General features: G+C 59.5%; 95 protein-coding genes, 1 tRNA gene and 3 pseudogenes (2 of these 99 cut by a window edge). 48 read left to right on the top strand and 51 right to left on the bottom strand.

Annotated elements, in window-relative coordinates; translation table 11 throughout:
- Positions 1 to 930 carry the 3' portion of a DUF1559 domain-containing protein gene (locus Enr8_RS19155; protein WP_146434557.1) on the top strand. 9 nt of this gene lie to the left of the window's left edge, so 930 of the gene's 939 nt are visible here — the last part of the coding sequence; its start codon lies off the left edge, out of view; it ends in the stop codon at positions 928 to 930.
- Between the two features lie 13 nt (positions 931 to 943).
- On the top strand, positions 944 to 1,342 hold the full coding sequence (locus tag Enr8_RS19150) for a hypothetical protein (protein ID WP_186767745.1): 399 nt from the start codon (positions 944 to 946) through the stop codon (positions 1,340 to 1,342).
- Between the two features lie 74 nt (positions 1,343 to 1,416).
- Here Enr8_RS19150 and Enr8_RS19145 read toward each other — a convergent pair whose 3' ends face one another.
- The gene (locus Enr8_RS19145; protein ID WP_146434555.1) at positions 1,417 to 2,856 is read right to left on the bottom strand and encodes an outer membrane protein assembly factor BamB family protein; all 1,440 of its coding nucleotides are present in this window, start codon (positions 2,854 to 2,856) and stop codon (positions 1,417 to 1,419) included.
- A gap of 161 nt (positions 2,857 to 3,017) precedes the next feature.
- On the opposite strand from Enr8_RS19145, the gene Enr8_RS19140 reads away from it, so the two are divergent.
- Positions 3,018 to 7,421 (top strand): DEAD/DEAH box helicase, encoded by a 4,404-nt coding sequence (locus Enr8_RS19140; RefSeq protein WP_146434553.1) that lies wholly within the window; start codon positions 3,018 to 3,020, stop codon positions 7,419 to 7,421.
- A gap of 301 nt (positions 7,422 to 7,722) precedes the next feature.
- Positions 7,723 to 8,586, top strand: coding sequence for a universal stress protein (locus Enr8_RS19135; RefSeq protein ID WP_146434551.1), 864 nt, complete (start codon positions 7,723 to 7,725; stop codon positions 8,584 to 8,586).
- Between the two features lie 84 nt (positions 8,587 to 8,670).
- Here Enr8_RS19135 and Enr8_RS19130 read toward each other — a convergent pair whose 3' ends face one another.
- The 4 genes from Enr8_RS19130 to Enr8_RS19115 all read right to left on the bottom strand — a co-directional run bounded on the left by Enr8_RS19130 (position 8,671) and on the right by Enr8_RS19115 (position 12,542).
- A complete protein-coding gene (locus Enr8_RS19130) occupies positions 8,671 to 9,201 on the bottom strand; it encodes a hypothetical protein (protein WP_146434549.1) in 531 nt (176 codons plus the stop codon).
- Positions 9,198 to 9,854, bottom strand: a complete 657-nt coding sequence (locus Enr8_RS19125; protein WP_146434547.1) for a hypothetical protein — start codon at positions 9,852 to 9,854, stop codon at positions 9,198 to 9,200. The genes Enr8_RS19130 and Enr8_RS19125 overlap by 4 nt, the downstream gene beginning before the upstream one ends.
- A gap of 136 nt (positions 9,855 to 9,990) precedes the next feature.
- On the bottom strand, positions 9,991 to 10,593 hold the full coding sequence (locus tag Enr8_RS19120) for a hypothetical protein (protein ID WP_186767744.1): 603 nt from the start codon (positions 10,591 to 10,593) through the stop codon (positions 9,991 to 9,993).
- 164 nt (positions 10,594 to 10,757) lie between these two features.
- Positions 10,758 to 12,542, bottom strand: coding sequence for an FHA domain-containing protein (locus tag Enr8_RS19115; RefSeq protein WP_146434543.1), 1,785 nt, complete (start codon positions 12,540 to 12,542; stop codon positions 10,758 to 10,760).
- Between the two features lie 555 nt (positions 12,543 to 13,097).
- Between Enr8_RS19115 and Enr8_RS19110 the strand changes: the two genes are divergently transcribed.
- Together Enr8_RS19110 and Enr8_RS19105 are read left to right on the top strand one after the other, a co-directional pair.
- The gene (locus tag Enr8_RS19110; RefSeq protein ID WP_146434541.1) at positions 13,098 to 13,499 is read left to right on the top strand and encodes a TraR/DksA family transcriptional regulator; all 402 of its coding nucleotides are present in this window, start codon (positions 13,098 to 13,100) and stop codon (positions 13,497 to 13,499) included.
- A 192-nt stretch (positions 13,500 to 13,691) separates the two neighbouring features.
- Positions 13,692 to 14,813 (top strand): S1C family serine protease, encoded by a 1,122-nt coding sequence (locus Enr8_RS19105; protein ID WP_146434539.1) that lies wholly within the window; start codon positions 13,692 to 13,694, stop codon positions 14,811 to 14,813.
- Positions 14,814 to 15,103: 290 nt separating this feature from the next.
- Here the strand turns inward: Enr8_RS19105 and Enr8_RS19100 are convergent, their stop codons facing one another.
- Positions 15,104 to 16,048: a nucleoside hydrolase gene (locus Enr8_RS19100; protein ID WP_146434537.1), complete on the bottom strand. Its 945-nt coding sequence runs from the start codon at positions 16,046 to 16,048 to the stop codon at positions 15,104 to 15,106.
- Positions 16,049 to 16,249: 201 nt separating this feature from the next.
- On the opposite strand from Enr8_RS19100, the gene trpD reads away from it, so the two are divergent.
- Positions 16,250 to 17,269 (top strand): anthranilate phosphoribosyltransferase, encoded by a 1,020-nt coding sequence (gene trpD, locus Enr8_RS19095; protein WP_146434535.1) that lies wholly within the window; start codon positions 16,250 to 16,252, stop codon positions 17,267 to 17,269.
- 324 nt (positions 17,270 to 17,593) lie between these two features.
- Here the strand turns inward: trpD and Enr8_RS19090 are convergent, their stop codons facing one another.
- Positions 17,594 to 18,301, bottom strand: coding sequence for a hypothetical protein (locus tag Enr8_RS19090; RefSeq protein ID WP_146434533.1), 708 nt, complete (start codon positions 18,299 to 18,301; stop codon positions 17,594 to 17,596).
- Between the two features lie 368 nt (positions 18,302 to 18,669).
- Between Enr8_RS19090 and Enr8_RS19085 the strand changes: the two genes are divergently transcribed.
- Positions 18,670 to 19,125: a transposase gene (locus tag Enr8_RS19085; protein ID WP_146434531.1), complete on the top strand. Its 456-nt coding sequence runs from the start codon at positions 18,670 to 18,672 to the stop codon at positions 19,123 to 19,125.
- Positions 19,126 to 19,212: 87 nt separating this feature from the next.
- Here Enr8_RS19085 and Enr8_RS19080 read toward each other — a convergent pair whose 3' ends face one another.
- Positions 19,213 to 20,208, bottom strand: a complete 996-nt coding sequence (locus Enr8_RS19080; RefSeq protein WP_315851770.1) for a DHH family phosphoesterase — start codon at positions 20,206 to 20,208, stop codon at positions 19,213 to 19,215.
- The gene (locus Enr8_RS19075; protein ID WP_146434529.1) at positions 20,205 to 21,167 is read right to left on the bottom strand and encodes a bifunctional riboflavin kinase/FAD synthetase; all 963 of its coding nucleotides are present in this window, start codon (positions 21,165 to 21,167) and stop codon (positions 20,205 to 20,207) included. The genes Enr8_RS19080 and Enr8_RS19075 overlap by 4 nt, the downstream gene beginning before the upstream one ends.
- Before the next feature lie 287 nt (positions 21,168 to 21,454).
- Between Enr8_RS19075 and Enr8_RS19070 the strand changes: the two genes are divergently transcribed.
- The 7 genes from Enr8_RS19070 (at position 21,455) to Enr8_RS19040 (ending at position 29,497) form a co-directional block, all read left to right on the top strand.
- The gene (locus tag Enr8_RS19070) at positions 21,455 to 22,795 is read left to right on the top strand and encodes an MJ0042-type zinc finger domain-containing protein (RefSeq protein WP_146434527.1); all 1,341 of its coding nucleotides are present in this window, start codon (positions 21,455 to 21,457) and stop codon (positions 22,793 to 22,795) included.
- Between the two features lie 44 nt (positions 22,796 to 22,839).
- Complete coding sequence (larB, locus tag Enr8_RS19065) at positions 22,840 to 23,613, top strand: nickel pincer cofactor biosynthesis protein LarB (protein WP_146434525.1); 774 nt, start codon at positions 22,840 to 22,842, stop codon at positions 23,611 to 23,613.
- A gap of 20 nt (positions 23,614 to 23,633) precedes the next feature.
- Positions 23,634 to 24,518 carry an NAD(P)H-hydrate dehydratase gene (locus Enr8_RS19060; protein WP_146434523.1) on the top strand — a complete coding sequence of 295 codons (885 nt, stop codon included), beginning with the start codon at positions 23,634 to 23,636 and terminating at the stop codon, positions 24,516 to 24,518.
- A gap of 267 nt (positions 24,519 to 24,785) precedes the next feature.
- The gene (locus tag Enr8_RS19055; RefSeq protein WP_146434521.1) at positions 24,786 to 25,019 is read left to right on the top strand and encodes a hypothetical protein; all 234 of its coding nucleotides are present in this window, start codon (positions 24,786 to 24,788) and stop codon (positions 25,017 to 25,019) included.
- Positions 25,020 to 25,168: 149 nt separating this feature from the next.
- Positions 25,169 to 25,951 (top strand): MBL fold metallo-hydrolase, encoded by a 783-nt coding sequence (locus tag Enr8_RS19050; protein WP_146434519.1) that lies wholly within the window; start codon positions 25,169 to 25,171, stop codon positions 25,949 to 25,951.
- Positions 25,952 to 26,450: 499 nt separating this feature from the next.
- A complete protein-coding gene (locus Enr8_RS19045; RefSeq protein WP_146434509.1) occupies positions 26,451 to 26,774 on the top strand; it encodes a calmodulin-binding protein in 324 nt (107 codons plus the stop codon).
- Positions 26,775 to 27,937: 1,163 nt separating this feature from the next.
- Positions 27,938 to 29,497 carry an AAA family ATPase gene (locus Enr8_RS19040; RefSeq protein ID WP_146434507.1) on the top strand — a complete coding sequence of 520 codons (1,560 nt, stop codon included), beginning with the start codon at positions 27,938 to 27,940 and terminating at the stop codon, positions 29,495 to 29,497.
- A 371-nt stretch (positions 29,498 to 29,868) separates the two neighbouring features.
- On the opposite strand, the gene Enr8_RS19035 is transcribed toward Enr8_RS19040, so the two are convergent.
- Positions 29,869 to 31,065, bottom strand: a complete 1,197-nt coding sequence (locus tag Enr8_RS19035) for a M20 family metallopeptidase (RefSeq protein ID WP_146434505.1) — start codon at positions 31,063 to 31,065, stop codon at positions 29,869 to 29,871.
- A 135-nt stretch (positions 31,066 to 31,200) separates the two neighbouring features.
- On the opposite strand from Enr8_RS19035, the gene Enr8_RS19030 reads away from it, so the two are divergent.
- From Enr8_RS19030 to Enr8_RS19020, 3 genes are read left to right on the top strand one after another with little or no spacing between them, the layout of a single operon-like run.
- Positions 31,201 to 32,559, top strand: coding sequence for an AAA-type ATPase lid domain-containing protein (locus tag Enr8_RS19030; protein WP_186767743.1), 1,359 nt, complete (start codon positions 31,201 to 31,203; stop codon positions 32,557 to 32,559).
- 58 nt (positions 32,560 to 32,617) lie between these two features.
- Entirely contained in the window at positions 32,618 to 33,070 is a 453-nt protein-coding gene (locus Enr8_RS19025; RefSeq protein ID WP_186767742.1) for a hypothetical protein, read from the top strand.
- Between the two features lie 22 nt (positions 33,071 to 33,092).
- A complete protein-coding gene (locus Enr8_RS19020; RefSeq protein WP_146434499.1) occupies positions 33,093 to 34,175 on the top strand; it encodes an Mrp/NBP35 family ATP-binding protein in 1,083 nt (360 codons plus the stop codon).
- 126 nt (positions 34,176 to 34,301) lie between these two features.
- Here Enr8_RS19020 and Enr8_RS19015 read toward each other — a convergent pair whose 3' ends face one another.
- The 4 genes from Enr8_RS19015 to Enr8_RS19000 all read right to left on the bottom strand — a co-directional run bounded on the left by Enr8_RS19015 (position 34,302) and on the right by Enr8_RS19000 (position 37,340).
- Positions 34,302 to 34,550, bottom strand: a complete 249-nt coding sequence (locus Enr8_RS19015) for a hypothetical protein (RefSeq protein ID WP_146434497.1) — start codon at positions 34,548 to 34,550, stop codon at positions 34,302 to 34,304.
- A gap of 387 nt (positions 34,551 to 34,937) precedes the next feature.
- A complete protein-coding gene (locus Enr8_RS19010; protein WP_146434495.1) occupies positions 34,938 to 35,741 on the bottom strand; it encodes a hypothetical protein in 804 nt (267 codons plus the stop codon).
- Entirely contained in the window at positions 35,722 to 36,516 is a 795-nt protein-coding gene (locus tag Enr8_RS19005; protein WP_146434492.1) for a site-2 protease family protein, read from the bottom strand. Before Enr8_RS19005 ends, Enr8_RS19010 begins: the two co-directional genes overlap by 20 nt.
- Positions 36,517 to 36,650: 134 nt before the next feature.
- Positions 36,651 to 37,340: a 3-keto-disaccharide hydrolase gene (locus Enr8_RS19000; protein WP_146434490.1), complete on the bottom strand. Its 690-nt coding sequence runs from the start codon at positions 37,338 to 37,340 to the stop codon at positions 36,651 to 36,653.
- 246 nt (positions 37,341 to 37,586) lie between these two features.
- Between Enr8_RS19000 and Enr8_RS18995 the strand changes: the two genes are divergently transcribed.
- The gene (locus Enr8_RS18995; RefSeq protein ID WP_146434488.1) at positions 37,587 to 39,089 is read left to right on the top strand and encodes a sialate O-acetylesterase; all 1,503 of its coding nucleotides are present in this window, start codon (positions 37,587 to 37,589) and stop codon (positions 39,087 to 39,089) included.
- A gap of 472 nt (positions 39,090 to 39,561) precedes the next feature.
- Positions 39,562 to 40,011, top strand: coding sequence for a D-aminoacyl-tRNA deacylase (gene dtd, locus Enr8_RS18990; RefSeq protein WP_146434486.1), 450 nt, complete (start codon positions 39,562 to 39,564; stop codon positions 40,009 to 40,011).
- Positions 40,012 to 40,164: 153 nt separating this feature from the next.
- Here dtd and Enr8_RS18985 read toward each other — a convergent pair whose 3' ends face one another.
- Both Enr8_RS18985 and Enr8_RS18980 read right to left on the bottom strand, forming a co-directional pair.
- Positions 40,165 to 40,638, bottom strand: coding sequence for a hypothetical protein (locus Enr8_RS18985; RefSeq protein WP_146434484.1), 474 nt, complete (start codon positions 40,636 to 40,638; stop codon positions 40,165 to 40,167).
- Position 40,639: 1 nt separating this feature from the next.
- Positions 40,640 to 41,413 carry a metal-dependent hydrolase gene (locus Enr8_RS18980; RefSeq protein WP_146434481.1) on the bottom strand — a complete coding sequence of 258 codons (774 nt, stop codon included), beginning with the start codon at positions 41,411 to 41,413 and terminating at the stop codon, positions 40,640 to 40,642.
- Positions 41,414 to 41,641: 228 nt separating this feature from the next.
- Here Enr8_RS18980 and Enr8_RS18975 point away from each other — a divergent pair, with 228 nt between their 5' ends.
- The 3 genes from Enr8_RS18975 to Enr8_RS18965 all read left to right on the top strand — a co-directional run bounded on the left by Enr8_RS18975 (position 41,642) and on the right by Enr8_RS18965 (position 44,581).
- Positions 41,642 to 42,631, top strand: a complete 990-nt coding sequence (locus Enr8_RS18975; protein WP_146434479.1) for a CvpA family protein — start codon at positions 41,642 to 41,644, stop codon at positions 42,629 to 42,631.
- A 123-nt stretch (positions 42,632 to 42,754) separates the two neighbouring features.
- Complete coding sequence (locus Enr8_RS18970; protein WP_146434477.1) at positions 42,755 to 43,459, top strand: phospholipase D family protein; 705 nt, start codon at positions 42,755 to 42,757, stop codon at positions 43,457 to 43,459.
- A 729-nt stretch (positions 43,460 to 44,188) separates the two neighbouring features.
- A complete protein-coding gene (locus Enr8_RS18965; protein WP_146434476.1) occupies positions 44,189 to 44,581 on the top strand; it encodes a hypothetical protein in 393 nt (130 codons plus the stop codon).
- A gap of 244 nt (positions 44,582 to 44,825) precedes the next feature.
- Here the strand turns inward: Enr8_RS18965 and Enr8_RS18960 are convergent, their stop codons facing one another.
- From Enr8_RS18960 to Enr8_RS18920, 9 genes and pseudogenes are all read right to left on the bottom strand, one after another.
- A complete protein-coding gene (locus tag Enr8_RS18960) occupies positions 44,826 to 45,812 on the bottom strand; it encodes an acetyl-CoA carboxylase carboxyltransferase subunit alpha (RefSeq protein WP_146434474.1) in 987 nt (328 codons plus the stop codon).
- A gap of 58 nt (positions 45,813 to 45,870) precedes the next feature.
- Positions 45,871 to 46,740 (bottom strand): serine/threonine protein kinase, encoded by an 870-nt coding sequence (locus tag Enr8_RS18955; protein ID WP_146434472.1) that lies wholly within the window; start codon positions 46,738 to 46,740, stop codon positions 45,871 to 45,873.
- Positions 46,741 to 46,968: 228 nt separating this feature from the next.
- Positions 46,969 to 48,129, bottom strand: coding sequence for a glycosyltransferase family 4 protein (locus Enr8_RS18950; protein WP_146434470.1), 1,161 nt, complete (start codon positions 48,127 to 48,129; stop codon positions 46,969 to 46,971).
- Positions 48,130 to 48,146: 17 nt separating this feature from the next.
- Positions 48,147 to 48,920 carry a tRNA pseudouridine(38-40) synthase TruA gene (truA, locus tag Enr8_RS18945; RefSeq protein WP_146434469.1) on the bottom strand — a complete coding sequence of 258 codons (774 nt, stop codon included), beginning with the start codon at positions 48,918 to 48,920 and terminating at the stop codon, positions 48,147 to 48,149.
- 181 nt (positions 48,921 to 49,101) lie between these two features.
- Positions 49,102 to 50,115 carry an aspartate-semialdehyde dehydrogenase gene (locus Enr8_RS18940; protein ID WP_146434467.1) on the bottom strand — a complete coding sequence of 338 codons (1,014 nt, stop codon included), beginning with the start codon at positions 50,113 to 50,115 and terminating at the stop codon, positions 49,102 to 49,104.
- A gap of 164 nt (positions 50,116 to 50,279) precedes the next feature.
- Positions 50,280 to 52,307, bottom strand: coding sequence for an SGNH/GDSL hydrolase family protein (locus Enr8_RS26275; protein WP_246120153.1), 2,028 nt, complete (start codon positions 52,305 to 52,307; stop codon positions 50,280 to 50,282).
- Positions 52,308 to 52,617: 310 nt separating this feature from the next.
- Positions 52,618 to 53,385: pseudogene (locus Enr8_RS18930) on the bottom strand (DUF1559 family PulG-like putative transporter).
- Between the two features lie 140 nt (positions 53,386 to 53,525).
- Positions 53,526 to 53,918: a carboxypeptidase-like regulatory domain-containing protein gene (locus tag Enr8_RS18925; RefSeq protein ID WP_146434465.1), complete on the bottom strand. Its 393-nt coding sequence runs from the start codon at positions 53,916 to 53,918 to the stop codon at positions 53,526 to 53,528.
- Between the two features lie 91 nt (positions 53,919 to 54,009).
- Positions 54,010 to 54,894 (bottom strand): DUF1559 family PulG-like putative transporter, encoded by an 885-nt coding sequence (locus Enr8_RS18920; RefSeq protein WP_146434463.1) that lies wholly within the window; start codon positions 54,892 to 54,894, stop codon positions 54,010 to 54,012.
- A 565-nt stretch (positions 54,895 to 55,459) separates the two neighbouring features.
- Between Enr8_RS18920 and recQ the strand changes: the two genes are divergently transcribed.
- Positions 55,460 to 57,652 carry a DNA helicase RecQ gene (gene recQ, locus Enr8_RS18915; RefSeq protein WP_146434461.1) on the top strand — a complete coding sequence of 731 codons (2,193 nt, stop codon included), beginning with the start codon at positions 55,460 to 55,462 and terminating at the stop codon, positions 57,650 to 57,652.
- Positions 57,653 to 57,839: 187 nt separating this feature from the next.
- Here recQ and Enr8_RS18910 read toward each other — a convergent pair whose 3' ends face one another.
- The gene (locus tag Enr8_RS18910) at positions 57,840 to 58,748 is read right to left on the bottom strand and encodes a lactate/malate dehydrogenase family protein (protein ID WP_146434459.1); all 909 of its coding nucleotides are present in this window, start codon (positions 58,746 to 58,748) and stop codon (positions 57,840 to 57,842) included.
- 19 nt (positions 58,749 to 58,767) lie between these two features.
- A complete protein-coding gene (locus tag Enr8_RS18905; RefSeq protein WP_222434908.1) occupies positions 58,768 to 59,319 on the bottom strand; it encodes a DUF6790 family protein in 552 nt (183 codons plus the stop codon).
- Between the two features lie 361 nt (positions 59,320 to 59,680).
- On the opposite strand from Enr8_RS18905, the gene Enr8_RS18900 reads away from it, so the two are divergent.
- A complete protein-coding gene (locus Enr8_RS18900; RefSeq protein WP_222434907.1) occupies positions 59,681 to 60,232 on the top strand; it encodes a PIN domain-containing protein in 552 nt (183 codons plus the stop codon).
- A 123-nt stretch (positions 60,233 to 60,355) separates the two neighbouring features.
- On the opposite strand, the gene Enr8_RS18895 is transcribed toward Enr8_RS18900, so the two are convergent.
- Together Enr8_RS18895 and Enr8_RS18890 are read right to left on the bottom strand one after the other, a co-directional pair.
- A complete protein-coding gene (locus Enr8_RS18895) occupies positions 60,356 to 60,877 on the bottom strand; it encodes a Fur family transcriptional regulator (RefSeq protein ID WP_246120152.1) in 522 nt (173 codons plus the stop codon).
- Between the two features lie 250 nt (positions 60,878 to 61,127).
- On the bottom strand, positions 61,128 to 61,409 hold the full coding sequence (locus Enr8_RS18890) for a flagellar biosynthesis anti-sigma factor FlgM (RefSeq protein WP_146434457.1): 282 nt from the start codon (positions 61,407 to 61,409) through the stop codon (positions 61,128 to 61,130).
- 1,014 nt (positions 61,410 to 62,423) lie between these two features.
- On the opposite strand from Enr8_RS18890, the gene Enr8_RS18885 reads away from it, so the two are divergent.
- Complete coding sequence (locus Enr8_RS18885) at positions 62,424 to 62,651, top strand: hypothetical protein (RefSeq protein WP_146434455.1); 228 nt, start codon at positions 62,424 to 62,426, stop codon at positions 62,649 to 62,651.
- A gap of 25 nt (positions 62,652 to 62,676) precedes the next feature.
- Here the strand turns inward: Enr8_RS18885 and Enr8_RS18880 are convergent, their stop codons facing one another.
- Entirely contained in the window at positions 62,677 to 64,875 is a 2,199-nt protein-coding gene (locus Enr8_RS18880) for an alpha/beta hydrolase family protein (protein ID WP_146434453.1), read from the bottom strand.
- A gap of 96 nt (positions 64,876 to 64,971) precedes the next feature.
- Here Enr8_RS18880 and Enr8_RS18875 point away from each other — a divergent pair, with 96 nt between their 5' ends.
- Positions 64,972 to 65,430, top strand: coding sequence for a hypothetical protein (locus Enr8_RS18875; protein WP_146434451.1), 459 nt, complete (start codon positions 64,972 to 64,974; stop codon positions 65,428 to 65,430).
- 283 nt (positions 65,431 to 65,713) lie between these two features.
- Here the strand turns inward: Enr8_RS18875 and Enr8_RS18870 are convergent, their stop codons facing one another.
- Both Enr8_RS18870 and Enr8_RS18865 read right to left on the bottom strand, forming a co-directional pair.
- A complete protein-coding gene (locus Enr8_RS18870; protein WP_146434449.1) occupies positions 65,714 to 67,267 on the bottom strand; it encodes a serine/threonine-protein kinase in 1,554 nt (517 codons plus the stop codon).
- A 101-nt stretch (positions 67,268 to 67,368) separates the two neighbouring features.
- Entirely contained in the window at positions 67,369 to 68,328 is a 960-nt protein-coding gene (locus Enr8_RS18865; protein ID WP_146434447.1) for a hypothetical protein, read from the bottom strand.
- Between the two features lie 277 nt (positions 68,329 to 68,605).
- Between Enr8_RS18865 and Enr8_RS18860 the strand changes: the two genes are divergently transcribed.
- Positions 68,606 to 69,148, top strand: a complete 543-nt coding sequence (locus tag Enr8_RS18860; RefSeq protein WP_146434445.1) for a hypothetical protein — start codon at positions 68,606 to 68,608, stop codon at positions 69,146 to 69,148.
- Positions 69,149 to 69,611: 463 nt separating this feature from the next.
- The gene (locus tag Enr8_RS18855; RefSeq protein ID WP_146434443.1) at positions 69,612 to 70,016 is read left to right on the top strand and encodes a hypothetical protein; all 405 of its coding nucleotides are present in this window, start codon (positions 69,612 to 69,614) and stop codon (positions 70,014 to 70,016) included.
- 354 nt (positions 70,017 to 70,370) lie between these two features.
- On the opposite strand, the gene Enr8_RS18850 is transcribed toward Enr8_RS18855, so the two are convergent.
- Positions 70,371 to 70,730, bottom strand: coding sequence for a DUF2750 domain-containing protein (locus Enr8_RS18850; RefSeq protein WP_146434441.1), 360 nt, complete (start codon positions 70,728 to 70,730; stop codon positions 70,371 to 70,373).
- 428 nt (positions 70,731 to 71,158) lie between these two features.
- Here Enr8_RS18850 and Enr8_RS18845 point away from each other — a divergent pair, with 428 nt between their 5' ends.
- The gene (locus Enr8_RS18845; RefSeq protein ID WP_146434439.1) at positions 71,159 to 71,935 is read left to right on the top strand and encodes an NRDE family protein; all 777 of its coding nucleotides are present in this window, start codon (positions 71,159 to 71,161) and stop codon (positions 71,933 to 71,935) included.
- Positions 71,936 to 72,216: 281 nt separating this feature from the next.
- Here the strand turns inward: Enr8_RS18845 and Enr8_RS26445 are convergent, their stop codons facing one another.
- Complete coding sequence (locus Enr8_RS26445; protein WP_146434437.1) at positions 72,217 to 73,314, bottom strand: DUF1559 family PulG-like putative transporter; 1,098 nt, start codon at positions 73,312 to 73,314, stop codon at positions 72,217 to 72,219.
- A 17-nt stretch (positions 73,315 to 73,331) separates the two neighbouring features.
- On the opposite strand from Enr8_RS26445, the gene Enr8_RS18835 reads away from it, so the two are divergent.
- Entirely contained in the window at positions 73,332 to 74,609 is a 1,278-nt protein-coding gene (locus Enr8_RS18835) for a polysaccharide pyruvyl transferase family protein (RefSeq protein WP_146434435.1), read from the top strand.
- Positions 74,610 to 74,944: 335 nt separating this feature from the next.
- On the opposite strand, the gene Enr8_RS18830 is transcribed toward Enr8_RS18835, so the two are convergent.
- A complete protein-coding gene (locus Enr8_RS18830) occupies positions 74,945 to 75,178 on the bottom strand; it encodes a hypothetical protein (protein WP_146434433.1) in 234 nt (77 codons plus the stop codon).
- 17 nt (positions 75,179 to 75,195) lie between these two features.
- Positions 75,196 to 76,209, bottom strand: a complete 1,014-nt coding sequence (locus Enr8_RS18825) for a sugar phosphate isomerase/epimerase family protein (RefSeq protein WP_146434431.1) — start codon at positions 76,207 to 76,209, stop codon at positions 75,196 to 75,198.
- A gap of 232 nt (positions 76,210 to 76,441) precedes the next feature.
- On the opposite strand from Enr8_RS18825, the gene Enr8_RS18820 reads away from it, so the two are divergent.
- From Enr8_RS18820 to Enr8_RS18780, 9 genes and pseudogenes are all read left to right on the top strand, one after another.
- Complete coding sequence (locus tag Enr8_RS18820; protein ID WP_146434430.1) at positions 76,442 to 77,503, top strand: lactonase family protein; 1,062 nt, start codon at positions 76,442 to 76,444, stop codon at positions 77,501 to 77,503.
- Between the two features lie 197 nt (positions 77,504 to 77,700).
- Positions 77,701 to 80,301, top strand: coding sequence for a PSD1 and planctomycete cytochrome C domain-containing protein (locus Enr8_RS18815; RefSeq protein WP_146434428.1), 2,601 nt, complete (start codon positions 77,701 to 77,703; stop codon positions 80,299 to 80,301).
- 45 nt (positions 80,302 to 80,346) lie between these two features.
- On the top strand, positions 80,347 to 81,777 hold the full coding sequence (locus Enr8_RS18810; protein WP_146434425.1) for a DUF1501 domain-containing protein: 1,431 nt from the start codon (positions 80,347 to 80,349) through the stop codon (positions 81,775 to 81,777).
- A 325-nt stretch (positions 81,778 to 82,102) separates the two neighbouring features.
- Positions 82,103 to 82,175 (top strand) — tRNA-Glu (locus Enr8_RS18805).
- 1,179 nt (positions 82,176 to 83,354) lie between these two features.
- Positions 83,355 to 83,492, top strand: a pseudogene (locus tag Enr8_RS18800) (IS3-like element ISBlma5 family transposase); the annotation flags it as partial.
- A gap of 37 nt (positions 83,493 to 83,529) precedes the next feature.
- Complete coding sequence (locus Enr8_RS18795; protein WP_246120151.1) at positions 83,530 to 83,898, top strand: hypothetical protein; 369 nt, start codon at positions 83,530 to 83,532, stop codon at positions 83,896 to 83,898.
- Positions 83,899 to 84,133: 235 nt separating this feature from the next.
- Positions 84,134 to 85,294 (top strand): hypothetical protein, encoded by a 1,161-nt coding sequence (locus Enr8_RS18790; RefSeq protein ID WP_146434422.1) that lies wholly within the window; start codon positions 84,134 to 84,136, stop codon positions 85,292 to 85,294.
- A gap of 17 nt (positions 85,295 to 85,311) precedes the next feature.
- A complete protein-coding gene (locus Enr8_RS18785) occupies positions 85,312 to 85,881 on the top strand; it encodes a paraquat-inducible protein A (protein WP_146434419.1) in 570 nt (189 codons plus the stop codon).
- Positions 85,882 to 85,991: 110 nt separating this feature from the next.
- Positions 85,992 to 86,807 carry a c-type cytochrome gene (locus Enr8_RS18780; RefSeq protein WP_246120150.1) on the top strand — a complete coding sequence of 272 codons (816 nt, stop codon included), beginning with the start codon at positions 85,992 to 85,994 and terminating at the stop codon, positions 86,805 to 86,807.
- Positions 86,808 to 86,811: 4 nt separating this feature from the next.
- On the opposite strand, the gene Enr8_RS18775 is transcribed toward Enr8_RS18780, so the two are convergent.
- The 3 genes and pseudogenes from Enr8_RS18775 to Enr8_RS18765 all read right to left on the bottom strand — a co-directional run bounded on the left by Enr8_RS18775 (position 86,812) and on the right by Enr8_RS18765 (position 89,841).
- On the bottom strand, positions 86,812 to 87,612 hold the full coding sequence (locus Enr8_RS18775) for a class I SAM-dependent methyltransferase (protein WP_146434417.1): 801 nt from the start codon (positions 87,610 to 87,612) through the stop codon (positions 86,812 to 86,814).
- A gap of 79 nt (positions 87,613 to 87,691) precedes the next feature.
- Positions 87,692 to 88,901 (bottom strand): annotated as a pseudogene (locus tag Enr8_RS18770) (IS3 family transposase).
- Between the two features lie 142 nt (positions 88,902 to 89,043).
- Positions 89,044 to 89,841 (bottom strand): ATP-grasp domain-containing protein, encoded by a 798-nt coding sequence (locus Enr8_RS18765; protein WP_146434415.1) that lies wholly within the window; start codon positions 89,839 to 89,841, stop codon positions 89,044 to 89,046.
- Between the two features lie 215 nt (positions 89,842 to 90,056).
- Between Enr8_RS18765 and Enr8_RS18760 the strand changes: the two genes are divergently transcribed.
- Entirely contained in the window at positions 90,057 to 91,025 is a 969-nt protein-coding gene (locus Enr8_RS18760; RefSeq protein WP_146434413.1) for a hypothetical protein, read from the top strand.
- A 333-nt stretch (positions 91,026 to 91,358) separates the two neighbouring features.
- Here the strand turns inward: Enr8_RS18760 and Enr8_RS18755 are convergent, their stop codons facing one another.
- Positions 91,359 to 91,790, bottom strand: coding sequence for a carboxypeptidase-like regulatory domain-containing protein (locus Enr8_RS18755; RefSeq protein ID WP_146434411.1), 432 nt, complete (start codon positions 91,788 to 91,790; stop codon positions 91,359 to 91,361).
- 280 nt (positions 91,791 to 92,070) lie between these two features.
- On the opposite strand from Enr8_RS18755, the gene Enr8_RS18750 reads away from it, so the two are divergent.
- Together Enr8_RS18750 and Enr8_RS18745 are read left to right on the top strand one after the other, a co-directional pair.
- The gene (locus Enr8_RS18750) at positions 92,071 to 93,018 is read left to right on the top strand and encodes a DUF1559 domain-containing protein (RefSeq protein WP_146434409.1); all 948 of its coding nucleotides are present in this window, start codon (positions 92,071 to 92,073) and stop codon (positions 93,016 to 93,018) included.
- A 55-nt stretch (positions 93,019 to 93,073) separates the two neighbouring features.
- A complete protein-coding gene (locus tag Enr8_RS18745; protein ID WP_146434407.1) occupies positions 93,074 to 94,558 on the top strand; it encodes a D-alanyl-D-alanine carboxypeptidase family protein in 1,485 nt (494 codons plus the stop codon).
- Between the two features lie 181 nt (positions 94,559 to 94,739).
- On the opposite strand, the gene Enr8_RS18740 is transcribed toward Enr8_RS18745, so the two are convergent.
- Positions 94,740 to 94,967 (bottom strand): DUF1653 domain-containing protein, encoded by a 228-nt coding sequence (locus Enr8_RS18740; protein ID WP_146434404.1) that lies wholly within the window; start codon positions 94,965 to 94,967, stop codon positions 94,740 to 94,742.
- A gap of 302 nt (positions 94,968 to 95,269) precedes the next feature.
- Between Enr8_RS18740 and Enr8_RS18735 the strand changes: the two genes are divergently transcribed.
- Together Enr8_RS18735 and Enr8_RS18730 are read left to right on the top strand one after the other, a co-directional pair.
- Positions 95,270 to 96,739: a circularly permuted type 2 ATP-grasp protein gene (locus Enr8_RS18735; protein ID WP_146434402.1), complete on the top strand. Its 1,470-nt coding sequence runs from the start codon at positions 95,270 to 95,272 to the stop codon at positions 96,737 to 96,739.
- On the top strand, positions 96,739 to 97,695 hold the full coding sequence (locus Enr8_RS18730; RefSeq protein ID WP_146434400.1) for an alpha-E domain-containing protein: 957 nt from the start codon (positions 96,739 to 96,741) through the stop codon (positions 97,693 to 97,695). Before Enr8_RS18735 ends, Enr8_RS18730 begins: the two co-directional genes overlap by 1 nt.
- 204 nt (positions 97,696 to 97,899) lie before the next feature.
- On the opposite strand, the gene Enr8_RS18725 is transcribed toward Enr8_RS18730, so the two are convergent.
- From Enr8_RS18725 to Enr8_RS18715, 3 genes are all read right to left on the bottom strand, one after another.
- Positions 97,900 to 98,781, bottom strand: coding sequence for a transglutaminase family protein (locus tag Enr8_RS18725; protein ID WP_146434398.1), 882 nt, complete (start codon positions 98,779 to 98,781; stop codon positions 97,900 to 97,902).
- Between the two features lie 20 nt (positions 98,782 to 98,801).
- The gene (locus Enr8_RS18720; RefSeq protein ID WP_246120148.1) at positions 98,802 to 101,309 is read right to left on the bottom strand and encodes a circularly permuted type 2 ATP-grasp protein; all 2,508 of its coding nucleotides are present in this window, start codon (positions 101,307 to 101,309) and stop codon (positions 98,802 to 98,804) included.
- Positions 101,310 to 101,407: 98 nt separating this feature from the next.
- Complete coding sequence (locus tag Enr8_RS18715; RefSeq protein ID WP_146434394.1) at positions 101,408 to 104,842, bottom strand: transglutaminase family protein; 3,435 nt, start codon at positions 104,840 to 104,842, stop codon at positions 101,408 to 101,410.
- Between the two features lie 478 nt (positions 104,843 to 105,320).
- On the opposite strand from Enr8_RS18715, the gene Enr8_RS18710 reads away from it, so the two are divergent.
- Positions 105,321 to 105,647, top strand: a complete 327-nt coding sequence (locus Enr8_RS18710; protein ID WP_146434392.1) for a hypothetical protein — start codon at positions 105,321 to 105,323, stop codon at positions 105,645 to 105,647.
- 21 nt (positions 105,648 to 105,668) lie between these two features.
- Here the strand turns inward: Enr8_RS18710 and Enr8_RS18705 are convergent, their stop codons facing one another.
- Complete coding sequence (locus Enr8_RS18705; RefSeq protein ID WP_186767739.1) at positions 105,669 to 106,124, bottom strand: ferritin-like domain-containing protein; 456 nt, start codon at positions 106,122 to 106,124, stop codon at positions 105,669 to 105,671.
- A 346-nt stretch (positions 106,125 to 106,470) separates the two neighbouring features.
- Here Enr8_RS18705 and Enr8_RS18700 point away from each other — a divergent pair, with 346 nt between their 5' ends.
- Positions 106,471 to 108,138, top strand: a complete 1,668-nt coding sequence (locus tag Enr8_RS18700) for an ABC transporter permease (protein ID WP_146434388.1) — start codon at positions 106,471 to 106,473, stop codon at positions 108,136 to 108,138.
- Between the two features lie 26 nt (positions 108,139 to 108,164).
- Here the strand turns inward: Enr8_RS18700 and Enr8_RS18695 are convergent, their stop codons facing one another.
- The 5 genes from Enr8_RS18695 to Enr8_RS18675 form a co-directional block, all read right to left on the bottom strand.
- Positions 108,165 to 108,674 (bottom strand): hypothetical protein, encoded by a 510-nt coding sequence (locus tag Enr8_RS18695; RefSeq protein WP_146434386.1) that lies wholly within the window; start codon positions 108,672 to 108,674, stop codon positions 108,165 to 108,167.
- Between the two features lie 220 nt (positions 108,675 to 108,894).
- Complete coding sequence (locus Enr8_RS18690) at positions 108,895 to 109,839, bottom strand: HTTM domain-containing protein (protein WP_146434384.1); 945 nt, start codon at positions 109,837 to 109,839, stop codon at positions 108,895 to 108,897.
- Positions 109,836 to 110,612, bottom strand: coding sequence for a hypothetical protein (locus tag Enr8_RS18685; protein ID WP_146434382.1), 777 nt, complete (start codon positions 110,610 to 110,612; stop codon positions 109,836 to 109,838). The genes Enr8_RS18690 and Enr8_RS18685 overlap by 4 nt, the downstream gene beginning before the upstream one ends.
- Positions 110,613 to 110,781: 169 nt before the next feature.
- Positions 110,782 to 111,852 carry a TIGR03000 domain-containing protein gene (locus tag Enr8_RS18680; RefSeq protein ID WP_186767738.1) on the bottom strand — a complete coding sequence of 357 codons (1,071 nt, stop codon included), beginning with the start codon at positions 111,850 to 111,852 and terminating at the stop codon, positions 110,782 to 110,784.
- Between the two features lie 209 nt (positions 111,853 to 112,061).
- Positions 112,062 to 113,276, bottom strand: a complete 1,215-nt coding sequence (locus Enr8_RS18675) for a protein-L-isoaspartate(D-aspartate) O-methyltransferase (RefSeq protein WP_146434378.1) — start codon at positions 113,274 to 113,276, stop codon at positions 112,062 to 112,064.
- Between the two features lie 156 nt (positions 113,277 to 113,432).
- Here Enr8_RS18675 and Enr8_RS18670 point away from each other — a divergent pair, with 156 nt between their 5' ends.
- Entirely contained in the window at positions 113,433 to 114,230 is a 798-nt protein-coding gene (locus tag Enr8_RS18670) for an HpcH/HpaI aldolase family protein (protein ID WP_146434376.1), read from the top strand.
- Between the two features lie 150 nt (positions 114,231 to 114,380).
- On the opposite strand, the gene Enr8_RS18665 is transcribed toward Enr8_RS18670, so the two are convergent.
- A protein-coding gene (locus Enr8_RS18665) for a c-type cytochrome domain-containing protein (RefSeq protein ID WP_146434374.1) crosses the window boundary here: on the bottom strand, positions 114,381 to 115,343 show its final stretch. Its footprint extends 1,575 nt past the window's final position; 963 of the gene's 2,538 nt are visible here — the last part of the coding sequence; the start codon falls outside the window, past its right edge — the gene reads right to left on this strand; its stop codon occupies positions 114,381 to 114,383.

Here is a 115,343-nt window from a genome sequence, read left to right as displayed (position 1 = left end):
GTGAAGAAAAGGAAAGGGTTCACGCTGGTCGAGCTGTTGGTGGTGATCGCCATCATCGGCGTCTTGATCGCGCTCTTGTTGCCGGCGGTTCAGCAGGCTCGGGAAGCGGCGCGGCGGATGAGTTGCAGCAATAACCTGAAGAACATTGGTCTGGGGCTGCACAACTATCACGACACGTTCGGCTCGTTTCCCTCGGGCTTTATCGCCGATCGCGACGCTCCGGCGACCAGCGGCAACTGCTATTCGAGCGGCGGCAACAATCGCGAATACGCGCCGTGGACCGTGTTGATGCTGCCGTTTATCGAACAGTCGGCGCTTCACGACTCGTTTAACTTCAACGAGCGGTTCACGATGAACCCGATTGACGGCGCCGGAAGCGCGACCAATCAAGCGGCCTGGCTACAGGTGTTGCCGATTTACCAGTGTCCGTCTGATCCGCGGACGTCGATTCAAGAGAACCTGCTCTGCTACATGGGAGTGCAGGGGGGCGGTCCTGATTTTCAGTGCCGGGCCGCCAGCGACGCCAATCGCGGATTGGATACCGACGGCATGCTCTACATCAACTCGAAGGTTGGTTTCAACAGTGCGGTCGACGGTTCGACCAATGTGATCATCGTCGGCGAAAGCAAGTACCAGACGCACGATCGCACCGACGGAAAGAACTTCGGCTGGGCCAGCAGCGCCAACTCGACCAACAATTGGGTCCTGGGAGGAACGATCGCCAGCGCCATCGTTTCGATCAATTCGCTGACCGATGCGACGCACAGTACGCAGTCGCGCGGTTTCGGCAGTTATCACCCCGGCGGTTGCCAGATGCTGATGACCGACGCTTCGGTGCAGTTCTTCGTCGAGACGATGGACGTCGACATGTATCGTCAGTTGGCGATTCGCAACGATGGTCTGCCGGTCTCTGGTTTTGGACGCAACTAGGATAAGACGCATCATGAAGCGAAGTTTTCGACAGACCGCGGCGTTTGCCCTGATCCTATCGGCAGCCTGGACGCTGGGATGCAGTCGGCAAGATGGGCCGCCGCGCTATCACTTGTCGGGCGCCGCCACCTTCGGTGGACAGCCGATCCCGGTTGGCGAGATCGAGTTCTCGCCTGATTCCAAACAAGGCAACACCGGCCCCGGCACGGTCGCCAAGATCGAGAACGGCCAGTACCAAACGCCGCACGATCGTGGGGTCATCGGCGGTCCGCATAACGTGCGAATCACCGGCTACGACGGCGTCGCCAACTCCGAAAACGATAGCGGCATCACGATCTTTGTGCCCCACATGGAAACGATCGATCTGCCGCAGGAAGATTCGCAGCACGACTTTGCCGTGCCGCGGAAGTAACGGATCGATTCGATACCCGCCAATAAAAAAGGCCGCGAGCATGCTCGCGGCCTTTTTGCGTTTTTCACGGCGTCTTACTTCGCTTCGATACAGTAGAGCGTCTTCTCGCCGCGCAGGTACATCGTGTCGCCGATGATCGCTGGCGACGCGTCGAACTCGTCATCCAGCTTATTCTCGGCGACGATCTCAAACGTCTTGCCGCACTTGACCACCATCGCGGCGCCATTGCGGGCAAAGAAGTACAGATTGCCTCCGGCGGCGACCGGCGAAGCGTACAGGGTATCAAGCCCGTCGAGCCTTTCGTTCTCGAAGTAGGTTTCGCCGGTGTTGGGATCGACGCAGCTGAGCACCGCATTGCGTCCCTTGGTGATAAACAGCAGACCGTCGCAAAGAATAGGCGAAGCGATGTACGGCGTCCCATTCTCGCGGCTCCACGCGACCTTGTCGGTGTCGGTGATGTCGCCGGTCGAGTTGAGCGGAATCGCGTACAACGCGTAGCCGCGGTAGCCGGTCATGCAGTAGACCAGGTTGTCATGGCGAATCGGCGAGGGAATCGCGTTGGTCGCCTGACCGCCGCACTCCCAGATGACGTCGCCCGTCTTCAGGTCATAGCTGCGCGAGCGATTGGCGCCGTTGACGATCACCTGCTTGCGGCCGTCCAGTTCGGTCACCAGCGGCGTGTTCCAACTGGTCGGCTCGTCTCGCTCTTTTTTCCAGAGCGTGTCGCCGGTGGCGGCGTCGAGGGCTGTGATGAACGAGTCCCCTTCATGATCCCAATTGACCACCAGCGCGTCATCGGCCAACACCGGCGAGGCGCCTTCGCCAAACGCGGCCCGCGTCTGCATCTTGCCGAGGTCCTTCTTCCAGATCAGGTCGCCATCCAGCGAGTAGGCGAAGATGCCGTACGACCCGAACGAAACGTAGAGCCGTTTGCCGTCGGTGACCGGCGACGCGGAAGCGAGCGTGTTGGTCGCGTGACCCGCTTCGTGCGGCACCGCTTCGGCGGCGACCTGCTGCCACAGCGTCTTGCCAGTGTTGCGGTCCAAGCAGATCACCACAAACTGGTGCAGCTTGCTCGGCGCTTCACGGCGACCAAAACCGCCTCGTCCGCCACCCCGGCCAAAGCCGCCGGGCCCGCCAGGGCCAGCGCCCGGCGGACGTCCCCCTTCGCCGCGCGGTCTGCGGGGGCGATCTCCTTCGCTACGCTCCGGGCGCGGTTGCTCTTCTTCGGCTTCGGTTGCTTCGCTCGCCTCTTCGGCGGCTGGTTGGTCGGTTTCGATCGCGGTCAGCAGGAAGAGCTTGTCCCCCCAGATGATCGGCGTCGAACTGCCGCGGCCCGGCACATCGACCTTCCAGGCAATGTTTTTCTCGGCCGACCACTCGGTCGACGGCGTGCCGGTCGAGACGCCGTCGGCGCTGGGGCCGCGCCATTGCGGCCAACTGTCGGCCGCCATCACGACGTTGCCGACCAGAAGCAGGCAGGCGGTTAACAAACGAAGCAGGTTGCGGTGCATAGGAAACCTCTGGGCTGAAAGGCAAAGCGATTGCGACCTTGATCTTACCCCGCAAGGTGGCCTAAGGGCCGTTGGAAGGCTCACAAAACGACGAATTGACGAAGACTGATCGGTTGTTTTGAGACTATGCACGCCTGTACAGTCCGCTATGATAAATCATCATGATCCTCGACCAGTTTCATCCGATCGTTCGCGAGTGGTTTCAGACCAAGTTTGGCGAGCCGACCGATGCGCAGGCCCAAGGTTGGCCTTCGATCGCCGGTCGGCAAAATACGCTGATCGCTGCGCCGACCGGCTCTGGTAAGACGCTGGCGGCGTTTATGGTCTGTCTCGACCGCCTGTTCCGCCGCTGGATGGCCGGCACGCTGCGTGACGCTACCTACGTCGTCTACGTTTCGCCGCTGAAAGCGCTGTCGAACGACATCCAGCGAAACCTGGAAACGCCGCTCGAAGAAATCTGCAATCTGGCCGAGCGCCGCGGAATTTTGCCGCCGCAAATCCGGACCGCCGTCCGCACCGGCGACACGCCGGCCAGCCAACGTCAGGCGATGCTCCGCCGGCCCCCGCACATTTTGGTGACGACGCCGGAGTCGCTCTACCTGATTCTGACCGCCGCCAAAGCGCGGCACACGCTCAAGCATGTCGACACGGTGATCGTCGACGAAATCCATGCTTTGGCCCGCGACAAACGAGGATCGCACCTGACGCTCACCCTCGAGCGACTCGGCCTGGTTAGTCACGAGCGCCCCGTGCGGATTGGCTTGTCGGCGACGCAAAAACCGATCGAAGAAATCGCCGCCTTCCTGGTTGGAGCCTCCGATGACGAAGGCAACACGCCCCAGTGTGCCATCGTCGACGCTGGGCATCGCCGCGATCTTGATCTGGAGATCGCCGTGCCGCCGACGCCGCTCGAAGCGGTTTGCTCCAACGAACAATGGAGCGAGGTCTACGATCAGCTGATCGAACTGATTAACTCGCACCGCAGCACGCTCGTCTTCGTCAACACCCGCCGCATGGCCGAGCGGGTCGCGCATCGTCTGACCGAGGCGCTTGGCGAAGAAGTGATCACATCGCACCATGGCAGTTTGGCGAAAGAGATTCGCCACTCGGCCGAGCAGCGACTGAAGGCGGGCCAACTCAAGGCGATCGTCGCCACCGCATCGCTCGAGATGGGTATCGACGTTGGCTACATCGATTTGGTCGTGCAGATCGGTTCGTCGCGATCGATCGCCAACTTCCTGCAGCGAGTCGGTCGTTCGGGCCACTCCTTGCGCGCTACGCCCAAGGGTCGGCTGATGCCGCTGACCCGCGACGAACTGATCGAATGCTGCGCGCTAATGCGGTCGATTCGCAAAGGAGTGCTCGACAGGATCGAGATCCCCGAGCAGCCGCTCGACATTCTCGCTCAGCAGATCGTCGCCGAAGTCGCTGCCGAAGAGTGCGACGAAGGGGAGCTGTACGACGTCTTCCGCAAGGCGTACCCCTATCGCAACCTATCGCGAGAAGATTACGACGGCGTTCTCGAAATCCTCAATCGCGGTCTCACCCGGTCGATCAAAAACGGCGCCTATCTCCATCGCGACCCGATCAACGGCAAGCTGAAAGCCCGCCGTGGCGCCCGGATTGCCGCCAGCACCAGCGGCGGGGCGATTCCTGATACGGCCCAGTACCGCGTCGTGACCGAAGGAGACAAAACGTTCGTCGGTTCGGTCGACGAAGACTTCGCGATCGAAAGCCTGGCCGGCGACGTCTTTTTGCTCGGCAATACGTCGTGGCGGATCGCTTACGTCCGTAATGGCGAGGTGGTGGTGAATGACGCCGAGGGGCAACCGCCCAGCATCCCGTTTTGGTTTGGCGAGTCGCCTGGCCGCACGATCGAACTGTCGAGCGAGATTTCGCAGCTGCGCGAAGAGATGGCGGCCTGCATTGTGGCGGCCGATCGCGACAAGAGCAAAGAGAAGATCAAGCTGCCGGCATTAGCGGAAGGAGTGCTCGAAAACTCGTTCGATCAACTCGACGCCGAGACGGTCGCGTGGGTCGAGACCGAGTGTTCCGCGTCACGCTACGCCGCCATGCAGGCAGTCCGCTATGTCGCCGCCCAGCAATCGTCGATCGGCATGGTGCCGACCCAGCGGCAGATCGTCTTCGAGCGGTTCTTCGACGAGTCAGGCGCCATGCAACTGGTCGTCCATTCGCCGCTCGGCACGCGCATCAACCGCGCCTGGGGTTTGGCGTTTCGTAAACGGTTTTGTCGATCGTTCGACTTCGAACTGCAGGCGAGCGCCGACGACGACGGCATCGTCTTGTCGCTGGGTCCGCAACATAGTTTTCCGCTAGAAGACATGTTTCGCATGCTGACGATCGACTCGGGCCCGCGACTGCTCGAGCAGGCGCTGTTGGCGGCGCCGATGTTTGGCGTGCGCTGGCGGTGGAACGTGACGCGGGCGCTGGCGCTGCTTCGGTTTATCGGCGGCAAGAAGGTCCCCCCGCACATGTTGCGGTTCCGGGCAGACGACCTGTTGGCGGCGGCGTTTCCCGACCAGGTCGGCTGTTTGGAAAACCATGGCGCCGACATCGAGTATCCCGATCATCCGATCGTGCAGCAGACGCTACATGACTGCATGACCGAGGCGATGGATATCGTCCGCTGGAAGCAGATGTTGATCGACGTGCAGGAAGGGCGGGTTGAGTTCGTCCCGCGCGATACCCGCGAACCGTCCCCTTTCGCCCATGAGCGGATCAACGCCAACCCGTACTCCTTCCTCGATCCGGCGCCGCTGGAAGAACGCCGCACGCGGGCCGTCGCCACGCGGCGTACTTTGTCGACCAGCGAAATGAAAGAGCTAGGCAAGTTGTCGTACGAGGCGATTGCGACCGTGCGGCAAGAAGCCTGGCCGACGGTGCGCGATTCGGACGAACTGCATGACGTGCTGGCGTCGATGATCGTTCTGCCCGAGACGCAGGCCATCGATTGGCGGTCTCACTTTGCGCGTCTGAAAGAGGAGGGGAGAGCGATTCGTTACTTGCGCACCGCCGGTGATCCGCTATGGGTGGCGCTGGAGAATTTGCCGATCGTGCAAGCGGTCTGGCCAGAAGGGAAGTCCGAGCCGGCGCTGGAGCTGCCTGCCTCGTTTGCTCGCGAGATCGAAGAGCATGTCGCCCGGGTCGAAGTGATTCGGGGCATGACGCCTTACTTGGGGCCGTTTAGCGCCGAGGAACTGGGCCAGCAACTCGACCTACCGCCGGCGAGCGTCTTCGCCGCGTGCGAAGCGTTGGAAGGAGAAGGGACCGTCCTCCGCGGCCAGTTCTATGACAACCCGCAGCAAACGGCTGAGACGGTGCAGTGGTGCGACCGCCGGCTATTGGCGCGAATTCATCGCCTGACGATTTCTGGCCTGCGCGAGCAGATCAAGCCGGCGTCGCCGGAAACGTATCTCCGCTTTTTGGTGCGGCATCATGATCTGCTTCGTACGGCGAAAAACAGCGGCGTGCGGGCGCTGCGGAATTCGCTGGAACAACTGCAAGGATTTCAAGCGGCGGCCGGTAGTTGGGAGCGGAGTCTACTGGCTGGCCGGATGGACGACTACGACGGCACGTGGTTTGACGAACTGCTCGCCTCAGGCGAAGCGACCTGGGGACGATTGCGTCCACCGGCGCCCAGCGGCGAAGAGCGGAAGAGCATGGCGTCGCTCCGCAAGAGCTTGCCGATGACGATCGCGCTGCGAGCTAATCTTGGCTGGCTGTTGCCGACCGATCATCAAGACGCCGAGTCGCTGGCCCGCGGCAACGCGACCGAAGTGCTCGACGCTCTCAAGCAGCGCGGCGCCTTGTTTGATCAAGACTTGCGAATCTTGACGAAGCTGTTGCCGACCCACCTGGAAGAAGCGCTCCGCGAGTTGGCGGCGCTTGGCCTGATTTCGTGCGACTCGTTTGTTGGCGTGCGGGAGATGGTCGACGAAGTGTTGAAGAAGCGAAAAGCGAAACGTCGCGGTAGCGTCGTGACCCGCACCGGCCGCTGGTCGCTCTTCCCCGGCATCGTCGAAACGCCCTTGAGCGACGAGCACGCCCAGAACTGGTGCTGGCTGCTATTGGCCCGGTATGGCGTCGTGTTTCGCGACGTGTTGACCCGCGAATCGACCGCGCCGTCGTGGTGGCGTTTGGTTGCGGCTTTCCGCCGGATGGAGCGCAGAGGGGAAATCCGGGGTGGGAGGTTTATCGCGGATGTAGCAGGCGAGCAATACGCGACCGAAGCGACGATCTACGCGCTCCGCAAACTGCGAAATGACGACTCGGTTGACGACTGGATTGCGATCAGCGCCGCCGATCCGGTGAACCTGTTTGGCGTGGTTACGCCTGGCGGTCGAATTCCGGCAATTGCGGGGAACTCGCTGGTGATTCGCAACGGGCAAATTGTCGCCTCGAAACGGTCGGGAAAGATTGATTTTCATTTAGAAACGCCGCCCGACCAGATGCACGAAATGACGCGGGCTCTCCATGCCGGCAGACGCGTCGAACCCCGAGAAATTCCCTTGGGAATGCCGCGAAAGCGCTCCACGGCCGGCTAGCGCAAGCGGGTCGAATCTGACGGCGTGCGACCGTTTGCCGCACAAGAGACAGGTTCTCTAAATTGCCGCTGCGCGATAAAATTGAGAAGCGAGTCGAGGCCGTTTGCGCTGGATAGTCGCAATGGTTCGATTACGCCGCCTTCGTCCGTTTTGATCGCAATCGGCGATCCCCACACGGCGGATCGCTGTGGTATAGTTTTGCGGTATCCCATAGCCGCCCAACAGGTCGAATCAAGAGGAACTTCGCCGGCAGAAAGCTGAGCGAGCAATTGTTTGACCGGGGCTAGAAAGGAATGATTCGATGATCCGCAGCGTGCTACTGGCGCTTGACGCCAGCGAAGCGAGTCAAACCGCCAAGCGAATGGCCATTCGATTCTGTCGCGACCACAATCAGCGCGAGGACATGCCGAGCGTGGCGATTCATCTGACCGGCGTGGCGGTTGTCGACACTCCCAACATCTGCGCACCGATGGCGGTGCCGCTAGGCGCCGGGGCCTACAAGAAAGATCGCGACGAAACTTTGCTCGCCAAGGCGAACGAAGAAGCGGAAGCGATCCTCAGCCAGTTCGAGGCTGACTGCGTCGAAGCGGGCGTACCGCATACCGCGGTCCGTAGTGAAGGTCTACCGTACGAACAGATCGAAGCGGTATCGCGTACCCACGACGTGATCATGATCGGTCACGACACCAACTTCCACTACGAGACGCACAAGACGATTAGCGAGACGGTTCGCCGCTTGTTGCTCGACAACGCCCGGCCGGTGATCGTCTTCCCGAAAGAGGCGCCGACCAACGACTCGGTGGTGATCAGCTACGACGGCAGCATCCCCGCGTCGCACGCGCTGCACATGTGGACGCTGCTGCGGCTGCGTCGCCCCGAGACCAAGGTGCACGTCGTCAGCGTCGATCGCGATCTGGCGGTCGCCCAAAGGCACTGCGACGAAGCGGCCGAACTGCTCCGTTATCATCAGGTCCAAGCGACGTTGCATCCGACCAAGTTGACCAGCAGCGTCGTCAACCAATTGTCGGAAGTGATCGACGAAATCGCGCCCCGCACGGTGATCATGGGCGCCTACGGCAGCGGCGGTTTCCGCGAAGCGCTGTTTGGGTCGTCGACCAACAAGATGCTGGAGAACGCCAAGACGCTATTGTTCTTGTACAAGTAAGCGTCTCCGCAGGATCGCAGACCGCGTCGTCGCCAATCGACGACGCGGATCAGATCCGGCAGACGACTGCAAGTGCGATCGCAGCTACGGGATGAAACGGGCCACCAACTGAACCGGACTGCAATAGTCGTGGATCTTGGTGAGCGTGGCGATCAGCTTGTCGACCTCGGCATCAGTTGACTTGCACTGGTAACCGTTCGCTTCCAGTCGGGCTAAGATCGACTCGTAGACAGGATGCAGATATCCGTGCATCCAAGTGTGAACGCCAATCGCAACCTTGTCGTCATCAAACTGCAGAACGGCCCACTGCCAGACGCCATTCTTCTTATTGCGCCCATCGATATGTTGGCAAATCTGAGCAAAATCGGGCGATAGCGATTGAAAGTGCAGTACTGTCCCAAAGCCAAACCCACGCAACCAGCCTGGTCTAAATTCGGTTTTCACGCCGGTGCGAATATGCGTCGCCAAATCATGAACCGACTCGAACGGTTGATCGACATGCCATTCGACGACACCGCGATGGATGTTCAGATTCTTTTTTTCCCACAGTCGCCAGGCGACTTCGGAAATCGGCGATTTCGGCGTCAGCTTTTTGGGATCGATGTCTGCATTCACGTGGATGAGGTCTCGCTTGGTTTCGCTTGCAGTTCTAGTTCCGGCTTTCGCTCTAGCAGCGCGTGAAAGAACGCTTTCAGGTCTTCTTCTTTGAAGTAGGCCAGCGCGCCGATCCAATGAACTTGCTTGCCGTCATGCTTCGTTAGCGTCAGGCTGTAATCGCGCAGTTGTTGTCGGCCCGCCTTCGCCCCCTCAATCTTGGCCGACGCGGTAATCGGGTTCGAGGCGATAACGGCCGCTTTCTCAAGGGTCGAAAAGTTGCGTTCCATGAATCCTTGGAACTGGCCAGTCGAAATGCTCTTTAAGTCGGCCAGTTGGACGCTGGAGCCGCCAAAGCGGACCTCCTCTGCGTTGATCGACAGTCGCTTGCTGCGATGCCGCTGGTAAAGCTTCCACTCGAAAAAGATCGGCGGACCGAGCGACATCACGGCGGCCAAGACCCACCATACGGGATCTCGGAGCAACGGGGCAGGGCGGCCCAGCACCTTGGTACACAGGAAGACCGACAAGATGAGCCCGCCGAAAAGCAGGAGGAGCATCGAAACGCCGGAGAATATCGAGCCGGCGGTGGCGAGTCGCGGGCACTTGTCGCGGGGCATCGGTTCCCAGACGTTGGAGTTGGAATTGGGGGACAGTTCGCTGGCAGTCGTCATCGTGCGTTCTCGTGAATCGGCGAAGAAGAACACGAGTATACGGGATCGCCAATCTCGCATCAAAACGCCAAAGCCCCTTCCAGAAAACTTAACGAAAGGCGTTGGAAAGGATCGCGAAGTGTTCAGTAATTCCTGGTTACCGATTCGCTCCAGAAGAGCGCATCTCGATCTGCTCGAGCCGCGTTTGCAATTGCTGCTGATATTCGCCCGTCGCGGTATCGATCGCCGAGCGATAGAAGAGTTTGGCGATGTTCAGCTTGCCTTGCTTCACGCAGGTTTCGGCCATATCGGCGTACTTGATCGCCTTGCGGTTGGCGGCGGCGTCTTCGGCCGATAGTTGCCGGCGGATCGCCGCCAGGCTGCCGGTCGCCGGCTCTCGGGCGGCGCCGATCATTCGCAGGGGAGAGTTCGAGGAAGTGGGATCAACCGTCGACGGCTTACCCAGCAAGATCTCATCCATTTCGGCGGGCGTCGGATGAATGTAAGCGTGGACCCAGCTGTTGGAGGCCGACGTGCCGGTCGACATGCTGCGGCCGCTGGGAAAGGTCAACGAACCAACTTGGCCGCTCGTCTCGCTGCGACGCATCACGCCGCCGCCATACGTGGCGCCCCGATCAGGAACCAGTACCGACGTGCCGACTGAGAAGTTGCGGAGCTCTGGCAACTGGACCACCTGCGCGGACGAGACGCTGGCCAGGACTAGGCTCATCCCTATCGATAGGCAAAAAAGTAGGCGCATCGTTGGTTCCCATCCGCAATCCATCGACCGGTGGCGACGCCCACGACGCCGCTTCCTGATCAATTTTAGAGACGATTGCGAATCGGAGGCAAGCGAGCGGCGCCGCAAGAACGAAAAAAGGCCGCCAGCGGAGCTTACGGCCTTCAATGCGATAACCGATCGGACTATTCCGATTTGTTGAGCTGATCGCGGAGCTGTTCGGGGTCGACTTCGCCGGCGTCAAACGGCATGGCGGAGTGAGGATCGAGGATCTTCACTTCCTCAGAATTGACCACTTTGCGGGCGCTGCGGACCTGGCCGTAGACGATCGCCGCCTGAAAGGCCCAGAAGATCGAGATGATGATCCCGATCGCGGCGCCCAGGAACTGCAGCGAAACGAGGCTATCGGTTTCGATCAACAAGCAGATCGCGGTCACAAAGGCGACGACCGAAACGATCACCTTGGTAACGTACATGTTGCTCCACCGCTTCAGCGTATGGACGTCGATCGCCGAGCGGGCCGATTGATTCGCCAGGTCTCGTAAGGCTCGCAGGTCGGAAGTTTGCTCCGGCGCTTTCCGAGACGGGATGAACTCGCCGAAGTTGAGCGGCGTCTGTTGCTCGACCGGTTTGGGCGGTTCGGGCTTCTTGGGCGGTTCCGGTTTGGCGTTGCCTTGTGCCTTCTCGGCTTCGCGACCACGGACGCGATTCATCAGGCTCGACATGTATTCTTCGATCGAGACGTCATCGTCATCGGCGTTCGCCCCAGGCGTCGGCTCTTCTGCGTAGCTCTCCGAGACGGGGGGAGGCGTCGGTTCGTACTCCTCTTCCTCTTCGTCCTCTTCGGCATGCGGATCAAAGCCGAACTTGGCCAGCACGTCGGCCACGCTGGTTTGCGAGGTCGGTTGCGGCGGCGCGACTTCCTCTTCGTCTTCTTCCGGCGCTTCCTCTTCTTCGTAGCGATCTTCCGGCGGACTCGACTCGAACTGGGCGGGAGCATCGGTCAGCTTCTGCGACATTCCTTCCAACTCTTCGATCCGCCGCATCAACTCTTGTTCGCGCTGCGACCAGCCGCGCGACAACACCTGCAGACGCTCGTTGGCGTCGGCGACGTCGCGCTGCGCTTTCTCTTGCGCTTCGATCAGATCGGCGGGCGTTGCGCCGCCGCTGTTGGCCTGTAGCGCTTGGTTCTCTTGCTGCAACGCGTCGAGCTGTTGTTCGAGCTGGGCGACTCGCACTTCGCTGGCTTGTTGAATCTGCGCCAGCTCTTGCCGTAGATGCTCGGCTTCGACCGGTTCTGCATGGTCGGCGGCGTTCTCGATCGCCGACTGCAGCTCTTCGTTTTGCTGTAGCAGCGTCTGCAGTTGTTGCCGCAGGTCGGCGATCTGGGCGTCGCTCTGCTCGCGCGATTGCTGCAGGTCGTGTTGCAGTTGTTCGATTTCGGCGTTGCTATGGCCAGCATCACTGTGGTCCGTTGCCGGTTCCGGCGTCGGCGTCGTGGCGTCGGTGCGCATCGACTGGCGGACGATATCGACTAGGCGGTGCATGCGGCGACGATTGCGGCCGCGGATTTCGCCCAGACGACGTTCTAGCGTTTGCACGCGACGTTCGTTCTGCGGCTGCAGGTCTTCGGCCGACTCGGGATCGATGCGAAAGCTGACCGCGCCGAGCGTGATCCGATCGCCGGGGACCAGGGCCGACTCCGGCACGCTTTGTCCATTGACCAACACCTCGCCGTCGATCCGCTGCAGCACCATGCCGGCCGCGCCCCGCCAGATCACGCAGTGACGCGGTTGGATGCCGGCGGCGGTCAATCGAAGCGAACAGCTAGCGGCCGAGCCGATGACGCATTTGGTCCGCTGCAACTGTACGACCTGACCGTCCCGTTCCGTCCCTTCGACGCGCAGCACGAGCGGGCTCAGCGGCTTGCCAAGTAAGGGAGATTGCAGCAAATCGACTTGCGTAACCATAGCGTCGCCTAACGTCTTGACCGAGGCTTTGGGGGAGGAAGCTGCCGCCGGATCTGAAGGACTAAACCCAGCCGCGATAAGGGGATATAGCTCACCTCTGGGCGACGGTCAAAGAACGGGCCCGCCTGCCACGGCGGTGCGCCTCAAGAAATCAGCCGGCATTTCCGAAAAACGGCTTGAATCGGTTTCTCCGATTGGTCGATGACGGTAACACGCGTGGGCGAAAGTGTCCCAAGAGAAAAAAAGAAGAGATTCGCAAGCAAATTTTCTCCAGGAAATCAACCCGAATCTTTGAACCGAACCCCTTTCTCCCTCGTATTTTATGATGGTGAACCGATAATTCGGAGCGACCTGAGAGAATTTGGAATTTGAAGACTTCCCCTATTCCGAACCGGTACTATATTTTCGTTACGCATGAAACCGTGATGTCGATCCCCTCGACAGGGCGGTCTCTTGGCAATGACGAGAATGGGCAAGGCCAATTTCGGAAACTGACGGACCCACAATCGTATTGAGTCCACCTGCTACGGTTTCCGCCACACGAAGGTGACCACCATGGGTAAATCACGAACGGACTTCATTGACAAGACGAAGGAGATCTTGTTGAAGCGCCGCGACGCACTCCGCAAGGCTCTCGCGGGCGACTTGAGCATGTTGAAAGAGCTTGAGCAAACCGCTGGAGACGTCGTCGATTTCGCGCTCGACAGCGCTCAAGACGAATTGAGTTCGCAACTGGCCGAAGTCGAAAGTCGCGAATTGGCGCAAATTGACAAAGCGCTCGAGCGGATTCGGGGCGGTTCCTTCGGCGAATGCGAAGGTTGCGGCTGCAAGATTCCGGTCGCTCGCCTGCAAGCGCTCCCCTACGCTACGCTCTGCATCAAGTGCCAACGCGAGTTGGAAGAACTGGGCGAAGATGGCGTCAGCTGGCTCCAGAACTCTGACGAAGTCTCGATCTAAGCGGCCCACCGCTTCGCGATATTCCGAACAACAAGAAGGCGGTATGCCCCTGCGGCAGGCCGCCTTTTTCTATGCGCTGCCCGGGGTTACGTCGACAGGCGCCCGCACGAAAGACTTGCGTTCACCTCAGTACAGCCTAGAATTCGACGGAGAATCACTATTTCGGCGGCTTCCAGCGCAGGATGGCTTTACATGAACACGCACAAATCCCGTATGACTCTCGCGATCGTCGCGACCCTGCTGTTGTGCGTACCATTCTCCAGTCTCGCGCTTTCCCAAGAACAAGCGGTATCGCCGCGCGATCAACTCCGTCAGGCGATTCTGGCGGAAGTGGCCGAGATCGAAACGCATGGCAACCTGCTGAAAAAGGTCTGTCGCTACGTCCGTCCTTCGGTCGTGCATATCGAAGCGCGGAAGAAAGAAGGGGAGTCGCTCGCCTATGGCGGCAGCATCGTTGACGAAGCCGGCTCCGGCGTCATCATTCTCCACAACAAGAAGCATTACATCCTGACCAATCGCCACGTGATCAGTCAGGCCGCCAATCAAGATATCAAGATCCATCTCGACGACGGCCGCATCTTGCGCCCGACGCAAGTCTGGACCGATCGCGAAACCGACGTCGCCGCCATGGCGGTCGAAGCCGATCGTCTGGTGCCGGCCCAAGTCGCCAATAGCTCGGATGTCGAGATCGGCGAGTTCGTTCTGGCGGTCGGCAGTCCGTTTGGACTCAGCCAATCGGTTACGTATGGCATCATCAGCGCCAAGGGGCGTCGCGATCTGCAATTAGGTCGCCAAGGTTTGAAGTTTCAGAACTTCATGCAGACCGACGCCGCCATCAATCCCGGCAACAGCGGCGGTCCGCTGCTCAACATGCGGGGCGAAGTGATCGGCATCAATACGGCGATCGCCAGCAACTCGGGGGGCAACGACGGCATCGGCTTTACGATTCCGATCAACTCGGCGCTCAACATCGCTCGGCAGATGATCGACGACGGCAAAGTCTCGCGGGCCTTTCTGGGAGTCGTGCTCGACTCGCAGTACGACAGCAAGAAGGCCGAGATGTTGGGTCTGCCGATGGCGAAGGGAACCCGCGTTAACGGCGTGACCGAAGGTTCGCCAGCCGACGCGGCCGGCATCCTGGTCGGCGACGTCATTGTGCGGTTCAACAACCAAGAAATCGAAGACGACTCGCACCTGGTCAACGTCGTCAGTCTGTCGCCGCTAGGCGTCAAGCTGCCGGTCGATCTCTACCGCGATGGCAAGCTGATGGTTGTCGAACTGGAACTAGCCGTCCGCGACTCGTCGGTGAAGTAGAGGACTGCCAGCGATTTTGGGCGCCGTTGCCAGGAAGACGTGACAACGGCGCCCGCGCTACACACTGCTGGACAAGCCAGCAGTGGCGCACCAGATAGGTTTCGCCAAGTATTTGTAGGGTGGGTGGAGCAAGCGCAACACAAGTTGTTTCGCTTGTTCGCCGAGACTCGCTTGCGCAACCCATCTTGTTCTTGCGACCGCATCGTTGGGTTTCGCTCCGCTGCACCAAAACGCATGGGGGAAAACGTAAAAACCGCTTGACGTTCAAGACAGTCGCTACATCGGTCTCACTACGTTCCCCGAATCGCGGCGCGTAGTCCTTGAATGACGCAATCCTGCACCCGGGGAACATCGATCTTCGAGGCGACTTCCATGTTGGTCGCCCAGGCGCGATGTTCGCGGCGATCGAAGACAGTGGCGCCCAAGGTGATCTCGCCGGTCGTTTCGACGTCGCCGGCCATCTCTTCCATCTCGAAGAACTCGGGATGCAGCACCGCCGCCAGTGCGACGGCGTCATGCAAATAAATCCCCTCGATCCCCAGCGACTGACGATGGCTGCGATAGACGAACGGAATCAATTGATGCAGCAACTGCGACGCCGGCGAAGATTCGATGTTCGGCAGTTGATCGAGCAGGTCGAGAGCAAACGCCGCCTGACGGGTGACGTCGAGCGGAATCAGCGTCTTGGTGGTGCGCGACTTGAAGACGGTCCGGGCCGCCATCGCATCGAAGTGGCAATTGAACTCGGCGGCTGGGGTGACGTTGCCGATGCCGTTGTACGCGCCCCCCATGATGACGATGCGGCCGATTTGGGCGGCGATCATCGGATCGCGCTGCAGGGCTCGGGCGATGTTGGTCATCGGGCCCAAAGCGACCAGCGTCACTTCTTCGGGCGCGGCCCGTATCTCGTCACAGATCAGTTTCTCGGCCGGGTGCCGCTGGTGTAGCGAAGAGACGACCAGTTCTAAGTTGGCCAAGCCATCGGTCCCGTTCAGGTCGGTTCCGTCGACCGGCGGCGCCGTTTTCGGTCCCGTACCTACCCCGATGCGGGGGCGACGGGGCGGATCAAGACGCTCGACCAGGCCCTGTAGATTGCGTCCTGCCTGATCGGCTGGGACATTGCCGGCGGTCGAGGTGACCGCAACCACGTCCAATTCAGCGTCGAACAGGGCGACCATCAGGGCGACGGCGTCGTCGATCCCGGGATCGCAGTCAATGATAACCTTCCTGGCCATAGTCGATCTTCGACCTCTCGCTCGCAGCGGTAATTGTCCTAAATTTCGCCTCGCGAGACGATCTTGTCTCGCCTCCTGCAAGGCCTGCCCACTCTATTTATATCAGAATGCCGTCGGCAGGTGCAGTCGAACGCGGGTGGGAGCCGGCCCCGCGAGTCGGTAGAATCAATCCTCGATTGGCAAAGTTTGGCGAGGAAGCGAATGGGAAACGAAGCGATCTGGAACGAACTGGAAGCGGGCCGCGATTTGACGGTCGACCAAATGGCGGCGGCGATCGACGAGATCATGCAGGGCGCTTGGCCGGATGACCAGATTGCCCGGCTGTTGACCGGCATCAACGCCAAAGGTCCGGCCGTCGACGAACTGGCGGGCGCCGCGATCGCGATGCGGCGGAACATGACCGCGATTCAGACCGACCGGACCGACGTGATCGACACCTGCGGCACCGGCGGCGACGGCAGCGGCACCTTCAACATCAGCACCGCCGCGGCAATTGTGACGGCGGCCGCCGGAGTTCCGGTCGCCAAGCATGGCAATCGCAGCGTCACCAGCAAGACCGGCAGCGCCGACGTACTGGCCAAGCTGGGCGTGAACATCGAAGCGACCGTGCCGCAGATCGAACGCTGCCTGAACAAGATCGGCATCTGTTTCTGTTTCGCCCCGCTGGCGCATCAATCGATGCGTCACGTCTCGGCGGTTCGCAAGAGTTTGGGCGTGCCGACGATCTTCAATCTGTTGGGCCCGCTCTGCAATCCCGCCCAAGCGCAGTACCAATTGCTCGGCGTTGGCCGACCTGGCATGCGCGATCCGATGGCGGCCGCAGTGCTGAAGCTCGGCGTGCGCCGTGCGGTTTTAGTGACCGGCGAAGATGGCTTGGACGAAGTGACCCTGACCGGCAAGACGCATGTGACGCTCGCCGCCGACGATCAGCTTGCGAAATGGGACTGGAGCCCCAGCGACTTTGACATTCCGGTTGACAGTCTTGAGACGATGAAGGTCGCCGATCCGGAAGAAAGCGCCACGATGATTCGTCGCGTCTTAAACAAAGAGAAGTGCCCATCGCGCGACATCGTCGTCCTGAACGCCGCCGCCGCCATCTGGACCGCCGAAAAAGCAAGCAGCCCCAACGAAGCCGCCGCCATGGCCGACGTAGCGATCGACAGCGGCGCGGCGCTGGCCAAGCTGCAGCAGTTGGCGGAGCTTTCGCACAAGGGCGCGTAAGCAGGTTCAGGCGATCAGTTGGGTGGCCCAGGCAGGTCGAAGCAGACGTGATCAGGCCATTCGTGGGAATTGGAAATGGTCCAGTCCAACTTAAAGCCCCGGAGGGGCGGCCCAAATCGAAGGACGATCCAGTTCGGCGTCAACGATCAATTGAACGCACCGACCTGGGGCTGCGTCGCAATGTGCGACTGCGCCCCAGGCTAGATTAGGACGGCCCTCCGGGCCTTGGAAGTTGGTGGCGATTGGGGAAATCATCGCGCCTGGTTCGTCATTGAATGCACGCCGCATTTCCCTCGCTGGCGCTGCGGGCTACTGTTGAGGACCCTATCGCCCGCGTTGGCCGGCCATTTGTGTGGCTAAGAGATCGAGTTGGCCTTTGACGTCGGCCAGCAATACGTGCGGGCTGGCGCCTTCGGCCATGTGCAGGTAGAAGTTTTGACCCGGCGACGAATGTGAAGAGCCGGCCAGGCGGGTCGTCGCTTTTTGGTCTTCTAGCTCTTCTTTGACCTCATGCAGTTGGCGATGCAAGCGGCGATTGGTTTGCATCACGCTGTCGAGTTGGAAGACGACGCCGACCAGCATCGCGGCGATTCCCACGGCGGTCAGCGGTTGTCCGACCAACGACAAAATCGGCCGCGGTTCAAACATCGCCCAGCCCAGCAGCACCAGGCCGCAGACCAGCATGATCGAGCCGAGCGAGGTCGCCAGCCACGAGAAGATCGACGTGCGAGGCCCCCGTAGTTTTTTGCGGGCCGGTCGCGGCGGTGCGGGCGCTTGGGGAGCGGCCGGTTCGCGCGGCGGCGGGTCAGGGGAGGGGATCGGCGTTTTTTCTTTCGCCGGTTCGCGGCCCATCATCGCCACGATGCGATCGATCGTTTGCAGATCTTCCTGCAGGCGGAGCGTATCAATCCGCAGCGACGGGGGAGCTTCCGGCTTCGCTTCCAACGTATTCTGGCATCGGCCGCAGAGGATGCGCGCATCCTCCGCCGCAGCGATGGGAGTTACGTCTTGGCGGCAATGTTCGCACCACATGGGGAGCCGGATTCGCAAGTGTAGATCAAGGGTCGGCTAGCAACCGCCAGCCGCGCCATGCTTGGCGTCTTCTCTTGCATCGGCCAACGCAGAGGCTCGACCTGAACGATTTTGCCGGGTTCTCCGGTAAAGAAGAGTTGCAGGGAGGCTGGCGCTGCTAGCGGTGGAGATTCAACAAGTCATGATCGGAATGCCCGCACCGAGTCGCCGTGGCAGCGGCGTCACGCCCAATGACCCCAAGCCCAAAGGGCCGATCTAAAGTAGCCCAGGGTGGAGTCGCGTCAGCGACGCAGCCCTGGGTCAGCAGGCCCCAATCGGTCGCAAGCCCCACCGGGGCGATCTAACGGGAATCGCCAAAGGGGCCGACCATGCCGCAATCGCTGGCGCGCATCTGGTGTCATCTCATATTCTCGACGAAACGTCGCCAGGCGTTCTTTCGCGATGAGGGAATTCGAACAGAGCTTCACGCCTATCTCGCAACCTGCCTAACCAGTTCCGATTGCGAACCGAAAATCGTCGGCGGCGCTGAAGATCACGTCCACCTTTTGTTCCTGTTGTCGCGAACGACGACGTTGGCAGATATCGTCGCCAAGGTGAAGGCCGCGTCTTCGAAATGGTTGAAGTCGAAAGGGGCCGGGTATCACGATTTCGGTTGGCAGGCGGGATACGGCGTTTTTTCGGTGAGCGAATCGAAGGTTCCTGATGTTGTCGACTACATCCGAAATCAAGTCGAGCACCACCGTCGATTCGATTTTCAAGCGGAGTTTCGCGAGATCTGTCGACGGCATGGTGTGGAGTTGGACGAACGTTTCGTCTGGGATTAGATCGCCCCGATGGGGCTTGGGGATTCTAATGGGCGCATTACCCAGGGCTACCTTAGCGGCGCCCCTTTGGGGCTGAAGAACGAAAGCTTAACCCAAACCTTGCTGCATCACCGGCAGGACGCTTTCCATCGCTTTGGTGAGCGTGGTCGACAGCGTGGCGCCGGCCGCCATCTTGTGGCCGCCGCCGCCGAAGTTGGCGGCGACTTGCGAGACGTCGAGCGCCGAGCGGCTGCGGAAGCTCGCTTTGATGCCGCCGTCGGGAAGTTCGATAAACAGGACCGCCGCTTTGACCCCCTGGATGACCAGCATCATGTTGATCGCATCTTCGGTATCGCTGGTGGTCGAACCGGTCAACTCGAAGTCGGATGACTCGGCGGTGCTGTAGGCGAGTCGGCCGTCGGAGATGACGTTCACCTTCGCCAGGATACGTCCCCGCAACAGCACGCGGGCCAACCGATCCCGTTCGTAGAGATCGGCGTAGACGGCGGCCGGCGAGGCGCCAGCGTCGACCAGGCCGGCGATCGCGCGATAGGTGCCGCTGGTGACCGAGCTAAAACGGAACCAGCCGGTATCGGTGGCGATGGCGGTGAACAGCTGCGAGGCGGTTTGCGGGTCGAGCGAAAGTCCCCAGGCCTCGGCCGCTTCGTAGATCAACCGGCCGGTCGCTTCGGCGGTCGAGTCTTTGAAGACCTCGGCGCCCAGATCATCTTCGCTGACGTGATGATCCAGGACGAACTTGGGGCCAGCGAACGCTTTGAGCACCTCGCCCATTTCGGCCAGTTGAATCCAGGCGCCGGTATCGACGACCATTAGCGCGTCGAAGGTTCCTTCGAGCGCCGCGGCGGTGACGTCGCGACCCAATACGCGAACTTCGCCGGTGGGGTCGATAAACGAGAGATGCGGCGGGGTTTCGGAAGCGTTGACGATCAACGCTTCTTTCCCCATCTGCCGCAGCAGCGCCGCCATTCCCAATTCGCTGCCGAGGGCGTCGCAGTCGGGGCGTACGTGGCTGGTCAGCAGAAAGCGTTGGTACGGAGCGATCGCTTCGCCCAATTTTTTCCAGTCGATGTTGATGTCGCTCATTTCGTTTCTTCCCTGACGTCGGGCGTCAGCCAATCGCTGTACGCACGCTTCACCGCTTCGACGTCTTGATGTATCTGACTGGTTAATTGCTCTGCATCGTCAAAGGTGCGCACGTCACGCAATCGAGCCAGGAACGCCAACTCGAGCGGCTCGCCATACAGCGAGCCTTCAAAATCTAACAGGTGCGCTTCGACTTTCGGATGCCCCTCGCCGAAAGTTGGATTGGGTCCGATGTGAATCGCGGCGGCATGCGTCAGTTCTTTCCGCACGACATAGCCGGCATAGACGCCATGCGCCGGCACGATGGTATCGATCGCCTCCAGGTTGGCGGTGGCGAACCCCAGCGTGTTACCGCGGCCAGCGCCATGCGTCACCATGCCCCGCAGGCGATAAGGTTCGGTCAGCATTCGCCGCGCGGTTTCGATTTCGCCGGCGGCGATCGCCTGACGGACGCGACTGCTGGAAATGATCTCGGCGTCGCCGGGCAGCTCGAGCGGCTGTACGATTTCGAGTTCCAGCGCATGTTGCTGACAAAGTTCGCCCAGCAGTTGGGTGTTGCCGCGGCGGTCGCGGCCGAAGTAGAAGTTCGGCCCTTCGACCATCGCTTTGGCTTGCAGCTTGTCGACGACGATCTGTTGAAAGAAGTCTTCGGCCGAGAGTTCTAGCAGAGCGCGATCGGTTGGATAGGCGATCATCGCGTCGACCCCCAGTTGCGCCAGCAGTTGCGCTTTGCGGCGCGTCCAGGTCAGCGGCGGCGGCGTTTGCTGTGGCCGCAGCAGACGCACCGGATGCGGGTCGAACGTGAAGACGATCGTCGGGCCTTGCACGGCGCGCGCTTGCCGGCGGATCGCCTCGACGATCCGGGCATGTCCGCGATGGACGCCGTCAAAGTTTCCGATGGTGAGCGCGCCGCCCAGAATTTCGGACGGAACGTGCTCGAGATCGTGCAGCAAACGCACGCGACTGCCTGGCTTAAAGTAGGGGGGAGCGGACGAAGCTACTTATTTTTGTACGTCGAACCGCTCTCGACAAGCGACAACGGAGAATCCTGTGAGGTTTCTCTGAAATATGAGCGACTTTCGGACGAAAAACAGTCGGAATTCCTCCAATCGGTTTAAGATAAATCGCCGTGCCCCGATTCGCCGTCGGCCGCTTTGGCGCGGTAGACTGGCAAATGGTAAGGGCAAGTCAGCCGCATAACAGACCATTCGATTAGGCAGCCGAAGACGCGACGCCGAGACTTGTTATGGAAATCTTGAAATTCGCCTGTACTTCCTGCAGCGCCCAATTGCAGGCCGCCGCTTCGGCCGCCGGGGACTCGTTTACTTGTCCGCATTGCGAACATTCGCTGCGCGTGCCGCAGCCGGACGCGGTCGGCGTGATTCGCTCGGGCGGGCGCGACAATGAGGAGACCGAAGCGGTCGTCTGTCCGCTTTGCAACACGCGGGTCACGATCCAGTCGGCCGACTTGGGCAAGAAGGTGAAGTGCCCCGACTGCGAGACGGCGTTTGTGGCCAAGGCGCCGGCCAAGAAACTGCCCCCCAAACCGCAGACGACGGATGACGACGACTTCTACTCGCTGAAGGAAGAGACGCACGACGACAGCGCTTCGAAACAGATGGCGGCCCGCTACTTTGAAGAAGCGGAGCGTCAGGCCAAAGTTGAACGCGAACGCCACACCTACGCCGACAAGCCCTATCAGAAAGCGGTCGAGCAAACGGCGGCGACCGCGTACGAAGCGGAGCCGTATGCCGAGAAGAAGCGGGAGAGCCTGACGCCGGAGGACTACGATCCGCGGGCGACGCGGGTGAAGAACCCGGTTTCGCTGGCGCCCGATGCGATCAAGACCGATTTCAAGTTTTTTTGCGAAGTCCAATTTCTGACGCGGTGGATCGTGGCGGCGTTGGGGATGGCGGTCGTGCTGTATACCGGAATCAACGCGATGTTGGTTCGAATCAACGTCACCGATGGGATTGGCGGCTTTGGCGCCTACTTGACCAGCTTTGTGCTATCGGCTTTGACGGTGGTGATTGGCGCGATCGTGCTGGTCTATCTCGCTTCGGCGTTCATGAACATTTCGACGTCAATCGCCAGCGGGGTCGCCCATTTGGTATGGCCCGAGACCCCAGCGTTTGAGCGGATCATGGAGACCGTCTTTTTCGTCATTGCATTGATGATGGCGCTGTTGCCGTCCGGGCTGGTCAGCGCCCTGATTTCGCCCTACTTGGGCGTGCCGCTGGGGGGGCTCAGCTTTGTGCTGTTTCCCTACTTCTATTTGTCGCTGCTTGACTCCGGCACGCCGCTGGTTCCGCTCAGCAGTTCGATTCTGGCCGCCGTCGGACGCAAACTACACAAATGGATTTTGTTCTACATGGTGACCGGCGCCGTGCTGGCAGTGGTCCTGGTAGCGATGGGGATCGGGTACTTTTTTTGCGGCGAAGAGTACCAGTACGTGAAATATATGGTGCTGCCGGCTGGGGTGCTGACGACCGGATACGCCCTGTTTTACGCCGTTTGGCTCGGAAAACTGGGGTGGGAGTGCTCGCAGGACGTCGGCGAAACGCCTGAGAATGCCGCTGACGGCTGATACCGCCCTCAACGAGAGCCGGCGTCTGCGGTATTATGTTGGCCATGAACCGCAGCGAAATGGAAAAACTAGCGAAATCGCTCCGTGCCGGACGCGTTTCGCTTCCCGACTTTATTGATCAAATCGCCCAGATGGCGACGCCGGAGCCGGCTGCCAAGACCGCTCCGCTGCAAGGCGCTTCGCTCGACCTCGACCGCTCGGGCCGATGCGGATTTCCGGAGGTCGTCTATGGCGAAGGCAAATCGGCCGAAACGATCCTGGAGATCTTTCAGCGTCAGCAGGAAGCCGGACAGTCGTGCATGGCGACCCGCATCGACGCTGAAAAAGGCGCCGCCATCGTCGCCAAGTTGGACGGCGCGACCTACAACCCGGTCGGACGAACGGTTCGCCTAGGCAGCGCCGGTCAACCGTCGCAAGGGAAGGTCGGTTTGATCACCGCCGGCTCTAGCGACTTGCCGGTTGCCGAAGAGGCCCGCGAGACGTTGTTATGGATGAACGTCGATGTGACGACGATCCATGACGTCGGCGTCGCCGGACCCCACCGTCTGCCGGAGCGCATTGGCGAGCTTGCCGATTGCGATGCGGTCATCGTCGTCGCCGGCATGGAAGGGGCGTTGCCCAGCGTGGTCGGCGGCTATCTCGCTTGTCCTGTGATTGCGACTCCTACCAGCGTCGGCTACGGCGCTAGTTTCGGCGGAGTCGCGGCTCTTCTCGGGATGCTCAACAGTTGCGCCTCGAACGTCACGGTGGTAAACATCGACGCCGGATTTCGAGCCGCTTACAACGCAGGAATCATCGCGACGCGTCGGCGTCGCTAACCGCAAAAAGGAATTCAAGGATGGATCGCTCTCACCGCAAAGACGACGCGTCAGTCGCCTTGCCCCGTCTGCAACAGCGCAAGACCAACAGCCACAAGGGAGACTATGGTCGCGTGCTGGCCATCGGCGGTTCGCCGGGCATGTCCGGCTCGATCTCGCTGACCGGCGTCGCTTCGCTCCGCTGCGGCGCGGGACTGACGACGATCGCGACTCCCAAAAGCGTCCAGCCGCTGGTCGCGCAGGTCGAACCTTCCTGCATGACGATCGCGCTGCCCGAAGATCGCAGTGGCCTCTTGCCGATGCATGCCCGCGATCAAATCGCCAAGGTTGCAAAAAATTCGGACGTGGTTGCCGTTGGTCCGGGACTGGGGCGTTCGCATGGTTTGGACATGCTCGTGCAAGATATCTACTGCGATCTGAAGACGCCGATGGTGGTCGACGCCGATGCGATTAACGCGCTCGGCTCGCGCGAAAATCCGCTGGCCGAACCAGGCGGTCCGCGCGTGTTGACGCCGCATCCCGGCGAATTCCGCCGTTTGGCCCGCGATCGCGAATTGCCGAAAGGCCGCTGGACCGACGTCGCCGCCGATATGGCCAAACGAAACGGCGTCGTTCTCGTCCTAAAGGGGCATCGTACCACGGTGACCGATGGCGAGCAGGTTTACTCCAACGAGACCGGCAACCCCGGCATGGCGACTGCCGGCGCAGGGGATGTTCTGACAGGCGTCATTGCCGCGCTATTAGGGCAAGGGATTTCCGCATTCGAAGCCGCGCAGCTGGGCGTTTATCTGCATGGGCTGGCTGGCGATCTAGCGGCTAAAACGATTGGCGGCGATGGGATGATCGCATCGGATTTGCTCGACTATTTAGAGTCCGCCTTTCAGCAGCACCGACGTCGGCGTTAACCGCGTATTCCGGTCGTGACGATTCGCTCCTCGCCGCGTGTGGCAAGCCGTATCCAAAATGCGCTTGGATTGCGCACGCGCCGGGAGTATTCTTTCAATGCGACCCAGAGGGGCATCCCCTCCAGTTTTTTCCCCTGGGTCAAGTCGTTTCAGGGATTTGAAGCGGCGACAATGTTGAAACGTTCGCTGGACCGATCCGCGGAAGTTTCCTGTTAGTCAAGAGACTTAGAGGCGAATCGGTTTTCACGCCAGGGAGGACATGGCGCCATGAATCAAGCGGTCAATGCAATCGTCTACGAAAAGAACGGCGAAACCTACATCTGGACTTTCGAGGCCGAAAACGAACGAGCCGCTCTCGGTTCGATTTGCGAATTCGCGCACCGAAACGATCTCTCATTGGATTGGGAAGACGCCAATCTGATCTGGCAGCGCATGGGGCAGCAGCCCGAGACGATCCATGTCCGCGATCTGGCCCGGATGCTGAGCCACCGCCCGTCGTAGGAGGGACGCTCGGCGGCTCTTGCGACCCTATCTCAAATTCGGCAGAAAAGCGCCATGGTTGGCCCGGTCACTGTCGTTTGGGCGTCGATCCAGGTAAGATCGAGAGAATCGAACACTTACCCACGCGATGCAATAGTCAGGACTCAAGTATGCTGCCGCGGCGCGAGATTTTTCCGAACGTCATCGAGATGAACTTTCAGGCGGGCCATCTGCTGGGCTGTAACGTCTATCTCATCTTTGATGAGAACGAATGGATCATGATTGATATCGGCTACGAGGAAGTGGTCGACGAGATTGTCGAACTGGTCCGCCAGCTCGATTTCCCGCTGTCGCAATGCAAGACGTTGATCGCCACCCATGCCGACGTCGACCATATCCAGGGCCTGGCCAAGACGAAGCAACTGCTCGGCACGACGATCACTTCGCATCCGCTGGCGGTCAAGCCGCTGGAATCAGGGGACAAGCTGATCACCTTCGCTGAGATCGCCGCCCAGGATATCCACCTCGAGATGCCGATGGTGCAGATCGAGCATCAGATCGAAGATGGCGACGTCGTCACCGTCGGCAAGCTGAAGTTGGAAGTCTGGCACACGCCCGGCCATACCGACAGCCAACTCAGCTTCCGCATGGGCGACTTGCTCTTCTCCGGCGACAACATCTACCGCGACGGTTGCGTCGGCGCCATCGACGCCCACCATGGCAGCGACATTCCGGCGTTCATCAAGTCGCTAAAAAGAATTCGCGAAAGCGACGTCAAATGGCTGCTTCCCAGCCATGGTCCGATCTTCAAGAAGGACGACGCTTTGCTCGACAAGACGATCGCCCGGCTCGAGTCGTATCAGCACATGGCCGACTTCGGCACCTGCGCCGTCGACTGGCCGCTGATGGACGAGTGGGAAGACGAAATCATCGAAGGGAAGGGGCCTCAGTAAATGAGGCTCCAGTAAAGAGGCTCTGCTTTCGGCAATCAATCGTGGTAGGGTCCGCTGTGCGGACCAAGTCCTGTCATGGAGCGTCCATGATCGAATGGCTAACCTGGATGGCGCTTCCTGGTCCGCACAGCGGACCCTACGTGCCTGTTGAAAAATGCCCTCGTGGCATTTTCCAACCTCGCCAGGCTCAGAGCATAGCTCTTCGCGGATCCCAAAATAACGACTTACGTCGCTATTTTGGGATCGCATCCCTGCGATCCAGCAGCCCGTTGAGAAAATCAACGGACTGCTACGTGGCAAAACGTGTGGATTGGCGTTGGTCATCCCCCAAAGTCTCCAGCTTCCCCCAGGGGCGATTCGGTCGCATTGTGCCGGTTCTAGCGGATTTTCGTTAAAACCAGGCCGACCCGATTGCCGAAACAAAGAGCAGCGGAACCGTCGTCGAGCGTCGGCCGCGCTACGGTTTCGTGGAAGCAAATATTGATTTTGGGGGGAAACGATGTTGAAGCGCATCGTCTTGGGACTAATTGTCGCGACAGCATTGCTATCAGCGACCCAATCGGTCGAAGCTCAAGAACGCGCCTTCGGTCGCGCTTGGGGCGGGACCTACGGTACGTATGACTGGGAGCGGTTCTACCACTATCCCTACGTCTACTACCCGCAAAACTTCTACGGCGAAGAGTACTACAAGAGCAGCGACAGCCTGTACTATCGCTATCCGGCCGAAATGCGAATTCCGGTCTACAACAAAGGGTGGCAAAACTACTACCCGAACGGCCGCCTGTACCACAGCGGCCACCACTTCGAACTCGACGTCTTTTAATCGACGCTCGTGGTCAAACACTGCACAACAAAAAACGGACGGACCGAGAAGGCCCGTCCGTTTTTTTGCGCGCAAAAATACTAGAGCGTTTTTCTGATAGCTGTAGCGTTTCTGGCGTTGGTGAGGCAAGCTGGTCAAGGCGACCGAAGCAGGCGAATCCTCAAGATTCGTCGATGCAGGTCAACGCCGACCAGCGCGGCCGCAACCAGCCAGAACCATACAGATGGAGGAAAACCGCTCTAACCCGAGGCGCAAGCCGAGGGAATGCGGCCGCAAGGTCAATGACGAATGACGAACAACAAACCGGGTGGCCCGGTCACGTCGGCTTCCGACTGGCCGGGTTGCGCAGCAACAAGATGCCTCACCATCCGGATTGTCTCTTCAGCAACGCCTCCATCCGTCATGCCCTGCAACCAACATCCCCATCCTTCTTCCGCCCCGGAGGGGCAAGCCAACCTAGCCTAGGGCGAAGTCGCCCACCAGGCGACGCAGCCCTAGGTAACGTCGCCACCCTGATCGAAAGCCCCGGAGGGGCGAACCTAACGAGCGACCAATCCGGTCCAACGTCAACGATTGATTTCGTGCACCGTTCCTGGGGCTGCGTCGCGAAGCGCGACTACGCCCCAGGCTAGGTTGGAACGGCCCTCCGGGCCTGATGACGTTCGTCATTCGGACCTTCGGATTTGATTCGACATTCGTCATTGAAATGGACGCCGCATTCCCTCGGCTCGCGCCTCGGGCTACGATTTTGTGCGATTTCGCCCTTGTTTTCTCGGGTCAAAATTGGTTTGACAAATTGCTCGACTTTTGGGCTAATGCCTCTCGCAACATGGGTGACGGATGCCCGTCGATTCTTCCCGCCGGCCTGGCGACGCTCTTCGCCGTGGCCATCAAACATGACGAAATGTAACGAAACGTGTGCCACTGCTGGCTTGTCCAGCCGTGTCTGCAGGCAGCGTAAATAACTCGTAGGGTCCGCTGTGCGGACTACGGCAGCGCGTTTGCTTGCGCGATTCGAAAAAGGGTCAGGTCGCTTTTTCGCGGTCGCGTGCTGCGCGTGTGGAAAACTTACTCGCGAAAAAGAGACCAGATCCTGTTTCTCAATCGGCTCTGTTTCTCATTCCGGCCGGTTTCTCGTTCAACTTTTTGGGGGAGGCAAAATCATGAATCGTAGTGATCGGATCGAGCGGCTGCGGGAGTTGTTGCAAGGGCAAGGGATGTTCCCGATCGCGGTGCCTGATCCGATGATCGAGGCGGCGGTCGACCGGTTTGACTCGACCAACAAACCGCTGCAAGAGTTCACCTCGGTCGAACTGCTCGAGCAGCCGCACGAAGTCGACTGGCTGGTGCCCGGCCTGCTCTCGCGCGGCGCTCCGGCGGTGATTTGCGGGCCGAGCAAATGTTTGAAAACGTCGCTGGCGGTCGACCTGGTGGCGGCCTTGTCGACGGGCGAAAAGTTCTTGGGGCGATTTGCGACCAAGCGCAAGGTGCGCGTCGGCTTCTTCAGCGGCGAGCAAGCGAAGCATGCGCTGACCGACTTAACGCGGCGGTGGATGACGAGCAAACAGAAACAAGAGACGCCCCGGTTCGTCTGCGCGCTGCAAGGGGCGAGCGCGAATCTTGAAAAACAGCTGCGGCAGTTGCGCGCGTGGATCGGCAAGTACGAGTTGGAAGTGGTGATGATCGACCCGCTCGACGTCGCGGCCAAAACAAAACGGGCTCACACGTTGCACCTGCAGGCGATGATCCGCTGTTGTCTTGAGTGCGGCGCGACGCCGATTTTGTGCTGCGCGACGCGCAAGACGATTCGCCCGCGAACGCTCGACGTGACCGACTTGCAAAGCGCCGGCTGTCACGATTTGGCCCGGCAATGGCTGCTGGTGAATCGCCGCCAAAGCTATGAACTTGGCAGCGGGCAGCACAAGTTGTGGCTGACCGTGGGCGGCGACGCTGGGCAAGATAGTCTGTGGGGCGTTGATGTGGAGGAAGGAAGACTCGATGATTCCGCCGGCCGCAGATGGTCGACGAAGGTTCGTACTGTCGATTCGCTGAAGAACGAACAAGCCGCCCGCGAAGCGATGACCCGCGACGAGCGGCACGACGCCAAACTGCGCGTCGTGATCGAAAACCTCGGCCCCGACCGAGCGATGAAGCAAACGGTCCGTGAACATGCCGGGATGAACGGCACAATGTTCGCGGCCGCGTGGGAGCGGCTAGAAGAAGCCGGCGAAATCGAAAAAGTAACCCCCTCCCGGCGAAGCGGCTTCGCCACCTTCCAGTTGAAAAACGTAGGGCAATCCAGCGTAGGGCAGGCCGTGCCTGCCGAGAGCACGAGCGACCACCCCGAACAAAGTCCACCCACCCAAAAAAACGAAACAGTCCAGTCCAGCCCGCCCGAGTTGCAAGAACCACCCGTAGGGTCCGCTATGCGGACCAAGACCCCGCCAAACGATGACGATGATCAAATCATCAACAACGCCACGAACAAGAAAGAGTCGCCAGCGAGTCCCGTCGCGGAAAAACCAAAACAGTCCAGTCCGGTTGCGGATAAATCAAAACAGTCCAGTCCCGTCGAACCGCACGAATCCACGAAACAGTCCAGTCCGACCCAAAAAGCCCCGGAGGGGCGCCGCCAATCTAGCCTAGGGCGAAGTCGCGCCAGCGACGCAGCCCTAGGAAAAGTCGCCACCAAGATCGCAAGCCCCGGAGGGGCGACCCAATAAGAGAAACGGTCCAGTCCAGCGTCAACGATCGATTGAATCGCACCAACCTGGGGCTGCGTCGCGAAGCGCGACTGCGCCCCAGGCTAGGTTGGAACGGCCCTCCGGGCCTGAGATGTTGGCGGGGCTGAAGATTGAGGGCGATGGAGACGAATGTTGTTGTGCCATCTGGATGGTGAGGCATCTTGTTGCTGCGCAACGTGAGCCAGTCTTGGCAGACTGGTCGGGCCACCCGGGATTGGTTGAATCGTCCGGTCCGGTTCGTCATTCGGGCATTCGGATTCGATTCGTCATTCGAGCTTCGGCATTCGTCCTTTGGAATGAACGCCGCATTCCCTCGCTGGCGCGTCGGGCTACGATTGCTTCGCTTTTCCTCAAAACTTTCGGCAGAAGGCTTCGTAGACTTCGACGCTTTTTTCGAGTTGGTCAATCGCCAGCCATTCGTCGTGGGTGTGGGCTTGGGCGATGTGGCCGGGGCCGCAGACGACGGTGGGGACGGCGCCTTGGCTGAGGATCGCGCCGTCGGTTCCGTAGGGGACGCCGATCGTCTTGGCGGTCACGCCACACTCGCTAAGCGTTTCCAGCAGCGAGGCGGCCAAGTTTTGATTGTGCTCCGGCGCCAGGCCGGGCGAAATGATGAACGGTTCGCTGTGCTCAATCCAATCAGGATCGCCGAGCGCTTGGTTGACGAAGTCGATCGCCGCTTGTTGGGCGGCCAGCGGATCGTCGCCTGGCGCCAGACGGCGATCGATTTCGATCACGCAGTGGTCCGGCACTGTATTGACGCTGACGCCGCCGGTAATCATGCCGACGCTCAACGTGGGGCCGCCAATCAGCGGCGCAACCTTGCCTGGCAAGTCGTCGGCATGTTGCTCAAACGCATTGGCGATTTTTGCCATGCGATAGATCGCGTTGGCGCCGATTTTCGGATTGCTGCTATGGGTGGCGACGCCATGGGCGTGACACTTCCAGCGGACGACTCCTTTATGCGAAATCACGACATCCAGCATCGTCGGTTCGGCGACCAAGACCGCCGCCGGAGCTCGAGTGAGCAGTTGCGATTCGCCATCGGTCCAGCTGCGAATCATCCGCTTGGCGCCGGAGAAGCCATGCTCTTCATTGATCGCCAAGGCGAGTACAACGGCCGGGCGATCCGCTTCCGGCAGATCACGAAAGCGGGAGAGCGCCGTCAGCATCGCGGCCATGCCCCCTTTGATGTCGCACGAACCGCGCCCGTAGATGCGGCCCTCTTTGATCTCGGCGGCGAATGGATCGATCGACATGCCGTCGATCGGCACGGTGTCTTGGTGCGCCTCGAGCATCAAGATCGGCCGATCCGCAGGCAGCTTGGCCAGGTCGATCGTCGCGATCAGCAGATTGTCGCGCTGCGGCGCGACCGCTTGACGCTCGCAGTAGTAACCCCAATCGGCGACGTACTGTTCCAAAAAATGGGTCAAGCGGGTCTCGAGATAGATGTCGCTGGCGACATCGCGTCCGATGGAGCGTCCCATGGGATTGACGCTGGGAATCCGAACCAAATCCTGCAGCAGAGAGACGACGTCCGACGTCATGGGGATACTCTTCCGAAAATCGAGCGAAAAACATGCGCCTTCATCATATCGAAGCGACAGGAGAGGGCCAGCCGAGTTGCGCTCTTGGCGTCTATAATAGGGGGCGTATCGCAAGTCCCGGACTCTGGATTATTCATGGCGCGACCACGTACCCGACCTGCCAGTTTGTTGGCTCAAATCTTGAACGACCATGCGTTTCCGGTCTACGCCATCGATCAGGATCAGCAGTTGGCCTATCTGAATGACGCCTGTCGCAGGGCGCTGGGAGATCAGGCCGAAGAATTGATTGGGCGGAAATGTCGTTATCATGCCGTGGGACAGTTGCCGCCGCTCGATCAATTGGCGGCCGATCTGGCGCCGCCGCCTGACGTGTTCGCCGGTCGGCGTGCCGAAACGCCGCTGACGCTGCCAGGTGAAGGGGGCGGTGGTTCGTACCTGGTCCAATTCTCTCCGCTGACCTACGAAGGGGGCGCGGTCGGCGCGCTGGCGATTTGCTATCCGCACAATGGGGTAGGGGAGGGGCGTCAGGCCGATCTGCGGCACGACCAGTTGCGGCAATGGCGACGGAGTTGGCGTCAGCGGTTTTCGACCAGTCAATTGATGGGGGAGAGCGCCGCGATCGGCCGCGTGCGGCGGCAGATTTCGCTTTCGGCGGCGACGCGGCTGCCGGTGGTGATTTTTGGTCCGCCGGGGAGCGGCCGAGAGCATACCGCCCGGACGGTTTGCTATGCGCGACATGGCGAAGGGAGCGGCCCAGTGATTTCGATCCGCAGCGGATTGATGGACGCCGAAATGATTCAAAGTGCGGTTCGCTCGTTCGTCCGTCGGTGTGAAGAGGCGGACGACGCGTCCAACGCGTCGCTGATCTTGCTGGACGCCGATCAACTGCCAGGCGACGCCCAGTCGGAGCTGTCGCACCTGTTGCGGTTGATTGAGATGGATCTGCGGATCGTCTCGACGGCGCGGCAGTCGCTATTGGCGTGGGCCGAACAGGGGAAGTTTCGCGAAGACCTGGCGTATCAACTGTCGACCATCGAGATTGCGCTGCCCCCCCTTTGTGATCGCCCCGAAGATATCCCGCTATTGTCGCAGACGCTGGTTGAGCAACTGAACCTGGAACGAAAAGAACAACTGCGGGGGCTGACCGAGGGGGCCGCCGATGCGCTGTTGGACTACGACTGGCCAGGCAACATTGATGAGTTGGCGGCGGTGATCGCCGAGGCGGCGTCGGCGACCGATTCGGTTTGGATTGACGCCGACCATTTGCCGCAGAAGATTCGTCACGCGCTGGAGGCGAAGCGGTTTGCCGCCAAGCCGGCCGAGCCGATTGAGTTGGACGCGTTTCTGGCGGGGGTCGAGGAAGAGCTGATCCGCCGCGCCTTGGAGCAGACCAAGGGAAACAAGTCGAAAGCGGCTGAACTGTTGGGCGTTTCACGCGCCCGGCTGCATCGACGGCTCGAATCGGCCGAATCGAGCGATCCAGGGGACGAGTAACGGCTCGGTCTGGTTGTCATCCTATCCACCCGAACTTACCATGAATTCCAGTAGTCGAATGACGTCACGATCGACATGCGTGTTGTACGAGACCGATGGGCGGTGGGCTGTGGCGCTTCGCGCGGCGGCCGAGGACCTGCCGATCTTGGAGACGCGTAGCCCCGAGCGGTGGCTGGCTCACTTTCGCGAGAGTCCGGCCTCGATCTTGGCGGTGGCGGCGCCCAGCGGTTGCGATGCGATCCGCTTCGCCCGGCTGCTGGAGGCGTCGGCGCTGTTAGGGCGGCGATTTCCTGAGATGTGCCTGATCGTTCTGTTGTCTGAAGAGGATCGTTCTCTTGCGACGGCCGCCTACGAAGCGGGGGCCGCTTGGGTCCAGATCGGGCGGTGGCGTCTCGACCCCTTAATCCGCCTGGTGCGACGTCATCAGGCGATGTTTCCGGATCTGCCTGCGGAGACGCCGATCGAATCGATCTGGCGAACGCTGCCGTGGGGCGATCTACCTGAATCATAGAAAGAGGCCGGAGTTAATTCCTATGTCCGATACGCAACCGCAAGTTGCCGACGTCATTCGCGTGCTGGAGAAGTTGGCCGATCCGTTGACCGGACGCCCCGTCACGAAGACCGACCAGGTCAAAGAGATTGATCTGCTGGACGGCAAGCTGACGCTGACGCTCGAGCTGACGACCCACTCGGCGCCGCTGTGGGAAGAGACGCGGCAGAAAGGGATCGGCCTGCTGAAGTCGGCGCTGCCGCAGCTGACAGAGGTGACGATCAACCTGGCCGAGCACAAGAGCAAGATCGAAGCGATCGGCCAGGTTGGCTTGACCGTGCGAAGCGTGATCGCCGTTGGGTCAGGGAAGGGGGGCGTCGGTAAGAGCACCATCGCGGCGAGCCTGGCTTTTGCGCTGAAAGACGCCGGGGCGAAGGTCGGCTTGTTGGACGCCGACGTCTACGGACCGAGCGTGCCTCACTTGCTGGGCCTAAGCGGTCGGCCCGAGCTGATCGCCGAGAAGAAGATCGCTCCGCTGGAGCGCGACGGCGTGAAGGTGATGTCGATGGGCTTTCTGGTCGAACCAGAGCGAGCCGTCATTTGGCGCGGCCCGATGTTGCACGGCGCGATCACCCAGTTCCTGCGCGATACCGCATGGGGCGAGCTCGACTATCTGATCATCGACATGCCGCCGGGGACGGGCGACATCGCGTTGACGTTAAGTCAACTGCTGCCGCTGACGGGCTCGGTGGTCGTCTGCACGCCGCAAGATGTGGCGCTGCTCGACGCGGTGAAGGCGATCGCGATGTTCAACACGGTAAAGATCCCGGTTCTGGGGGTTGTGGAGAACATGAGCGGTTTCATCTGCCCCGACACCGGCAAGGAGTGGGACATCTTTGGCAAGGGTGGCGCGAAGAAGAAGGCGGAAGAGATGAACGTGCCGTTCTTAGGCGACGTGCCGATCACGATCTCGATCCGCGAGAAGGGAGATCAAGGCGCCGCGCCGCAGGTGGTGCAGGATGAGCAAACCGCCGGGCACTTCCAAACGATCTGTCAGAACCTGGTTCGAGGCTTGGCCGAATCGGCCGCTGCGAACCCGCCGATGCCAACTTTGACGGTGTTATAGCGCCAGTTGGGCAAGCTGGGAAAGCAAGAAAAGGATAGAGCCGCCAATTGGCGGCTCTTTCTCGTTGTATCGGGTTTGCGTAAAGCAAGTAGTCGACACTTCGAAAAGGTGCGTCGAAGCAGGCGACTAGGCCTTCTTCTTGGCAACTTTCTTCTTCTTGGCGACCTTCTTCTTCTTCACGGTCTTCTTCGGCGAGGCCTTTTTGGCGACCTTCTTCTTAGCGACCTTCTTCTTCTTGACGGTCTTCTTCGGCGAGGCCTTTTTGGCGACCTTCTTCTTAGCGACCTTCTTCTTGACGGTCTTCTTCGGCGAAGCCTTCTTAGCAACCTTCTTCTTGGCTACTTTCTTCTTCGCAACTTTCTTCTTGGTGGCCACGATACGTCCTCCGTTTCGTTAGCGCCGTCGACGTGATTCGTTCATCCGACTTCCTACCATGGAAGAACGCCAATGAGCGAAAGCGCCTACGGCAAAACATGAATTCCTACGAAGCGTTCTCGTCGCCGTGCAGCTAAGTGAATCGCTTCGCTCTAGCAATTGGCCCATGCTAGACAAAGTTGTTTTAAGTTGTACGCATAATCGGATTTTTTGCAACATGTTTTCCACACAAATTGCGGCGCGCTTGAAAGAACTTGAAACTTTTTTCAAGTCGTAGCGCCGCTTAAGCGTAGCGCGCGTTAGCGCGAAGCGGCGCGTTTGATGAAGCGCAAGCGATGTCGCGCATGAAGCGGAAGAGCAACGTCGCGCGCGACGTCAGCGCGCCGTTTAATAAAGCGAAACGACGCTGCCGCTGGTGAGTTGTATCGATGGTTGCGCGCGTTGTTGTCGACGCCCCATGAGCCAACGTTCATGCGGCGTAATTGCTTGATAGTAAAGGGAATTCGACGCTTTGATCGTTCGCTGCGGCGCTGTCGTTACGCCTGTTAAGTAACGTCGCCAAGCGGCTTGCGCATGACGCGCGCGCAAGTGAATTGGATCAACGCCATACCAACTTGGATCAGGCTCAACGAACGTCGCGCCATACTGCTGCGCCGCTTCGCGCAGACGCCAATCGACCTCTTCAGCGCGCGCTAAAGTGCGCTGCAAATTCATGCGACTGCGCGGGATGAGGAAAGTCCGAAAAAAATAGAACGCGGCGGCGCTTAGTCGTCGAACGCGCGTCAAAGGAAGACCAACCAACGTGATCTTCGCGTCGAAACCGCATAACCGCGCCAGACATTCGCTGACCCAACCGACGATCGTTTCGACGTCGCAACCATACAGAATGTCGTTACCAATATCGGTGACGACGGCGGTGGTCGTTCGTTGCGGCTGCGCGCTTGCGGCGTTCCATAGTTCGCACTCAAGGATGCTGGGCAGCCGGCGGATCGCAAGGTAACTCGGCGATCCAAAAGAACGACCGCGCCCCCCGGCGATCATCAGGTTCATCCGCGGACCGTACGCTTCGTCGGCCAAATAGATAATGCGGCCTAGCGATTGGGCGACGTTACTGGCCCCGATCACGATCAAGCGATGCGCGTTCGCATCCAGGGTAGGGGAGGGGAGTGCGTTACCAGGGACGTCCGCCAAACGAATTCCCTCCGGAGAGTTGTTGGTAGTTACCCATCGCCATTATGGCGAACATGATCACTAGAAAGGTCTGATGTAAGCTCATGCAGAACATCGCCGCCAGGATCGCAAACCCGATCGACGCGAACAGCGAATAGCGCAAGCCGTTGTAGGGCGTGAGCCAGAGGAACAGTTCGCGCGCGATCTGTCCGCCGTCCAAAGGATACACCGGCAGCAGGTTGAACACGCCCCACCAGATGTTGATGAACAAGATGATCCAGACGAGCGATCGCACGCCGCTGGTTGCGTCGCCCAGGACTTCGCCGCCGCCGAAGAGGATATCCCAGGCCAGCGGAGGTCGACCCGACAGGAAACCGGCGCCGACTAGAATCAAGACCGTCGCTCCAGCGAATAAGAAGCCTGCCAATGGCCCTGCGAATGAAATCGCAATTTGCGCCCAAGTCGAATTGCCGGCGCGGCGATACGAAGCGCCATGGGGATTGAACCCGCCGTCGTAGTGCGCCAAGCCGCCCAGATGATAAAGCGTGATGCTGGGAGAGAAGCCGTACCACCGCATCAAGACGGCGTGGCCTAGTTCATGAATCAGAATCGATAGGAAGATCACCACGACCGTCAGGCCAAATACCCGCGGATCGGCGATGCCGTTTCCTCCCTGGGCAAACGTATAACCGATCAGGCCTGCCATGATCCAGAAGTAAGCGCTGACGCGGACCGGAATGCCGAAGGCGTTGAAGTTGAAGTCGAAACTGGTCGGCTGCGGAGCGCTAAGGTTCACGTTGCTTCCTAAGAGCTTGCGGAGGTGACTGCTGTCGGAATTTTAGCACGAAGGCTAGATCGACTCGATCCGAAACGAAAAAACGCCACACATTTCTATGCGGCGTTTTCCGTAGGCCAAATTGCGAAAGAGCGTTAGTCGAGCTCTTTGATCATGATGTTCTTCCAGCGAACTTGGGTACCATCCTTCGACTTGTCGTTGCCGATGCCATGCACCTGCAGGGCGATCAAGCCTTTCGACGTCAGGCCATCCTTCAGGTCAGCGGCCGGCACGCCGTTGATCCAGGTCTTGATCGAGTCGCCGCGGCATTCGATGCGGTAGTGATTCCAATCGTCTTGCTTGAACGCCTTCTGCGCTTCCGGGTTGTCCTTCAGGTTGTTCAACCAGCCGCGTCGCGCTTCGTCATAGATGCCGCCGCTCCAAGCGCGGGCGGAAGGATCGATTTCGACCTGGTAACCATGAACGCGATCTTTGGACATCTTCTTCGTCTTGCCGTCTCCGACTTCAATTTCCTTGTCTTCGGCAAAGACCTGGCTGCGAATCTGGATGCCCGAGTTGAGCTTCGGATCGACTTTGAAGTCGACTTCCAGGATGAAGTCGCCATATTCCTTGTCGGTGCACAAGAAGGTGTTGGGCGTGTTCAGCGTCGAGGTGCCGACGATTTCGTCCCCTTCGATCGCGTAGGTCGCCTTGCCGCCATGTTTGGTAAAGCCTTCCAGGTTCTTGCCGTTAAACAGCGGCTGGAAACCTTCCTTATCTTCTGCGTGCGAGAACGAGCAGAGAGCTAAGCCCAGCATCAGGGCCGGTACGATTCGCTTCAACATATTTGATTCCAAGAGTAGGGCAGGGGGGGTGAACGGGGCGAGTGTCAGAATCTCAGAATAGTTGAGAATCTGAGCATTGTCGATCAGTCCTCTCGTTTTGTACCCCATGATTGACTAGTGGGCTCGAATCAACCGAAAATAGTTGCCATTTCTTGTGAAATGCCATTTGCACGTTTGGCAACTATAATGGCCGATTCCCACCAAACGGATCCCACCACCCAGTTCACCTCACCAGGGAGATTCTTGATGAAGCTACGATTTCGCCACCTGGCCGCCGCGGCCCTTGGTTTGTCGGCGCTGTTTTCGGCCGGCCAACTGCAGGCCGAAGTAAAAGTGCCGGCCTTGTTTACTGATCACATGGTCCTGCAACGCGACATCCCGGTCGTCGTCTGGGGAACCGCCGCCAAAGGGGAAGAAGTCGCCGTCTCGGTCGCTTCGCTCGAAGGCAAAACGACCGCCGACGGCGATGGCAATTGGAAGGTCAAGTTGGATGCGCTCCCCGCCGGTGGTCCGCATCGCTTGGTGATCAAGGGCCAGAATGAAATCGCGATCGAAGACGTGCTGGTCGGCGAGGTCTGGGTTTGCTCCGGCCAGTCGAACATGCAGTGGCCGGTCTCGCGGGCCAACGATCATTTGCTGGAAGAGATGACCGCTAAGCTGCCCGAGCTGCGGTTGATCACTGTTCCCAATCGCGCCGCGCAATCGCCGCAAGGCGACTTCAATGGCAAATGGGAAGTTTGCACGCCGGAGACGGTCAAGGATTTCTCCGCCGTTGGCTACTTCTTTGGTCGCCAACTGCAGCAGACGCTCGACGTGCCGGTCGGTTTGATCGACAACTCGTGGGGCGGTTCAGCGGCGGAAGCCTGGGTGCGCCGCGACGTGTTGGAAGGAGAAGACCGTTACGCCGGCATGCTCGACGGTTGGGACAAACGAGTCGCCGACTACGAAGCGAAAATGGAAGCCTTCAAGACGGCCTCCGCCAATGGCGAAAAGCTAGAGAAGCCGAAAGACCCCGGCGCCAACGGCAACCATCGCCCGGCCAATCTGTACAACGGTTGCCTGGCGCCGATCGTCGGCTATGGAATTCGTGGCGCCATCTGGTACCAGGGAGAATCGAACGCCGGTCGTCCGCAAGAGTATGGTCATCTCTTCCCGCTGATGATTTCCAACTGGCGCGAAGATTGGCAGCAAGGGGACTTCCCGTTTTACTGGGTGCAGTTGGCCGACTTCATGGCCGAGCAGCCGGAGCCAGGCGAGAGCAACTGGGCGATCTTGCGCGAGTCGCAAACCTCGACGATGGACAAGCTGCCCAACACCGGCGAAGCGGTCATCATCGACATCGGCGAAGGTCGCGACATTCATCCCCGCAACAAGCAAGACGTCGCCAAGCGTCTGGCGCGTATCGCGCTGGCTCGCGACTACGGCATCAACGTTCCGTATCGCAGCCCGCGATTCAAGAGCCTGGAAGTGAAGGGGAAGAAGGCGGTCGTGACGTTTGATACGTTCGGCATTCCGCTCTATTCGTTCGACGCCAAAGAGCCGAAAGGTTTCGCCATCGCCGGCGCCGACGGCCAGTATGTCTGGGCCGACGCCAAGCTGGTCGGTGAAGACAAGGTCGAAGTCTGGAGCAGCGAAGTCGCCGAGCCGGTCAGCGTTCGCTACGCGTGGGCCAACAACCCGGTCTGCACGCTGCAAAACAACGCAGGCCTTCCCGCTACGCCGTTCCGCAGCGACAAGCCGGCCGAATAAGTTGGTCGCCGAAAGTTGAAACTCAGAACGCTCGCGTCGAACAGGCGCGAGCGTTTTTTTGCGCGCAATCCAACACTAACCCGAGGCGCAAGCCGCGGGAATGCGGCGACCATCAAGTCAACGCGTAGATCTATAGTATCGACAAGTCAACGCGTAGATCTATAGTATCGAGGGTAGCCCGGGCAGTTCGAGAGAACTGGCCGGGTTGCTTCAGCAACAAGACGCTTCACCATTCGGTTGAAGATATCGACAAGGTTTGCATAGGGCAAACCGCCTGGTAAGGCATCTTGTTGCTGCGCAACCCAATCAGCCTGCAGCAGACATGGTCGGGCCACCCGGTTGAGGCGCGCGTTCCCTTGCTCGCGCGATCGCGTGCTGATCTAATCGGCGCTTTCGTTATTTTGCGACATTGATAGAGCAGGGCAGGGGGGCTTCGTTTAGAATCTCGCCGCCGCCCCAGGAGCAAATTCCCGTGAGAGCGGTTGTGCAGCGAGTTTCTTCCGCCAGCGTTCGTGTTGATGGCGAAGTGGTTGGCCAGATAGAGCGCGGCTTGTTGGTGCTATTGGGCGTCGAGCCGGAAGATGGCGCGGCCGACGTCGCTTACATCGCGGACAAGACGGCCAACTTGCGGATCTTTGAAGATGACGCCGGCAAGATGAATCTCTCGGTCGTCGACATCGGCGGCGCGGTCTTGGCGGTCAGTCAGTTCACGCTGCTAGGCGACTGTCGCAAAGGGCGTCGGCCCGGCTTCACCGGCGCGGCGCCGCCTGAGTTGGCCAACGCGCTGTACGAAGAGTATGTCGCCGCCGTGCGGAATTTGGGGCTGCCGGTCGAGACCGGGATCTTTCGCGCTGATATGAAAGTGTCGCTGATCAACGACGGGCCGGTGACGTTGCTGCTTGATAGCGGCAAAAAGTTTTGACGCCGACGACGTCGGCAGGAAGCATCAGGCCGAGATACGGTTCTCGATCGGCGGATGGCTATGTCGTTTGAGATTGGACATCTTCGCCCCGCTACCAGCCGCGAGTTGATGCTTCCTGCGGCTGCGCCGCCCCGACAGAAGGATCTGTCGCGGCTAACCTGATGGCTGCGGATCTTCTACGAAGTGCTGACGATATTCATTCAGCAGTTTCGCCAACGACTTGGCGTCGCGGCCAAAGTTGTTCGGCAGCAGTTCGTCCAGGCGATAGCGTTTGTTGGACGGCTCGTTTCGATTGACATAGTTGAGTCCGACCATCTGTTGCCCCCACAGGCCCGAGTGGCTGACCAGTTCGGTCTCGAAGTTGGCGATCTCGTTCCACGCGATGTGATGCGACGTAAACAGGTAGCAGTATCGGATGCCGGTCTCGTCGATTCGCAGCGAAGAACTGCCGGGCCAAATTTCCATCGTGCCAAGCGCGCCGCAGCCGACGAAGAACGCCGCTGCGATGTATCCGATCTCTTTGCCGGTCAGTCCAAGTCCAACGCAAGACAGGGCCAGGATCGTACTAGCGCAAGCGATCAGGATCGCGCGGCGACCGCTGGGATAAAGCGTAAGCGGAGTTTGCATATCAGCGGGTGATCGGAAAGGTCAACGGCTCGGTCGCGATTTCCGGCGGTTGCGTCGGCACAGTCCCAGGAGCTGCGGCCTGCATTTCTTCCGGCGTGCGATGTAGATGGTATTGTTGCATGAGAATCGGATCGCCGACCGCGGCCATCACCAGGATCGCCAGCTTGGAATAGGTCGAGAAGTTCGACCACATGCTGTTGGGGTTCCAGAACTTGATCGCGGTACCGAACGACTTCTTGAAGCGCGGCATCACTCCATGCCATTCGACGCTCCATATCTCGTCCAGGGTCAGGTGCACCATGAAACCAAGGAAAACGGCGCTCGCTTTCAATAGCCGCACGTCGAGCCGTTCGCCCGAGACGACCAGAAACGCCACGAGCGCAACGCTGATGGCGGCCGGGATGCTGTGCCACATGCCGCGATGCTTGGTGTATTTCTTAAAGACCTCGGCGACGCCGAAGCGGATCACCATATAGATGATGGCGCCGGCCAGCGCGATCTCTTCCGGCCCCATGCCGAATCGCCGAAAGCGGTCGATCATCAACATCGGCGCCATCGCGGCGACGAAGGCCGAGATCTCTTTCACCGGGCGGCCCGATCCGCTGTCGAGGTCGGGCAAGATGCCGGCGATGCTGCAGAGTCCGGCGGTCAGCATGCAGGTGGTGATCGTGACGGTTTCGCCATTGGCGACTTCCGGCATAAAGACGTAGGCCGCGGCGCCATAGCCAATGCCGACGATGGTGCTGGTCGTGATGTGGGTGTTGAAACCGGCCATGAGTCCCCTGCTTCGATCCTTCGAAATCGGTCCGCGTCATTCTATTGTTTGGCGAGGTGCGGTTGTACGCGAAACCGCCGAGCCGACGCCAGTCCAAAACGATTGGACTGCTAGCAGCTGGGTGAAACTGATCTTCGAGCCCGCGTCGCGGACCGATATACTGCTTCGCCGCGGTGCGCATGTCCGCACTGCATCTAGGACCGAGTTGAAGCAAGAAGGCGCCCCGCGATGGCGAATGGATACGACGTATTGATGGTGATTGTGCTGCTCGGGGCGACTGCCTGGGGTTTGTACAAAGGAATGGCGTGGCAGATCGCCTCGTTCGCGTCGATTTTCGCCAGCTACGTTCTGTCGGTCCAACTGCGTGAGCCGGTCGCCGCCCTCTTTCCGATGGAGCCGCCGTGGAACAAGCTGGCCGCGATGCTAGCACTTTACGTCGGCTGCTCGCTGGTCGTCTGGGTCGGTTTTCGCTTTATCTCGAAGACGATCGAAAGCATGAAGCTAAAGGACTTCGATCGTCAGGTCGGCGCTTTGCTGGGCGCGGCCAAAGGCGCCCTGCTGTGCATCATCATCACGATGTTCGCCGTCGCCTTCGCCACCGGCGATCGCCGACAAGAGATCGTGTCGTCGAGGTCGGGCTACTATATCTCTCGCGTGATCGACAAAGCGCAAGCGATCATGCCGCAGGAAGTTCACGCGGCTGTGAAGCCGTACATCGATAATTTCCAGCAGCAGATTGGCGAACAGCCGTCGATCACCACCGCCAATATCTTGCCTGGCGGCGGCCAGGATCCGGCTGCTCCAGCGACGAATGCTCCGGTGGGCGGACAGCAGCCGGGCGAGTTCCAGCCGATTCCTCAGCAATGGACGCAGAACTGGCAGCAGACCTATGGTCAGCTGAAGGCGGACTATGGCCAGATCCAAGGCGCCGTCGATCAGGCTCTTCAGAATCCGCAGCAAACGACCCAGCCGTACGTGAACCAGTTTCAGCAGAACCTGCGTGATCAAGTGCAGCAGCAAATCGATCAGCGCTGGGGCCCGGCTTCGCAAGGTTATCAACAGCAACCGAGCTACGCTCCGCAAGGCTATCAACAGCCGATGTACCAGCAGCCCAATTACGCGCCGCAGCCGAACTATCCGCAGCAGGCGCCGCCGCAAGGTTATTATCCCCAGGGCTATCTTCCGCAGCCCAACGGCGGGCAATATCGGCGGTACTAATCATCGGCCGAATTCTTAACTTTGTGTTAATGATTCTGTAGTCGCATGTGGCTGTATGGCGCCCCCCTGCAATGCTCGGCATAATCCCTGGTTTGGACGGGATTGGTGTCGAAGGGGCAGGGCGTGGCGAAATTCTTGAATACGAGTGCGACAACGTATTACCTGGAAGAGTTGATCAAGAAGTGCACTGGCAATCTGTTCTTGGTCAGTCCCTTTGTGAAGGTCGCGCCTCGATTGCGCGACTTGATTGTTGAGCGAGCCGCATCTGGGGTCGATGTTCGTCTCGTCTATGGGAAGACCAGCTTGTCTGCGGCCGAGGTCGATTGGCTTCGCGGCGTCGATTCGATAAAGACAAGCTATTGCGAAAATCTGCATGCGAAGTGCTATCTAACTGAGGCTGGCGGCGTAATAACCAGCTTGAATCTCTATGAATTCAGTCAGGTGAACAACTACGAAATGGGCGTCTATTTCTCGCGACGATCCGACCCGGAAATCTTTGAAAACGCCTTTGAAGAAATCAAGCGAATTCTGCGCGTCTCGCATGCTGTCGATCTCACTGGAGATGACGAGGAAGGGGACCTGGTTTTGGCGGAAGCGGTCTACGAGAAATTGACGACGTCCAAGCTTGCGAAGCAGGTCGGCGTGAGCACTGAATCGATCTCGAAAAGCTTGGTCGAAAGCGGCTATCTTGAGCTGCGTGAAGGACGCCAATTTATCACTGAAGCCGGCAAGGCAGCCGGTGGTGAATTCAAGTTCAGCAAACGCTTTGGGCCATACTTTCTGTGGCCGCCGAGTGTCGGTGAGCAGTTGAAAAACGACGCCAGATAACCCCGTCCCGGCTTCTCGGTGCAGGGAACCGGGTTTTGGCCCCAATTGCCAAAACCCGGTAAAAATAGGCCCGTAACCGAACATAACAAACATTATCGGACGTTGAAGTGGGGTTCTGGCTGGGCCCTGCTTTTCCGGGGATTGGCTTGCCCAGGGCCGTTTCTAGGGCGTTGGTGGGTTCTCTGTTGTCGCTACGTCGGCTTTGGCTGCTCGCCGTAAGGCGATTGGAAATGCGGATGCATTTTGGGCGCGAGTTGCGTCTGTCGGCTGAGAGAAAGTCGCCGCTCTGGCGCGGCGTTAGGTGGGCGCAATTTGGTCTCGCGTGAAGCGGAGTCGGCTTGGTCGCCGGAGCATGTTTTTGATCGCCGACAGGCGTCGCCGCGCGAGCTGAATTCGGTTGGGTTTTCGCTGCTGGCGCCGCCCCTGATTTGAAGCGTCTTCAAGCCGCATGATTTGGAGATTCTGGGCGGTGGTTTGGGAGGCAACTTGACGGGCCCAAAAACGGGTGCTACTCCCCTGCTCTGTTGCGTCGCTCGCTTTAGCATGGCAGGATGTGGACTCACGCTGGTGGCTTGCTGGTGACGGTCAATTGGATGGGGCTCTGGTCTGGTGAAACGTCTTAGTACAGTGCAGATGGCTTGGCATGGGTTCGCGTCTTGGTGCGGCAACGTCGGGATATGGATTGGCAAGTGGGCTGGTTGGTTATTTGGGAAGCCGCGAGGCTGCTGGGTGACGGTTAGCTGGGACATCGTGCCGCCGAAGGATTCTGACGGCGTCGCAGCGAAGGATCCTGATTGTTGGACGATGCGATTGTTGGTGGTGAACCAAAGTCGCTATCCCGTCGTGGTGGTCGACGCGGGCTGGTTGGTATTTACGCCGGGCCGCGAGGCGGTCGAGATTCCGCTGCTGGGGAGCGCCACCGTCGAAGGGGGACGCTATGAAGTCGCGGCAAGAGGCCAGGTCTATCTCGCGGTTGACGGAGGGACGGCTTGGGGGCAGATGTCGCCGGAGTTCGCCGAGGCGTTGGGGCTGGACGGCGGAACGTTCGACCCGCGGTTTGATTGGGCCGCCTATGTTCGCCTGGAGTCTGGCCGACTCTTTCGGTCGTACGCCAATTTCTGACGGCGCTCGCTTGGCGACATCTGCGGCATGGCAGGGGTGGGGCGATCAAATTGCCTGCGGTGAGTTGGGTTGTTTCGTAAGAAATTTCGCCTGGGAGGTGGAGGTAGGGGGCGGAAATGCAGTCGTGAGTCTGCCGGCTGCAGAAGGCCCAGCGGTTCTGCCAAATGGCCAGATAAAAAAAGGGCCCGGTCTGAATCGATCAAACCGGACCCTGCATTTGGTCGCATGGGGAAAGCATGCCTGATTAGGCGGTCGCTTCCGCTTCGGCCGATTCTCGTTCCAGGAATTCGCCCATCTTGCGGAACTTGTCGTAGCGCTGCTGGACCAGGGCGTCGGGTTCGGTGCCGTTCAGTTCTTTGAGGGTCTTCAGCAGGTACATCTTCAAGCGAGCCGCCATCTGACGGTGATCGCGATGGGCGCCGCCGAGCGGTTCTTCAATCACGTCGTCAACCACGCCGAACTGCGGCAGGTACTTGGAAGTGAAGCGAAGGGCGTCGGCCGCTTTCTCTTTAAATTGGTGGCTCTTCCAAAGAATGCCGGCACAGCCTTCGGGCGAAATGACGGAGTAGTAGGAGTGCTGCAGCATCGCCACGCGATCGCCGACGCCAATACCCAGGGCGCCGCCAGAGCCGCCTTCGCCGATCACGACGCAGATCACCGGGGTGCGAAGCCGCGACATGGCGAACATCGCGTCGGCCACGGCCATCGCCTGACCGCGTTCTTCGGCGCCGACGCCGGGGTAGGCGCCAGGGGTGTCGATGAACGAGATGACCGGGATCTGGTACTTCTCGGCCATCTGCATCTTGGTGATCGCTTTGCGGTAGCCTTCGGGGTGAGCGCAACCGAAGTAGCACTCGCTCCGTTCCTTCAAGTTGCGACCCTTGAAGTGACCCATGAACATCACCTTGAACGCGTCGAGTTTGGCGAAGCCGGTTCGCAGCGCGCGGTCGTCGCCAAACTTGCGATCGCCATGCAACTCGACGAACTCATCGAACACCAGGTTCAAGTAGTCGGCCGATTGCGGGCGTTGTTGGTGACGAGCGACTTCGACGGTTTGCCAGGCCGAGAGGTTCTCGTAGATCGACTTCGTCTTGTCGGCGATCTCGCGCTTCAGCGAACGAATCTCTTCTTGCGTTTCGGCGCTGTCGTCTTTTCTCGCTTCGAGGTCGTGCAGTTGCTTTTCGAGGCGTTCGATCGGCTCTTCAAAACCGAGGTAAATTCTGGCGGCCATTCGTGGAGTTCACTCCCGTAGGATTGCGTGATTTCGGGAAAACGCGGCGGCGTCTCCGTTATTTGGTTTCTTCTTCGACCGGAGGAATCTCTTCCAGCGCTTTGCGATCTTGTTCGGCTAAAGCCGGCGGCTTTTTCGGCGGGATCTTATAGATCTTGGTCGTTTGAAAAAGACGCAACAACGTATCCATGTCGTCGGGACGGTCCTCTTTTTTCTTCGCCATCATCCGGGCAACCAGCGTTGAGAACTCGTCGGTGACGTTGGGGTTGGCGGCCAGCAGCGTGGGAATCGGACCGCGGATATGTTTGTCGAGCAGGTGATCGGCGCTGGTCGCGGTGTAGGGCAACTTGCCGCTCATCAGTTCAAAGATCGAGCAGCCGAAGCTGTACAAGTCGGCGCGACCATCGAGCGCTTCGCCTTTGATCTGCTCGGGCGACATGTAGCTGCGGGTGCCTTGCACCTTGGAGCCGCCGAACCACTTTGACAAGCCGCTCCGTTTCTTCTCGGCAATTGAGAAGTCGATCAGCTTGACGTTTCCTTCGTAGTCGAGCAGGAAGTTGTCTGGCTTTACGTCGCGATGGATCCAGCCCAGCTTATGAATGTAGCCGAGCCCTTTGGCCGCATCGGAGATGATCTTGGGAGTCCAATAGGCGAGGTTTTCGCCATCCTCACGCAGCGCCATTTTCATGTTGCGTGAGATGCCGCATTCCATGGTGATATACGGAATGTTGCGGTGGATGTTGTATTCGTAGATATGAATGACCAGCGGATGGTCAAAATGATGGCCGACGTCGTACTCGTGCTTCAGCGCTTGGATCTGCTCTTTGTCGCGGCAGAACTTGTCGTGCAGCGCCTTCAGCGCCACGCGGCGACGATCCAAGTCGTTGATCGCTTCCCAGACCTGACATGTCTGACTCGCGCGTAGCATTCGCACCAAGCGATACGAACCAATGTAGTTTCGGCCTGACGTAGCCACTCGCAGTCACCTGACGTCGACGGGGCCGACGATTCTTCTGTGTTCCCAGGGAGAAGCGCTACGGGCCGCGCTCCACTCGATAAGTCCGTCAATTCTACCCTAATCGCTACAAATTCAAAAGAGCGAGCCAGGGTGCGGCCTTCGCGACAAGAAAAAGACAAGTCGTTAGCGGAAAAGCCTTTAGGACTTATCGGCCAGGACCTGCTCGTAGGTCTTGCGAATCTCGGCGGTCATGTGCCGATGGGGAAAAACCTGGGCGGCGCGGCGGCGCCCCTCTTCTCCCAGGCGTTGTCGCAAGGCGGCGTCGCTGGCCAGCCGGATTAGCGCGTCGGCCAGTTGATCAACATCTTTGGGGGGGATCAGCTCGCCGGTTTCGCCAGTGACGACCACTTCGCGGGCCCCGTCGACGTCAAAACTGACTGCCGGTTTGCCCGAGAGGAGCGCCTGCGGCAGTGCCCGGGCCAACCCTTCCCGCAGACTGGCGTGGACCAGGATATCCATCGCCCCGCAGTACTTCGGGATGTCGGTCGGCGGAACGAGCCCGGCCAACTGGAAGTGGTCGGTCAGGCCGGCGGCGCTAATCTCTTCGACGTACTTGTCATGAAGCAGCCCGTCGCCGATCCAGAGAAAGCGGACGTTCGGAACAGCCTCGATCACTCGCTTGGCGGCGGCCAGGACAAACTCGTGCCCTTTCAGATGAAACAGCCGGGCGATCTTGCCGATGACGACATGCTCTTCGCTGTAGCCCAGCTTCTGTCGCATTTCGTTGCGCCAGTCGCCTGACTGCAGAAATGGCTCGACTTCCATCCCGCTGTAGATCGTGGTGAACTTTTCCCGCGGCGCAACCTGAGCGTCGACCATCAGGTCGGTCATGGCGTCGGCGACGCAGATCATCTTGTCGCACCGCTTGGCGGCGTATCGCTCGCAGGCGATGAAGAACTTGCGGGCCGCCGCTGATTGGTAGGGATGAAAGGGCGCGCCATGAACCGTATGAATGACCGCCGGCACGCGCAGCGACGTTGCGGCAAGGCGACCGAGCATGCCCCCTTTCGCACTGTGCGTATGAACAACGTCAGGGCGAAAATCGCGGAGGATCTTTTTGAGTTCGTAATAGCCGCGGACGTCATGCCACGGATAGATGTTGCGAACCAAGTGTGGCGCCAGGGCAACCGGAACCTGGTGATTGGTTCGATCGAGCAGCGTGCCTTCGCGGCCCGGCGACGGACCGGTGATCAGTAGAACGTCGTCGCCGAAGTCGCGGATCAGATCTTGGCAGTTGTAGAGCGTATTCTCTTGCGCGCCGCCGACGATCATGCGCGTAATGACGTGCGCGATGCGCATAGAACCGGTCGCTTTCGTTAATCGAGCCAACAACTTTCAGGATAATCGACGCGCAGCAAGTATAGCCCATGCGCCGGCGCCGTCATCCCGCCGATGGTGCGGTCTTTGGCGGCCAGGACTTCGGCGACCCACTCCGGCGGGCGCTTCCCCTTGCCCACTTCGACCAGCGTACCGACGATGATGCGGACCATGTTGTACAAGAAACCGTTCGCTTCGACCTCGATCGCCAGCTTGTCGAACTCGTGCCGCTCGCTCTTGGCGACCTGCAGATCGTAGACGTGGCGCACGGTCGAAAGCCGCTCGGATCCGGCCGCTTCAAAACTGGCGAAGTCATGCTCGCCAATCAGGTGCTGGGCGGCGGCCTGCATCGCCGGCAAGTCGAGCTCTTTCTTCACGAACCAAGCGTACTGCCGCGAGAAGACGTCGTTGATCCGCCCTTCCTGCAGTAGATAGCGATATCGCTTTTTGGTCGCGCAGTCGATGGCGTTGAAATGGGACGCCGCGTTACGCGAACTGCGGACGACGATATCAGCCGGCAACTCGGCGTTGAGCGCCCGTCGCAACACGTCGGCCGAGAGTTGCGACTGCGTCTTGAAGCTGACGACCTGGCCGATCGCGTGCACGCCCGAGTCGGTGCGTCCGCTGCCGGTGACGCGAATCTTCTCACCGGTAATCGAGAGTAGCGCTTTTTCAATCGACTCCTGAATCGTCGGCTGGTCGTTCTGAATCTGCCAACCGGCGTAGTTGGTTCCGTCGTAAGAGACGATGAGTTGGATCGTTCGCTCAGACATGTGCGGCTCCCCTGCGGAAGCGCAAAACACTAGCCCGCTGCGCGAGCGAGGAAATGCGGCCTGGCGGCAATGACGAATGTCCGAGCATTAGACATTGGTCATTAAATACCAGACATTCTTGCCGCCGTTTCCCCTCGCTTGCGCTGCGGGCTAGCGTCGTGTTTTGCGAACGACTGGCCACTTAAACCGCGGCGGCCGAGTTGACCAGCAGTTCCGCGATTTGCACGGCGTTGGTCGCGGCGCCTTTGCGGAGGTTGTCGCTAACGCACCAGAAGGTGATGCCGTTTTCGCACGACAGGTCTTTGCGGATGCGGCCGATGTAGACGTCGTCTTCGCCACTGCAGCTTAGCGGCATCGGGTACTGACCGTTGGCCAGGTCGTCGATCACCGTGATGCCGGGGAAGTCGCGGAACAACTGCGTCGCTTCTTCGGCCGAAAGCGGTTTCTCGGTTTCGACCAGGATGCTTTCGCTGTGGCAGTTGGTGACCGGTACGCGAACGCAGGTCGGGCAAACCTGGAGCGACTCGTCGCCGAAGATCTTGCGGGTCTCGTAGACCATCTTTATTTCTTCGGAGGTGTACCCTTCGTGCTTCAAGCTGCCGATCTGCGGGATCAGGTTGAAGGCGATCGGGTGGGCGAACGCTTTGCGCTCGTATTCTTGACCGTCGAGCGAGGCTCGCGAACTGTCGACCAGTTCGGCTTGACCGGCAACCCCTGCTCCGCTGGTCGCCTGATAAGTCGAGACGACGACGCGGCGAATCTTGGCCGCTTCATGCAACGGCTTCATGGCGACGACCATCTGCGTGGTCGAGCAGTTGGGGCTCGAGATCAGCCCCTTGTGATCCTTGATCGCTTCCGGGTTCACTTCCGGCACGATCAGCGGCACCGAGGGATCCATCCGCCAGTAACCGCTTTCGTCGATGACGACGCAGCCCCGCTCGGTCGCCCACGGCGCGAAATCCTTGGCGGTTTCGTCCGGGGTGCTGCCGATGACCAGGTCGAGATTGTCAAACGCCTCGGGCGTAAGTTCGACGACGGTGTGTTCTTCGCCTTTGAACGTCAGCGTCGTGCCTGCCGAACGTTTGGATGCGAGAAACGTGATCGTCTTGTAAGGAAAGTTTCGTTCTTCCAGTAACTGGCGAATGATACTACCGACGGCCCCGGTGGCCCCAACGATTCCGATGTTCTCGTACACCCTCAACTCCTGTGGCGAAATAGTTCGTTTTGGTCCCTGCCGCGGCACGAGCGGCCAGGACAAACCCGCATTATAGCGGGTTTTCAACTGACAGTTCAATCCTGCCCAGGGTTCACAGACCGAACCTGGGCGGACCGGAGGGGGCTAAGAATTGCCGTATCCCCCTACTCCGTAACGAGATCCCCCGGCAGCTGAATCTGGCCAATCCAGAGGTTGGTTCCGGTGTATTTCGGCGATTTCAGCTCGGTTTCGGGATCCTTCAGGCGGTCGGCGACCGGTTGGCGGTCGGGCTGCTCGGCGTCCAGTTTGATCGTCACGGTGTGAACTTCGTTCGGATCGAGATCGGCCGCAATCTTGAGCAGCGACAGTCGATGGTAAGTGCAGTATCTGTCGAACCGCGGAAGCAGCTTGTCGCGGGTCTGACCGTCGATGGTGATGCTGACTTGTCCGCCGTTGGGGCCAACCAGGTCGTACAGCTGCACCAGCGATCCGCGGAACTTGAAGGTCAGTTCGCTGCCCGGCTCGCTGGCATGCCAGATTTGTCCCAGACGTTTGCCGAAGCTCCGCTGCAGGGAGTTGGTCTCCGGCAGCTTCTCCCAGTTTCCCTTCAACATCGACGGGGCAAGCGGAATCATCTTCGCCGATTCCCAGTTGTCGGCGACAAAGGGAGTCGCCAGCTTCGCAGCGTGATCGACTGGCGGCAGCTCTTTCATCTGCTCAACCGCGGCGGCGACGTCGGCCGCATACAGTTCATGTCCGGCGTCGAGCGGATGAACGCCATCCGACGAAAAGCGGATCACTCCGTCGGCAGTTTCTTTGGCTGACTTGAAGATGAGAGTCCCCTCCCCTTCTCGCTTGACCACTTCTGGGCAGAAGTTGACCGACGGAATGCCGTAATGCTCGGCCAGCATCTCCATTGAACCCGCGGCTCGCGAGCAGAGCCCTTCGCGAGTCGGCTCTTCGTAGCCAACCTTGAAGGTATAGACGAAGCAGATGTCGGTCTCGGGGTTCGCTTGCCACGTTTGACGAACGATCCCTTCCATCGCTTTCCAGATTCGCTCCGGCGCGGCGCCGCCGTCATTGACCGAGAACTCGACGAACAGCAGATCGGGTTTGTACTGCAGTGCATCTTGTTGCACGCGGAAGACCCCCAGGTCGCTGCCGGTGCCGCCGATCGCCGCGTGGATTTCTTTCACCTCGGCCTTGGGAAATTGTTCGGCAAACCACTCGCGGGTCTTTACGCGCCAGCCATTGGCGGCCGTGATCGATCCGCCCAGGTAGCCGATCGTGACCGGCTCGCCGGCGTTGAGCTTTTTCAGCACATTACCGAGACCGTCGCGTGAGACGATCCGCTGGGCTGGCTGCGGCTGGTAGGTCGGCTCGACCGACGCGTGTTTGGCGATGAAGTCGACGATCGGCGTTGGATCTTCCAGGCCATGGGGATGATGGTCGACGCCCGGTTTGGCGATCAGCTGGATGTCGCCCCCTAGCTTCTTGTAGCGCTCGGCGATGACGCCGGTGTTTTCGTCCCAGGGGACGACTCGATCGGCGTCGCCATAAACATGCAGTAGCGGCACGCCAGCCTTGGCGAGCGGGGCCAGCTTGTCGATCGGGTTTTGATCGTAGGCGAGCGCTTCCGCTTCGTCGGCGAAACCATAGACTTCGATCGCCCGCTTCCACTCGCCGGCGCTCCCCTGCCCATTCCCTTTGCCGCCGGGCCAGCTTTTGATGTCGCAAACCGGGGCGTCGCCATAAATGCAGGCAACCTTGTCAGGATTGGCGGCGGCCCAGTTGTAAGCGTACAGTCCGCCACGGCTCAATCCGGTTAGCGCTGGCTTTTTGGCCAGGCCATACTTCTCGGTCAGTTCCTTGTACAGGGCGTTCCAGTGGGCGACGGCGGTTGGCGAACCGAGCATGTTCGGCACGTGCATATAGACGACATGGAATCCACGCTTGAGCAGCATCACGTCGGGCTCGGTCTTGTGTCCGAAGAACTCGCCATGCCACAGCCAAGGATTGCCGGGCGCCGCCGCTTTGGGCGCGACGACGGTTACCTGCTTGCCGTCGACCGGAAAGTCAAAGCGGTCGAAACCTTGGTATTGGCTTTTTTGGCCGGGGAACTGCGGAGATGCGGCGGTCGCAGTTCCGACGAACAATAGTAGCGCGGCAAAACAAAGTGCGGATCGAATCATGGCGGAGGTTTTCAGGGGGGAATTGGGGGGCGGGACAGAGCGTCAGACCTTCTATTATGGTCGACCCTGCGTGGAGTCGCAATCAATGGTCTGATAGAGCGATCGTCTGATGGCCGCCGACTTATTCCCTGCTTCCCCCTGCCCTGCCTTTTTGTGGCGGCTGGGCCTAAATAACGGAGGAATAGCTCACCTAGGCTGGCGGGGATCGATTTCGAACCCCGCCAACGACCGCCGTTATGATTTCAGTGATCGCGAGCGGTTCTAACAGTCCGTTGATTTTCTCAACAGGCAGCTAAATATCTCGCCGTAGCTAGTAATCGCCGATCACATTGCCGTCGATCGGATTGGTCAGGTTGGCCCAGATCGTCAGATCAATCGTGCCGGGGACATTGCTGACGCTACCGTCGCCGAAGCCGATGTTCATCGCGCCGGGGTACGGCGAACTGCCACCGCTGCTGGAGTCGCCAGCGCTGGTGTAAAGCGGCGTGATTTGCGGTAAAGGACAAGTGCCGCTGTTGACGTTGCGGCCGCGGCAAATTTGCGGGGCCCAGGTACCGGACGAGTTGGCCCAGAGACTCAATTTGCTGGAAGTGCACTGTCCGTACCGTTCACCGAAGAAGACGGTGTTGGACAAACCGTCGGTCATCATGGCGATGTTCGAGGCGCCTTCCTGGTTGTTGGTCGCCCGGTCGCAAAACGGCATGTAGTTGACGCCGTAGTTCGAGATCGCATGGGTGCCGTCGGGGCCGGTCGGATAACCGTAGCCAGTGACGGCCGCTGGGCTCCGTTCCGAAGGACAGCGATACGCTTCGATAATGTAGTTATTCACCCGTCAGCTATTGAAGGTGCTGTTCATATTGCCGGCGGCGGCGACGGCGCCGTCGTACAGGGCGTTTTGCTCAATGTAGGGCAACAGGTGAAAGAAGAACGAGCCGGCCAGATCCTTGAATGGCCCCTGCCGCTCGACTCGCGCGTCATGCGAGCCTGACTTGCCCTCGGCCGGCGGGAAGATGCCGTACGTATCGTGCACATTGTGGGAGGCGAGCACAAGTTGTTTGATCTTGTTGGTGCGCTCCATCCGGCGAGCCGCTTCGCGGGCTTGCTGCACCGCCGGCAGCAACAGCGCGATCGATACGCCGATAATTGCGATGACCACCAATAGTTCGACTAGCGAAAAAACTGGAGCGTCGGTTCATGATCAACTCCTTGTGGGGAAGGTTATGGATGCGCGCTTAGTTCAATCGGCGGCAACTTCGTGCTGCCATCGGAGATCGTCATTTTCAGGGGCGTCTTTTTCTGGTCGCGGTAGATGTCGGCGACAACGCTTTTGCCGCCCATCTCGGTCGGCGCCTTGTCGACAACAACGACGTACTCGCCGGCGGAAAGCGGATTGGCGCTCTCTTCAACGATGGTGAAGTTGCCCTGCTCGTCGGTCGTCGAGAAGTGGACCCCCTTCCCTCCCCCTTCAGGAATCAGCTGAACGCCGGCGCTGGCCAGCGGCGCGCCATCCATCGAGACTGATCCGCTGAAGGTTTTCGTCTTGCCGCAGCCGATCACGGTCACCGCGACCAGCGCGACGCACGCCAATGATGCTGCAAATTTGAATTTCATCGTTCCATCGCTCCTATACCTGGAAAAGCGCTGCGGCCAGACGTCTGGCCGCAGCGAGTTCGCACAAATTAGAAGAGTCGCCAGCAGAGACCTAATAGTCGCCGATCACCTTGCCATCGATTGGATTGGTCAGATTGGCCCAGATCGTTGGATCAATCGTGCCAGGCACGTTGCTGACGCTGCCGTCGCCGAAGCCGATGTTCATCGCGCCCGGGTGAGGCGAACTGCCGCCGCTGCTCGAATCGCCGGCGCTGGTATAGATCGGCGTGATCTGCGGTACAGGGCAGGTACCGCTATTGACGTTTCGACCGCGGCAGATTTGCGGGGCCCAGGTACCGGACGAGTTGGCCCAAAGACTCGATTTGCCGGAAGCGCACTGTCCGTACCGTTCACCGAAGAAGACGGTGTTGGACAAACCATCGGTCATCATCGCGATGTTCGAGGCGCCTTCCTGGTTGTTGGTCGCCCGATCGCAAAACGGCATGTAGTTGACGCCGTAGTTCGAGATCGCATGGGTGCCGTCGGGGCCGGTCGGATAGCCAAGACCGGTAGCGGCGGCGGGGCTGCGTTCCGACGGGCAGCGATACGCTTCGATGATGTGTCTGTAGCACTGCTTGCCATTGACGCTGTTGTTCATGTTGCCCCCTGCAGCGATCGTACCGTCGTACAAGGCGTTTTGCTCGATGTACGGCAACAGATGGAAGAGGAACGAGCCGGCCAGTCCCTTGAACGGACCATCGCGTTGGACGGTGGCGTTCCAACCATTCGACTTGCCGCCGGCCGGGGGAAAGGTGCCGTAGGTGTCGTGCACATTGTGCGAAGCGAGAACCAACTGCTTGATCTTGTTGGTGCATTCCATGCGGCGGGCCGCTTCGCGGGCCTGTTGAACCGCCGGCAGCAAGAGAGCGATAAGGACGCCGATGATCGCAATCACCACCAGCAATTCCACGAGCGTAAATCCATAACGTCGTGACATGAGAACTCCTTTGGTGCGAACAAAGAAAAGAGAGAGTAGAGTTCGCCGCCGGTGCGGGGAAGCGACCAGCGGGCTATTGGAAAAGGTGTCTTCACGCGATTTCTTGGCGTCCGGGGAGGGCGAGCGCCAATTGTGAAAAATCACAAAGGACAGCGACTATTTTTGCACATTGACTTCGTTGGCAAAAGATTGAAAACATGAAAATTTGTATTGATATTGAGCGAATGGAGTCTGTGGCTTCGTTGTGGATAATTCAGTGGTTGCTTGTTCTCCCTTGGTGCTCTCCCTGGAAGGGTTTATCCACAGGACGGGGTTCGTTTCCCCCGTTAGAGACAAGTTCTGACTGAAAGCGACATGACTCAAGATGGGACCCGGCATGGCAGCGCTGGATGTTGACGTTCTGCCTGGAAATCGCCGCTCTGAGCGGTTTGACCTGCCCCCCGAGGAAAGATTACGCTGTTTGGTTCGACGACGAAGAATTGCCGGCTCTTCCCTGCTGCCGGCGGTTTCTTTTTTTGACGAATCGCAGGGTGCTAGCTGGTTAGGGATGGTGTCAGGGCGCCGCATGGATACGACTTCTCAGGGAACGCGCGAGCAACTACTCGCCACCATGCGGCAATATTGGGGCTACGAAGGATTTCGCCCGTTGCAGCTTGAAGCGATGGAGGCGGTCCTTGAAGATCGCGACTCGGTCGTCGTCATGCCGACCGGCGGTGGCAAATCGCTTTGCTACCAGGTGCCTGCCCTTTGCAAGTCGGGCTTGGCAGTGATCGCTTCGCCGCTGATCTCATTGATGAAGGACCAGGTCGACGCACTGACCGCCTGCGGTATTCCGGCCGCTTGTCTGAACAGCACCAACACGCCGGAAGAACGCCGGCAGATTGCGGCCGATATCCGCAGCGGGGCGATTCAGATCTTGTACCTGGCGCCAGAGCGGCTGTTAAGCGAACGGATGCTGGAGTTTCTGGCCGGCGTCGACGTCTCCTTTTTCGCGATCGACGAATCGCACTGCATCAGCGAATGGGGGCATGACTTCCGTCCTGAGTATCGCATGATGCACATGCTGAAAGAGACCTTCCCCGGCGTTGGCGTGCACGCTTACACCGCCACCGCGACCGAGCGAGTTCGCGAAGACATCGCCCAGCAACTTGGCTTGAGTGAACCGGAGATGCTGGTCGGTTCGTTCGATCGCCCGAACCTCAACTATCGGATCGTTCGTCGCGCTGATCGCTTCGCCCAGATCCAAGAAGTGATCTCGCGGCATCCCAACGAGTCTGGCGTCGTCTATTGCATTCGCCGCGCCGATGTCGAGTCGATCGCCGAACAGTTGAACGAAGTTGGCGTGAAAGCCCTCCCCTACCATGCCGGCCTCAGCGACGAAAAGCGGGCCTCCAACCAAGAGGCGTTCATTCAAGAGCGAACCGACGTGATCGTGGCGACGGTTGCCTTTGGGATGGGGATCGATAAGTCGAATGTGCGGTATGTGGTGCACGCCGGCATGCCGAAGTCGCTGGAGAGCTACCAGCAGGAAAGTGGTCGCGCCGGCCGTGACGGGCTTGAGGCGGAATGCGTCATGCTTTACTCCAGCGGCGACCTGGTCACTTGGAAACGGATGCTGGGAGACCTGCCGGGCAACGCCCAAGATGCGGCGATGCGGTCGCTCGACGCGCTCGATCATTTCTGCATCGGTACCGAATGTCGCCACCGCATGTTGGTCAGCTACTTCGGCCAAGAGTTGGAAGCGGAAGAGTGCGAAGCGTGCGACGTCTGTCTCGGCACGGTCGATCTGGTCGAGGATGCGACGGTGCTCGGGCAAAAGATCTTGTCCTGCATTCTGCGAACCGGCGAACGCTTTGGCGCCGATCACAACGCCAAGGTGTTGTGCGGTTCGCGCGATAAGCGAGTGCTGGAGCTGGAACATGACCAATTGAGCACTTACGGCCTGCTGCGAAACGACAGCCTCCGCAGCGTGCGGATGTGGATCGAACAGCTGATCGGTCAGCGTTTTCTAGCGAAAGTGGGCGAGTACAACGTGCTGAAGGTGACTCCGGCTGGTCGCGAATTGCTGCGTGGTGAAGTGCTGCCAAAGTTGACCAAGCCAGACGCGTCCGATCGGGCCGAAAGTCCCAAACGGGCCCGCCGCGCCGACGACTGGGAAGGGGTCGATCGCGGTCTGTTCGAATCGCTGCGTAACTTGCGGCGCGAGAAAGCGGAAGCGGCCGGCATTCCGGCGTACATCGTCTTCGGCGACAGCTCGCTCCGCGAAATGGCCCGGCATCGGCCTTCCACGCTCGAACGTTTCCGTTTGATCAAAGGGGTCGGCGAAAAGAAGTGCCAGGACTATGGCGAAGCGTTCACGCAGCACATCGCCGACTATTGCCAACAGGAAAGCCTGACGGTGGACGCAATCGATACCGAGGTGGTCGCCACGCCAAGGCGCGAACCGCCGAAGAACCAGTCCCCTGCCCTGAAGGACGCCTTCGTTCTCTTTTCCAAAGGGCAAACGATCAACGAGATCGCCAACGTGATCGGCCGGGCCGAGTCGACGGTGCAAAGCTATCTAGAACAGTTCATCCGCGAAGAAAAGCTCGAAGATCCGACTGCCTGGGTGACCGGCGAAACGTCGCGGCGGGTCGAAGAGGCGATCGAGCAATGCGGCGCCGGCGCCTTACGTCCGATCTATGAGTATCTGAACGAAGAAGTGCCGTACGAAGAAATCCGGATCGTAGCGGCCTGTCTGCAGAATCGCTCTAGCTAAGCTCGCTTTCGCCGCCAGCAAGTTTCTTTTTTTCCAATGCCGCCAGGTTGCATTTTCGCCGAACCGCTTGGCGGCGATCGGCTTGCGCGCGGGCGGTATGCTTTCTGGAACCGACCGCGGCTCGCGCTGGTGGGGAGTGAATAGACGTCGCATGGGGCGAAGTCAAGTTGGGCCAAAGCGACTTGGTCTAACTTGGCATCGCTTCAATATTCGCTCGCACCGCGTCGGCCGATCGCCGGAACGCCCCTTGTTCGTCTTCCGAAAGCGTTGGCCGTAAGACGCGGGTCACCCCTGCCCTGCCGATCACTGCCGGCAGCGAGAGGCAGACGTCGCTAACCCCTAGAAAGTCTTCGATCAACACGCTGACTGGCATCGTGTGCTTCAAGTCGTATACGATGCTATCGACGATCAACATCGTCGCCAGGGCGATGCCGTAGCTGGTGTGTCCTTTTAGTGACGAAACGTCGTACCCCATCGATACGGTCTGGCGGAACAGCTTCTCGGACATGTCGCTGGGGTAGAACCGTTCGCCGCCGGTCATGGCGAGCGAATGGGCGGCGAACTGCGTGTCGCCATGTTCGCCCAGGATGTAGGCTCGGATGTCGTCGGAGTGAATGCCCAACTCGGCCGATAGCAACGCCCGGTAACGGACGCTATCGAGCAGCGTGCCGGTGCCGATCACCCGCTCTGCCGGATAACCGGTTAGCTGGATCGCGGCGTAAGTGAGCGCGTCGACCGGATTGCTGACCATGATTAGGATCGCGTCGGGACTAACCTCAGCCAAACGGGGAAGCCACTCTTTAAGAATCGCGTAGTTGTCGGCGACCAGATCGGTTCGCTTGCGGGTTGGCGAACCGTACGGGACCGACGCGGTAAAGATCAGGATCTCCGATCCGGCCGAGTCGGCGATCTCGCCTGCCCAGATGCGCATGTTGCTGTTCTGCAAGGCGCTGGCGTTGGCTAGGTCGATCGCTTCCCCTTCGGCTTTCGCCAGGTTGCGATTGATTAGCAACAGTTCGGCGGCGAGCGGATTGATGGTCGCGGCGAAGGCGATCGCGGAGCCAACGTGCCCCGTGCCGATGATGCTGATTTTCATGAACGCGACTCTGCGAGGACTATCCGGAAGAAGCGAACGCCTCTCCCCTGCCCTTCGATTGTTGAGTCGTCGCGGTCATTCGCCAACCGGCCAGGAAAAAAAAGCCAATCATCGGGAGGAAAATGTCCGCCCAGAACATTGTGCCGGCGTTGCCAGGGGCGAAATTGTGGTGGACGACCATTTGATAGACATGGCCGGCGGCCGCACCCCACATAAAACAGGCGGGGCCCACGTTCGCCGCCAGACGAAGTCCGAAGTCGGGCCGAAACGCGAGCAAGCCAACCAGGCCAAAGCCAAGACTGGCGAACCCGACTTCCAGCTGAAACGGGCTATCGGCCCAGCCGATGTATTTGGCGGCAAACTCGCCAAAGAAGACGTGCATCACAAAGTTGTAAATGTAGAAGAAGCCGACCGCGCTGAGACAGTAATACGCGAGCAGCTTTTCAAACACGACCTGCCGAGTGAGCGGCTTCGGCTGACAGACGAGCGAGATCGCCGCGCAGATCAAGCCAAGCACCAGGAACGTGACCGGATAGTTGCTAAGCGCCAGACGCAGAATCGTTCCAATCATGCGCACTAACCACGTTACCCCGTCAGGGAAACTTCAATATGTACAGGCGTCCGCGTCGGGAGGCATTCTCCCGAAAGCGTTTTGCCACTTAAGGATACGTTGCTATTGGGGCGACAAACGCATTTGGGCCCTCGCTCCGTTTGAAAGATATACTTCTTTTGGCATAGTGCCCACCCAATTCTCTCATCCGCCCCGGCTGCTAGAGCGGTTTTCCTCCATTCGTATCGTTCTGGCTGGTTGCGGCCGCGCTGGTCGGCGTTGACCTGCATCGACGAATCTTGAGGATTCGCCTGCTTCGGTCGCCTTGACCAGCTTGCCTCACCAACGCCAGAAACGCTACAGCTATCAGAAAAACGCTCTAATGAAGACCCACTATCTGCTGATTGACTACGAGAACGTCCAGCCGAAGTCGCTGCAGCGATTGCAGCGAATGCAGGGGATGTCGCTGAAGGTTTGCGCGTTTCTCGGGACGAAGCAAGCGAAAGTGCCGATCGAACTTGCCCATCAGCTTCAGCCGCTCGGCTCAAACGCCGAGTACATTCAGATCTGCGGCAACGGCGCCAACGCCCTAGATTTTCCTTTCGCCTTCACGATTGGCGAGCTATCGAAGACCGATCCGGATGGAGTCTTTCCTGTGATCTCGAAGGACACCGGATTTGATCCCCTAATCCAATTCGCGAAGGGAAGAGGGTTTGAAGTTATTCGCCATAAAGACATCGCCGACATCGCGCTGCCCAAACCGGTTCGTGAGAAATCGCGGTCCAAGAAACCACGATCCGAAAAGATCGCGACGATTGTCCAGAATTTGACGCCCGCGGCGCGTCTCGCCCCAGGAAGGTCAAGACGCTCTCGAGCACGATCAACGCGCTATTTCAAAAGCGCTCGTCCAGCGCAGAACTTGCGCAACTGCTGAAATCGCTAGAAAAAGCGGGGCACATTTCGACCGAAGGGGAAAGCGTTACCTATCCCCTGTGGGCCCCACTTCCCCGCAACGCGTGAAGCCTCAAGACGTTTCGACCAGCCAGACGGGACCGCGCTAAATCAGGTCGACCTTCCGCTTTTGCCGCCGCGACTTGCGTTGGCAGTCCAAGCAGGTGCCGTTGACGATGAACTTGTGCCCCGTCACGCGGAATCCTTGTTCCCGGGCAACGGCGTCGCGCAGGCGGACCAGCTCTTCGCTATGAAACTCCGACAGATCGCCGCACTGGGTGCAGTAGAGGTGGTCGTGGTCCGGGTAGCCGTAGTCATGCTCATAGACCGCTCGGCCGCCGATGTCCATTTTGCGCAGCAGGCCCGCTTCGACCAGTTCGTTCAAGGTGCGATAGACGGTCGGCCGGCTGACTCGTTTGGGGCCGGCGTCGCGCTGGGCGAGCTCTTCGATCAACGCGTCGGCGTCAAAATGCTCGTGCTTCGAGAAGACATGCTCGACCAGGATGCGACGAGGCTGCGTAATCCGCTTCCCCTTGGCCTGAAGGTACTCTTCAAAGCGCTCCATCGGAGGAAGCGCGACGTCTACGCTGGTCAAAGCGTACGATTCGCTGATGGGGGACTGCGACATGATGGTCTCGTAAGGCGTTGGCGGTGCTAGCGGGCCTGTTGAGACTGTCTCGCAACAGGCAATCTCGTTTAACAGCCCATAGTTACGTAGTTGGGGTCTGTGGGTAGTCTCAATAGCGATTGTAGGCCTGTGCCCTGATTTTGCAAAGCCAACTAGCGATGGGCGCACAAAAAAACCGCCGCGACGGTGAAGTCGCGGCGGTCTAGAGACGTTTCAACTGGCGGTCCGGGGGGAACCGAAAGTTCAGCGATTAGCCGAATTCGTCGAGCAGACGTTCCAAAGCGATATCGAGCTTGTCGTCGCTAAAGTAAGTGCCGTCGGCGATTTGCGCTTTGATTTGGGCGACCTTATCGGTGCGAATCTCGGGCGTTTCCCGAGCGCGGCTGACCATGTCGGCTTCTGACGAAATGTCGAGCGAATCGACGGTGTCGAACCGGGAAGTCGGTTCCAGCGTCTGCGTTGCGCTACCCGCTTTATGGGGACCGCTGATCGACTGAGCACCGTGCAAACTAGTTGGGCCGTTGATGTACATATAGCTTTTCCTACTCCCTTATGGGCGCTGTAGAACCATTGGCCGCGGTTGCGGGCGACGGCTTCAAGTCCCGTTTCGTCCAGGCGTAATTGACCGGAAAGTTGGAGGCCCCAGCTGGTCATTTGCCTGGGGGAGCCAGGCAGTGACTGCTTCCGTACCTCAAAATATAGTTCAAAGCTTGCCGCTGAGCGCCGCTTTCCGTGTCTAGCCGACAATCCGTGCGAAGCTTCTGACTTCGCGGCTCGAGAATAGCGTAAGCACTACTCTCATCGACATGCTAGCACTGGCGTTCCATTGCATTTGGTTGGTTTCTTGTTGTAACAGCTCGCAGGGAGGCTGCCGTTTGGCGAAAGTTTGTCGCCTTTTGGCCTCACGTCGAACAAAGGCCGCAGCAAGTGTTGCGTTTTGGCAACGTCGCCGCTTGTTCATTTGTTCAGTTGCCCTGTCGTAACTGTTACGCTCCGACCCCAAACCCTGTTCGCGAATTTGGCGCCAAACGCTTTGAACCGATTATGCCGGTCGCCGTTTATAGGAAATGCGGCTTTGGGAAGCAACGTCAACTGCGACCGATATCGAGGTTCACTTGAGCCGATTCTGACGGTTGTGACGAAAAATTTTTCCCGTCAGAGAGAATCTGCGTTAGTTGCAGGCTGCCCGGATATCGCCGCTGTTCCCAGGTGTCGCATGGCTATCATGCGAGCAGACAGCAAAAAAACTTTCTGAAAACATAGACCCTGTCCAGCAGTTGGGACCGCTCGAGCCGCTTTTTCTCTGCAATCGCTTCCTTGGCAATTGTCAACTTTACAATTGCCCCGTCTAGTCGAAGGTCGAAAGCAGTGGGGGGTGTGGTTCTCCGCAATCGCGGGAGCCAAAGCGAAAAGGTCGAACCCTTTTCGTCTGTGGAACGTCCAATAGATATAGATGCGGACGTTAACCATTTCGCGGTGAAGGATCATCGCCTCCCAAAGCTACAGGGATTCGTAGCGAACTTCCTTACTTATAGGAGTTCGCAACATGGACGAGCCTCTCATTGAACAGCTTCAGATTCGTCTTCTCGATAAACAGACTGGGGAAGAACTGATGGTAGGCCTAGGCCCTTACCTGGAGTTCGTCCACGAGATCGATGCGGAGCTAAACGAACTACGCCACACCTGGCGTCATTTTGAAACCGAACGGTCGCTCGCGCGTCCTCTGGAAGCCCGCTCCGCCGCACTTGGCGAAGCGACGAACGACTTGTTCTAAACATATTGCCAAGAAACTCTGCGTCTTAACGCGGAGCCATCAGATAGGGGACGATCGAACTTCGGTCGTCCCCGTTTTTATGCGTCTCCTGCGCCCCGCGAGCCTGATAGGCCGCTTTGACCAGCGGCAAGCCTTCCGCCGGCTCTCCCAGCACCAACGTCGACTGCGGCGCCGCCAATGCCAGCAGCGCCGGCAGATCGCCATACTTGGCCCCGCCCGGCACAAACGACGCATCGCGGAAGTCGAGCAGCTTGCCAAACCGAAAGCCGCCGGTCGCGATCACCGCCCGGTCAAACATTGCCGGATCGGTCGCCCGCGCCGCCGCCGCAATCACGCCGCAGTTGCCAACGCCGACCAGGTCAACATGCTTGGCCTTGCGATCATGCCCGCGGAGAAAGGCGCCGACCGTCAGGACGTCAGCAACCCGATCAGCGAGCAACGTGCGGTTGTAACCATAGGTATAGCCGGCGAACTGTCTTGGATTTTCGACGATCGGGTTTCGCTCGTCGCCGCCAAACTCTCCCTGGCCGAGCAAACTAACGCCGATGACCGACGCCCCTTGGTCGACCAGCTGCTGCGCCATCGGCAACAGCGCTCCATCTTTGCCATACAGGCCTCCCTTCCCTGCCGGTGACAGCCAGAGAATCGCCTGGCCGTTCCATTTGTTGGGATAGAGGAAGACGATCGGCAGTTCGGTTTGCTCGTCGCTGCCGGCGTTCTTGCGCAACAGGCCAGTGATTTGCAGGTAGTCGTCTTTGGAAGTCTTGTCGGTCACCTCGAACTGCAGTGCATCGAAGGTGGGCGTCTTGGCGCCAAGCAGCGCTTGCCACGCTCCGCCGACCACTTCTTGGAACTCGGCGAAGCTCGCCTGGTCGGTTGGCGTGAGTGCGGCGATCGCCTTGTCCGATTCGGTCTTCAGGTCGTGCAGCAGCTTCCGCTCGTAGTCGTCGGAGCCGGCTTCTGGCTGCGGGTGCTGCTCATCCCAGACCGTTAGCTGCTCTTTGGTCAGCAGCGTGTAGTCGTGCTCCACGATTGGCGCGGGAATGCCCAGCCCGAAGGCGCGGCTGAAGATGTCGTACATCGGCGCTCGAGCGACGTTGTTGTAGTTGTGCGGAAAGTGAACGGCCGGATGAAGCGAGACGTTCTTCGGGGCGCCCAGTCCCTCGTACAGCTTTTGTAGTTCTGGAAAGCCTTTGGTCGCCATCTCTTTGGTCCAGTCGTCGGCGGCGGTCATTCCTTGCAGCTTGGGGGCGAAGAGAGCCGCGAACTCGACGTTGCCGGTATCGATCCGCAGTAGCGAGCAGTTCTCGCAGGTGCAGCCTCCTTGCATCGAGGTCGACACCATCACCGCCGGGTACGAGGTGACGATTCGCGGATCGAGCGCCGCCAGGATCATCGTCTGCGTGCCGCCGCCGCTTGAGCCGGTCACGCCCAAGCGTTTCTTGTCGACATCGGGAAGCGACTCCAGGAAGTCGAGGGCGCGAATCGAGTTCCACGTTTGTAGGCCCATGATCGACTGCAGATTGGCTTCGGCCTGCGGGCTGAACATTCCCCAGTTCTCGGTCGTGTTCATTTCGGGACGTTGTTCGGCAAAACGATGCGCCAGGTCGTACGACAGTTGCACGCTGTCGGCGTAACCGATCATGTCATACAGAAACGCCACGCAGCCCATCCGGGCCAACTGCACGCAGCGAGCTTGCAGCGGCGAGCGGCCTCCTTCTTCAAACCGTTCGCTGCCGCCGACCAGGTCTTTCAAAATTCCCTCGGCGCCACGATCGTAGAATCGCCCGTCCGGCCAATGTCCATGCGGGCAGAGCACGGCCGGCACGGGGCCTTTGGCATCCTTGGGGCGATAAAGACTGCCGGTCACATAGAAACCGGGCAGGCTTTCGAAGTAGACTTTCTCGACCGTGTAGTCGTCGAATTCGAGCTTGCCATGAATGACCGGATTGAGCGGCGTCTTGGCGGGCTGCGGCCAAATGCCGAGGGCGACCTTCAGCTGGCGCTTCACTTCTTCGGCCCGGGCGGGCCACTGTTGTTTTGCCGGCGGCTGGAACGGAAAGTAGCCGTTCAGGTCTTTCGGTGGCGCCAGTCGATAATCGGCGGGTTTCGCTCCTGCCGCCAATGCGGCGGGGGTATTTGTCTCGCTTGGTGAATCAGCCCACAAAGCGGTGGAGATCGACAGCAACGATAGCGATATAATTGCGGCGAAGAAACGAAACATGCGGCGAATCCTGGCGAAGATGAATAGCGGCGGGAGTCGATAGGAGAAAGGAAGGGCGGGCGACGCGAAGGGTCGCACGTGAGGACAACTAACAGAATGACCGACAGCGACCCCAAGATGCAAGCAGAATCTTCCACGAGCCCCTCCCCTGCCCCGCTCTCCCAGCGCCGCGCTTGGGCCGACTGGCCAACTTGCCCCGGCTGTGGCAAGCACCGGATGACGTCGTGCCCGGCCTGCGGCGAAGCGTCGGAGCAATTTCGCTTGGCGACGGCCGAGTCGCAAGGCGCCGAACCTCCGCCGGCGTCGCTACCGATTCTCGATCTGAGCGAAGACGACCGGTATCCCCATTTGGTCTGCCCCACCTGCGACGACCATTTTCGCCCGCAGTTCTACCAGCAATGCGCCTGGTGCGGGCATGATTTTGAAGATGGCCAACCGGTCGTCGTCGCCCAAGCGGCACAAGAGATGTCGCACCGCGAGTGGTGGACGGTTTGGGGCTTGATCGGTCTGGCGATTGGGACGCTGGTTTGGTTTGCGTTTGTGCTGAATCGGTAAGGGAATGTCTGCGGTTGGTGTGACAATCTGCCCTAAGCACTGCATCCGTTACGAGGTGTGGGCTAACAGTCCGTTGATTTTCTCGACGGACTGCGTGATCGCACGGATGCGATCCCAAAATAGCGACGTAAGTCGTTATTTTGCGAGCCGCGAAGAGCTATGCTCTGAGCCTAGCGAGGTTGGAAAACGCCACGAGGGCATTTTTCAACAGGCAGCTAACCAAGAGTATTGGCATCCTATAGATCACGCCATTGAGGACCCCACTAGCAATATCGCATCGTCTCTACGCCCCCGGCCGATTGGATAGCGCCGTCCAGACTTCTTCAAACTGGCGATTGAACTCGGCGTCGACTTCGATCGACTTCTGCAGCACCTTGGCGTCGACGGCGATCTCGCGGGCCCTTTGGTAGTCTTCCAGGCGATACAAACAGATCGCGTGGCCGGCGGCGCCAAACGCGCGGGCTTCGATCTCGGAACTGTCTTGCGACGCCAGTTCGCGGAAGATGCGCAGTGCGCGGTCGTAGTTGTCGACGCCGCCCCGGTTCATCAAGATCGTCGCTTCCTGTTTCCAGGCCTTCAGCGTCCAGGCCTTCGCATCGGCGCTCGATTCGGGCGGGTAGTACTGACCAACGCTATGAAACGCTTCGGGCGAGCCATCCATCATCGCGCGATAGAACTGCTCTTCGGCCGAACCATGATCGGGGAACTCGTCGCCGGCGATCGGTCGTTCTGGCCGCAGCAGCGGAGCTTCACCATTGGTGACGGCGACCGCCGCTCCGAGCGCAAAACAGATCAGAACGATCGCGATCGCTCCTAGCCAGACGCGGGCAGCGGCGAAATGTTGTTTGGATCTGCCGGCGACCTTCATCAAGCGATCAAGCTCGCGCGTCGCCGCCGAACGATCGCCGATCGCGGCCAGCTCCGGCATCGACCAATCGTGGACGCCGCCGCCGAGCTTCTCGGGACCGACCGCTTCCAGCACTTCCCGCAACTCTTGCAACAGCTCGGAGGCGTTCTGCTGACGCTTGTCCGGCTTCTTGGCGAGCATCTTATGGATGACGCGCGTCAGTTGCGGCGGCAAGTCGTGACGCAACGTCTCAAGACGAGGCGGCTCTGTCTGCAGATGTTGCACCGCGACCGATAGCGCCGTATCGCCATCAAACGGCGGACGGCCGGCCAGTAGGTGATAGATCGTCACGCCGAGCGAATAGATGTCGCTGCGGGCGTCGACCGGTTTGCCTTCGACTTGCTCGGGGCTCATGTAGAGCGGCGTGCCGAGCGTGACGCCGATTTCGGTCAGGTTCAGGCCTTCGCCGTTCTGGCTGACGACCCGCGACAGGCCAAAGTCGGCGACCTTCACTTCGCCGGAAGCGGTGATCAGCACGTTCTCGGGTTTGATATCACGATGGACGATCCCCTGCTCCGCCGCTTTGACGAGTGCGGCGGAGACCTGGCGTAAGATCGCGAAGCCTGCCTTGGCGTCGACCGAGCCGGTCTTGCCGGTAAGCTGCTTGAGCGTCTGACCCGGGACGTACTCTTGGGCGATGAAGTGGAGCCCATCGATGCAGCCGACTTCAAAGATCTGCACGATGTTAGCGTGCGTCAGCGCGGCGGCCGCTTGCGCCTCGCGATGGAAACGTTTGACGTACGAGTCTTGCTGGGCGAGGGCCGGCAACAAGATCTTGAGGGCGACCTGCCGTTTCAGGCTGGTCTGTTGGGCTAGGTAGACCTCGGCCATCGCCCCACGACCGAGCCGCCGCAGCACTTGGTAGTCGCCCAGCGATTTGCCAGTCAGATCGCTGGTCGCGGCGAAGGCGGAGGATGGGGAATCGGCCATGGGGGGTCCGGTAGGTGAGCAGTGACAACTCTTGATTTAGTATGGGCGGCGATAGCCCGTTAGGCAACCAACGGGTTTGTCCGTGGCCGGCAACTTCCTGACTAGAGATGTGCCTCTGGCGGAGGGGTTTTGCGGGAATCTTCCGGTTTCTCCGCCGGCATCCGCTGGCGAAGCCACTCATCCGAGACAAACCGCCGCAACAGCGACCTCAGACTGACCCGCAGCGCCGAGTTTACCTCTTCATTGACTTCGCCGGCCACGCCGACAAATTCGACCTGGCTGAAGCCGTTCCAAGTGAGCCACAGCCCCCACTGGTAACGGGAGGCGGACGCGTTGATTCGCTCCGCCACCCGCAGCGCCCAAAACGCGCCAAAGCTATCGCGGAAGTCGAGCCAAACGCGGTCTTCGGGACGCGTCGTCGGGCTCTTGGGGGGCCAATCGAGCACCGCCAGGAAGATGCCGGTCAACAGTAGCAAGATCGCCAGGCAAGCGCCGCCGGCGGCAAAGCCGACGCCGATCCCCGGCAGGTGCTTCGCCAGCAGCAGCGTCTGCGCCATCGCCAGCAGGATCGCCGTCATACAAAAGCGAGTCGGTCCGTTGTTCAGCAGGCCGGCCACGATCAGCACGAACAGCAACCAGCTGCGAGCGCCTCCCAGTTGCACCAGCTCTCCCCCGCGTCCCAAGGCGAGCAATTCGCCAATCGGCATCATCAGCACCGCCCACAGCGCGACCACCACCCATTGCCAGGCGACATTCTGTGGACGCTTGGCGCCCAGCTGGGCCAGCAGCGGACAAAAGAGAGTCATCCCGGCCGTAAAGCGAAGTGCGTCGCGATAAGGAACCGGATAACCGGCCGAGACCGCCAGACCGATCCAGGTTTCGACGCCGGTGACCGCCAACCATGCGATCATGACCCACCACCATGGCGCGACAAGCGTCGTGCCGTCGAGCGCACGACGTCGCGAGGCGAGCAGCAGCGTACCGACGACCCCGGCCAACAGCGCCGTCAGGCCGGTCATCACGCCTGGCTGGATTTCCCCGAGAGTCTGCAAAATCGTCATGATGCGGTTCCGCTGGGCGGCTGCCGGATGTGGCCACTGGGCGACGTGAAGCCCTTGAAATCGTAGCACCAACTACTTCTACGAACAAAGGATAGGACGATTTTCGGTCCGCCGGTGATCAGCAATTTTTCCAAAAATCAACATGAGGCGTTTGCACAACGCAACGTGTGAGCAATGTTTCTCCTGTGCGACGCTCTCGCCTGCCTGGTTCCCGACTTGGGATCGCGGCGATCGACCTGCGTCCCCCTAGCGCCCGGAATCGAATGGAGAAAGCTCGATGAATGGAAAAGCCTGGAGCGGATTGCTCGGCACGTTGATGTTCGCCTCGCTGGCCTGTGCCGGCGGATGGGGCGCGACGTCCGGTTATGTCGGCGTCGCCGACTGTGGTTGTGCTCAACCGTCGACCTGCGGACATGGCGGTCTGAACTGCGCCAACGTCTGGGATGGTTACTGTGCCCAGAAAGCGTGCGGCACGCAGATCCAAGGACGTTATCACTGGTTTGCCCGCCCTTCGGCTTGCGGTTGTGGGCCGACCTGTGCGACCGGAACCTGCTGCGACCAGTATCCGATGTGCGACTGTCAAGGCCCGCATTTCGAGCGAGTCTGCGAGAAGTGCCCGAGCTGCCTGAAGATGTATAAGGTTCGCGGTTACGGCTATGGTTCGCCGGGCTGCACGACCTGCGCCCCTTCGTCGACGCGGATCATCCAGCTGGGCTATCCCACCGAGTACGAAGTCGGTCCGATGCCGGCCGCTCAGATCATGCCGACCCGCGAAGCGAAGCTGGTCTCGCCGGGCTATCGCTCGACGCTGCCGAACTAGGTTCCGCAGCCGACTGGCGGCCATCGCCGCCACAACAATTCAGAGCAACGTGAAGGGGGCGTCTTCTCTCCAGGACGCCCCCTTCGCTATTTCTTGGTCCAACAAGGATAGCTGTTCTAGCCGTTGCAGCTGGTGCTAGCACTATTTTCCGGAAAATTAGCTACAGCAGCGGCGAGGGCCGCGCCGATAAGTAACAGCAGAATAAGACGGGAGGACGAAATGCAAGATGCGTTTCGTTTCAATTGGGTCATGGGGATCGACGGACCGACCAACCATGGCCTTTTTTCATGCGCGTATCGAAACGCGTGCCGCTACACCTCTCTAGGGCGTGGCTAAAGTGGGTAAATTTTATACCCCAGATAGTTGTGCATGCCCCTCTGTAGATATAAACTGCTAGACATCTGATAGGAGAATGTCCGGCATGGAGGCCTCCACCTCGATTTACGCTTTTGGAGGACTTTCTATGCTTTTTGCTCGATCGATTGCTACTTGGCTGATGATTTTCGGGTTTTGCGTCGCTGGCGTCGCGGCGAGATCGGCGACCGCGGCGGAAGAATCGACCGCCGTGGCGGAAGAGAAAGCGGAGGCCAAACCGCGGGCCAAAGCTCGCGGCCGGTTGCCCAACTTTTACAGCCAGGTCGTCACCGAAAAACAACGCGTTGAGATCTACGCGATTCAAGGAGCCTATCAGGATCAGTTGGACGAACTGATCCGCCAGGTTGTCGCGATTAAGGCGGAAAGAGACGCCAAAGTTAAGGCCACATTGACGGCCGATCAGCTGAAGGAGGTCGAACGACTTCAGGCTGCGGCTGAAAAGCGGCGCGAAGAACGTCGGACCGCAGCGGCAAAATTAGAAAACGCGAAATAAAGAATGACGTTGGACCCGAATCGTTGTTTATTAAGCGCCGGTTGCCGATCGCAGCTGGTTGGGGCAGCGCGTGCTCGGGTTTCGAGCACGCGCTGATTTCGTTTCTTGAGATCCCCATTCTCCACGAAATCTGCGACGCTGAAGAGAACCGGCGCCCCGTCTCGGATCGGATTCGGCCGATTGGTGCGTAAGAACCCGACGTCTACCTGCCTGTTGAAAAATGCCATCGTCGCTTTTCCAACCTCGCCAGGCTCAGAGTATCGCTCTTCGCGGCTCGCAAAATAACGACTTACGTCGTTGTTTTGGAATCGCATCCGTGCGATCACGCAGTCCGTCGAGAAAATCAACGGACTGCTACAGCAGTTCGGACCGGATCGTTTGTGGATCGACCTGCACGGCCCTGTCAAATGGGGTCGGGAACACAGCGACGGTGTACTTCTGCTTCGTTAGTTTGTCGAGGAATCGCTCGACGAAGCTCGACAATTTGATGCTCTTGGGGGAATAGCGTTTCCATTTGTCGGTCGCGCAGAGCTGGGCATGTTCCTGATCCGGGAAGACGACAAACCCCTTCTTTCGGTCGTCATCAATCGTTTCGGCCCAACCGTCGGCGTACAGGCCCCACAGTTCCTTGTTCTCGCGAACAGTGCGGAGGAAGATTTGCAGGCGGTCTTCGCCGCCCAGGTCGACGGCGTTAAGGCGTTTGGAGGAAAACATGCGGTTTGGTTTCTGGAGAGAGAGGGAAGGAAGGCCTTACCACTGGTTCGAGAGCGGGGCGGCGTTCTTATCCATCCTTTTAAGATCTCGCAAATCTTGCCCCGAGCCAAGTAGGAGGGCTTCCGCATGTCGAGACGCGACAAATAGGAAAATTGACGAGGAGATGCGGGATCACGTCGCCGGAGGGTCGCCACGGTGTTGTTTGCCGTTAATTGGATTCCAGGGGATGAGTAGCGACCACTAAGATTGATTCGCAGGCAAATGTCCAGCTTTTTCGCTGGTTTACTCTGTAAAATTTGAGGCCATGTCCCCCATTAAGGGGTGTCCGAACTTGTGAAATCGAATAAACTCTTAAGGATTGTAACTGCCTTGGAGCGTGTCCAGGGAGTGCAAGTCCTTATCACCCTCTGCCCCCGATCTTTTGCAATATGTGCCTACTGGCAATCCAATACCGATCGGTTGCTGAAGCCCCCATTTTGGTCGCTGCCAACCGAGAAGAATTTTACGATCGCCCTAGCTCCGCCCCGTCGATCCAATCTGGCAAGCCGCGCGCTCTGTGTGGAATTGACCAGCAAGCCGGCGGTACCTGGCTGGGAGTCAATCAACATGGGCTGTTCGTCGGTGCGTGCAATCGCCGCAAGATGAATCGCCCCATCGCCCCGCGTTCGCGTGGTCTGCTCTGCCGCGAATTGCTTCGCGCCAATTCGGCCCAGGCGGCTGTCGATATGGCGATGGAGGCACTGAACAACGACGAGTACGATGGCGTCAACTTCGTGGTGGCCGACAGCCGTGGCGGCTGGGCGATTCATGGTGGAGACGACATCAACGCTCAACCGTTGGAAGAAGGCCTAAACCTGATCGCCGGCAGCGATCTGAACGATTCGCGAGACGAACGAGTCAAATTGGCTCATCGCCTGCTGACGCTGCAGACGCTTGATTCGTCGGTAAAGTTCCTGGCTGTGGCGAGCAAAGTGTTCGCTCGACCGGCTGCCGCTCCGGGACGTCCCGGCATGGTGATGGAAGGTCGCGAGTGGGGCACCGTCAGCTCAACGCTGATCGCCCTCGGCAAAAAGCCGCGTGACGCCATCTATCAATTTGCTGGCGGCGCGCCGACCAAGACCCCCTACGAAGATTACTCGCCGCTGTTGCGAGATATCCTCAGCCGCGGTCTTCGCGAAGCCCGCACTAAGGCGCAAGCCAGCTAACGCACTTGCGTTGACCTGCAACAAACGACAAAGAGCCTTGCTATCCAGCAAGGCTCTTTTTTTTGTGCGCGGAGGATCAACGTTGAGTTCTACTTCGAGCGAATCGCCAGCGGAATATCGTTGCTCCCTGGCGTCACCTCGACCACCAGGCCCGACTTTTCAGGATCGGCGAAGCGGTTAGGGATGATGCGTTTCAGGCTGGCCGGGTTCAGCGGGACTGACTCGCCGGCGTCGATCCGGGCCTGAATCTCGGCCGGAATCTCGATCTTTTCAACCCCGACCTAGTACTTGCCCGGCAAGACGCCGGCGCCATGTTTCGGCATCAGGCCATCCCGGCTGCTGAGGGTCGATCGGCGATAGACGCCCGATGCGTCGGAAGTGCCGACGCCGGCGCTCCCCTGCCCTGGCTCCAATGGCACAAACGTGACCGTGGCGTCAGGGACCGGGCTGCCGTCGAGCGTGACCAGCCCTTCGACGTACTCGGTTTGCAGGAACGGCGTTGAGTAGCAGCCAGCGAGTAGGGTGCAAAACGCGATGACGGGAATGGCGTGAAGTTTGGGGATGAAGTGGACCGAGCCGTCGGCGAACAGCGAGTTGGCGCCGCCAGGATGATAACTGCCGGCGGTGATCATCGGCGCCCCTTCCGCCGTCCAGCCGCAGGTTGGACCATTGGGCGGCAAGATCGTCTGGAACAGCGTGTAAGGAGCGTTGCCGCTATACCAACGCCAGCCAAGCTGATGGCTGTTGGTCGAGGTGTTGCCGGTATGCGTGCGATCGGCGCCGACCCGGGCGATGCAGCTGCTCGGTTTTCGTTCCGACAGGCTGATGGCGATGGCGGTTCCAACGCGATTGTCCGATTTCGAAGGCGCAACTTTCGACTCCGACATCATGACCGTGTTGCTCGTTCCGTCGGTGATCGAAGCCATCTTGCGTTTGAGCACCGAGTTGGTGGAAATGATGCCATTGCCTCGGACGCCGCGAGCGAAGACGCCGCGGGGAGTCTCCGTGTAATAATGGGCCCAGATATCTCCCTGCCAAAATGAAACTTGCGTATCAGGAATTGCACTTATTCGCGCGGTTTGCGTGGAAAAAGAACGGTTTGCGGGTTCCGCGTCGAATTTCCGGATTTTTCGTGCATTACAACCAATGGGGGTCAAATTGACATCACTGCAGTAGCACAAATCGTCAAGACTTTGTGCACAATTTTTGGGCGGATGTCCGAAACAGAGGCAAATAGAGCGCTGAAAATTGGCGGTCGAGTTGTGAAACTTGGCGTTGTTTGGGGCCCTGTCGCGAGTCCCGCGTTGTGGCGAACCGCCGATTGTCCGTTTATACTGCGATCCGATTTCCGGCCAGCGCCGCCCCACCCGTCGAACCATCCTGCCCGAGATTATTGATGAATCCAGCTTTGATCAGCCGCCGCCAAGCTCTTGGTATCCTTGGACTTTCCGCCGCCAGCGCTTCTTCGTTATTCGCTGCCGAGAAGGCGCCCCAGCGGATCTTGCTTCGCTCGTCGTGGCAAACGATCAACATCGGCGACATCGCCCATACGCCCGGCGTGTTGCGTCTCATCTCGGAATACCTGCCCGAGACCGAGGTAACGCTTTGGCCCAGCAAGGTCGATAACGGCGTTGATGAGCTGCTGCTGGCCAACTTCCCGAAACTGAAGATCGTGAAGAACAAGCAGGACCTGGCGACTGCTTTCGACGAATGTGATTTCCTGTTGCATGGCAGCGGCGCATCACTCGTCGCCGAGAAAGACGTCCGCCGCTGGTCGAAGGAAACCGGCAAGCCGTACGGCATTTACGGCATCACCTTCCCGCCGAAGAAATCGCATCAGACGACGGCGCTCAGCGACGATCAGGTCGCCAGCGCCGTGGAAGTGCTTAATGGCGCGGCCTTCGTCTTCTTCCGCGACTCGCACTCGTTGGCGTTCGCCAAAGAGAAAGGCGCCCAGGCCCCGATCATGCAATTTGGCCCCGACGGCGCGTTCGCTTGCAACTTGCGCGACGACGCCAAAGCCGAAGCCTTCTTGAAGAAGCACGATCTGGAAAGCGGCAAGTTCCTCTGCTGCATTCCGCGGCTCCGCTACACTCCGTCGTGGGTCTACAAAAAGTCGGCGGTCGATCCGGCCAAGCATGCCCGCAACGAGGAGATGAAAGAACACGATCACGCTCCCCTGCGTGAGGCGATCATTCAGGTCGTGAAGCAAACCGACATGAAGGTGCTCGTTTGCCCCGAGGATCAAACGCAGATGCAGATCGGCAAAGAGATGATCGTCGACAAGCTGCCTGCCGATGTCCGGGAACGCGTTGTCTGGCGTCCCAACTATTGGCTCACCGGCGAAGCGGTTAGCGTCTATACCAATAGCGCCGGCTTGTTCGGCAACGAGATGCACTCACCGATCATGTGCATTGGCCATGGCGTCCCGGCCGTCGTCTGCCGCTGGGCCGAGCAAACGACCAAAGGGTACATGTGGGACGACATCGGCTTGTCGGAGTGGCTCTTTAACATGGACGACCAAGCGAGCATCGACCGCCTCGCCCCGACCGTCGTCGAGATCGCCAAAGATCCCGCCGCTGCAAAGCGGAAAGCGGTCGCCGCCCAGCATCGGGTCGAAAAGATCCAAGCCGAAACGATGGCGATCCTGGGGCGAGAGCTAGCAAAGACGTAATCGCCAACACACTAACCCGAGGCGCGAGCCGAGGGAATGCGGTGAGAAATGCCTAGTGACTAAGAACTAATGTCTAATGCGGAAAAGAGAGATGATTTCTTCCTTAGCAGTCCGTTGATTTTCTCAACGGGCTGCTGGATCGCAGGGATGCGATCCCAAAATAGCGACGTAAGTCGTTATTTTGCGAGCCGCGAAGAGCTATGCTCTGAGCCTGGCGAGGTTGGAAAATGCCACGATGGCATTTTTCAACAGGCAGCTAGTCATTAGTTATTAGACATTGGTCATTTGCTTGCGACCGCATTCCCTCGGATTGCGCCTCGGGTTAGTGCGGCGAGCTACATGCTTGCGATTCTTCCACAATACGGGCACTTGTCCCCATGGGGAAAATCCTCGGCGTCGTCTTCCTCATCGCTGCGCAGCGCAGAGGTCTCGCGGTGGCCGCAGTCGGGGCACTTGTGCTCCCAACTGTGGATTTCCAACTCGTCGTTCTGAAAGTGGTTGTACGTGCAAGTCATCGTCGCTGACTTGCACTTGGGACAACCGCCGATCGTTTGACGATCGCGTGACATTGTTGAAGTCCGCTTTCTTAGAAGCCGCGGGCAGCGCAGATGTCGTCGAAATCACGCAGGTGATAATCGACGCCGGCGAAGTCGAGCGTCTTGCACAAGCCGCGAAGCGCCACGCCCATACCATCGGGACCGCTGAAGCCGCCGAACTGGCCGCCACCTTTGACGTGCGGTTCGAGATCGAGGAAGACGCCCGGGATGCCGCGTTTCTTCAGCTTCTTCTCGAGCTTCGGGATCATCGTGGCGAAGTCGCGCAAGATCCGTTCGTGGCCGCTGTCGCCCAAGTGGGCCGGCACAAAGTTCTTCAGGGCGTCTTCGTCGATATGCCCCTTCTCGGTGATCGGCTTGGTCACCTTGTAATCTTTGATGTGCATCCAGCCGAGGCCTGGCTTCATGGCGACATACTGCTGATAAACTTCGTCCGGCGTATAGCCTTGGCAGACCAGATTGCCGGCGTCAAAGATCAACACCATCGCCGGGTGATTCACTTGCTTGTGAATCTCAGCCAGGATGTCGCCGTTCTGGCCAATCAGGTTCGCTTCGACTTCCAGGCCGAAGGTCAGGTCGCTGCGATGACAGGCTTCGGCGATTTGTCCCAGCTGATCGACCGCTTGCGGGATGTGGTCGTACGGATCGGATCCGATCGGGTGATAGAACGAGAAGCCGCGGATCAGCTTCGTCTCGAAGGCATGCGCCAGATCGCACGCCTTCTGCACGTCGCTCTTCAGGTATTTGTCGAACTTGACGAACTTGTTCTTCGAGCCGTCATTGGTATCGACCAGCTTCACCTTGCCGATCGGCGAACCGATCGAGGCGACGTTCAGGCCGTATTCCCCTTCCATGTGCCGAATCTTGGCGATTTCCGACTTGGTCAACTGCATCACGTTCTTGATGCCGTTGCCGACGTCAATGAAGCGGATGCTGTAGTATTCGAGCCCGAGCGCGGCGAAGGCGCTGAATTGTTGGACCGCAAGTTTGTCGTTGGCCGCTTCGTCCGCAAAGCCGGAGAGGAGCACTTGGGGAAGCTCGTTCATGAATCGCCCTAGCGAAAATGGTTTCAGGAACACTGAGAAAGACGTGTATTGTGCGGGGGAAGCGAAGCAGTCGCAACCACCCTAAAACCTCGTTTTCTTGCCGGAAAAAGGGTGTCGCTTCGCGCCATAAGTCGGGTTATCCTGGTAGGCGACCGTCTTCGCTGACGACGGACGCTCACCTCGGCCCGCCTATATTCCTCACTGCCCCTTGATCGGATTGCGAGTAAACGTCATGCGAATTGCGACGCTCTTGTTACTGTTGTTGGTCGCCACGTCGGCTTCGGCCAAGTCGTTCGTTTTTGTATCCAACGGCGGCGATAAGACGATCTCGATCTTTGCGATGGATGAGGAAAAGGGAGACCTGACGCTGGTCAAAACGTTGCAGCTTGAGGCCGCGCCCGGTCCGATGGCGCTCTCCCCCGATCAAAAGTTCGCCTACGTGTCGGCCTCGCGCCCCGATTGTTTGCTCAGCTTTGCGACCAATGCCGAGACCGGCGATCTGACGCAAATCGAATCGGTCCCGCTCGAAGCGACCAGTTGCTTCGTCTTCTGCGATCCTAATGGCAAATGGTTGATCAACGCCTACTATGGCGCCGGCCAAGTGACGGTTCACCCGGTCGAAGGCGGCGATATTGGCGACCTGGCGCAGACTTGCCCCACGGCGAAAAACGCCCATTGCCTGCGAACCGACCCGTCGGGCAAGTTTGGCTTCGTGCCGCACACCGGCCCGAACAAGGTCTTCCAGTTCCGCTGGGATCCGGCCCAAGGCAAGCTGACCGCCAGCGATCCGCCGGCGGTCGAAGCGCCGGAAGGCGCCGGTCCGCGGCACATTCAATTCCACCCGACGTTGCCGATCTGCTTCACGTCGGACGAGTATGGCGACAGCATCACGTCGTTCGACTTTGACCCGGCAAAAGGAACGCTGACGCCGCGGCAAACGGTTTCGACGCTGCCTGCCGACTATACTGCCGGCGGCAGCAACACCTGCGCCGATATCGAAGTGACGGCCGACGGCAAGTTCGCCTTCGTTAGCAATCGCGGGCACCACTCGATCGCCCGGTTTGCGATTAGCGACGATGGTCAACTGACGGCGCTTGGTCAAACGCCGACCGAAAACTTTCCCCGATCGTTCAACTTGAGCCCCAGCCAGAAGTTTCTTTACTCGGCTGGCCAAAGAGGCGACCAAATGGCCGCCTATCGTTTCTATAAAACCAGTGGCGACCTGATTCCGCTGGCGGTCTACAAGACCGGCAAAACCCCCAGTTGGGTGCAGGTCGTCACCTTCGACGACTAGTTCTAAGTGCGAAATGCCGATTTTCGGCCTCCAGATTTCTTCAAGGGCGGATTTCGCTACTTTGCGCAGGTGTGCGCCAAGCGGAATCTTGTTGCTGAAAGCGCGTCAATTGCGTACCTTAGATAGTACGTGCACTCCGGCCTTCGTGGCCGCTCCCCGCCTCCCTACCACACTCCCGCCTCTAGGAACCGCCGCCCATGCGCCGAACTTGGCTATGGATGCCGCTGATCATTTCGCTGTTTGCGTCGACGGCTGCGCTCTCCGAAGAAGCGAAGCCCGCCCACGCTGACTTCACGCCCGAGCAGATCCAGTTCTTCGAGAACAAGGTCGCTCCGCTGCTGACCAAGCACTGCAACGAGTGCCACTCGGCTGACTCGCGCAAGGTCGAAGGGGGACTGATTCTCGACAACCGCGCCAGCATTCTCGCTGGCGGCGATAGTGGTCCGGCGGTCGAGCCAGGCAGCCTGGACGAAAGCATCCTGATCGAGGCGGTCCGCTACGACGAGTTCGGATATCAAATGCCGCCCAAAGGGAAGATGAGCGACGAGGAAATCGCCATCTTCGAGAAATGGGTCGCCGATGGCATGGCCGATCCCCGCGGCGGCGAAGCGATCACCTATGTTGAGAAAGATCCTCGCGACTTCTGGTCGTTCAAGCATCCGCAGCGGCACGATCCGCCCCAGGTCAAGCAAGCCGACTGGCCGCACAGCGGCGTCGACAACTTCATCCTGGCGAAGCAGGAAGAAAAAGGGCTCTCCCCTTCCCCGGCCGCCGACAAGCAGGTGCTGGTCCGTCGTCTCTACTTTGACCTGACCGGCTTGCCGCCGACCAAAGAGCAGATCGACGCCTATGTGAATGATCAAGACCCGAAAGCGACCGAGAAGCTGGTCGATCAACTGCTCGCGTCGCCCCACTTTGGCGAACGTTGGGCTCGCCATTGGCTCGACGTTGCTCGCTATGCCGACACCAAGGGTTACGTCTTTCAGGAAGATCGCGCCTACGCCGGCGCCTACAAGTATCGCGACTGGGTCGTCGCCTCGCTGAACGCAGACCTGCCGTTTAACAAGTTTGTCCAACAGCAACTGGCCGCCGACCGCTTGCCCGAAGCGGAGCAGCATCTCGAGGCGCTCGGTTACCTGACCCTCGGTCGCCGCTTCCTCAATCGCAAGCATGACATCCTCGATGATCGCATCGATGTCGTCTCGCGCGGTTTTTTGGGGCTGACCGTCGCTTGTGCCCGTTGCCACGATCACAAGTTTGATCCGATCAGCCAAGCCGACTACTACAGCATGTACGGCGTGCTTAACAGCACCAAAGAAGAGACGCCCGAAGGGATGCCGCCGATCTTGCACGACGAGAAGCCGCACAACGTTCGCATCTTCAAGCGGGGTCAGCCTGGCAACCATGGCGAAGTCGCCAAGCGACAGTTCCTTTCGGTGCTGACGGAAGAAGACAAGCCGATGCCGCTGACCGACGGCAGCGGCCGCCTGCAGTTGGCTCGCGCGATCGCCTCGACCGACAATCCGCTGACGGCTCGCGTTTTCGTGAATCGCGTTTGGGGGCATCTGTTTGGCGAAGGCCTGGTCACCACGCCGAGCGACTTTGGCGTGCAGGGAGAACTGCCGAGCCATCCCGAGTTGCTCGACGACATGGCGGTCGAGTTCATGCAGGATGGCTGGTCGGTCAAACGCCTGATCCGCCGCCTGGTGCTGACCGCGACCTATCAACAAGCGAGCGCCGATCGCGCTGAATGCCGCGCCATCGACCCGACCAACATTTTCCTCTGGCGGATGAATCGTCGCCGGCTCGATTTCGAGGCCTCGCGCGATAGCCTGTTGGTGGCGACCGGTTCGCTCGACGAAACGATCGGCGGTCCCGCGGTCGACATCACCGCCAACCCATCGCCCCCGCGGCGCACCATTTACGGCCACGTCGATCGCCAGAACCTGCCTGGCATGTTCCGCACGTTCGACTTCGCCGGCCCTGACTCGCACTGCCCGGTTCGTCCTGAGACCAGCGTGCCGCAGCAGGCCTTGTTCATGCTCAACAGTTCGTTCGTGCTTAACCAGGCCGAAAAGCTGGCCCGCGACTCGGCCAACATCGCCGATCCGCGCCAACGGATCACGCAACTGTATCAGCAAGCCCTGGGCCGCAACCCCAGCGAAGAAGAGCTGACCCTCGCCGCCAAGTTTGTCAGTAACGCTCCTGCCGACCCGAAGCCCGCCACGCCGTGGCTGTATGGCTACGGCAGCCGCGACGCCGAAACCGGCAAGGTCGACAAGTTCACGCCTTACTCGCACGTTTCGGTCGATGGCAAAACGTGGCAGGCCGACGCCGAACTGCCCAACAAGGTTGCCGGCTGGTCGAGCTTGAAGGCCAACGGCGGACACCCCGGCGGTTTGAAGGCGGCCGCGATTCGTCGCTGGGTCGCCCCGGTCGCCGGCGAGGTTTCGATTGAAGGAACCTTGCGTCACAAGAAGAAAGAAGGAGACGGCGTTTTCGTCTCGATCATCGGTCCCGCCGGGCCGGTCGGCAATTGGAAGGGGCACAACAGCAGTCCCCCAACCAACGTCGCCAGCGTCGCCGTCAAGCAAGGAGACGTGATCGACTTCGTCTGCGAGTCGGGCGATTCGATCGCCCACGACAGCTTTGAATGGACCGTCAACCTGGTGATGCGGGGAGACCAGGTCCGCGCCTGGAACAGCGCCTCCGACTTCAACACCCAACGACCGGTCGACGCCTGGACGCAGCTGAGCCAGGTGCTGCTGGTTTCCAATGAGTTTCATTTTGTCGACTAACGCCCCGTCGAAATAGCCGCGCTTTGTGCGCTTGCCGAGAGAATTATGGACAACTGGATTAGCTCGCCCAATCGTGACCTGCTCAACCGCCGCAGCATGCTTTCGCTGACCGGCATGGGGCTTGGTTCGCTCGCGCTCGGTTCGATGTTTGGCTCTCCCGCTCAAGCCGCGCCCGCCAATCCGCTGCTGCCGAAGCAGCCCCACTTTCCGGTCAAAGCGAAGCATGTGATTCACATCTTCCTCAACGGCGGTCCGTCGCATGTCGACACGTTCGATCCCAAGCCGAAACTGGCCGAGTGGGCCGGCAAAGAGATCCCCGTCAAACTGAAGACCGAACGCCCGACCGGCGTTGCCCTTCCCTCTCCCTACAAGTTCAAAAAGTATGGCAAGAGCGGCATCGAGGTGAGCGAGATCTTCTCGAATCTCGGCGAGTGCGTCGACGATATCTGCTTCGTCCGCTCGATGCACGCCAACGTCCCCAATCACGAGCCCTCGCTGCTGCTGATGAACTGCGGTGAAGCCCGACTGCCGCGGCCCAGTCTCGGTTCGTGGCTCGTCTATGGCCTCGGTACCGAAAACCAGAACCTGCCGGCCTTTATCTCAATGTGCCCCGGCGGCTATCCAATCCAGGAGTCGCAAAACTGGCAGGCCGGTTTCCTGCCTGGCGTTTTCCAGGGAACCTACGTCGACACCAAAAACACCGACCTCGAAAAGCTGATCGCCAACGTCCGCAACCAGCGGATGGATCACAACGCCCAGGTGCGCCAGCTCGAACTGCTTCGCCAACTCAACGCCCAGCATCAAGCGGCCCGCGGCGACGACCCGCAGCTGGAATCGCGGATCCAATCGTTTGAGCTCGCCTTCCGCATGCAAACCGAAGCCGCCGAGGCGTTTGACGTTTCTCGCGAACCGAAGCGGGTTCTCGACATGTATGGCCCCGGTACCCAGGCTCGCCAACTGCTGATCGCCCGCCGCCTGGTCGAGCGCGGCGTCCGCTTCGTGCAGCTGTGGCACGGCAAAGGTCAACCGTGGGACAACCATGACGACATCGAAGTCAACCATCGCCGCCTGGCCAAGGAGTGCGACCAAGGCATCGCCGCCCTGCTGAAAGACCTGAAGCAAAGCGGCATGCTCGAGGAGACGCTCGTCCTGTGCAGCGGCGAGTTCGGTCGTACGCCGACCGTCGAAATGCCGAAGGAAGGCTCCAACGCCGGCAAGATCAACGGCCGCGACCACAACCACTACGGCTTCACTGCCTGGATGGCTGGCGGCGGCGTCAAAGGAGGCCACGTCCATGGCGCTACCGACGAGTTCGGCTTCGCCGCGGTCGAAGACAAGGTCCACGTCCACGACCTGCACGCCACCATCATGAAGCTGATGGGCTTTGACCACGAAAAACTAACCTACCGCTACGCCGGCCGCGACTTCCGCCTGACTGACATCCACGGCCACGTCGTCGACAGCATCATCGCCTAGGAAGGAAATGTCCAATGACTAAGGCCAAATGTCTAATGACGGAAAGTCGCGGCGATACGGGTCTTTCATTCGACATTCGGATTTCGTCATTGGCCCCCAGGGCCCTCCTGCCCCGTTGACTGGTTTTCCGCCGCCATTAAAATCATGAAACCTTCGTTAACCTGTCCTTTGCTGGCAAAAGTAGAGCCGAAAAGGGCCAAATGACGATCCAACCAGGGAGCGGCCTTCCAGCCGCCCCAAGGCAAGCTAGGCTCTGCAAAGAGCTAACCTCTTCGCTCGCCGCCAGTTGGGCCTCGGCCCAACGACCACACAACCTGATAAGTACGCCCCCTTCGTCTAGTGGCCCAGGACGTTGGATTCTCAGTCCAAAAACAGGGGTTCGACTCCCCTAGGGGGTACTTAAAGCTCGCTCCAGCGAGCTTTTTTCATGCGCCGGCGCCAATCCTCTCTCTTCACGAACCCGAGGCAATCCGCACGCAAGCAACCACACGCGGCCCATCGAGACGATCAGTTGCAATCGACTGGATCGGACCGTTTCGTTTTTTTAAGTCCAGGGTGCCCCGTCCGGTTTCCCCGGACTGGTCGCATCGCAACATGATGCCTCACCATTCGCGTCCCCTTAACCAATCAACCGCACGACTGGACCGGACCGTTTCGTTTTTTTAAGTCCAGGGTGCCCCGTCCGGTTTCGCCGGGCGGGTCGCATCGCAACATGATGCCTCGCCATTCGCGTCCCCTAGCCAACCAACGGCACGACTGGACCGGACCGTTTCATTTTTTTAATCGTAGTGGACTCGAGCCGCACTTTTTTCTGCCCGTCAGCTCGCCGCGCTGCGAAAATCGACGCAACCTGTTCCCGCCACAAACCTTCCGTTCCGCGCAGCGATCAACGGCGAAAAACCTCGCCCACCCTGCCCGGCTCCCACCGCGCGTACGTTCCAACAAACGACGCCCCAAAAAACGTCGCGCAAACGACAGGCAACGAAGGCCCAGCCAATAACCGACCTACAAAATCGCAGGCGACTGGAAACGCTGCTTAGCTTACGTTTGCTTCTCTCCTCGCTGCAGAAGCAAAGTTACCCTGCGGCAAGATCACTCCCCGTCTCCACGGGGTCGGCGAAATGCAAACAAGTGCAAATCACGCGCAGGCGCAAACCCACGGCATGCCTGGACATATTTATACTAAAAATCGGGGCAATTTGGCAAGCAAAAAGAGGGGTGCCGGAAGGCGGAAATTGGGCGCCATGGCCACGGCCTTGCGTGGCCATGAATGTGGTTTGCCATTCAGGGAAGACTAATTACGGCTGGCTGCTTGTTGAAAAATGCCATCGTGGCATTTTCCAACCTCGCCAGGCTCAGAGCATAGCTCTTCGCGGCTCGCAAAATAACGACCTACGTCGCTATTTTGGGATCGCATCCCTGCGATCACGCAGTCCGTCGAGAAAATCAACGGACTGCTGGGTGCCACTATCGTCTGCGACAGTGCTTTTCAGTCGGTTCGAGTGTGGAGTGCTCCCCAAATCCTGATCCATTCGTTATGAAAGATCCAGAGCCAAAATTCTGGCGAAGGATTTTTCATGAGTAAGAAGCGACGTCGGCATTCGGCCGAACAGATCATCAAGAAGTTGCGGGACGCGGACGCGATGTTGGCGGCTGGCAAGAGCGTCGGCGAAGTGTTGCAGGCGTTGGAAGTGAGCGAGGCGACGCTCAGCCGGCCGGGCGCTGTTTAACAAGGACTGCGCCAGTTGTCACGTGTTGTATGGCCAAGGACGATTGTTGGGGCCGGACCTGTCTGGCTCGAACCGGAAGAACCTCGACTATTTGCTGGAGAACGCAATCGATCCGAGCGCCACTGTTGGCGCCGACTTTCGGACCGTGGTGATCGCGATGGAGGATGGCCGCGTGCTGAACGGCGTGGTCAGCCAGATGAACGAGCGGACGCTGACGCTGCAGTCGGCGCAAGAGGCGATCACGATCGACCGGCAAGAGATTGAAGCGATGAAGACCAGTCAAGTGTCGCTGATGCCGGAAGGTCAGCTACAGAAACTGACCGACGAGGAGACGCGCGATTTGGTCGCGTACCTGATGTCGAGCGTGCAGGCGCCATTGCCGCCAGAGTAGACGTTCTGCGGCTGGAGTGTGGTTTGCCGCAGGCGATTCGCTCTTTTTTCCAATATGCGTCGCATTTGTGCGAATAATAAGCGTGCGCCCTGACTGCGCGCGTTGGTTGTCGCGTTTCTTTCGCGAAACCGATCGAACAACTTGGATTGAAATTCGACTTCGCAGCCCTGCCCGGGGAGGACCATTCCTTGCGCTGCGAACATCCCCCCCCAATACAAAAGAAGGGACATCGCCGATGCTCCGACCTTACGTGATAGCCATCTGTTCGCTGTTGCTGCTTACTTCGTGTCGCCCCGTGGCGCTCAATGGCGATTTGACTCGCCAGGTGACCGATGCGATTGATGCGATTAACGAATTCAATCGCGTTGCGGACGGCGCGCCGGAAGAAGTTCAGGCGGCGGCCGATCATATGATCGACAAGTTGAAGATCGAAGGGGCCGAGTTCTTGTCGAAGGACGCCCGGTACTTTGCTGACCATACGTTGATCTCACATGGCGCGGTGGCGAAAGGGTTTGTGGCGTATGCCGATGCGCGGCTGAAGGCATACCTGGAGGCGCTAAAGACGGCGCTCGAGGAGGCGCTACCAAAGATTCAGGCCGAGAAGTCGCGGGACAAAGCGATTCAACTATTGCGGAACTTGAAAGTCGACGTCCGGCCGCTCGATCCGTTTGTCGACCTGGTCAATCCGAATCGGATCAAGTTAAACGAGCTGCACGCGTACGACGGAGCGCTCAAAGAGGTGGAGTACCAATCGCCCCGAATCGTGGAGATCTCGGGCTTTGGACTCTTGCGGCCCGAGGACGAACCGAACGGCTACCATGTCGAGGTGATCGGCGCCGAAGAGTCGCGGATGCTCGATTCCGAAATTGTGAGCGAGTCGAGCCCCTTCACGCTGCTGGTGAACCTGAGCCACTTCGAACCGGCGGCTGGCGACCGCAAGATGCTGGTCTGGTGGGGAAGCCGGAAACTGGCCGACATTCCGTTTGAAACCGAGGTCGAAACCGAGCCTGCCCCGGAAGCGCCGGCGGCGAAACCAAAACTGCCGGAGGATGTGGCGGGCGTGCTATTTGACAGCGGCGACGGCAAGGTGACGTACGTGATTGAGCATACCGGCAAGTCGGACGAGGCGAACATCATCCTCCGCCGCGGCGACGCTGCGATCGGCTGGAAGAAGTTGATCCTCCGCAATGACGATGGCGACATCAGCGCCGTCGAAACGACGAAAAAGGATGGCGGCCGCGAGATCAAGCTGACGGCTGGCAACCTGGTTGGCGACTTGAAGTTGGCGTTTGGCACGTCGGGGACGCTGTCATTTTGGAAGGGCGTGCATGAGGTGCCGACAACCAAAGAGAGTTTGCTCGGCAAGCGGATTACGTATACGTGGGAACGTGAGTAGCGCGACGGAGCGAAGCGATGCAACGATCTATTCGCAACTGGCGACTCTGGTGCATGATCTTAACGACGGCGGCGACCGCCTGCTTTGTGGCCGGGCTTGCGCTGCCGTTTGTGCAAGTGGCGCCGGGAGAGAAACTGGGGCCGATCGAAGGATTGGTCGTCTGGTTCTTGTCGGATGATCAAACGTATTCGCTGCTCGGCAGCATCGATGCGATCTGGCGCGAGCATACGTTTTTGGGCGGAGTGGCGTTCGCCTTCTCGATCTTGCTGCCAACGCTCAAGCTGCTCACTTTGACCCTATCGGCCTTGCGGCTGAAGGACATGCGGCGGATCGCGTTCTATCGCGCCTGGGCCGAGCGAATGGGGCCGTGGTCAATGCTGGAGGTCTTTCTGGTCGCCTTTTCGCTGCTGCTGACCAAGTCGTTGCCGTTTGGAACGGTGATCCATCCGCTGGCAGGTTTCTACTTCTTCTGGGCGTCGATCATCTTGAGCTTGATTGCGGCGCTGACGTTGCCGCGGCATGACCCCAGTAAGGTCGCCGCTGATAGCGCCACGATCGGCGGAGAGCTGGCTCCTTCGCCTGAATAGGGCGGGAAGTGTGCGTCGATTCACCGTTGGCTTGCGCCTCGTCGAGTTAGGGTGATCGAGGGACAAAACGATGCTGCGCCGGATTGAGCGACGAACATAGGAAGCATGACATGGGACGCGGTACGTGGATGGCGGCGTTTGGGCTAGCGGTGGTGACTATTGGGGCCACTGGCAACGCGAGGGCGGAAGATCCACCAGTCCCCTACCCCGCCGGCCAACTCGGCGAAGTGGTCCGCTTGGGCGAAACGCTCGTGATGGAAACCAACGAGCATCCCCTTTCCAAGCCGTATGTCGGCAATGCCCTGCGATGCACTTCGTGCCATCTCGACGGCGGCAAACACCCGCAGGCAGGCAGCTTTTTGCAAACGGCCGCCGCCTATCCCGCTTGGTCGCCGCGCGAGAAGCGGGTGATCACGCTCGAAGATCGCGTGCTCAACTGCTTCATGCGCAGCCAGAACGGCGTGCGGCCTCCGAACGGCAGCCAAGTCGCCGTCGCGATCACCACCTATATCACCTGGCTCTCGACGGGCGCCGCGATCGAGATGAACGGCAAAAAGCCGCTCGGTCCCAACCATGTGCCGGCGCTCGATCTGACCAAGCATGAAACGCCTGACGTCGAGCGCGGAAAGATCTTCTACCAACACCAGTGTGCCGATTGTCATGGCGAAGAGGGCGCCGGCGACATCGACAACCCGCCGGTCTGGGGCGAGCAGTCGTACAACCAAGGCGCCGGGCTAAGCCGCGTCGACAAGTTGGCCTCTTGGCTGAAGGTGGGCATGCCGCTGGATGACGCCAGTCTGACCGCGCAAGAGGCGATCGACGTGGCGGCGTTCATCAACAGCCACCCACGTCCGGCGTTTGATCTGAAGACGCATCTGCCCCCTGCCGAGAAGCGGGGCGAATACAACGGCGCCGCGCCCGAGTAAGCGGTTAGCTTGGCGCCCCCGGTTTGATCGCCAACGTCGCAATCGTCGTTGGCGAGAACCGGTTGAGCCGCGTCGCTTCGTCGGACCACCAGTCTTCGTACAGGTCGATCAACTGTAGCCCGGCGGCCAGTTGTCCGCCGATCTGGGTTTGCAGACTGTGGCTGAACTCGAGCGCTTCGCCAGCAGCCAGTTGGCGGCGGCGGGTCTCGCTGAGATCTTGGTGCTGCGATTCGTCATACGGAAGCTGGTGACGGACCAGCAGCGTTTCGGTCGCTGCGTCTTCCTCATGGTCGAACAGGAAATAGCTGGGGTTCATAAACCCGGTCATCAGCCGCCCACCGGAGCGCAAGACTCGCGCACACTCGCGCCAAACTGGCCGCACATCCGGAACGAAGACGGTCGAGCAAGGATTGAAGACCAGATCGAACGAGGCGTCGGCGAACCGGGAAAGATCGGCCATGTCTCCCTGCTCGATCTGAATCGCAAGCCCTTCCCGCTCGGCGACCAGTCGGTCGAGCGCCAGCTGCTCGTCGGAGTTGTCCAGGCTGACGACCTGCGCTCCGGCGGCCGCCAGCGTCGGCGCTTGTTGCCCTCCGCCAGAAGCGAGGCAGAGCACCTGCTTGCCGGCTAGCTCGCCAAACCAATCGCGCGGCGTCGCTTTGTTGGGCGTCAGGATGACTTGCCAATCGCCGGCGCGAGCGCGGGCGACCGTGTCGGCGTCGATTGGCTGAGACCAGCGATTGCCGCTGAGGGCGGCCTCGTTCCAGGCGGCGCGACTGCGCTGTAGTAGGTCTTCCTGCGTCATGGTTCGGTTTGACTGCGTAAGGAGCGGGTTGGCGAGAAACGCAGTATAGTTGGCCTGCCCCCTTTTTCTGTACCAAGCCTTATGAAAGATCGGTTTGGGAAACAGGTAACGATTGGGTGGGGTCGCTGTGCCGCTGCAGCGGAAGGAGCGCAGCGACTGGAGTGGAAGCGGCGACTGGAGTGGAAGCGGCACAGCGACGCGCGAACTCGGACGGGGTCAGGTAGCCCAAGCTGCTGTGCGGGCGTCGCTCGTTGAAGTCTTCTCGCCAGGCCCGAGCTTTGATCCTCGCGTCCTCCTCGTTCCGCAGGTCGGTCTGGTGCAGGTACTCATCACGTAGGCGACTATTGAAGCTTTCGCAAAAGCCGTTTTGCCACGGCGAGCCTGGCTCGATGTACAGCACCTCGACGCCGATCAGCACCAGCCACGTCTTGATCGCGCACGAGATGAACTCTGGGCCGTTGTCGCAGCGAATTCGCTTCGGCACGCCATGCATCGAGAAGAGTTCGGCCAGCGTATCGATCGCATCTTCGCTTGTGATGCTGCGGCCCACTTTGATCGTCAGGCACTGCCGCGTGTACTCGTCGACGATGTTCAAAAAGCGGATCGTTCGCCCGTCGACGACTGAATGAAATCCCACGTCCAAACGTCATGCATGAAGCTGGCCGGCTGCACGTGGCAAGCGTTCGTTGAAACGCCGGTCGCCCGCTTTTTCCGGCGTTTTTGCGGAACTTTCAGCCCGGCCGCTTTCCAGAGTCGGTGCATCTTTTTCATGTTCAAGGTTTCCCCCTCGCGTCGCAACAGCTGACAGATCTGGCGATAGCCCCAACGCGGACGCTCGCGCACCAGCTCCAAAATTCGCTTGGTCAGGCGGGCGTCTTCGTCCCTCGGCTTCCCCTCAAATCGCTGGCTCGATCGAGGCAGATCGAGCACGCGACAGGCCCGCCGCTCGGAGACCGAATAGTTCTCCTGAAGCTGCTTGACCGCCTCGCGGCGCGACTGAGGGGTGGTCAGTTTCCCTTGGCGATCTCCTTCAGCATCGAGATGTCGAGCGCCTGATCGGCGATGATCCGCTTCAGCCGGTTGTTCTCTTCTTCGAGCGATTTCAGCCGCTTCGCCTCTTCGCTCTTCATGCCGCCGTACTGCGTTCGCCAACGGCTGAGCGTCGCCTCGCTCACCTCCAACGCCTGAAGCACTTCGCCGACGCTCTTGCCGGCCGCCAACATGGCGTCCGCGTCCCGCAACTTCTTGATGATCTGTTCGGCCGAATGCCGACGTCGCTTCTTACTCATAAAAAATCCTTCGCCAGAATTTTGGCTCTGGATCTTTCATAACGAATGGATCAGGATTTGGGGAGCACTCCATAGACGCAAGATGAGCTTGGGAGGTTCGCCTGCGCAGAAAAGAGGTCGAAGACTGCCCGAACGCCTGGGACTACTGGACTCCGCTCACTTCGGCTTTCAAGCGACCATAGAGTTGGTCAAGATCATGTTCGCTGGGAACGGCCGACTGACCGTCGTTGATCTCAATCAATATCCAATCCCCATCGGCGGTTTCGGCGACATCGAGCGTATAAAACGTTGCAAACCGGGCTGCGATTTGGGCGATCTTGTGGGCAAAGCGAAAGGCGGCTGGGGGGAAGTTAGTTGGCGGCGGCGCATCTGCTAGCGACCAATAATATCCGGCGCTCAGCATCCGCAGACCATGAAAATAGAATCGCCACTCGTTGGCAATGGGTAATCCATAGGCGCCAACCTCGAAGGTACGTAGCGGAACGTACTCACGAAAAACGACCCCTTGTTCGCGCAGATCGGCGTCCCACTCTTTTAGTTGATGCGCCAGTCGAGTCGCGTCCCGTTTTGTGGGAGCGAACATCTGCGTCTTCCAACGCAGCTTTTTCGATTTTAGTTTTCCTTTGACGACGAAAGGACCAGCATTTCGACAGGCGGCAAATTCTTCTTCGCGCCAGGTACGCGGCGTGAATGCTTTGACTTCGTCGTAATAGGCGAACGACGCAATCCAGCGATGTTCGTCGACCGAGTTGATTAGTCGCGAGCCGATGTGACGCAGATCGTCGGCCAGTTCTTCGTAGAAAGGTTCGATTGAATAGCGGCCGATCACCAGGCGGCCCGCACATGCGGTGCGATTCAGCTGGACTTCGAAGTGACGCTTGGCGACGCTCATCTCCAGTTTGCTGATCAGTGTCGGTCGAACGAGTAAAAGTGGTTGCATAGTATCTCCAAGAATCAAATGGGGGAAATCATGGCCGAAGCGGCCGGATAGAGAAGCGGAGCGAAACTCGAATGCGTTAGAGACGCAGAGATTCGAGCGAGCCTATTATACCCGATCTTGGGCTCTGGGAAAAACCGGTGACTTGCCCCACGGCAAGCGATACAATCGCAGCACCGGGAAACAATCGACCCGGTGTCACGACGGAGGCGGACGAAGTGTGCATCTTTTCTCAGCCGGTGATCTCGGTCGGCGCAACGCGAATCTTTGCTTGCGCGACCACCGACGGCAAGCAGCGGCTCGTCTATCAGATGCAGTACGATTCGCCGTACGAGAATGCGATGATCTTGCCGCTGCCGGTTCGAACGCCGGCCAGCGATGCGAGCCTGCGATTTATTGATCTCCAAGGTTACGGCGCGTTTTTCGACGATCTTGAGCTTGGCTTCCCGTGGGAGATGCAGCGCGGTATTGGCTGTGCGTCGCCACCGACAAACAGTGCGGCGGGTAATTTACAGGTATTTCAGGTAGGAAACTACGTCGCGTCGTTCGTCCCGCGGCTGGCCGACTTTGCTCGGTTGGATCCTCAGTTTACGTTGCCGGCGGCGACGTGGGACGAGATTCCGGGGTACCGAGACTTTGGATTCGCCGTCTTTCAACTAGCGGCCGGCACAATCGAGCCCCATCCAATCGCGTTTGAGTTTGAAACGGCGACGACCGATTCGCTCTACTTTCCGACGCGGCATATTCATGATGGCGAAGTGCATGACCGCGAGGAGTTCGATCATGTCCTCTACCTGCAACATGCTGGCTTCGACAGCCGCGTTTACGGATATCAAAACTCCGACGTCCCCGACCAGGCGACCGGCTTGATTCGTTCCAAGTATGTTGCGGGGGATTTTTGCGACCCGGCGAAGGGGAGCAAAGTTATTGATCCCGACTTGCTGGTCCATCGGCGTTTGATCTCGGGCATGGCGCCCAATGATGATGTGCGAATCGCAACGTCGGGCCATCCGACGCGGCGGTCGATGAATCTCCGTGACTGGCTGCCGCTAGCGCCTTGGGCATTGGGCGCCGTGGCATGTGCCTGGTTCTTCAGTCGTCGCGCTCGGATCCGCAAAGCGGCGGCCGCCGAAGCGCAAGTTCGTGCCCAAGCCAAAGCATCGCAGGACGACAGCACGCCCAGCTAGAGCGGTTTTCCTCCATCTGTATCGTTCTGGCTGGTTGCGGCCGCGCTGGTCGGCGTTGACCTGCATCGACGAATCTTGAGGATTCGCCTGCTTCGGTCGCCTTGACCAGCTTGCCTCACCAACGCCAGAAACGCTACAGCTATCAGAAAAACGCTCTAATGCGGCGCGTTTAAGAATGGAGCCAGCTTGCGCGCCGGACCACAACTCGACGGAATGCATTCTTGCTTTGGAATGTTCGACGCTCAATGAGCGCAGCGAAGCAGACGTTGATGGCGGCTGGCGGGCACGGAATGCGCAGACGCTCGTTTCCTCTGCGATCGCTGTTGGCGCCATTTACTTGGATTCAAGCACAAAATCGATCGTGTTGCCGCCTGGCTCTACGGTCCGCTGAAGCGGAGAATTCTCACCATACTTCTTCGGAATTCGGCCGGTGGTCCGCGCTGCGCCGTCGTCGGCAAGTTGGGCGTCGGTGATGTAGACGACATATTCACCGCTTTTGACCCCCATCCGCTGCGAATCGAAACGGAGTTCGTATCTTCCCTGCGCATCGGTCAAGCCGAAAGCGCCTCTCCCCTTATCCGCAGCCGGTTCAAAGGCGACCATCGCGTCGACCAGCGGCTGGCCAGCCTGGGTGACGGTTCCGGTCACGGTGGCGTCGGGACCATGGGGATCGGCGCTGCAGCCCAGGCCGGCGATTCCCAATAGCCCTAGGCAGATCGCGAAAGCGCAACGTCGGTCGTAGAAAGAATCGCGTCGAGACGGCATAGAAGTCCCCTGAAAATGAAGATGCAAGTATTTCGCGAGTCGACGAAGTCTCCGGGGCTGAGACTGGTTTGCGTTATACCGTTTCAGGGTCGATTCGCGATACGAAAAAAAGGAGGCGACGAAAAGGTTGCAAAAACGGTTCATTCGTTTGCAAGAATAGATATCGCGGGTTGCCGATATATCGGCATAGCATAGTACCCACCTGACTCAAGGGATGTTCTTTTCCAACTCACGTTGTGCTTTATCCGTTCTATCATTTGTGAACGAGAGGGATCGTCGTATGCATTGCCAACAAATCCAGCCAAACGCTCGGCCGCAAGCCAAGGGCTTCACGCTCGTTGAGCTGTTGGTCGTCATCGCCATCATCGGGGTGCTCATCGCCCTGTTGCTTCCAGCCGTTCAACAAGCCCGCGAAGCGGCTCGGCGGATGGGTTGCCAAAACAACTTGAAGCAAATGGGATTGGGTCTGCACAACTATCACGATACGCATGGCAAACTGCCGGCCGCCTACTATGGTCGCTACGCCAACGCCGCTTCGGTCGCGACGGGACGCGTCGGTTTCGGCGCTCCCGGCTGGGGCTGGGGGGTGATGATCATGCCGTTTATCGAGCAACAAAATTTGTACGACGCGCTCGATATGACGAGCTACCAAGTCCGAGCTTCGACGCATCAGCCTCTTTCTCAGACGCCGCTTTCAGTTTATCGCTGCCCAAGCGATACCGGGGATGACCTGAACTCCACGCCTAACCGCTGGGAGCATGGAACCTCAAATTACCTGGGCAACTATGGTTCCAAGAATATCGCCACGACCGCGACCATCCCGGGCGCTGGGTATGACTGGGGGAACTATGAGAAGACGGAAACCGGCATGTTCTCCGCCAATAGCGCCGTCAAATTGCGGGATGTGATCGACGGAACGAGCAACACCGTGATGCTTGGCGAAGTCGTCTATGGCGAATACGGCGGGGTTAGCCGTCGCGGCGGGTTGTGGGTCGGCAATCCTTACAATGGCGGCTATCTCTGTACGCAGACCAGTCTGAGTTCCTCAACGACCTTCCGAATTAACGGCTCGAATCCGTCCGCCTATAGCAGCCATCACTCGGGCGGCGCTCAGTTTGTGCTGGTGGATGGTTCGGTTCGCTTTATCGCTGAGACGCTCGATGGCGAGGTGATCAACAACGTCGCAGATCGAGCCGACGGTAAGGTGCTGGGCAACCTTGACGGCTAGCCCTCGGATCCGGTTCGCATACTCTCCCCAGTTTTTCTTGAAGGCCTACGCATCTGTGACGTATCAACAAACCGTTTCGAAACTTGTGCTGGCCGGTTGGGGGATGTTTCTGGCTCTGCCGGCGTTTGCCGCCGATCAGACCGTGCGAATCGACTTCGGCGCTTCCCAGAATCGCAGCGTCGCGCCTTGGAACAACGTCGATAAGCCGACCTCGGTTGGCTTGGTCGTCACCGACTGCCAAGACGCGGACGGACTGGTCACGTCTGTGGCAATTCGCCAAACGAATCCTTGGGCCGGTTACAACCTGGCCGGCACGAAGTTGCTGGCAGATTGGCCGAGCGCGGCGAGCCAAGATTCGTTGTTTGTCGAAACCGGCATTGATGATCAGGCCGAGTTTCAATTGGAAGGTCTCAAGCCGGAAGCCTCCTATCAAGTGACGATCTTCGCTTCGCGGATGGGAGGCTCGGCGCGGCGGATCGGAGAGTACGAGCTAGCAGGAGCGTCGGGAACGCTCGACGCCCACGACAACCAGGCGGAGCGGCTCGTCTTTGATCGCGTCTTGGCCGACGCGGACGGGAAAGTGAAGATCCGCGTTCGGTGTGCGCCACAGTCGAAATACGCCTATCTCGGCGCGCTGGAGATCGTCGGTGAATTTCCGCCCGCCGACAGTCAGCGCCAACCGGCGGACGATCTGAAGGGGCCGCCGCTAGTGCAGGCTCAGGCGTGGGCGATTGCGGATGGATCGACCGGAGAGATCCTCTGGAGCAAGAACTCGTCGCAGGTCCGGGCAATGGCTAGCACCACCAAGATGATGACCGCGCTGCTGGTGATGGAACTTTGTCAGGCGGCGCCCCAGCGCTGGAATGATCGTCTGGTCGTCTCGGAGCGAGCCGACAAGACCCCTGGTTCGACCGCCAGTCTGAAAGCCGGCGAAACGATTTTGGCGAAAGAGGCGCTCTACGGATTGCTTCTCCCTTCCGGCAATGATGCGGCGGTTGTGCTGGCGGAGCATTTTGGGCGCTACTTGCCGGCGGACGCCGACCGACCGGTCGCCATCGGCACGGCGCGCGATACGGAGGTGACGCGCGATGAGGCGCTGCGACGTTTTGTGGTGGCGATGAATCGTCGCGCTGCTGCGCTGTCGATGAAGGAGACGATTTACTTGGATCCGCACGGCAACAGCGCCAATCGCAGCAGCGCCCGCGATCTGGTTCGCCTTGGCTGGGAGGCGTTTCAGAATGAGGATTTTCGTCGCTATGTGAACACCCGAAATTTTCGGGGCGAGTTGACCAGCGAAGACTCGAAGACCCGGATGCAAACGTGGAAGAACACCAACCAACTGTTGGGGATCGAAGGGTTCGATGGCATCAAGACGGGGATGACCGGGGCCGCGGGGGCTTGCCTGGTTTCGACCGGAGTGCGGGATGGGGATCGCCTGCTGGTGGTGATCCTGGGGTCGACGCGAGACAATCGCTATCTTGACTCGCGCAATCTCTATCGCTGGGCATGGAGTAGGCGACAAGCGGCTGCGGCGCCTTAGCAGTCCGTTGATTTTCTCGACGGACTGCGTGATCGCACGGATGCGATCGCAAAATAGCGACGTAGGTCGTTATTTTGCGAGCCGCGAAGAGCTACGCTCTGAGCCTGGCGAGGTTGGAAAATGCCACGATGGCATTTTTCAACAGGCAGTTAGCCGTGGTCTGGCGTCAGACGGAATGTCGCTAGTTCGTCTCATCGGCAATTTTTTCAAACCGGGGGACGACGCGACCGTCGATCTCTACCGATTCGGCAAACATCTCCGCCGGGCGAACCCAAAGTCCGAAGGGGGGATATTCCTGCCGATAGACGACAAGCGACTCCTCGGTTTCGCTGTGCTGAGCGATTCCGAGCACGGTGTAGTCGCGGCCTTTGTAGTGGCGATAGCGTCCTGGCAAAATATTTGTTTCCACAGGTAGCTCCAGCGGGTGGAATTTCTTAGCTGATACGACTAGGAATATGTTTCGACGTAACCCGACAAATTGATATCATGAACGGGCGGTGGCTGTCAGGCCGCGCAATCGACTCAACAGAATGCGCAAAAACCGGGCATCGTCCCCTTACGACATTGCGCGTTACGACGAAGTAATCAGCGCAAGCTACTGAAAACAGCGAATTTGTGATTCATTTTGCTCCTTGAGACAAGGTGGCACAGAACGTGCTACCTTCTCCCTACGCCGAGTGAACCCCATCCAAGGCGCAGGAGCCGCATGTCATGCAACAACAAACGTCCATGGAACGCGTCAACGGAGTTTCAGAGTACGACGTAGGCGATTTCTACGACGAAATGTTCGCCCACGACGCCTCTCCCCGCGATAACTGCAATCTGCTTTACAAGCGAGTCATTGGCCTGACGACGCTTGATCTACATCGACGCAAAATGGCCGCCGAACGATCGATGGTCCGTTTAGGGATCACGTTCAACGTCTACGGCGACGAAGAAGGAACCGAGCGGATTATACCGTTCGATATTCTTCCCCGGATTATCGATGCCGACGAATGGAAGTGGGTCACTGACGGTTTGAAGCAGCGTATTGTCGCGCTCAACATGTTCATTGACGACGTCTACGGCGATCAAAAGATTCTGAAAGATAAGGCGATTCCGGAGCATGTCGTCCGTTCCGCCTCGTCGTTCCGGCCGCAGTGCGTCGGACTGAAGCCCCCCAAAGGGGTTTGGTGCCACATCACCGGTACCGATCTGGTGCGGGATCAGGACGGCAAGTTTTACGTCCTGGAAGATAACCTGCGTTGCCCGTCCGGCGTTTCGTACGTGCTGCAGAATCGCCAGCTGATGAAGCAGGCGTTTCCTGACCTGTTCGAGTCGCTGTCGGTCCGTCCGGTCGACGACTATTGCGGCCAACTACTCGATGCGCTCAACTACCTGGCGGAAGACCGGGCCGAGACGCCGACTGTCGGCGTGCTGACCCCCGGCGTTTACAACTCCGCCTACTTCGAACATTCGTTCCTGGCCCAGCAGATGGGGGTCGACCTGGTCGAAGGTCGCGACCTGGTGGTGCAGGACAAAAAGGTCTACATGCGGACGACCAAGGGACTGTCGAAGATCGACGTCCTGTATCGCCGTATCGACGACGATTTCATCGATCCTCGCGTCTTCCGCGAAGACTCGCTGCTGGGCGTGCCGGGCTTGATCGAGGCCTACCAGGCCGGCAATATCGCCCTGGCCAACGCCCCCGGCACCGGGATCGCCGACGACAAGGTGATTTACGCCTACGTCCCCCAGATCATCAAATACTATCTGGGTGAAGACCCGATTCTGCCGAACGTGCCGACCTACGTCTGTTGGGACGACAAGCAGCGGGATCACGTCCTGAATAACCTGCACAACTTTGTCGTCAAGCCGGCCAACGAATCGGGCGGCTACGGCATGTTGATTGGTCCGCGATCGACGCGCGAGGAACAAGCCAAGTTCGCCGATCTGATCAAAGCCAATCCGCGCAATTACATCGCCCAACCGACGCTTAGTCTCTCCCGAGCGCCGGTCATCATTGAGGATCGTCTGGAAGGACGCCACGTCGACCTGCGACCGTTTATTATTTACGGTCGCGACGTGTTCGTACTGCCGGGCGGGTTAACCCGAGTCGCTTTGAAAAAGGGCTCGTTGGTCGTTAACTCATCACAAGGCGGCGGGAGCAAAGATACCTGGGTTGTTGAGGAACTTCCGTAATGCTGAGCCGCGTCGCGGAATCCATTTATTGGATGAGCCGTTACGTGGAACGAGCCGAGAACGTGGCTCGTTTCATCGCCGTCAATCTAAATCTCAGCATGGATCTCGCCTCGGAGGGGCATCAGCAGTGGCTGCCGCTGGTGACTACGACCGGCGACGACAAGCTGTTTTACGAACTCTACGATGCGCCGACCAAGCGGAACGTCCTGGAGTTCCTCACCTTCGATCGCAACAATCCCAACTCAATCTTGTCGGCGCTGATCAATGCGCGAGAAAACGCGCGGAGCATCCGCGAAGTGATCTCGGCCGAGATGTGGGAGCACCTGAACAACTTTTACCTGATGGTCAAAGATGTCGGGCGCGCTGGCGGCGTCAGCGAAGAGCAACTGGTCTTCTACGAACAAATCCGCGCTTCGGGACAGCACTTTATCGGCATCACCGACGCCACGATGACGCATGGCGAAGGTTGGCATTTCGGTCAGTGCGGCCGCTTCATGGAGCGGGCCGACAAGACGTCGCGGATCCTCGACGTGAAGTACTACATCTTGCTGCCCAGCCCACAGCATGTCGGTACGCCGTTTGACGAATTGCAGTGGTCCGCCCTGCTCCGCTCGGCCAGTGCGTTTGAAATGTATCGTCAGCGGTACGGCCGGATTAATCCGGCGAACATCGTCAACTTCCTGGTGCTCGACAAAGAGTTTCCCCGGGCGATCCTGCACTGCCTGTCGCGAGCCAACGATTCGTTGCATGCGATTACCGGTTCCGACCCGGAAGGCTTCAGCAACCTGCCGGAACAGCGCCTCGGCCAATTGCGAGCCAGCCTGGCCTTTACCAGCGCTGAGGACATCGTCAACCGCGGCATGCACGAGTTTGTCGACGACATGCAGCGGCGTGTTAACGCCGTCGGCGGCGCCCTGTCGAATACGTTCTTCACTCGCCACGCCGAAGCGGCGTAATTCTAGGGTTAGCCCCGAAAGCGGAGCTTTCACGGCTAACCTAGCAGTCCGTTGATTTTCTCGACGGACTGCGTGATCGCATGGATGCGATCCCAAAATAGCGACGTAAGTCGTTATTTTGCGAGCCGCGAAGAGCTACGCTCTGAGCCTGGCGAGGTTGGAAAATGCCACGATGGCATTTTTCAACAGGCAGCTAGAGTCGCTCTACAGCGTCGGCGATTGTAGCGGTTCGACGTCGACCGAGACGCTCATGATGTGCGAGCCGCCGCCGATGACGACTCCTTGGATCGGCGTCACATCTTCAAAGTCGCGGCCCCACGCGGCAGTCACGTGGTCGGTGCTGCAGACCAGATCGTTGGTCGGATCGAGATCGACCCAGCCCGTCTCTTCGCCACAGTAGACCGAGAACCAAGCGTGAGAAGCGTCGGCGCCCACCAGACGCGGTTTGCCCGGCGGAGGCAGCGTGCGGAGGTAACCGCTGACGTAGCGAGCCGGGAGTCCCATAGAACGGAGGCAACCAATCGCCACATGGGCGAAGTCCTGACAAACGCCATGCCGGCGGGCGAACGCCTCGGCAACCGGCGTATGAATCGATGTGGCGGTCGAATCGTACTTGAAGTCGGTGCGGATCCGCTTGGTCAGCTCGCGGGCAGCGTCGAAGATCGGGCGATTCTTGGTGAACGAGATTTTCGCGTATTGCCGCAACTGCTCCAGAATCGGGATGTGCCGCGACTTGAAGGCAAATTGCAGTACCGACAAGATACGTGGTGATCCCGGATTGAACTGCGCCGCGATCTGTTCCCACGGCGGGTTGTCGGTGATCGGGACCGGCGGCGACACGTCAACGCGACTGCTGGCGGTGATCGTTAAACCTTGGTGGGGCTCGGTAACCGAGAAGTAGTCGACCCGGTTGTTGAAGTAATCGCGGCGATTGACGATGGTCGGCGGCGACGGTTGCACGGTCAGACGATACTCGTGAACCGCCTGACGGGGAAAGTTCGCTGGCGCCAAATGAACCAGGTTATGACAAACCGAGGCTGGTTCGGCGTAGGAGTATTTCGTCGTGTGCGAAATGCGGTACTGCATGTCTCGATGGTGGCTTGCCGTTACAGGCGAAATTCGGTGAGGTGCGAATGGAGACCTGCATGGACCAGGTAACGATTCGACAAAGCGTCGGACAACTTCGGCAGCAGCGACTCAATCTCTTGCAGCAATAGGCTTAGCGGCGCGTTCGGGTCGAGGTCCTCCCCATCACGGAAGACCGTCACATCGCACATCCGCGTTTCGTTCAGCAGCATCATCGCCAGACGTTGTTCCAGCGAAAACAGTCCTGTGCCGGCGTTGACCGGAAGCGCGTTGACGTGGTCCAGCAATTGGACCAATTGCCGCGCGATCGAACGAGGGTTGGTCTCGTCGGTCAGCAGCAAGTCGAGCACCGCCGGCATTTGGACGTCGGCCAGATAGCGCGAGCGGTAGGTCATCGTACTGTCGGAGATTTCCAACAGCGCTTCCAGGATGGCGGTCAGATCGCCGGTCGGTTCGATCAGGCAGTTGCGGAGCAAGCGAACCTGCTGCAGCGCCCGTTCGATCCGGCGTCCCATATCCAGGAAGTAATAGATCTGCGTGCGGGTCATGCTCTCCGACACGATGCCGCTGAAAGCCGCGAGATCGAGGATTAGATCGTCGAGCAGCGCCAACACGTCGGAAAGATCCCACTGGCCCACCTTCGGCGGCGTGAAGCTCTTGTCGATACGATGCAATATTCGCCAGCTGTCGGACGAGACGCGATCGCGTGATCGAGTCGTCAGGCGGAAGATCTCGGTGACGATCGCCCGCATGCTGAACGAGTCGGAGGCGTCAAACACCGCCGGCGGCAGCGCCGTTTCCAGCGGCGGCAGTTGGCGGCGAATCTCGTCGACGCCGTAGCCTGCGTCGATCTGGCCAATGTCGGCCAGCGCCCGCATCAGGGCCGGCGTTTCGGGCTGTTCTTCCAAGATCGATTCGCTGGTCAGGCGGATGATCGTGGCTCGCAGCAAGCGAGCGCTGACGTCGGCCCGTTCCAGGTTGCGTCCCAACCAGAAGAGGTTCTCGGCGACGCGGCTCGGCAGTTCGCCGCCGGTTCGCTTCAACTCGATCGAGGCGCCAGGCTTTTGCAGCAGCGAAATGCGACTGACCGGGCCGTCCGACAAGATCCAAGCGTCTTTGCTTTTCTCACCGGCCAGGATCGACATCTCTAGCGGATCGGGCGCCGCCGACACGCGAACCAGTCCCCCCTGCATCACCTCGAAGTCTTCACCCGAAGCGACCGCAAAGGCCCGCATGGCGATTGGCGCCGGGGCGATTCCTTGCGATTTCCAGACCGGGCAAGTCGAGCGTTTGACTACTTCCTGGGCGACGAACTGGGTGGGGTCGCTGCGCAACATCTTGATCGTCGCTTCGCGCGATTGATTGCGCAGCATGTTGGCGAACGCCAGCTCGCGGCCACGCAGGCGATAGGCCCGTTTGACGATCAGGTTGTCGAGGTTGTCGACGACGTAGTCCATTTGTTCGCGATCGCCGCACCACCAGGTCGCGACGCCCGGCATGATCAGCGGCTCGCCAAACAGCTCCTGGCAGAGCTTCGGCATGAACGCCATGAAGATCGGCGATTCGACCAGGCCCGATCCCAGCGGATTGATCACTGCGACGTTGCCGTTACGCGACGCTTGCAGCAGACCAGGGATTCCTTCGCTGGCATGGCTCAACTCGAGCGAATCGCATTGGTCGCTGTTGGTGCGGCGAATGATCACGTCGATCTGAATGAGTCCACCCAGCGTCTTCAGCATCACCTTGTGATTGCGAACCGCCAGGTCGGAAGCTTCGACCAGCGTGTAGCCGAGATAGCGCGACAGGTAAGCGTCTTCAAAGTAGTTGGGGCCGGCCGAGCCTTGCGTCAGGATGGCGACGCGGGGGTTCTCGACCCGGGGCGCCGCCGCAGCGACGGCTCGCTTGTACGCTAGAAAGTATTGGGCCAGCCGCTGAACGTTCGCCTGGTGAAAGACAGTCGGCAACGTCCGGGATTGGATCAGACGATTTTCGAGCACGAAGCCGGCGCCTGACGGGGCTTCGGTACGATCGGCCAACACCCACCATTTGCCGTCGGGCGAACGTGCGATGTCGGCGGCGTAGAAATGGAGGAAGTGATTCGCCGGCGGACGCTGGCGATGGAACGACCGACAAAAGCCGGGATGGCTGAAAATCACCTCCGGCGGCAGGATGTTGCTTTTCATCAACTCCTGATGGCCGTAGACGTCGGTCAGAATCGCTTCCAGCAGCCGCGCTCGTTGCTGGAGTCCTTTGGAGGCCGCTATCCAGTCGGCGCTCGAAATCAACAGCGGAATCGGATCGAGTTCCCAGGGGCGAACTTCGTGATCGCTATCTTTCCACGCGCTGTAGGCCAGTCCGTTCCGGTTGAGCGCTCGGTTGGCCTGCAGCCACCGCCGCTTGAAGCCTTCTACGCCGAGGCTTTCGACCGCCTGGACGAAGGGCGCCCATGTCGGCCGCACTCCGCTGGCGTCATACAATTCGTCATAGACCCCCTCCCCTTTCCGATATTGGGAAAAGAGAGCAGGCATGGTCGGTGCGTTCGGGGAAGCATTCGACACGGAATTGCCGTTCGGGAGTGGGGTAGACGTCGAAGTCGACGGATCTAATGGATCGCGACGATGGGGGCTCACTTCCGTACCGTTTTACCGCGGCGTAAATCTAACGTGAAGGGGAAGTCGGGATTCGATTCCACTTGTGGCATCGGCATCTTGCCGGCTGTGTGCCCCATTTGATGGAATCTTGCCACGCGACGGGCTTCCGCCTCGAAGGCGTTTACCGGAAAACTTTCCGGATTATTGCCGCCTGGGTGACCGACAAAATATCGGCATCCCCCGAGTGAACGCTGTTGCCAAATGTCAAACAGGTCGAACGTTAGCGGTTCGTCCACCGGAATGGTTGGGTGCAAGCAAGATGGCGGCTGCCAGGCGCGGTACCGCACCCCTGCCGCAAATTGCCCTTGTTCCCCAGTCGGGTGAAGCGGAACTTTGCGACCGTTGCAGGTGATCATGTAACGGTCCGGCGTCATGCCGCTGACCAGCACCTGCAGACGTTCTAGCGACGAGTCGACATAGCGAGCGGTCGACTGCGACGCTTGTTCTTCACCCAAGACGTACCATGGCTCGATTGCCGAGCGAAACTCGACTTGGACGCCACGTTGCGAAAACTCGCCAATCTTGGGGAATTTGAACTCAAAGTGGGGAGCGAACCATTCCTGCTTCAGCGGGAAGTCGTGCTGATTCGTTTCCGAAATGACATCTTCAAAGTCTTGCCACACGAAATGGGGGAGCATGAAGCGATCGTGCAATGTCGTGTCCCAGCCAACCAGCGGCGCGCGGTACGGATCTTCCAGGAAGCGGGCAACCAGCGACCGCAGCAACAGTTGCTGCGTCAGGCTCATGCGAGCGTGCGGGGGCATTTCAAACGCCCGGAACTCGAGCAAGCCGCGGCGACCGGCGCTGCCGTCGGGCGAGAAGAGCTTGTCGATGCAGAACTCGGACCGGTGCGTGTTGCCGGTCATGTCGGTCAACAGATTGCGGAAGATGCGGTCGACCAGCCAGGGAGGACAGTCGCCGTTTTCTGGAATCTGCTCAAACGCGATCTGTAGTTCGTAGATCGAGTCGCGACGACCTTCGTCAACGCGCGGCGCCTGACTGGTGGGGCCGATAAACGAACCGCTGAACAAGTACGACAGCGACGGATGGTTGTGCCAGTAAGCGACCAAGCTGCGGAGCAGGTCGGGACGCTTCAGAAACGGGCTTTCGCCAGGCGTCGGACCGCCCATCACGACGTGGTTGCCGCCGCCGGTGCCGGTGTGGCGACCATCCTGATTGAACTTTTCGGTTCCTAGACGCGAGTAATGGGCGTCTTCATAAACGCCATTGGTGATCTCGCACAGTTGATTCCAATTGTGCGCCGGATGGACGTTGACTTCGATCACGCCTGGGTCGGGAGTGATGCTGAAGTGGTTCACTCGATCGTCGTGCGGCGGCAGGTAGCCTTCGATCACGACCGGCACGTTCATTTCTTTGGCGGTCATCTCGACCGCGGCCATCAGGTCAAGGTAGGCCTCGATGCGATCCACCGGCGGGCAGAAGATATGCAGCCGCCCTTCGCGGGCTTCGATGCAGAGCGCCGTCCGGATAACCGACGAGTTGTAGTTGGTATCGGACCAGCTATGACCTTGCTGCCCATTGCGATCGCCCGATTCGGGACGCCCGGTGAGCGACTGCCCGTGGATCCCCTGACCCGGACGGGGGCTGTTGCCGAAGCCGCCGTTGGCTTGGTGACGGGCGTAGGCGGTTCCTTGCGTAGCGCCAGTCAGCAGTTCCATACCGCTGCTGCGACGTGCGACCAGTTCCTCGTACGACATCAGCGGCGTGCGTTCCGCCAGCGGGTCGAGCGGAAAGAGGACCGAGCGTTCGTTCTTGGTTTCCCAAATCAGCGAGTCGAGCGGCAATCGCAAACCCATCGCCGAGTCGCCGGGGATCAGGAACAATTCATCGCTGCGAACAACCCACTCGCCGCTCTTCCATTGCGGCTCTTGTTCCCACCAGGCGTATTGCACCGGCAAGATCACGCCGACCGGATTGGACAGACCATGCTCAAAGACGCGGGCAATGCGGGCTCGCTCTTCTTTGTCGTCGATCTTGGAATCATACGGATTGACGTTGGCCGGCATGCGGCGTTCGCGCCACGCGTAGTAATAGGCGTCTTCGTAGGCGAAGCTCACGTGCTGCGGATTGACCTGCAACTTGTCGGCCAGGATCACGCCAAACTCTTTGGCGACGTCGGCGGTGTGGCCGTAGTCGATGTGGTCGATCGCAAATAGTTCCGGGTTTTCCCAGATCGGTTGACCATCTTCGCGCCAATAACAGCGGAAGGCCCAACGGGGAAGCTGTTCGCCGGGATACCATTTGCCCTGGCCGTAGTGCAGCAAACCGCCGGGAGCGAATCGGTTGTACATCCGTCGCATCATGTCGTCGGCCAAGCGTCGCTTGGTTGGACCGACGGCGGTCGTGTTCCACTCGTCCCCTTCCATGTCATCGATGGAGACGAAAGTCGGCTCGCCACCCATCGTCATTTTGACGTCCGCTTTTTCGAGGCGTTGATCGACCTCGTTGCCCAGGGCGTAGATCTTGTCCCATTCCTCGTCGGCGTACGGCTTGGTGACCCGCGGATCTTCCCAGAAGCGGGAAACGTTCATGCCGAAGCTGAACTCGACGTTTTCGCACGGTTCGTGGCCGCCATCGATCGGCGCCGCGGTAATCGGCGAGGGAGTGCAAGCGAGCGGAATATGTCCTTCGCTGGCAAGCAAGCCTGACGTGGCGTCGAGCCCGATCCAACCGGCGCCCGGCAAAAAGACTTCGGCCCACGCGTGCAAGTCGGTGAAGTCGTACTCGCTGCCCGAGGGACCGTCGAGCGACTTCACGTCAGGCTTCAGCTGAATGATATAGCCCGAGGCGAACCGCGCCGCCAGGCCTAGGTGCCGCAGCGTTTGTACCAGCAGCCAGGCCGAGTCGCGGCACGAGCCGCGCTTCAGCGAGAGGGACTGTTCCGGCGTCTGGACGCCCGGCTCCATCCGGATCTCGTAGTTGATTTCTTCGTGAACGCGGCGGTTCAAATCGACGACGAAGTCAATCGTCTTCCGCTTCGTACGATCGATCGAAGCGACGAACTCGTCAAAGAGAGGACCGGGCGATTCCTTTTCTAGGAACGGCAGCAGGTCGACCTTCAGCGGACCTTCGTAGGTGAACGGGAAATACTCGGCCTCCGGCGCAACGAAAAAGTCGAACGGGTTGATGACCGTCATCTCGGAGATCAGGTCGACGTCGACGCGGAAGTGATCGATCGGCTCCTGAAAGACGACGCGAGCCACGAAGTTGCCGAACGGATCTTGTTGCCAGTTCACGAAGTGGTTCGACGGACTGATCTTCAGCGAGTAGCTGTGGATCGGCGTGCGACAGTGTGGGGCTGGACGCAAGCGGATCGTTTGTGCTCCCATCCCGATGTGGCGGTCATATTTGTAGTAAGTCGAATGATGCAGCGCGGTCAGAATCGCCATCTTCTAAGTTGCCTTTTGCGTGCGGCTTTGCTTTTGTCGCTAGTCGGATAAACGGGATTATGCGGATACTACCGAGCAAATCTCGGGCCCGCGTATAATTTTGCTCTAACTGCCTGTTGAAAAATGCCATCGTGGCATTTTTCAACCTCGCCAGGCTCAGAGCGTAGCTCTTCGCGGCTCCCAAAATAACGACTTACGTCGCTATTTTGGGATCGCATCCGTGCGATCACGCAGTCCGTCGAGAAAATCAACGGACTGCTAAGTTAGCACCGGGCAAAACGTTGGGGGCGGAATTTGCCTAAAATTAAAGCATCTCTGCGCGCTCGGGTCGCGACGTACCGGTTGTCGTAACAGAATCCTACAGCCCTGAATCGTTTGCGCTTGACATTGGGCTGCGGTGACTCGATAATTGCAGTGCACATGAGACAGAGTCTCATTTTCTCCAAAGCACCGTCTTCTTCCCCATTGCGAATCCCCGATGCAGATCGCTCAAGAATTTACGGTCAATACTGTCTACGCCTCTACGGACGGAGAGCGGACCGCGATTGTTATTTGCACCGCCGAAACGGGGGAAAGCCACGTCGAAGTGCGTCAGCAATCGTGGGGGGGAGAACGGGTCGGTTGGTTCACCCAATCGAGCGTTCGTCTGGCCGTCGATCAACTGGCGCCGATGCGTCAGGCGTTGGGGGAAGCCGGCGCCATGCCCCAAATGGTGGCCGAAGCCAAAAAAGAACGCCGAATCGCTGGCGAGCGATCCGACGTTTTTGCGTCTCATTTGAAGGTCTGGCGAGCGGAATCGGCCTAGTTTCTTGGCCGAATCGCGATCCTAGCCAACCTTGCTCGACGATTTGCCGCTGACGGCCGATCCGGCGTGATCCTTTAGGATCAGCGAGATGTGGTCGACTCCCTCCTGCTCTTCCAGCAGGATGTCTTCGAGCAAGATCACCAACGGGCGATTCTTGCCGTCGACCATCTTCAGCACTTCGGTGTACAGGGCGACCGCTTTCGACTCGAATTCGAGGCCGATTTCGAGCAGCTCGACCAGGTCGGTCGATTGCTTGACCGGGTTCCGTTCGACGGTCGGCACGCCGCCCAGGGCCGAAATCTTCTGCCCGATCTTCTTAGCGTGGCCGAACGATTCCTTGGCGCTGTCCAGGAACATGTCGGAGTAAACTTCCCGCATCAGGCCGGTCACAACGAAACCAGCTTGCGAATATTGGGCGACGCCGGTCCATTCGTGCCGCAGAATGTCATTCAGCTTGTCGATGACGGCTTGGTCCATGATGGAATCTCCTTACGAGGCGTATGTCATGCTGGCGGCAGGCGTCGGCAGGTTTCCGACGCCCTTTGGCTCGCGGTTAGTCTCAACTTCTACCTTAATCCTAGCGTTCTTTCGGCGGCTGTCGACGTGCGACTAAGTCTATATGGCGTAGGAGCTTACTTTTCTTCCAAAAGATAACCTGTCTCATTTGCGCCCAGGCGCAGAGTGCCGAAATTCGCAATTCAATCTCAATAAGTTGCTTCTTCTGGGCGGTTCCATCAACAAAGTGGTGGGCGTAGTGGCGCACGACTGCTTACAATGACGCCAGATTCTTTATTAAGCGACCGCGGACGGAGCGAACGCCTGGATGTACCTCGTTGAAAATCCCGTGCTGCAGCGGGAATTGTTGGTCAATTTGCGAACGGTTCGCTCGTTCGTGCTCTTGTTCCTGTTTCACGTTCTGCTGGCCGGCGTCGTCTATGCCGCTTGGCCGCAGGTCGAACGTTGGGACCCGGAAGGCAATCGAGCCGAAGCGCAGAAGCTGTTCAATCTCTTCTTTCTGGGCGAATTCATCCTGGCGTCGATGATGGCGCCCAGTTTCGCCGCCGGGACTTTGACCGGCGAGAAAGAGCGCAAGACGTACGAGATGCTGCTCGCCAGTCCGCTGAAGCCGGGGGCGATCGTCGTCGGCAAGTTGATGGCGTCGTTGGCTCACTTGGCGCTGTTGATATTTACCTCGCTGCCGATCGTGCTGTTATGTTTGCCGCTGGGAGGCGTGTCGCTGTACGAAGTGATCGCCGCCTATTTTCTGTTGATGGTAGCGGTGGCGACGTTCGGCATGATCAGCATCGCCTGTAGCAGCTATTTCCAGCGGACCGCTTCGTCGCTGGTCGTTTCGTACCTGATTATTCTGCCAATCGCCCTGGTCGGCGCGATGTTCTGGCAATCGTTTCAGGGACAAGGCGCCGCGCGTCTGGTGGTGCTGCTGTCGTTGGTTCCGATCGCCTCGGCGCTGATTTGCTCGATCTTGTTTGCGGTCACGTCGCGCCGCTTGCTCTATCCGCCGGATGTTGGCAGCGAAGGGGGCGAGGTCGTCGACCTCGATAAAGAAGCGGAAGAAGCGGTCGGGCTGGTGATTCAGCGCGATCAGTTCCCCGATCGTCTGTTCGCCCCGCCGAAACGAACCAAGCTGCTCGAAGACAGCGCCAACCCGGTCTACGAGAAAGAGATCCACAGCGAGATCTTCGCCCAAGGCACGTTAATGCTGCGGGTGGTGATCCAGGTCAGCATGGTTTTGGCTATCCCGTTGATGGCGATCTGCCTGTACATCTGGCCGCACAATGCGCCGTATTACATTTCGTACGTCGTGCTGTTCAACATGCTGGTTGGTCCGGTCTTTTCGGCCGGCAGCATTACGTCGGAACGAGAACGCCAGACGCTCGATCTGCTGCTGACGACCGAGATCTCGCCGTGGCAGATTCTCTCGGGCAAGTTGCTGGCCGGCTTACGCGTTTCGACGGTGTTGACCGCGTTCCTATTGTGGCCGCTGTTGTTGGCCTGCGTGATGGTTTCGCACTATTGGGAGAACTTCACGTCGGTGCTCGGCTATCTGCTGGTGATCGCGCTAACCTGTTTTACAACGTCGATGTTGGCGCTATTCGCCTCGGTCAACTTTCGGAAGACGGCGCATAGCTTGATGACGACCTATCTGGTGATCATCGTGATGTTCGCCGGGCCGCTGGCGTTCGCCTATTTCGCCGACCTGGCGTTTGGACATACGCCGCCTGACGCACCGGCAGAAGTGATCGTCACCAACGAAGCGATCGTGAACTGGGCCGATCGGTTCACGATCATGAGCCCCTTTGCGGCGACTTGGAATGTGCCGATGAATTTTCAGGTCGGGGACCAGGGAGAGACGATCCTCGGAAGCTGGCCGAAGTTTGGCTACTACGCCGCTTTCACGGTGCTATTGAACCTGGTCCTCTTTTGCTCGATGACCTGGCTCTTTAATCGGCGGTGGCGCGTCGCCGAGTAGCGACGCGAACGCCTGGTGATCTTCGCCTAGTCGTATTGCAGCGGGTTCGAGCCGACAGTCGGGGTGCCCGCCGCGGTGCGCAGCGGATTGAGGATCGAGCCGAACATGTCGTCCATCGAGTTGGCGGTATCCTTCAAGATCACGACGCGGTCGCCAGGACGGAGCGAGTAGTCGTATTCCATCGGAACCTGCTTGCCGACGTGGTCATAGCCAGAGACAAGTTTTTGCGGCGGCGCCCCGGGATAGGCAGGCAGTCGCGACACGGCGACGTGGAACCGGCTGAACTTCTTGCGAGCCTGGGAAGCGTCGATCGCGGTTTGCACCGTGGCGCCGGGCGTCAGCGGCAACTTCTTCGTTTCGCCGCGATGGTTCTCGTCCAGAAGCTCGACGATGTATTGCGGACCTTGTTGCGCCTGCTGGGCGACTTCCGGTTCCGCCTGAGGGGCCAACGGCACTCCGCTGCAGCCGCTGCCGACCAGCAAGATCGCCAGAACGGGAAACGTGAATAGCGGTAGTCGTCTCGATTCGGTTTGCATGTGCGTCGATCCTTCCCTGGAGCGCGGTGCTGCTAGCGAGGGTTCCTTCCCTTTCACCGGCATATCTTCAGGCATCGGCACTTCGCGTGGCGAACTTTAACGATTAGCCAAAATTTGCCGACGCGTGCTGGCAGGGATCGCTGCTAGCTAGCAGTCCGTTGATTTTCTCGACGGACTGCGTGATCGCACGGTTGCGATCCCAAAATAACGACGTAAGTCGTTATTTTGCGAGCCGCTCGGCAATCGCCGCTTCGATGCGACGAATGATCCACGGCGAGATAAACGCCATGTTGGCGATCAACATCGCCAGGCCAAACGTGATCATCCCCATCGCGACGGCGATGCCCAGGTGAAGCGGAATCGCCATGCCGATGACCAGCGGACGGGTCAGCCGCGGCCAGACGAGCGCCGTATAAGAGATTTCCCAGGCCAGACTGATCTGCGTCAGCAGGTTGATCAAGATCGGATAGGCGGCCAGCCAGGTCATGTCGAGCGATTGATACTCGGAGTTGGCCACCGCGCCCCACATCGCCGAACCGTCCCACCACGTTTCGCCCCCCAGTTTACTGAGCCCGGCGAACAGGTAGATGATGCACATGTGGATCTGGATCAGGCGGATCGAGATGTTGGCGATCGTGCTCTCGCGCGGGCCGTCCATCCGGACGTTTCGTTTCCGCTTCAGCCAATGGTCGACGCTATACGCTTCGCCGGCCGCTCCCAGCATCAGATAGGTCGCGAGCATCCCGTTGACCTGATCCAGGCCAAACAACGCGCCAGGCGCACGATGGACGTAGCTCATCGTGATGATGAACGTCAGCACGCCGGTGATTCGCGTTTTGAAACCGACCATAAACATCGCCAGGATCACCAGCGCGATGATATGAGCCGTCCACAGTAGGGCCGGCGAATCGTCGATCAACGGCAAGTAGCTCCACGCGAAGGGACTTTGTCCCTGCATGCGGCTGGTCAGGTCGGCCGAGAAACGCCCGCTCGCGCCCATGAAGCCAACCAGGTCGATTGACCAGACCAGGTGCGTGTAAAAGATCATCGCGCCGCCTAGGATGCGGATGACGCCGAGCGTGGCGGGATCGGTGGGCGTAAACCAGAAGCGATTCCAGCCGCCAACAACGCCGCGATACAGTTCCTGCAGGTACTGGCGAATCATATCTCTTCAGCCTCTTGCGGCGGAGCCGCGATCGTGGCGGGAATCTCGGTAGGCTTCGGGGCGACCGGCTTCAACAGCAAGTCGTCGCGCTGATAGACGCCCACTTCTCGTTCTCGGTAGAGCGACGGATCGGACAGCGACATGCCTTCGGCGACATCCAGCGGATGCGGGATGCCATGTTCGATCAGCACCAGCTTCACTTGGGGAACGTCATGTTCGTAGGCCAGATAGCGGGCGATCGATTCAAAGTAAGCGTCGCGCAGTCGAACCGCATTCTGGTAACCCGCCTTCACATCCGCCGGAGCGTCATCGGCCGGCGCTTCGGCCGGAATGCTGGTAACGTTGTTCAGCGATTCGCTGATCATGAAATGGCGATGGTATAGCAGACGCGGCCAATGAACATCGAGATTGGGAAACCGCCCTTCCCCGATCTTGTTCCCCTCGGCGTCCAACAGTTCGTACCGAACCAGGTGACTGGCGCCGGGGTTGGGCGCGAAGAAGCGATAGCCATGGTCCTTCAGGAAGACGGTCCGCAGATAGGGTTCGTAAAGCCGCTCGACTTGTTGCGACAAGTAGCTGGATGGCGGCGGAGAAGCCCAAGGTCCGACGAACAACGCCGTCACATGGATCAAGATTAAGACGCTGACCCAGCCCCGCACGGCGCCGCTCCAGATGATCCGCGGCTGCGGTTTGGGCTCGGGCTCCTGAGCACTGGCCGAGAGGCTCGGCTGGGGAGCGACGGGCGGCTGGAGACTTCTGCGGGGCTTCGCCATGGCGAACGATTCGACGTTAAATACGGGTGCAAATACAAGGTTTTGACACCCCCAGTTATCGACCAGGTGCGGCCGATTATCCCGCTGCGCGCAAAAAGAGACCCTCGCAGCGGAAAGTCCGGATGCGAGGGTCTTATGGTTTAAACCGATTGTCAGCGAGTCGAATCGCTTAGTTGGCCGAGGCCAGTTCGGTCGCGTCGAAGTCGAACGAGATGTTGCGATCGTCGCCGGCGGCCAGGTTGATCACCTTCTCTTTGGTGATGTCGCGGCCGTTCTTGTTAACGGTCACCAGGATCGTGTAGTTGTTCCACACGTCTCCCTGCTTCAGGGTGCTGGTGTTGTAGGTGCGAGTTTCGCCCGTCGAGGCGGTGTCGTTACCAGCCAGCGTCACTTTGGCGTTGGCGGGAACGTGCAGGGTCAACTTGGTGTCGACCGGATCGCTAGCGACCTGTTCTTCACCCGAACCATTGAACTCGAACGAGACGTTGGCCGAGTCGCCGCCGCCCAGTTGAACTTCTTTGGTTTCGACCACTTTCTTGCCATCGACCATGCTCTCGGCACGCAGTTGATAGACGTACTTGAAGCCCGGCATCAGGTTACGCGAAACGAAACGACGGCTCAGACCTTCGCTCGTCGTGGCTTTGCCATTGACGAAGATCTTGGTTTCGGCCGGAACGTTGACGTTGATGACGGCGTTGCTTTGGACGCTGGTCATCGTCGACGGCGTCATCGAGTCAGCCGGAGCCGGAGTGGCCGGCGTAGCGGGGGTGGCCGGAGCTTCGTAGTAGTAGCTACCGCCATAGGCGCCCGAGCTGCCGCCCGAACTTCCGCCCGAGCTACCGCCGCTCGAATAGTAACCGCTCGATCCGCCCGAGCTACCGCCGCTCGAGTAGTGGCTGCGATAGTACTTCTTGGCGCGGTGATGGTCGATCAGACGGCTGATCAAGCCGCCGCCGCTGCTGCCCGAGCTTCCACCGCTCGAGTAGTAACCGCTGGAACCGCCCGAGCTTCCGCCGCTCGAGTAATAGCCGCTGGAACCGCCCGAGCTTCCCGAGCTTCCGCCGCTGGAATAGTAGCCGCCGCTGGAACCCCAGCTGCCGGAGCTTCCGCCCCACGTGCCCGAGCTTCCGCCGCTCGAACCGCCCCACCATCCATGCCAACCGGCCTGGGCCGTGGTCGACATGCATCCGATCGCCATTACGGCGGCCATTGCAGCCGCCTTGTGTCCTAGCCTCGCCATCTTGCTGTATCTCCTGAGCGTCTAAAAACGTCGTCTTGCCGACAGTAGAGCGTGCTGGCGGCGCCAGCTGCTGTCACTCGAACATAACATGCTCTAACTAGAGTTCAAGCAGAATAGGCAAAATTTGACGACTTGTGAAACTCTGCCAAATTGGTGCAGATTCTTCATAAGCCACCGCTGAAGACCGTATTACGGAAGGTTAATGAAAATTAATCCAAAAGAGGGGTCATTTTCACGTCGTCGAAGCAAGCCTCGCCGGTTGATCCAAACAGCCCGATGCGTAGCAGCGCTTCCCGGGCTACTGGGGGGACTCGAATGGTCTCATCGATCTGCTGCCAACCGGTGTCTCGCAAGAAGGGACCGACCACGCCCCGGCCAACGTCGCGGCGGGCCGCATCATAGAACGTGACGGCGATCATCGGCGCTTCACGGCGGTCAGGCCCCAGTCCGATGTCCTTCGTTTTCACCCACCCCGTGATCCGCAACCGATGGACATGTTCGCCATCGACGCCGAATCCTTGCAGCGCCATCGACGTCCGTCCCAGATCGGTGTTGCGAAAGCGGACGTACCGTTCTCCTTGGGGGGCGTCCCCATCCTTGACCAACTCAAATTGCCGCTGATAGTACCAGCCTTCCATCTGGCCATGCTCTTGCAGGTCGGCCTCGAAGTCGCCGTTGGCGGCCTGCGGATGCAGCGGATCGGGTTTGACCTCGCGATTGTCTTCCGCCTTGCCGGTCATCGGGACGAACAGCGTCGGGCGGAGCGCCTCGGAAACGAGTTTCCCATCCTGCTTCGTAAACAGGTAAAGAACCTGCTGATAGCGCTCACCGACGGGAATCACCATCCGCCCTCCTTCGCGCAGCTGATCGATCAGCGGTTGCGGCGGCTTCTCGGGCGAGCAGGTGACGATGATCTTGTCGAACGGGGCGTGCTCGGCCCAGCCCTGGAATCCGTCGCCGATCTTCGTATGAACGTTGTTGTAGCCAAGCCGGCGTAGGGTGCGTGCGGCGCTGCGGCCCAGTTCTGGGACGATCTCGATCGAGTAGACGTCTTTCACCAGCGGGCTCAGCACGGCGGCCTGAAATCCGCTGCCGGTTCCGATTTCCAGCACCTTATCATCCGGTTGCGGCTCGAGCGACTCGGTCATGTAGGCGACGATAAACGGAGAGGAAATCGTCTGCTGCCCCCCGATCGGCAGCGCCATGTCGTAATAGGCTTGCGAGCGATATTTGTACGCGACGAACTCGTGCCGCGGCGTGTCGAGCAGCGACTGGATCACCCGCTGATCCTTGACGCCATTGGCGATCACCGCCTCGTCGACCATCTGCTTGCGAGCGACGGCCGCGGGATCTTGGGCGAGAGTCGGACTGGTTAGCCAGCCAAACAGCAGCGATGGCAAAAGAGCCAAGAAAATACGTTGCATGGAAGCGTTCCTCGAAAGCGTGAGGAGGTTGGGGGCGATGTTCGATTATACCACTGGGCAACTCTGCACCGAAAAACTACCCTGCGCTTGTGACGCCCCGGCGATTGTGAAACACTTTCGTATCCCCTCCCTCCCATCGTAGCGACTGGAACGATCATGCGTACAAATCGGGTTAAGCGGAAGCTGAACAGCGGCGAGCCAACCTTTGGCGTCTGGCTCTCGCTGGGAGACCATTACGCGACCCGGACGCTGGCCCGCATGCCGTGGGATTGGCTGACGCTCGATATGGAGCACTCGCCAATCGACTGGAACCAGGCGGCGATACTGTTTGGCGCCATTGCCGACGCCGGCGGCGTGCCGCTGGCCCGGGTGCCGCGCGGCGACCATGACTTGATCAAGCGGGCGCTCGACGCGGGGGCTTGGGGGATCGTCGTGCCGATGGTCGATACGGTGGAACAAGCGAAAGCGGCGATCGCGGCCGCCAAGTATCCGCCGCAGGGCAGTCGCAGCGTCGGGGGCGGGATGCACTCGATGAACTTCGACGCCACGCCAGAGGAATATTACGCCCACGCAAACGATGAGATCCTGGTCGTGCTGCAGACCGAAAGTCCGCTCGGCGTGGCCAACGCGAAAGAGATCTATGCCCTGCCGGGCTGTGACGCGATTTTCATTGGGCCGAATGATCTATGGGCGCAGATGAAAACGGTGAAAGATCCAAGTCCGACCAAGGAAGGCCACGAAGCGCTGATTCAGCAAGTGATTGCAACCGGCAAAGAAGTTGGCACGCCGACCGGGATGCATGTGCTGACCGCCGAGCAGGCGCTGTCGCGGGCCGAACAAGGGATGCAGTTCATTGCCGTCGGTAGCGACGTGCGAATGATGGCGGTCGAGGCGGAAGCGACGCTACAGAAACTGCGTCCCGATCAGGACACGGAAAGCGTCGTCGCCTACTAGCAAGAAACGACCAGGAGCAAGGAACCGCTGGGGCGCCTTCTCCTGCGTCCTGAATCGTCTGGTTGCGACCGTCTTTCGCAGTCCGTTGATTTTCTCAACGGGCTGCTGGATCGCAGGGATGCGATCCCAAAATAGCGACGTAACAGGCAGTTAGTTGACGTTGTCAGAAACCTGCGTCTCCGACGGCTTCGCTTCGGCCGAAACCTGTTGCGGTTGAGCGGCGAAGTCGGCCGCTTCCTTCTTTCGCTGAGCCAACGAAGCTTCGGCGGCGGCCAACGACTTCTTAGCGGCTTCGGCGGCAGACGCTTTTTCGCTCTTCTGCTTTTCGAGCTGGGCCAATTCGGTCGCTAGTTTGCCTTTCGCTTCTTCGGCCTTCTTAATCTCGGCCTGACGCTTTTGCGTCTCTTTGCCGTAGTTGGCGATCGCGGCTTCCAGTTGCTTCTGCTTGGCTTGAGCGTCGGCGATCGCTTTCTTGACCGTTTCCCGCTCGGCCTTCGACTTGGCGACGGCTTTCGCTTTCTGTTGGCGTTCCCCGTCGAGACGCTTCGCTTCGGCGGCCTGCTTCTTCACTTCCGCGTCGTCCTTGGCGACCAGTTGTTCCAGCTGTTTAACGGCGGCCGATTTGGCTTCCGCTTCTTTGGCCTGCTTGGCGACTTCCGCGGCGGCGGCGGTCGCTTTTTCAGCGGCCTGGTCGGCGGCGGTCTTGGCGGCGTCGGCCGACTTACGATTTTCGGCGACCTGTTGCGTCAGCGCTTCTTTGTCGCCTTCGGCGGCCGAGGCGAGTTGCTCTTCGGTCGACTTCAGCGCGGCGGCGGCTTTGGTCGCAGCTTCGCTGGCTTGGGCCGCTTCGGCCTTGGCGGCCGCTTCCTTTTGCTGGGCGGCTTCCAGCGACTTCGACGCGCTGGCCAATTGCGACTGGGCGTTTTTCAGTTCGCCTTGTCGCTTGGTCCGTTGAGCCGAGGCGTTCTTTTCGGCGCCTTGGGCCGACCGCAATTGCTTGGTCGCTTGCGCGAGCCCTTGGTCTTGCTTGTTGATGGCGCCTTCGAGCGACTTGCGTTTGGCGTCGTTCTGTTTGATCGCCGCGATTTGGGCGTTCTTATCGCCGTCCGCTTG

Source organism: Blastopirellula retiformator (genome assembly GCF_007859755.1).
In the GTDB taxonomy this organism is placed as follows: Bacteria; Planctomycetota; Planctomycetia; order Pirellulales; family Pirellulaceae; genus Blastopirellula; species Blastopirellula retiformator.
This window is presented reverse-complemented; position numbering and strand designations above follow the sequence as displayed.

Excerpts from the sequence above, each read along its gene's own strand:
- Enr8_RS18755 (WP_146434411.1), bottom strand. The coding sequence starts at position 91,790 with ATGCCGTCTCGACGCGATTCTTTCTACGACCGACGTTGCGCTTTCGCG.
- Enr8_RS18815 (WP_146434428.1), top strand. The coding sequence starts at position 77,701 with ATGCGCCGAACTTGGCTATGGATGCCGCTGATCATTTCGCTGTTTGCG.
- Enr8_RS19100 (WP_146434537.1), bottom strand. The coding sequence starts at position 16,048 with ATGGCCAGGAAGGTTATCATTGACTGCGATCCCGGGATCGACGACGCC.
- Enr8_RS19135 (WP_146434551.1), top strand. The coding sequence starts at position 7,723 with ATGATCCGCAGCGTGCTACTGGCGCTTGACGCCAGCGAAGCGAGTCAA.
- Enr8_RS19110 (WP_146434541.1), top strand. The coding sequence starts at position 13,098 with ATGGGTAAATCACGAACGGACTTCATTGACAAGACGAAGGAGATCTTG.
- Enr8_RS19140 (WP_146434553.1), top strand. The coding sequence starts at position 3,018 with ATGATCCTCGACCAGTTTCATCCGATCGTTCGCGAGTGGTTTCAGACC.
- Enr8_RS18695 (WP_146434386.1), bottom strand. The coding sequence starts at position 108,674 with ATGCAAACCGAATCGAGACGACTACCGCTATTCACGTTTCCCGTTCTG.
- Enr8_RS26275 (WP_246120153.1), bottom strand. The coding sequence starts at position 52,307 with ATGATTCGATCCGCACTTTGTTTTGCCGCGCTACTATTGTTCGTCGGA.
- Enr8_RS18955 (WP_146434472.1), bottom strand. The coding sequence starts at position 46,740 with ATGCTACGCGCGAGTCAGACATGTCAGGTCTGGGAAGCGATCAACGAC.
- larB (WP_146434525.1), top strand. The coding sequence starts at position 22,840 with ATGAACCGCAGCGAAATGGAAAAACTAGCGAAATCGCTCCGTGCCGGA.
- Enr8_RS18885 (WP_146434455.1), top strand. The coding sequence starts at position 62,424 with ATGGACGAGCCTCTCATTGAACAGCTTCAGATTCGTCTTCTCGATAAA.
- Enr8_RS18870 (WP_146434449.1), bottom strand. The coding sequence starts at position 67,267 with ATGGCCGATTCCCCATCCTCCGCCTTCGCCGCGACCAGCGATCTGACT.
- Enr8_RS18680 (WP_186767738.1), bottom strand. The coding sequence starts at position 111,852 with ATGGCGAGGCTAGGACACAAGGCGGCTGCAATGGCCGCCGTAATGGCG.
- Enr8_RS19080 (WP_315851770.1), bottom strand. The coding sequence starts at position 20,208 with ATGAGCGACATCAACATCGACTGGAAAAAATTGGGCGAAGCGATCGCT.
- Enr8_RS19115 (WP_146434543.1), bottom strand. The coding sequence starts at position 12,542 with ATGGTTACGCAAGTCGATTTGCTGCAATCTCCCTTACTTGGCAAGCCG.
- Enr8_RS18675 (WP_146434378.1), bottom strand. The coding sequence starts at position 113,276 with ATGCAACGTATTTTCTTGGCTCTTTTGCCATCGCTGCTGTTTGGCTGG.
- Enr8_RS18865 (WP_146434447.1), bottom strand. The coding sequence starts at position 68,328 with ATGACGATTTTGCAGACTCTCGGGGAAATCCAGCCAGGCGTGATGACC.
- Enr8_RS18720 (WP_246120148.1), bottom strand. The coding sequence starts at position 101,309 with ATGCCTGCTCTCTTTTCCCAATATCGGAAAGGGGAGGGGGTCTATGAC.
- Enr8_RS18750 (WP_146434409.1), top strand. The coding sequence starts at position 92,071 with ATGCATTGCCAACAAATCCAGCCAAACGCTCGGCCGCAAGCCAAGGGC.
- Enr8_RS18735 (WP_146434402.1), top strand. The coding sequence starts at position 95,270 with ATGCAACAACAAACGTCCATGGAACGCGTCAACGGAGTTTCAGAGTAC.
- Enr8_RS18995 (WP_146434488.1), top strand. The coding sequence starts at position 37,587 with ATGAAGCTACGATTTCGCCACCTGGCCGCCGCGGCCCTTGGTTTGTCG.
- Enr8_RS18780 (WP_246120150.1), top strand. The coding sequence starts at position 85,992 with ATGGGACGCGGTACGTGGATGGCGGCGTTTGGGCTAGCGGTGGTGACT.
- Enr8_RS18850 (WP_146434441.1), bottom strand. The coding sequence starts at position 70,730 with ATGTTTTCCTCCAAACGCCTTAACGCCGTCGACCTGGGCGGCGAAGAC.
- Enr8_RS18875 (WP_146434451.1), top strand. The coding sequence starts at position 64,972 with ATGACCGACAGCGACCCCAAGATGCAAGCAGAATCTTCCACGAGCCCC.
- Enr8_RS18845 (WP_146434439.1), top strand. The coding sequence starts at position 71,159 with ATGTGCCTACTGGCAATCCAATACCGATCGGTTGCTGAAGCCCCCATT.
- Enr8_RS18960 (WP_146434474.1), bottom strand. The coding sequence starts at position 45,812 with ATGGCCGCCAGAATTTACCTCGGTTTTGAAGAGCCGATCGAACGCCTC.
- Enr8_RS19030 (WP_186767743.1), top strand. The coding sequence starts at position 31,201 with ATGGCGCGACCACGTACCCGACCTGCCAGTTTGTTGGCTCAAATCTTG.
- Enr8_RS18825 (WP_146434431.1), bottom strand. The coding sequence starts at position 76,209 with ATGAACGAGCTTCCCCAAGTGCTCCTCTCCGGCTTTGCGGACGAAGCG.
- Enr8_RS18765 (WP_146434415.1), bottom strand. The coding sequence starts at position 89,841 with ATGCAACCACTTTTACTCGTTCGACCGACACTGATCAGCAAACTGGAG.
- Enr8_RS19090 (WP_146434533.1), bottom strand. The coding sequence starts at position 18,301 with ATGTGGTGCGAACATTGCCGCCAAGACGTAACTCCCATCGCTGCGGCG.
- Enr8_RS18710 (WP_146434392.1), top strand. The coding sequence starts at position 105,321 with ATGCAGATCGCTCAAGAATTTACGGTCAATACTGTCTACGCCTCTACG.
- Enr8_RS18880 (WP_146434453.1), bottom strand. The coding sequence starts at position 64,875 with ATGTTTCGTTTCTTCGCCGCAATTATATCGCTATCGTTGCTGTCGATC.
- Enr8_RS19050 (WP_146434519.1), top strand. The coding sequence starts at position 25,169 with ATGCTGCCGCGGCGCGAGATTTTTCCGAACGTCATCGAGATGAACTTT.
- Enr8_RS19105 (WP_146434539.1), top strand. The coding sequence starts at position 13,692 with ATGAACACGCACAAATCCCGTATGACTCTCGCGATCGTCGCGACCCTG.
- Enr8_RS19045 (WP_146434509.1), top strand. The coding sequence starts at position 26,451 with ATGTTGAAGCGCATCGTCTTGGGACTAATTGTCGCGACAGCATTGCTA.
- Enr8_RS18890 (WP_146434457.1), bottom strand. The coding sequence starts at position 61,409 with ATGTACATCAACGGCCCAACTAGTTTGCACGGTGCTCAGTCGATCAGC.
- Enr8_RS18975 (WP_146434479.1), top strand. The coding sequence starts at position 41,642 with ATGGCGAATGGATACGACGTATTGATGGTGATTGTGCTGCTCGGGGCG.
- Enr8_RS18925 (WP_146434465.1), bottom strand. The coding sequence starts at position 53,918 with ATGAAATTCAAATTTGCAGCATCATTGGCGTGCGTCGCGCTGGTCGCG.
- Enr8_RS18900 (WP_222434907.1), top strand. The coding sequence starts at position 59,681 with ATGAAGACCCACTATCTGCTGATTGACTACGAGAACGTCCAGCCGAAG.
- Enr8_RS18715 (WP_146434394.1), bottom strand. The coding sequence starts at position 104,842 with ATGGCGATTCTGACCGCGCTGCATCATTCGACTTACTACAAATATGAC.
- Enr8_RS18860 (WP_146434445.1), top strand. The coding sequence starts at position 68,606 with ATGAATGGAAAAGCCTGGAGCGGATTGCTCGGCACGTTGATGTTCGCC.
- Enr8_RS19000 (WP_146434490.1), bottom strand. The coding sequence starts at position 37,340 with ATGTTGAAGCGAATCGTACCGGCCCTGATGCTGGGCTTAGCTCTCTGC.
- Enr8_RS19020 (WP_146434499.1), top strand. The coding sequence starts at position 33,093 with ATGTCCGATACGCAACCGCAAGTTGCCGACGTCATTCGCGTGCTGGAG.
- Enr8_RS18910 (WP_146434459.1), bottom strand. The coding sequence starts at position 58,748 with ATGAAAATCAGCATCATCGGCACGGGGCACGTTGGCTCCGCGATCGCC.
- Enr8_RS18895 (WP_246120152.1), bottom strand. The coding sequence starts at position 60,877 with ATGTCGCAGTCCCCCATCAGCGAATCGTACGCTTTGACCAGCGTAGAC.
- trpD (WP_146434535.1), top strand. The coding sequence starts at position 16,250 with ATGGGAAACGAAGCGATCTGGAACGAACTGGAAGCGGGCCGCGATTTG.
- Enr8_RS18670 (WP_146434376.1), top strand. The coding sequence starts at position 113,433 with ATGCGTACAAATCGGGTTAAGCGGAAGCTGAACAGCGGCGAGCCAACC.
- Enr8_RS18690 (WP_146434384.1), bottom strand. The coding sequence starts at position 109,839 with ATGATTCGCCAGTACCTGCAGGAACTGTATCGCGGCGTTGTTGGCGGC.
- Enr8_RS18705 (WP_186767739.1), bottom strand. The coding sequence starts at position 106,124 with ATGGACCAAGCCGTCATCGACAAGCTGAATGACATTCTGCGGCACGAA.
- Enr8_RS18855 (WP_146434443.1), top strand. The coding sequence starts at position 69,612 with ATGCTTTTTGCTCGATCGATTGCTACTTGGCTGATGATTTTCGGGTTT.
- Enr8_RS18725 (WP_146434398.1), bottom strand. The coding sequence starts at position 98,781 with ATGCAGTACCGCATTTCGCACACGACGAAATACTCCTACGCCGAACCA.
- Enr8_RS19070 (WP_146434527.1), top strand. The coding sequence starts at position 21,455 with ATGGAAATCTTGAAATTCGCCTGTACTTCCTGCAGCGCCCAATTGCAG.
- Enr8_RS18820 (WP_146434430.1), top strand. The coding sequence starts at position 76,442 with ATGCGAATTGCGACGCTCTTGTTACTGTTGTTGGTCGCCACGTCGGCT.
- Enr8_RS18905 (WP_222434908.1), bottom strand. The coding sequence starts at position 59,319 with ATGATTGGAACGATTCTGCGTCTGGCGCTTAGCAACTATCCGGTCACG.
- Enr8_RS18980 (WP_146434481.1), bottom strand. The coding sequence starts at position 41,413 with ATGGCCGGTTTCAACACCCACATCACGACCAGCACCATCGTCGGCATT.
- Enr8_RS19035 (WP_146434505.1), bottom strand. The coding sequence starts at position 31,065 with ATGACGTCGGACGTCGTCTCTCTGCTGCAGGATTTGGTTCGGATTCCC.
- Enr8_RS18830 (WP_146434433.1), bottom strand. The coding sequence starts at position 75,178 with ATGTCACGCGATCGTCAAACGATCGGCGGTTGTCCCAAGTGCAAGTCA.
- Enr8_RS18920 (WP_146434463.1), bottom strand. The coding sequence starts at position 54,894 with ATGTCACGACGTTATGGATTTACGCTCGTGGAATTGCTGGTGGTGATT.
- Enr8_RS18775 (WP_146434417.1), bottom strand. The coding sequence starts at position 87,612 with ATGACGCAGGAAGACCTACTACAGCGCAGTCGCGCCGCCTGGAACGAG.
- Enr8_RS19145 (WP_146434555.1), bottom strand. The coding sequence starts at position 2,856 with ATGCACCGCAACCTGCTTCGTTTGTTAACCGCCTGCCTGCTTCTGGTC.
- Enr8_RS19120 (WP_186767744.1), bottom strand. The coding sequence starts at position 10,593 with ATGCGCCTACTTTTTTGCCTATCGATAGGGATGAGCCTAGTCCTGGCC.
- Enr8_RS18835 (WP_146434435.1), top strand. The coding sequence starts at position 73,332 with ATGAATCCAGCTTTGATCAGCCGCCGCCAAGCTCTTGGTATCCTTGGA.
- Enr8_RS19025 (WP_186767742.1), top strand. The coding sequence starts at position 32,618 with ATGACGTCACGATCGACATGCGTGTTGTACGAGACCGATGGGCGGTGG.
- Enr8_RS19040 (WP_146434507.1), top strand. The coding sequence starts at position 27,938 with ATGAATCGTAGTGATCGGATCGAGCGGCTGCGGGAGTTGTTGCAAGGG.
- truA (WP_146434469.1), bottom strand. The coding sequence starts at position 48,920 with ATGTCTGAGCGAACGATCCAACTCATCGTCTCTTACGACGGAACCAAC.
- Enr8_RS18810 (WP_146434425.1), top strand. The coding sequence starts at position 80,347 with ATGGACAACTGGATTAGCTCGCCCAATCGTGACCTGCTCAACCGCCGC.
- Enr8_RS19125 (WP_146434547.1), bottom strand. The coding sequence starts at position 9,854 with ATGACGACTGCCAGCGAACTGTCCCCCAATTCCAACTCCAACGTCTGG.
- Enr8_RS19150 (WP_186767745.1), top strand. The coding sequence starts at position 944 with ATGAAGCGAAGTTTTCGACAGACCGCGGCGTTTGCCCTGATCCTATCG.
- Enr8_RS19060 (WP_146434523.1), top strand. The coding sequence starts at position 23,634 with ATGGATCGCTCTCACCGCAAAGACGACGCGTCAGTCGCCTTGCCCCGT.
- Enr8_RS18790 (WP_146434422.1), top strand. The coding sequence starts at position 84,134 with ATGCTCCGACCTTACGTGATAGCCATCTGTTCGCTGTTGCTGCTTACT.
- Enr8_RS18785 (WP_146434419.1), top strand. The coding sequence starts at position 85,312 with ATGCAACGATCTATTCGCAACTGGCGACTCTGGTGCATGATCTTAACG.
- Enr8_RS26445 (WP_146434437.1), bottom strand. The coding sequence starts at position 73,314 with ATGGTTCGACGGGTGGGGCGGCGCTGGCCGGAAATCGGATCGCAGTAT.
- Enr8_RS18700 (WP_146434388.1), top strand. The coding sequence starts at position 106,471 with ATGTACCTCGTTGAAAATCCCGTGCTGCAGCGGGAATTGTTGGTCAAT.
- Enr8_RS18985 (WP_146434484.1), bottom strand. The coding sequence starts at position 40,638 with ATGCAAACTCCGCTTACGCTTTATCCCAGCGGTCGCCGCGCGATCCTG.
- Enr8_RS19085 (WP_146434531.1), top strand. The coding sequence starts at position 18,670 with ATGCCGCAATCGCTGGCGCGCATCTGGTGTCATCTCATATTCTCGACG.
- Enr8_RS18685 (WP_146434382.1), bottom strand. The coding sequence starts at position 110,612 with ATGGCGAAGCCCCGCAGAAGTCTCCAGCCGCCCGTCGCTCCCCAGCCG.
- Enr8_RS18950 (WP_146434470.1), bottom strand. The coding sequence starts at position 48,129 with ATGCGCATCGCGCACGTCATTACGCGCATGATCGTCGGCGGCGCGCAA.
- Enr8_RS19055 (WP_146434521.1), top strand. The coding sequence starts at position 24,786 with ATGAATCAAGCGGTCAATGCAATCGTCTACGAAAAGAACGGCGAAACC.
- Enr8_RS18730 (WP_146434400.1), top strand. The coding sequence starts at position 96,739 with ATGCTGAGCCGCGTCGCGGAATCCATTTATTGGATGAGCCGTTACGTG.
- recQ (WP_146434461.1), top strand. The coding sequence starts at position 55,460 with ATGGATACGACTTCTCAGGGAACGCGCGAGCAACTACTCGCCACCATG.